The 111,746-nt window shown below is 60.3% G+C and carries 107 protein-coding genes and 25 tRNA genes (2 of these 132 running past the window's edge); 61 read left to right on the top strand and 71 right to left on the bottom strand.

The features are described from left to right. Window positions 1-245, bottom strand: partial view of a hypothetical protein gene (locus tag FHT76_RS07085; RefSeq protein ID WP_259185077.1) — the 5' portion only. 37 nt of this gene lie to the left of the window's left edge; only the first 245 of its 282 coding nucleotides appear in the window; it begins with the start codon at window positions 243-245; the stop codon falls past the left edge of the window. Next, entirely contained in the window at window positions 242-799 is a 558-nt protein-coding gene (locus FHT76_RS07080) for a hypothetical protein (protein WP_259185076.1), read from the bottom strand. The genes FHT76_RS07085 and FHT76_RS07080 overlap by 4 nt, the downstream gene beginning before the upstream one ends. Window positions 800-915: 116 nt before the next feature. On the opposite strand from FHT76_RS07080, the gene FHT76_RS07075 reads away from it, so the two are divergent. Further along, on the top strand, window positions 916-1,677 hold the full coding sequence (locus FHT76_RS07075; RefSeq protein WP_259185074.1) for a hypothetical protein: 762 nt from the start codon (window positions 916-918) through the stop codon (window positions 1,675-1,677). Here the strand turns inward: FHT76_RS07075 and FHT76_RS07070 are convergent, their stop codons facing one another. From FHT76_RS07070 to FHT76_RS07060, 3 genes are all read right to left on the bottom strand, one after another. Beyond that, on the bottom strand, window positions 1,678-2,352 hold the full coding sequence (locus FHT76_RS07070) for a hypothetical protein (RefSeq protein WP_259185073.1): 675 nt from the start codon (window positions 2,350-2,352) through the stop codon (window positions 1,678-1,680). It lies immediately after the preceding gene. Between the two features lie 80 nt (window positions 2,353-2,432). Beyond that, window positions 2,433-3,818, bottom strand: coding sequence for a hypothetical protein (locus FHT76_RS07065; RefSeq protein ID WP_259185072.1), 1,386 nt, complete (start codon window positions 3,816-3,818; stop codon window positions 2,433-2,435). A 232-nt stretch (window positions 3,819-4,050) separates the two neighbouring features. Further along, window positions 4,051-5,103 carry a hypothetical protein gene (locus FHT76_RS07060; protein WP_259185071.1) on the bottom strand — a complete coding sequence of 351 codons (1,053 nt, stop codon included), beginning with the start codon at window positions 5,101-5,103 and terminating at the stop codon, window positions 4,051-4,053. 726 nt (window positions 5,104-5,829) lie between these two features. Here FHT76_RS07060 and FHT76_RS07055 point away from each other — a divergent pair. Next, window positions 5,830-6,903, top strand: a complete 1,074-nt coding sequence (locus FHT76_RS07055; protein WP_259185070.1) for a hypothetical protein — start codon at window positions 5,830-5,832, stop codon at window positions 6,901-6,903. Between the two features lie 6 nt (window positions 6,904-6,909). Here the strand turns inward: FHT76_RS07055 and FHT76_RS07050 are convergent, their stop codons facing one another. Together FHT76_RS07050 and FHT76_RS07045 are read right to left on the bottom strand one after the other, a co-directional pair. Next, window positions 6,910-7,776 carry a nucleotidyl transferase AbiEii/AbiGii toxin family protein gene (locus FHT76_RS07050; RefSeq protein ID WP_259185069.1) on the bottom strand — a complete coding sequence of 289 codons (867 nt, stop codon included), beginning with the start codon at window positions 7,774-7,776 and terminating at the stop codon, window positions 6,910-6,912. A 136-nt stretch (window positions 7,777-7,912) separates the two neighbouring features. After that, window positions 7,913-8,584, bottom strand: coding sequence for a type IV toxin-antitoxin system AbiEi family antitoxin domain-containing protein (locus FHT76_RS07045; protein WP_259185068.1), 672 nt, complete (start codon window positions 8,582-8,584; stop codon window positions 7,913-7,915). 224 nt (window positions 8,585-8,808) lie between these two features. Here FHT76_RS07045 and FHT76_RS07040 point away from each other — a divergent pair, with 224 nt between their 5' ends. Next, the gene (locus tag FHT76_RS07040) at window positions 8,809-8,979 is read left to right on the top strand and encodes a YdcH family protein (RefSeq protein WP_259185067.1); all 171 of its coding nucleotides are present in this window, start codon (window positions 8,809-8,811) and stop codon (window positions 8,977-8,979) included. Window positions 8,980-9,125: 146 nt separating this feature from the next. Here the strand turns inward: FHT76_RS07040 and dinB are convergent, their stop codons facing one another. From dinB to FHT76_RS07020, 4 genes are all read right to left on the bottom strand, one after another. Then, window positions 9,126-10,193, bottom strand: a complete 1,068-nt coding sequence (dinB, locus tag FHT76_RS07035; RefSeq protein WP_259185064.1) for a DNA polymerase IV — start codon at window positions 10,191-10,193, stop codon at window positions 9,126-9,128. Window positions 10,194-10,226: 33 nt separating this feature from the next. Beyond that, window positions 10,227-10,300, bottom strand: a tRNA-Arg gene (locus FHT76_RS07030). 68 nt (window positions 10,301-10,368) lie between these two features. Then, on the bottom strand, window positions 10,369-10,584 hold the full coding sequence (locus FHT76_RS07025; RefSeq protein ID WP_259185062.1) for a hypothetical protein: 216 nt from the start codon (window positions 10,582-10,584) through the stop codon (window positions 10,369-10,371). 89 nt (window positions 10,585-10,673) lie between these two features. Next, the gene (locus FHT76_RS07020; RefSeq protein ID WP_259185060.1) at window positions 10,674-11,495 is read right to left on the bottom strand and encodes a hypothetical protein; all 822 of its coding nucleotides are present in this window, start codon (window positions 11,493-11,495) and stop codon (window positions 10,674-10,676) included. 119 nt (window positions 11,496-11,614) lie between these two features. On the opposite strand from FHT76_RS07020, the gene FHT76_RS07015 reads away from it, so the two are divergent. Beyond that, window positions 11,615-11,980: a hypothetical protein gene (locus tag FHT76_RS07015; RefSeq protein ID WP_259185058.1), complete on the top strand. Its 366-nt coding sequence runs from the start codon at window positions 11,615-11,617 to the stop codon at window positions 11,978-11,980. 255 nt (window positions 11,981-12,235) lie between these two features. Then, window positions 12,236-12,442, top strand: coding sequence for a hypothetical protein (locus FHT76_RS07010; RefSeq protein ID WP_259185056.1), 207 nt, complete (start codon window positions 12,236-12,238; stop codon window positions 12,440-12,442). Between the two features lie 40 nt (window positions 12,443-12,482). On the opposite strand, the gene FHT76_RS07005 is transcribed toward FHT76_RS07010, so the two are convergent. The 5 genes from FHT76_RS07005 to FHT76_RS06985 all read right to left on the bottom strand — a co-directional run bounded on the left by FHT76_RS07005 (window position 12,483) and on the right by FHT76_RS06985 (window position 16,827). Continuing rightward, window positions 12,483-13,376, bottom strand: coding sequence for a hypothetical protein (locus tag FHT76_RS07005; protein ID WP_259185055.1), 894 nt, complete (start codon window positions 13,374-13,376; stop codon window positions 12,483-12,485). Window positions 13,377-13,496: 120 nt separating this feature from the next. Then, a complete protein-coding gene (locus tag FHT76_RS07000) occupies window positions 13,497-13,691 on the bottom strand; it encodes a hypothetical protein (protein ID WP_259185054.1) in 195 nt (64 codons plus the stop codon). 99 nt (window positions 13,692-13,790) lie between these two features. Then, window positions 13,791-14,810 (bottom strand): HNH endonuclease, encoded by a 1,020-nt coding sequence (locus FHT76_RS06995; protein ID WP_259185053.1) that lies wholly within the window; start codon window positions 14,808-14,810, stop codon window positions 13,791-13,793. Window positions 14,811-15,539: 729 nt separating this feature from the next. After that, on the bottom strand, window positions 15,540-16,094 hold the full coding sequence (locus FHT76_RS06990) for a hypothetical protein (RefSeq protein WP_259185052.1): 555 nt from the start codon (window positions 16,092-16,094) through the stop codon (window positions 15,540-15,542). A gap of 85 nt (window positions 16,095-16,179) precedes the next feature. Continuing rightward, a complete protein-coding gene (locus tag FHT76_RS06985; protein ID WP_259185051.1) occupies window positions 16,180-16,827 on the bottom strand; it encodes a hypothetical protein in 648 nt (215 codons plus the stop codon). A 216-nt stretch (window positions 16,828-17,043) separates the two neighbouring features. Here FHT76_RS06985 and FHT76_RS06980 point away from each other — a divergent pair, with 216 nt between their 5' ends. Further along, entirely contained in the window at window positions 17,044-17,544 is a 501-nt protein-coding gene (locus tag FHT76_RS06980; RefSeq protein ID WP_259185050.1) for a hypothetical protein, read from the top strand. 27 nt (window positions 17,545-17,571) lie between these two features. Here the strand turns inward: FHT76_RS06980 and FHT76_RS06975 are convergent, their stop codons facing one another. From FHT76_RS06975 to FHT76_RS06950, 6 genes are all read right to left on the bottom strand, one after another. Then, entirely contained in the window at window positions 17,572-18,852 is a 1,281-nt protein-coding gene (locus FHT76_RS06975; protein ID WP_259185049.1) for a hypothetical protein, read from the bottom strand. A 612-nt stretch (window positions 18,853-19,464) separates the two neighbouring features. Beyond that, window positions 19,465-19,540 (bottom strand) — tRNA-Arg (locus FHT76_RS06970). A 1-nt stretch (window position 19,541) separates the two neighbouring features. Next, window positions 19,542-19,618 (bottom strand) — tRNA-Phe (locus FHT76_RS06965). Window positions 19,619-19,625: 7 nt separating this feature from the next. Next, window positions 19,626-19,701: transfer RNA gene (locus FHT76_RS06960), tRNA-Phe, on the bottom strand. Between the two features lie 437 nt (window positions 19,702-20,138). Continuing rightward, window positions 20,139-20,405, bottom strand: coding sequence for a hypothetical protein (locus FHT76_RS06955; protein ID WP_259185047.1), 267 nt, complete (start codon window positions 20,403-20,405; stop codon window positions 20,139-20,141). Window positions 20,406-20,471: 66 nt separating this feature from the next. After that, window positions 20,472-21,278: an N-acyl amino acid synthase FeeM domain-containing protein gene (locus FHT76_RS06950; protein WP_259185046.1), complete on the bottom strand. Its 807-nt coding sequence runs from the start codon at window positions 21,276-21,278 to the stop codon at window positions 20,472-20,474. A 303-nt stretch (window positions 21,279-21,581) separates the two neighbouring features. Between FHT76_RS06950 and FHT76_RS06945 the strand changes: the two genes are divergently transcribed. Both FHT76_RS06945 and FHT76_RS06940 read left to right on the top strand, forming a co-directional pair. Further along, complete coding sequence (locus FHT76_RS06945; protein WP_259185045.1) at window positions 21,582-21,803, top strand: TraR/DksA C4-type zinc finger protein; 222 nt, start codon at window positions 21,582-21,584, stop codon at window positions 21,801-21,803. Window positions 21,804-21,809: 6 nt separating this feature from the next. Next, on the top strand, window positions 21,810-22,586 hold the full coding sequence (locus FHT76_RS06940; protein WP_259185044.1) for a hypothetical protein: 777 nt from the start codon (window positions 21,810-21,812) through the stop codon (window positions 22,584-22,586). A gap of 6 nt (window positions 22,587-22,592) precedes the next feature. Here the strand turns inward: FHT76_RS06940 and FHT76_RS06935 are convergent, their stop codons facing one another. The 4 genes from FHT76_RS06935 to FHT76_RS06920 form a co-directional block, all read right to left on the bottom strand. Next, a complete protein-coding gene (locus FHT76_RS06935) occupies window positions 22,593-24,353 on the bottom strand; it encodes a PcfJ domain-containing protein (RefSeq protein ID WP_259185043.1) in 1,761 nt (586 codons plus the stop codon). Beyond that, window positions 24,350-29,224, bottom strand: a complete 4,875-nt coding sequence (locus FHT76_RS06930) for a strawberry notch family protein (protein WP_259185042.1) — start codon at window positions 29,222-29,224, stop codon at window positions 24,350-24,352. Before FHT76_RS06930 ends, FHT76_RS06935 begins: the two co-directional genes overlap by 4 nt. 70 nt (window positions 29,225-29,294) lie before the next feature. After that, the gene (locus FHT76_RS06925; protein ID WP_259185041.1) at window positions 29,295-30,053 is read right to left on the bottom strand and encodes a hypothetical protein; all 759 of its coding nucleotides are present in this window, start codon (window positions 30,051-30,053) and stop codon (window positions 29,295-29,297) included. Beyond that, window positions 30,046-30,585, bottom strand: a complete 540-nt coding sequence (locus FHT76_RS06920) for a hypothetical protein (protein ID WP_259185040.1) — start codon at window positions 30,583-30,585, stop codon at window positions 30,046-30,048. Before FHT76_RS06920 ends, FHT76_RS06925 begins: the two co-directional genes overlap by 8 nt. A gap of 124 nt (window positions 30,586-30,709) precedes the next feature. Between FHT76_RS06920 and FHT76_RS06915 the strand changes: the two genes are divergently transcribed. The 4 genes from FHT76_RS06915 to FHT76_RS06900 all read left to right on the top strand — a co-directional run bounded on the left by FHT76_RS06915 (window position 30,710) and on the right by FHT76_RS06900 (window position 35,108). Beyond that, the gene (locus FHT76_RS06915; protein WP_259185039.1) at window positions 30,710-31,879 is read left to right on the top strand and encodes a hypothetical protein; all 1,170 of its coding nucleotides are present in this window, start codon (window positions 30,710-30,712) and stop codon (window positions 31,877-31,879) included. Between the two features lie 2 nt (window positions 31,880-31,881). Further along, a complete protein-coding gene (locus tag FHT76_RS06910; protein WP_259185038.1) occupies window positions 31,882-32,193 on the top strand; it encodes a hypothetical protein in 312 nt (103 codons plus the stop codon). Between the two features lie 67 nt (window positions 32,194-32,260). Next, window positions 32,261-34,483 (top strand): AAA family ATPase, encoded by a 2,223-nt coding sequence (locus tag FHT76_RS06905; protein ID WP_259185037.1) that lies wholly within the window; start codon window positions 32,261-32,263, stop codon window positions 34,481-34,483. After that, window positions 34,470-35,108: a hypothetical protein gene (locus tag FHT76_RS06900; RefSeq protein ID WP_259185035.1), complete on the top strand. Its 639-nt coding sequence runs from the start codon at window positions 34,470-34,472 to the stop codon at window positions 35,106-35,108. Before FHT76_RS06905 ends, FHT76_RS06900 begins: the two co-directional genes overlap by 14 nt. Window positions 35,109-35,115: 7 nt before the next feature. Here FHT76_RS06900 and FHT76_RS06895 read toward each other — a convergent pair whose 3' ends face one another. Then, on the bottom strand, window positions 35,116-35,910 hold the full coding sequence (locus FHT76_RS06895; RefSeq protein ID WP_259185034.1) for a hypothetical protein: 795 nt from the start codon (window positions 35,908-35,910) through the stop codon (window positions 35,116-35,118). A 58-nt stretch (window positions 35,911-35,968) separates the two neighbouring features. On the opposite strand from FHT76_RS06895, the gene FHT76_RS06890 reads away from it, so the two are divergent. After that, entirely contained in the window at window positions 35,969-36,913 is a 945-nt protein-coding gene (locus FHT76_RS06890; RefSeq protein ID WP_259185033.1) for a hypothetical protein, read from the top strand. On the opposite strand, the gene FHT76_RS06885 is transcribed toward FHT76_RS06890, so the two are convergent. Both FHT76_RS06885 and FHT76_RS06880 read right to left on the bottom strand, forming a co-directional pair. Then, window positions 36,902-37,780 carry a UDP-3-O-acyl-N-acetylglucosamine deacetylase gene (locus tag FHT76_RS06885; RefSeq protein WP_259185032.1) on the bottom strand — a complete coding sequence of 293 codons (879 nt, stop codon included), beginning with the start codon at window positions 37,778-37,780 and terminating at the stop codon, window positions 36,902-36,904. The genes FHT76_RS06890 and FHT76_RS06885 overlap by 12 nt on opposite strands. A gap of 54 nt (window positions 37,781-37,834) precedes the next feature. After that, a complete protein-coding gene (locus tag FHT76_RS06880) occupies window positions 37,835-38,470 on the bottom strand; it encodes an ATP phosphoribosyltransferase regulatory subunit (protein WP_259185031.1) in 636 nt (211 codons plus the stop codon). A 136-nt stretch (window positions 38,471-38,606) separates the two neighbouring features. On the opposite strand from FHT76_RS06880, the gene FHT76_RS06875 reads away from it, so the two are divergent. After that, a complete protein-coding gene (locus FHT76_RS06875; RefSeq protein ID WP_259185030.1) occupies window positions 38,607-39,626 on the top strand; it encodes a GGDEF domain-containing protein in 1,020 nt (339 codons plus the stop codon). Between the two features lie 59 nt (window positions 39,627-39,685). Here the strand turns inward: FHT76_RS06875 and FHT76_RS06870 are convergent. The 16 genes from FHT76_RS06870 to FHT76_RS06795 form a co-directional block, all read right to left on the bottom strand. Further along, window positions 39,686-39,762: transfer RNA gene (locus FHT76_RS06870), tRNA-Pro, on the bottom strand. A gap of 54 nt (window positions 39,763-39,816) precedes the next feature. Next, a tRNA-Leu gene (locus FHT76_RS06865) sits at window positions 39,817-39,901 on the bottom strand. A 165-nt stretch (window positions 39,902-40,066) separates the two neighbouring features. Further along, window positions 40,067-40,140 (bottom strand) — tRNA-Pro (locus FHT76_RS06860). Between the two features lie 6 nt (window positions 40,141-40,146). After that, a tRNA-Leu gene (locus FHT76_RS06855) sits at window positions 40,147-40,233 on the bottom strand. A 259-nt stretch (window positions 40,234-40,492) separates the two neighbouring features. Then, a tRNA-Gln gene (locus FHT76_RS06850) sits at window positions 40,493-40,566 on the bottom strand. Window positions 40,567-40,599: 33 nt separating this feature from the next. Beyond that, window positions 40,600-40,673: transfer RNA gene (locus FHT76_RS06845), tRNA-His, on the bottom strand. Between the two features lie 124 nt (window positions 40,674-40,797). Further along, window positions 40,798-40,882: transfer RNA gene (locus FHT76_RS06840), tRNA-Tyr, on the bottom strand. A gap of 101 nt (window positions 40,883-40,983) precedes the next feature. Next, window positions 40,984-41,068, bottom strand: a tRNA-Leu gene (locus FHT76_RS06835). A gap of 15 nt (window positions 41,069-41,083) precedes the next feature. Then, a tRNA-Pro gene (locus FHT76_RS06830) sits at window positions 41,084-41,160 on the bottom strand. Window positions 41,161-41,183: 23 nt separating this feature from the next. Beyond that, window positions 41,184-41,262: transfer RNA gene (locus tag FHT76_RS06825), tRNA-Phe, on the bottom strand. 17 nt (window positions 41,263-41,279) lie between these two features. Further along, window positions 41,280-41,366, bottom strand: a tRNA-Leu gene (locus tag FHT76_RS06820). Window positions 41,367-41,384: 18 nt separating this feature from the next. After that, window positions 41,385-41,469 (bottom strand) — tRNA-Leu (locus FHT76_RS06815). 112 nt (window positions 41,470-41,581) lie between these two features. Further along, window positions 41,582-41,658, bottom strand: a tRNA-Pro gene (locus tag FHT76_RS06810). 35 nt (window positions 41,659-41,693) lie between these two features. Next, window positions 41,694-41,789: transfer RNA gene (locus FHT76_RS06805), tRNA-Tyr, on the bottom strand. A gap of 22 nt (window positions 41,790-41,811) precedes the next feature. After that, window positions 41,812-41,884 (bottom strand) — tRNA-His (locus FHT76_RS06800). 207 nt (window positions 41,885-42,091) lie between these two features. Then, the gene (locus tag FHT76_RS06795) at window positions 42,092-42,247 is read right to left on the bottom strand and encodes a hypothetical protein (RefSeq protein ID WP_259185028.1); all 156 of its coding nucleotides are present in this window, start codon (window positions 42,245-42,247) and stop codon (window positions 42,092-42,094) included. A 287-nt stretch (window positions 42,248-42,534) separates the two neighbouring features. On the opposite strand from FHT76_RS06795, the gene FHT76_RS06790 reads away from it, so the two are divergent. From FHT76_RS06790 to FHT76_RS06715, 16 genes are all read left to right on the top strand, one after another. Beyond that, complete coding sequence (locus FHT76_RS06790; RefSeq protein WP_259185027.1) at window positions 42,535-43,719, top strand: DUF2333 family protein; 1,185 nt, start codon at window positions 42,535-42,537, stop codon at window positions 43,717-43,719. 139 nt (window positions 43,720-43,858) lie between these two features. Beyond that, a complete protein-coding gene (locus tag FHT76_RS06785; protein WP_259185026.1) occupies window positions 43,859-44,764 on the top strand; it encodes a hypothetical protein in 906 nt (301 codons plus the stop codon). A 79-nt stretch (window positions 44,765-44,843) separates the two neighbouring features. Beyond that, window positions 44,844-45,725, top strand: a complete 882-nt coding sequence (locus tag FHT76_RS06780) for a cobaltochelatase CobT-related protein (protein ID WP_259185025.1) — start codon at window positions 44,844-44,846, stop codon at window positions 45,723-45,725. Window positions 45,726-45,735: 10 nt separating this feature from the next. Further along, window positions 45,736-46,542, top strand: a complete 807-nt coding sequence (locus tag FHT76_RS06775; protein WP_259185024.1) for a hypothetical protein — start codon at window positions 45,736-45,738, stop codon at window positions 46,540-46,542. 260 nt (window positions 46,543-46,802) lie between these two features. Then, window positions 46,803-46,894: transfer RNA gene (locus tag FHT76_RS06770), tRNA-Ser, on the top strand. Window positions 46,895-46,944: 50 nt separating this feature from the next. Continuing rightward, on the top strand, window positions 46,945-47,139 hold the full coding sequence (locus tag FHT76_RS06765) for a hypothetical protein (RefSeq protein ID WP_259185023.1): 195 nt from the start codon (window positions 46,945-46,947) through the stop codon (window positions 47,137-47,139). Between the two features lie 6 nt (window positions 47,140-47,145). Continuing rightward, window positions 47,146-47,237 (top strand) — tRNA-Ser (locus tag FHT76_RS06760). A 3-nt stretch (window positions 47,238-47,240) separates the two neighbouring features. After that, window positions 47,241-47,314, top strand: a tRNA-Gln gene (locus tag FHT76_RS06755). A 51-nt stretch (window positions 47,315-47,365) separates the two neighbouring features. After that, window positions 47,366-47,457: transfer RNA gene (locus tag FHT76_RS06750), tRNA-Ser, on the top strand. Window positions 47,458-47,462: 5 nt separating this feature from the next. Then, window positions 47,463-47,550 (top strand) — tRNA-Ser (locus tag FHT76_RS06745). Window positions 47,551-47,589: 39 nt separating this feature from the next. Next, window positions 47,590-47,823, top strand: coding sequence for a hypothetical protein (locus FHT76_RS06740; protein WP_259185022.1), 234 nt, complete (start codon window positions 47,590-47,592; stop codon window positions 47,821-47,823). A 96-nt stretch (window positions 47,824-47,919) separates the two neighbouring features. Further along, window positions 47,920-47,993, top strand: a tRNA-Gln gene (locus tag FHT76_RS06735). Between the two features lie 26 nt (window positions 47,994-48,019). Further along, entirely contained in the window at window positions 48,020-49,804 is a 1,785-nt protein-coding gene (locus tag FHT76_RS06730; protein WP_259185021.1) for a PcfJ domain-containing protein, read from the top strand. After that, the gene (locus tag FHT76_RS06725; protein WP_259185020.1) at window positions 49,804-50,463 is read left to right on the top strand and encodes a hypothetical protein; all 660 of its coding nucleotides are present in this window, start codon (window positions 49,804-49,806) and stop codon (window positions 50,461-50,463) included. The genes FHT76_RS06730 and FHT76_RS06725 overlap by 1 nt, the downstream gene beginning before the upstream one ends. Beyond that, window positions 50,460-51,071 carry an HAD family hydrolase gene (locus tag FHT76_RS06720; RefSeq protein ID WP_259185019.1) on the top strand — a complete coding sequence of 204 codons (612 nt, stop codon included), beginning with the start codon at window positions 50,460-50,462 and terminating at the stop codon, window positions 51,069-51,071. The genes FHT76_RS06725 and FHT76_RS06720 overlap by 4 nt, the downstream gene beginning before the upstream one ends. Window positions 51,072-51,089: 18 nt before the next feature. Beyond that, window positions 51,090-52,883, top strand: coding sequence for a PcfJ domain-containing protein (locus tag FHT76_RS06715; RefSeq protein ID WP_259185018.1), 1,794 nt, complete (start codon window positions 51,090-51,092; stop codon window positions 52,881-52,883). Here FHT76_RS06715 and trpS read toward each other — a convergent pair. From trpS to rpsU, 5 genes are all read right to left on the bottom strand, one after another. Further along, window positions 52,837-53,865, bottom strand: a complete 1,029-nt coding sequence (gene trpS / locus FHT76_RS06710; protein WP_259185017.1) for a tryptophan--tRNA ligase — start codon at window positions 53,863-53,865, stop codon at window positions 52,837-52,839. The two genes, FHT76_RS06715 and trpS, sit on opposite strands and share 47 nt — an antisense overlap. Before the next feature lie 269 nt (window positions 53,866-54,134). Next, entirely contained in the window at window positions 54,135-54,716 is a 582-nt protein-coding gene (locus FHT76_RS06705; RefSeq protein WP_259185016.1) for an NUDIX hydrolase, read from the bottom strand. Window positions 54,717-54,782: 66 nt separating this feature from the next. Beyond that, a complete protein-coding gene (locus FHT76_RS06700; protein WP_405049496.1) occupies window positions 54,783-55,160 on the bottom strand; it encodes a septal ring lytic transglycosylase RlpA family protein in 378 nt (125 codons plus the stop codon). Continuing rightward, entirely contained in the window at window positions 55,150-55,413 is a 264-nt protein-coding gene (locus tag FHT76_RS06695) for a hypothetical protein (RefSeq protein WP_259185015.1), read from the bottom strand. Before FHT76_RS06695 ends, FHT76_RS06700 begins: the two co-directional genes overlap by 11 nt. 15 nt (window positions 55,414-55,428) lie before the next feature. Next, complete coding sequence (gene rpsU / locus FHT76_RS06690; protein WP_142184407.1) at window positions 55,429-55,638, bottom strand: 30S ribosomal protein S21; 210 nt, start codon at window positions 55,636-55,638, stop codon at window positions 55,429-55,431. Between the two features lie 213 nt (window positions 55,639-55,851). On the opposite strand from rpsU, the gene FHT76_RS06685 reads away from it, so the two are divergent. Genes FHT76_RS06685 through FHT76_RS06675 form a run of 3 tightly spaced genes read left to right on the top strand, consistent with a single transcriptional unit; the run spans window position 55,852 to window position 57,879 of the window. Continuing rightward, window positions 55,852-56,532, top strand: coding sequence for a hypothetical protein (locus tag FHT76_RS06685; RefSeq protein WP_259185013.1), 681 nt, complete (start codon window positions 55,852-55,854; stop codon window positions 56,530-56,532). Window positions 56,533-56,539: 7 nt separating this feature from the next. Then, the gene (locus FHT76_RS06680; RefSeq protein WP_259185012.1) at window positions 56,540-57,652 is read left to right on the top strand and encodes a DNA cytosine methyltransferase; all 1,113 of its coding nucleotides are present in this window, start codon (window positions 56,540-56,542) and stop codon (window positions 57,650-57,652) included. Beyond that, window positions 57,649-57,879 (top strand): hypothetical protein, encoded by a 231-nt coding sequence (locus FHT76_RS06675; protein ID WP_259185011.1) that lies wholly within the window; start codon window positions 57,649-57,651, stop codon window positions 57,877-57,879. The genes FHT76_RS06680 and FHT76_RS06675 overlap by 4 nt, the downstream gene beginning before the upstream one ends. On the opposite strand, the gene FHT76_RS06670 is transcribed toward FHT76_RS06675, so the two are convergent. Next, window positions 57,876-58,364 (bottom strand): DUF5662 family protein, encoded by a 489-nt coding sequence (locus FHT76_RS06670; protein ID WP_259185010.1) that lies wholly within the window; start codon window positions 58,362-58,364, stop codon window positions 57,876-57,878. The two genes, FHT76_RS06675 and FHT76_RS06670, sit on opposite strands and share 4 nt — an antisense overlap. Before the next feature lie 144 nt (window positions 58,365-58,508). Here FHT76_RS06670 and FHT76_RS06665 point away from each other — a divergent pair, with 144 nt between their 5' ends. Continuing rightward, entirely contained in the window at window positions 58,509-58,853 is a 345-nt protein-coding gene (locus FHT76_RS06665) for an STAS-like domain-containing protein (RefSeq protein ID WP_259185009.1), read from the top strand. A gap of 28 nt (window positions 58,854-58,881) precedes the next feature. On the opposite strand, the gene FHT76_RS06660 is transcribed toward FHT76_RS06665, so the two are convergent. Further along, window positions 58,882-59,907 (bottom strand): hypothetical protein, encoded by a 1,026-nt coding sequence (locus tag FHT76_RS06660; protein ID WP_259185008.1) that lies wholly within the window; start codon window positions 59,905-59,907, stop codon window positions 58,882-58,884. Further along, a complete protein-coding gene (locus FHT76_RS06655; RefSeq protein WP_259185007.1) occupies window positions 59,904-60,503 on the bottom strand; it encodes a hypothetical protein in 600 nt (199 codons plus the stop codon). Before FHT76_RS06655 ends, FHT76_RS06660 begins: the two co-directional genes overlap by 4 nt. Window positions 60,504-60,603: 100 nt before the next feature. On the opposite strand from FHT76_RS06655, the gene FHT76_RS06650 reads away from it, so the two are divergent. The 7 genes from FHT76_RS06650 (at window position 60,604) to FHT76_RS06620 (ending at window position 66,527) form a co-directional block, all read left to right on the top strand. Further along, window positions 60,604-61,209 (top strand): DUF882 domain-containing protein, encoded by a 606-nt coding sequence (locus FHT76_RS06650; RefSeq protein WP_259185005.1) that lies wholly within the window; start codon window positions 60,604-60,606, stop codon window positions 61,207-61,209. A gap of 69 nt (window positions 61,210-61,278) precedes the next feature. Beyond that, window positions 61,279-61,818 (top strand): hypothetical protein, encoded by a 540-nt coding sequence (locus FHT76_RS06645; protein WP_259185004.1) that lies wholly within the window; start codon window positions 61,279-61,281, stop codon window positions 61,816-61,818. Continuing rightward, window positions 61,815-62,129, top strand: coding sequence for a hypothetical protein (locus tag FHT76_RS06640; RefSeq protein WP_259185003.1), 315 nt, complete (start codon window positions 61,815-61,817; stop codon window positions 62,127-62,129). Before FHT76_RS06645 ends, FHT76_RS06640 begins: the two co-directional genes overlap by 4 nt. A 79-nt stretch (window positions 62,130-62,208) precedes the next feature. Further along, a complete protein-coding gene (locus tag FHT76_RS06635) occupies window positions 62,209-62,847 on the top strand; it encodes a hypothetical protein (protein WP_259185002.1) in 639 nt (212 codons plus the stop codon). A 72-nt stretch (window positions 62,848-62,919) separates the two neighbouring features. Beyond that, complete coding sequence (locus tag FHT76_RS06630; RefSeq protein WP_259185001.1) at window positions 62,920-65,277, top strand: ATP-binding protein; 2,358 nt, start codon at window positions 62,920-62,922, stop codon at window positions 65,275-65,277. 12 nt (window positions 65,278-65,289) lie between these two features. Next, window positions 65,290-66,078 carry a hypothetical protein gene (locus tag FHT76_RS06625; RefSeq protein ID WP_259185000.1) on the top strand — a complete coding sequence of 263 codons (789 nt, stop codon included), beginning with the start codon at window positions 65,290-65,292 and terminating at the stop codon, window positions 66,076-66,078. Continuing rightward, window positions 66,075-66,527 carry a hypothetical protein gene (locus FHT76_RS06620; protein WP_259184999.1) on the top strand — a complete coding sequence of 151 codons (453 nt, stop codon included), beginning with the start codon at window positions 66,075-66,077 and terminating at the stop codon, window positions 66,525-66,527. The genes FHT76_RS06625 and FHT76_RS06620 overlap by 4 nt, the downstream gene beginning before the upstream one ends. 1 nt (window position 66,528) lies before the next feature. On the opposite strand, the gene FHT76_RS06615 is transcribed toward FHT76_RS06620, so the two are convergent. From FHT76_RS06615 to FHT76_RS06600, 4 genes are all read right to left on the bottom strand, one after another. Then, window positions 66,529-68,001, bottom strand: coding sequence for a hypothetical protein (locus FHT76_RS06615; RefSeq protein ID WP_259184998.1), 1,473 nt, complete (start codon window positions 67,999-68,001; stop codon window positions 66,529-66,531). 62 nt (window positions 68,002-68,063) lie between these two features. Beyond that, window positions 68,064-69,494, bottom strand: coding sequence for a cysteine--tRNA ligase (cysS, locus tag FHT76_RS06610; protein WP_259184997.1), 1,431 nt, complete (start codon window positions 69,492-69,494; stop codon window positions 68,064-68,066). A 577-nt stretch (window positions 69,495-70,071) separates the two neighbouring features. Beyond that, window positions 70,072-71,586, bottom strand: a complete 1,515-nt coding sequence (locus FHT76_RS06605) for a PcfJ domain-containing protein (RefSeq protein WP_259184996.1) — start codon at window positions 71,584-71,586, stop codon at window positions 70,072-70,074. Between the two features lie 3 nt (window positions 71,587-71,589). After that, entirely contained in the window at window positions 71,590-72,822 is a 1,233-nt protein-coding gene (locus tag FHT76_RS06600) for a hypothetical protein (protein ID WP_259184994.1), read from the bottom strand. Window positions 72,823-73,012: 190 nt separating this feature from the next. Between FHT76_RS06600 and FHT76_RS06595 the strand changes: the two genes are divergently transcribed. Continuing rightward, complete coding sequence (locus FHT76_RS06595; protein ID WP_259184992.1) at window positions 73,013-73,300, top strand: hypothetical protein; 288 nt, start codon at window positions 73,013-73,015, stop codon at window positions 73,298-73,300. Here the strand turns inward: FHT76_RS06595 and FHT76_RS06590 are convergent. Then, a complete protein-coding gene (locus FHT76_RS06590; protein ID WP_259184990.1) occupies window positions 73,286-74,146 on the bottom strand; it encodes a hypothetical protein in 861 nt (286 codons plus the stop codon). The genes FHT76_RS06595 and FHT76_RS06590 overlap by 15 nt on opposite strands. Before the next feature lie 110 nt (window positions 74,147-74,256). Between FHT76_RS06590 and FHT76_RS06585 the strand changes: the two genes are divergently transcribed. The 5 genes from FHT76_RS06585 to FHT76_RS06565 all read left to right on the top strand — a co-directional run bounded on the left by FHT76_RS06585 (window position 74,257) and on the right by FHT76_RS06565 (window position 81,996). Continuing rightward, the gene (locus FHT76_RS06585; protein ID WP_259184989.1) at window positions 74,257-76,242 is read left to right on the top strand and encodes a PcfJ domain-containing protein; all 1,986 of its coding nucleotides are present in this window, start codon (window positions 74,257-74,259) and stop codon (window positions 76,240-76,242) included. Beyond that, window positions 76,239-78,176, top strand: coding sequence for a PcfJ domain-containing protein (locus FHT76_RS06580; protein WP_259184988.1), 1,938 nt, complete (start codon window positions 76,239-76,241; stop codon window positions 78,174-78,176). The genes FHT76_RS06585 and FHT76_RS06580 overlap by 4 nt, the downstream gene beginning before the upstream one ends. Window positions 78,177-78,181: 5 nt before the next feature. Further along, on the top strand, window positions 78,182-80,164 hold the full coding sequence (locus FHT76_RS06575) for a PcfJ domain-containing protein (protein WP_259184987.1): 1,983 nt from the start codon (window positions 78,182-78,184) through the stop codon (window positions 80,162-80,164). Next, window positions 80,161-81,333 (top strand): PcfJ domain-containing protein, encoded by a 1,173-nt coding sequence (locus tag FHT76_RS06570; protein WP_259184986.1) that lies wholly within the window; start codon window positions 80,161-80,163, stop codon window positions 81,331-81,333. Before FHT76_RS06575 ends, FHT76_RS06570 begins: the two co-directional genes overlap by 4 nt. Before the next feature lie 63 nt (window positions 81,334-81,396). Then, window positions 81,397-81,996 (top strand): hypothetical protein, encoded by a 600-nt coding sequence (locus tag FHT76_RS06565; RefSeq protein ID WP_259184985.1) that lies wholly within the window; start codon window positions 81,397-81,399, stop codon window positions 81,994-81,996. Window positions 81,997-82,000: 4 nt separating this feature from the next. On the opposite strand, the gene FHT76_RS06560 is transcribed toward FHT76_RS06565, so the two are convergent. After that, window positions 82,001-84,541 carry a hypothetical protein gene (locus FHT76_RS06560; RefSeq protein ID WP_259184984.1) on the bottom strand — a complete coding sequence of 847 codons (2,541 nt, stop codon included), beginning with the start codon at window positions 84,539-84,541 and terminating at the stop codon, window positions 82,001-82,003. Window positions 84,542-84,714: 173 nt separating this feature from the next. Between FHT76_RS06560 and FHT76_RS06555 the strand changes: the two genes are divergently transcribed. From FHT76_RS06555 to FHT76_RS06530, 6 genes are all read left to right on the top strand, one after another. After that, entirely contained in the window at window positions 84,715-85,917 is a 1,203-nt protein-coding gene (locus tag FHT76_RS06555; RefSeq protein WP_259184982.1) for an ATP-binding protein, read from the top strand. Window positions 85,918-86,012: 95 nt separating this feature from the next. Continuing rightward, window positions 86,013-87,134 (top strand): hypothetical protein, encoded by a 1,122-nt coding sequence (locus FHT76_RS06550; RefSeq protein ID WP_259184980.1) that lies wholly within the window; start codon window positions 86,013-86,015, stop codon window positions 87,132-87,134. A 115-nt stretch (window positions 87,135-87,249) separates the two neighbouring features. Further along, window positions 87,250-88,503 carry a PcfJ domain-containing protein gene (locus tag FHT76_RS06545; RefSeq protein ID WP_259184978.1) on the top strand — a complete coding sequence of 418 codons (1,254 nt, stop codon included), beginning with the start codon at window positions 87,250-87,252 and terminating at the stop codon, window positions 88,501-88,503. A 224-nt stretch (window positions 88,504-88,727) separates the two neighbouring features. Beyond that, a complete protein-coding gene (locus FHT76_RS06540; protein WP_259184977.1) occupies window positions 88,728-91,442 on the top strand; it encodes a bifunctional diguanylate cyclase/phosphodiesterase in 2,715 nt (904 codons plus the stop codon). 195 nt (window positions 91,443-91,637) lie between these two features. Then, the gene (locus FHT76_RS06535) at window positions 91,638-92,333 is read left to right on the top strand and encodes a PEP-CTERM/exosortase system-associated acyltransferase (protein WP_259184976.1); all 696 of its coding nucleotides are present in this window, start codon (window positions 91,638-91,640) and stop codon (window positions 92,331-92,333) included. 10 nt (window positions 92,334-92,343) lie between these two features. Beyond that, window positions 92,344-93,177 (top strand): ThiF family adenylyltransferase, encoded by an 834-nt coding sequence (locus FHT76_RS06530; protein ID WP_259184975.1) that lies wholly within the window; start codon window positions 92,344-92,346, stop codon window positions 93,175-93,177. Window position 93,178: 1 nt separating this feature from the next. Here FHT76_RS06530 and FHT76_RS06525 read toward each other — a convergent pair whose 3' ends face one another. Together FHT76_RS06525 and FHT76_RS06520 are read right to left on the bottom strand one after the other, a co-directional pair. After that, window positions 93,179-93,628, bottom strand: coding sequence for a hypothetical protein (locus FHT76_RS06525; protein WP_259184974.1), 450 nt, complete (start codon window positions 93,626-93,628; stop codon window positions 93,179-93,181). Then, the gene (locus tag FHT76_RS06520; RefSeq protein ID WP_259184973.1) at window positions 93,628-94,440 is read right to left on the bottom strand and encodes a hypothetical protein; all 813 of its coding nucleotides are present in this window, start codon (window positions 94,438-94,440) and stop codon (window positions 93,628-93,630) included. Before FHT76_RS06520 ends, FHT76_RS06525 begins: the two co-directional genes overlap by 1 nt. Window positions 94,441-94,636: 196 nt before the next feature. Between FHT76_RS06520 and FHT76_RS06515 the strand changes: the two genes are divergently transcribed. After that, on the top strand, window positions 94,637-95,683 hold the full coding sequence (locus FHT76_RS06515; protein WP_259184972.1) for a hypothetical protein: 1,047 nt from the start codon (window positions 94,637-94,639) through the stop codon (window positions 95,681-95,683). Window positions 95,684-95,690: 7 nt separating this feature from the next. Here the strand turns inward: FHT76_RS06515 and FHT76_RS06510 are convergent, their stop codons facing one another. Beyond that, window positions 95,691-97,697 (bottom strand): EAL domain-containing protein, encoded by a 2,007-nt coding sequence (locus FHT76_RS06510; RefSeq protein ID WP_259184971.1) that lies wholly within the window; start codon window positions 97,695-97,697, stop codon window positions 95,691-95,693. A 124-nt stretch (window positions 97,698-97,821) separates the two neighbouring features. Beyond that, window positions 97,822-98,742 (bottom strand): hypothetical protein, encoded by a 921-nt coding sequence (locus FHT76_RS06505; protein WP_259184970.1) that lies wholly within the window; start codon window positions 98,740-98,742, stop codon window positions 97,822-97,824. Window positions 98,743-98,936: 194 nt separating this feature from the next. Between FHT76_RS06505 and FHT76_RS06500 the strand changes: the two genes are divergently transcribed. Further along, entirely contained in the window at window positions 98,937-100,373 is a 1,437-nt protein-coding gene (locus tag FHT76_RS06500; RefSeq protein ID WP_259184969.1) for an RtcB family protein, read from the top strand. A 33-nt stretch (window positions 100,374-100,406) separates the two neighbouring features. Here FHT76_RS06500 and FHT76_RS06495 read toward each other — a convergent pair whose 3' ends face one another. After that, on the bottom strand, window positions 100,407-100,781 hold the full coding sequence (locus tag FHT76_RS06495; RefSeq protein ID WP_259184968.1) for a hypothetical protein: 375 nt from the start codon (window positions 100,779-100,781) through the stop codon (window positions 100,407-100,409). Between the two features lie 89 nt (window positions 100,782-100,870). After that, window positions 100,871-101,719, bottom strand: a complete 849-nt coding sequence (locus FHT76_RS06490) for a hypothetical protein (RefSeq protein ID WP_259184967.1) — start codon at window positions 101,717-101,719, stop codon at window positions 100,871-100,873. A 172-nt stretch (window positions 101,720-101,891) separates the two neighbouring features. Here FHT76_RS06490 and FHT76_RS06485 point away from each other — a divergent pair, with 172 nt between their 5' ends. Together FHT76_RS06485 and FHT76_RS06480 are read left to right on the top strand one after the other, a co-directional pair. Continuing rightward, window positions 101,892-102,107 carry a hypothetical protein gene (locus FHT76_RS06485; RefSeq protein ID WP_259184966.1) on the top strand — a complete coding sequence of 72 codons (216 nt, stop codon included), beginning with the start codon at window positions 101,892-101,894 and terminating at the stop codon, window positions 102,105-102,107. Between the two features lie 57 nt (window positions 102,108-102,164). Beyond that, window positions 102,165-102,491: a hypothetical protein gene (locus FHT76_RS06480; protein WP_259184965.1), complete on the top strand. Its 327-nt coding sequence runs from the start codon at window positions 102,165-102,167 to the stop codon at window positions 102,489-102,491. 5 nt (window positions 102,492-102,496) lie between these two features. Here FHT76_RS06480 and FHT76_RS06475 read toward each other — a convergent pair whose 3' ends face one another. Beyond that, complete coding sequence (locus FHT76_RS06475; RefSeq protein WP_259184964.1) at window positions 102,497-103,375, bottom strand: ATP-grasp domain-containing protein; 879 nt, start codon at window positions 103,373-103,375, stop codon at window positions 102,497-102,499. A 75-nt stretch (window positions 103,376-103,450) separates the two neighbouring features. Here FHT76_RS06475 and FHT76_RS06470 point away from each other — a divergent pair, with 75 nt between their 5' ends. Continuing rightward, the gene (locus tag FHT76_RS06470) at window positions 103,451-103,708 is read left to right on the top strand and encodes a hypothetical protein (protein WP_259184963.1); all 258 of its coding nucleotides are present in this window, start codon (window positions 103,451-103,453) and stop codon (window positions 103,706-103,708) included. A 177-nt stretch (window positions 103,709-103,885) separates the two neighbouring features. On the opposite strand, the gene FHT76_RS06465 is transcribed toward FHT76_RS06470, so the two are convergent. From FHT76_RS06465 to FHT76_RS06455, 3 genes are read right to left on the bottom strand one after another with little or no spacing between them, the layout of a single operon-like run. Continuing rightward, window positions 103,886-104,275 carry a hypothetical protein gene (locus FHT76_RS06465; protein ID WP_259184962.1) on the bottom strand — a complete coding sequence of 130 codons (390 nt, stop codon included), beginning with the start codon at window positions 104,273-104,275 and terminating at the stop codon, window positions 103,886-103,888. A gap of 1 nt (window position 104,276) precedes the next feature. After that, complete coding sequence (locus FHT76_RS06460; RefSeq protein WP_259184960.1) at window positions 104,277-104,960, bottom strand: SpoIIE family protein phosphatase; 684 nt, start codon at window positions 104,958-104,960, stop codon at window positions 104,277-104,279. Between the two features lie 58 nt (window positions 104,961-105,018). After that, window positions 105,019-106,071 (bottom strand): site-specific integrase, encoded by a 1,053-nt coding sequence (locus tag FHT76_RS06455; RefSeq protein WP_259184958.1) that lies wholly within the window; start codon window positions 106,069-106,071, stop codon window positions 105,019-105,021. A gap of 136 nt (window positions 106,072-106,207) precedes the next feature. On the opposite strand from FHT76_RS06455, the gene FHT76_RS06450 reads away from it, so the two are divergent. The 3 genes from FHT76_RS06450 (at window position 106,208) to FHT76_RS06440 (ending at window position 108,290) form a co-directional block, all read left to right on the top strand. Further along, the gene (locus FHT76_RS06450) at window positions 106,208-107,266 is read left to right on the top strand and encodes a hypothetical protein (protein WP_259184957.1); all 1,059 of its coding nucleotides are present in this window, start codon (window positions 106,208-106,210) and stop codon (window positions 107,264-107,266) included. 63 nt (window positions 107,267-107,329) lie between these two features. Beyond that, on the top strand, window positions 107,330-107,827 hold the full coding sequence (locus FHT76_RS06445) for a hypothetical protein (protein WP_259184956.1): 498 nt from the start codon (window positions 107,330-107,332) through the stop codon (window positions 107,825-107,827). 151 nt (window positions 107,828-107,978) lie between these two features. Then, the gene (locus tag FHT76_RS06440; RefSeq protein ID WP_259184955.1) at window positions 107,979-108,290 is read left to right on the top strand and encodes a hypothetical protein; all 312 of its coding nucleotides are present in this window, start codon (window positions 107,979-107,981) and stop codon (window positions 108,288-108,290) included. A 7-nt stretch (window positions 108,291-108,297) separates the two neighbouring features. Here the strand turns inward: FHT76_RS06440 and FHT76_RS06435 are convergent, their stop codons facing one another. Together FHT76_RS06435 and FHT76_RS06430 are read right to left on the bottom strand one after the other, a co-directional pair. After that, on the bottom strand, window positions 108,298-109,434 hold the full coding sequence (locus tag FHT76_RS06435) for a Wadjet anti-phage system protein JetD domain-containing protein (protein ID WP_259184954.1): 1,137 nt from the start codon (window positions 109,432-109,434) through the stop codon (window positions 108,298-108,300). Continuing rightward, a protein-coding gene (locus FHT76_RS06430; RefSeq protein ID WP_259184953.1) for an SbcC/MukB-like Walker B domain-containing protein crosses the window boundary here: on the bottom strand, window positions 109,431-111,746 show its 3' portion. Its footprint extends 1,173 nt past the window's final position; only the last 2,316 of its 3,489 coding nucleotides appear in the window; its start codon lies beyond the right edge, outside the window; the stop codon is at window positions 109,431-109,433. Before FHT76_RS06430 ends, FHT76_RS06435 begins: the two co-directional genes overlap by 4 nt.

Raw genomic sequence — 111,746 nt, 5'->3', positions numbered from 1 at the left:
TCCGGCACCGACGGAAAGACCACGACGACATCACCTCTGACAGAGGCGGCTTCGACGGTCAGGGCTCCGTAGACGTCGGAGAAAACAGGCTCCTCCGATTCGCCCGCGAAGAACGCCAACTCCCGGCCGGAAATCCGGAAATGATCAAGATCACACGGTGCCAGTTTGCAAAACACAAGGATTTCGCCGTCGGCGTTGACGGCGCTCACTCCAGTGACGGGACGGCTGTCGTCGACCAAACTCATGAAGCGAGGAGAGCGATCTGTTCGATGTGCTGCGGTTGCGGCGCGCCTTTGACCACCCTGATCCGGTCGCCCGCCATGCTGTAGAAAATCGTCGGCGTGTACAGCGAGCCGCCGGCGTCCCTGTAATAGCGCGGCAACACGGTGGCTTGCAGGGCGGCGTCCTGCGCGTCCGAAAGCGGCGTCGATGCGATAGGCATGAGCGGCCGCAATGTCGTGAACGAATTCGGGATGTCGGAAGGCTGTCCGGAGCGCAGCAGGAATTCCGTGCCGGTCCTCCCCTCGGGCTGGCCGCCGGCGAACGGAATCCAGTTCACCCTAAGCCGGCCGAGGAAAGCGCGTGTGTCCCGGTAAAGCTCGGGCGAGCGCGGACACCACGGAGCGTAGAGGATGTGCATCGTTCCCCGTCCGGAACCTTCCGAAACTCCGCGGAGACCGGTCACGGCGGCGTAGAGATCGGGTGCCGCCGAGATACCGGGTTCCGCCGTGGCTTCTCGGGCGGTCGCGAGGCCAGCCGCGAGAGCCGCTGTGCCGAAGAGGAAGTGACGTCGTTGCATGATTTGGCCCCTGTGCCGGAGTCTTCGTTTCCAAGAACGTTGACGCGGCCGAAAATCTCCAGTCTCATTGATTGTAGTAATCGTCCGCCAAGTCGCGCAAGTCCCGGAAACCGCCGATGAAACTGCCAGCCGTCGCTGTCCTGACCCTTTTCGCCGCAACTGCCGCGCTGGCGTCGCCGCAAGGTTCATGGCCGGAAGACATGCGTGGATACTCGCTGCCGAAGCAGGACTGGATCATGATCCTGCCCGCGACGCGCAAGCCGGACGGAACGGTATCGGTCTGGAACAGGGCGGAGGCATGGAACAGGCAGTGGATCGTGCCGAAGGCCACGCCTGACGGCACGAGGACGGTCGCGGTCAACGGCGACAGCGAGGACATGCGCATCGTCTCTCCCGAGCAGATCGACAACATGAGCGTCTCCGCGCTCTCCAGGCTCGCCGGGAAGTACGGCGCGTCCGCCATCGCCGTGGTCGTGCTGGAGGAGCCGGGGCAGGTGGCGGTCGCCGCCTGGGCAAAAGGGAACTATGCGACTTGGGAAAGCGCCGTCGACGAAGGCTCGCCACGCCTCGACGCTCTGAAGACGCTCGACGAAATATACGCCGACGCAGACCGCGACATGGCGGCGGTCGCCAATGCGACATCCGAAAGCCAAGACGACTGGCGGGTGACCATCGTCGGACAGCGCTTCGACGAGCGGGCAGGTCGCATGGAATACCGGGTTTCCGGGTCGGGGGCCGCGCTCGACAAGATCGCAGCCGACCAGGCCTTCGAAGTCACATCCAGAAACGAAGACGTCCCGCCAACCATGGACCTTTCGGTCAGGGATGGACGGGACGTGGAACAGGTCCTGTCGGAAGCGGGCGTTACCGTCCGCTGATCACATGCGCATCGCGGCGGGAGCGGCCTTGACCTGGAACATCGACCGTACGCAGTCGTCGATGTCGCCGTATTCGCGATCTTCCGACGGAACGGACGCCTTCTGGGCGCGGGACATGGAGACAAACGTATCCTTGTCGCACGGCGCGGTGTAGGCGGAGAACTGCCAGGAATGGATGGTCTCGTCGTAGAAGGGCGCGATCACGACCGCGGCGTCATCGTTCTCGGCTACCGCATAGCCGTCGGACAACGTCCAGTCCTCGTCGGAGTAGGCGAACTCGGCAAGGGCGAGCTTCACGCGGTTCTCACCGGCGACGTACTTCGCATAGTCGGGTTCCTTGCCGACGATCGGATCGAACGACATCTGGGTGCCGACCGTTTTGATGAATTCGTCGAGCGGGACGTTTTCCTCGGCGGCGGCGTAGAGCATATCGTTCTTGGGAACGAAGAGGCCCATGACGGTGTCGAGCTGGACGCCGTAGTGGCGCTCGAACTGCTGCGCGGCGTTGAGAATGTACTCCTGGCGAGCGTCGATGCTTCCCAGACCGTCGGCCGGAGCCTGGGGCGCGGTTACTTCCGCCAGACGGCGAGCCGCGTTGCCCGTCGGAGCCATGACGGTCGCACCGCCGGCCGCGTTGCGGATACGCTCTGCCATGGTCTTAGCAATGTCGTTCATGCAAGTAACCCTTCCTTTGTCTTTCCTTGACCATTAGGTTTCGCCAAGCCGATGCATTTGACAACGGTGGAATCGACAACCTATATCCGCGACGGCGCGAGAAATCCGATAAGCTCGTCGAACTCGCGGCTTTCCTCGGCTTTCTTCTCCTCGTCCGCATCCGCCTTGACCGTTTCGCCGAAGTCCTGAATCACCTTGATACGGTTGAGTAGGGTCTGAGCCGCCCCGCGGTATCCGCCCTGTTCGGCGTAGTCGTGTTTCTGCACTGTTCCGGCGATTTCGTAGGTGTGTCCGACCTTGAGGCCGCCATGGTCCCGGCCGGAGGCGAACCAGACAAGCAGATTGCCGCCGGTGTCGGTCAGGGTGATCACGGCCGCAGGTCCGAAGCGGCCTTGATAGGGGCGGATGGATTGCACGTCGCAGACGAAATTGCCGCGCGTGCCGGCGACGCCGACATGCCTCGATCCCCGCGCGACGTCCTGTTCCCTGACGAGACGTTCCTGCTGCTCCAGATGACGGGCGTGGGAGCCGACCAGCGCCGTGAGGACCGCGACGTCCTGAGGACTGGAAATGCCGGTCTCGAGAACCTCCGCGCATTTGGCGAGAAACGGGGTGATGTTCGCGCCGCTTTCCGCAACGGTCTTTCGCAGCCATTCCGCGACGACGCCTGCCTGCATGAAGTCGGCGAGGGTGACGGCCACCGTGGACTCGTCGAGATCGCCGGACCTGTAGCGCCGCACTTCCTCGTACACCGTTTTCCACGTCGCGGTCTCGCCGTCGTGGGCTTCCTTCGCGGCGAGAAACCCTCCTTCCCTTGCGATCACGTTCACGGCGACGGCCATGACGGTGTCGATCTCGTCAAGAATGTCGTCGCTGCTCTCGAGGAAGTCGCTTCCCGCGAGGCGCGTTATCTCTTCGAGCAGCAGGGCGTTGTCGGCGAGACTTCCCAGCACGCTCGATGCGATGCCGAGGAACGGCTGCATGCAGGTGGCACCGACCTCGAGGGGTCCGGTGGCAAGTTCCTCGGGGTTGCCGGTATCCTTCACCGGTTCGACGATATAGGAGGAGGTGCGGCTGCGGATCGCTCGACAGTGGTCGCACTGGAGTTCGCTCCGGGCGGCTATCGAGGGCGGAACTTCAGGCGAACTCACGGCCCACCCTTCTCTTCCGTCCTTCGTGATCCTCGTTCCACCACAGCGGTATCCGGAAACCTTCCAGCTCCCGACCTCGGCCGTAAATCCACTGACCTCGATGACGGCGGTCGCGACCCGGACCTCACGCGAATTCGTCTCGGCCCCACGCATCCTCGCGAGCGCGTCTCGGACCTCGATCACCCGCTCGGAGCGGGAAAGCACCTCGACGACAGGGATGGGCAGGCCACTCGCGGCGTTCTTCTTCGCCACCCGTTTGCGGCGCTTCATCACGTCTTCGAGCTTCGAGTAGGGAATTTCGTAGATGTACGGCATTGGTCCAGTCCCTGATATTCATTCGACGCTATCCGCGATCGAGGCGAGGGACAAAGGGGCGCGACTTAAACCTCCCCTTATATGAATCGAGAGAAGGAAGAAGGCCCGAACCTGCTTTCGCCTGAACGGGCCTTGGCCTTCGGTGAGTTCCGGAAACGTCTAATCTCCAGCACTTACGACACCAAGGCTCGCACCGATTTTCCCAAGGTGCAAGTGGCCTCGTCAACCAAAGTCACATCGCGCCGATCTGGTTGAATCCCGTCGGTTTCGCCCACTGCGGCATGCGCCTTCCCGGCCTTTCGGCGTTCACAGGCCGTTTCGGATCGAGAAGCAGGGTGGAATGGGTGGTCGGAGCGCTCAATCCGCTGTAATGCCTCTTCGGCGTCGCGGTCGCAACAGCGCCCAACACCGGATTGTCGCCCAGCTTCTTCTTAAGAGAATTAGATTCAAGGTTAAACATGGAAACTTCTTTCCGCCTATCCGAGGTTGTGAATGCGTCGGAATGAGCGTCCACGGACGCGATGACGACCGACATGGCCATCAGATGAAGCGCGGGATTGCTGGATTTACGGGCGAGCTTGAACGCGCGGACGTCACGGGGCTCCTCGTATTTCGGCGGGCGGCAGTCGGGATGCAGCGTGATGTGGACCGTGTTGTAGTGCGTCGCAGGACGGCGGAAGATCAGGCCCGCTTCCTCGAGCGCCACATAGTAGTTGCGGATCGTCCGCGGCGTGCGGTCCATCATCGTGGCGAGCGAGGTCGTATAGGTGGTGAGCGTGTCGTCCTTGTCTGCCAGGCCAACCAGCAGAATGAGGCACTGCTTGGCTCCGTCGCTGAGGCCAGGGCGCGTGAGGGCTTCCATGCTGACCTTGGGGGTGAACATGTTGTCGACGTTCGGCCGACGGACCTGCGGCATCGCCTTGCGTGTCCGGTACGTGGCCTTCGTCTGCCTCGGCTTTGCCGCCTTCTCTCCAAGGGCGGCCTTGTTGTTCTCGTAGTTCTCGACGTCTTCCCAGGTCCAGAGGCCGTCACCAAAGCCGACATAAACGGCCTTGTTCTGCTCCTCCTTGGTCTTTCCCTTGATGGCGTCGAGCATCGTGACCGGGAGAGGAGACGTGACCTTGAACCTCGGCGTCTCGCCGGTGCCGGCGATCTTGGCGAAGGCCACGAGGGCGGAAACGTCGATCGCGCCGGCATCCACCGCGTCGCAGAGCTGACGCAGCGATTTCGTGGTCGACGAGGGGTCAACATATTGTTTTGTTTCGCGAGGCAGAGCTATCGACATAGAAATCCCTTCGCGCCGTCGAGTGACGCGCGTTGTCAGAAAAGTGGCCGAGGGGTCGTCAGGGCGCGAAAAATCGCTCCCGGAATCACCGGGACCCTTGCAATTCGGATTCGGGATGGGGTAAGTATCGAGTGCTTACTTCGATCCGCCCCATCACGGGCATCAATCGCCCGCTACGCTTCCAACGTGGCGGGCGCTTCGTTTTCTGGACTAGCTGTCCATGGAAAAATCTCCAATTCGTTACGTCACATAAATGGTTAGCCGATTCTTATTTGGCCTGCATCGGGTGGGATAAGCCGCACTTGGGGAGGTATTGGTCGCGGCCAGTGAGGTTTAGACCGCACCCCGTGAAAATGATCAGGCGACTCTTTCCGGGAGGGAAGGTCTGACTCGCGCCCGGAAATCGGAATCCGGGGATTAAGGGGGAGGTATAAGTCGCGCCCCCCACAGAAAATCGGGTTCGAGGGGAGGTCCAAGTCGCGGCAGGCACCCGAAATGCGAATCAAGGTTGTGGATAATGGGCAACACGACTCCGTGCGGGGTCATATTGGTGTAGGGAGGTATAGCTCGCGCCCTTGATGACGCCGCGAAAGGACCGCTTAATACTAGGGGAGGTCTGACTCGCGCCTGGGGAGGAATAAGTCGCGCTTGGCCGGAAGCCCTTGTCTTTTCAGGACGGGAGGCCCAGTCTCCAGCCGGTGAAAACAAGGAAGAATCGGAAGAGACATGGCTGCCAAGGAAAACCACGTACTTCAGCTTTCCCTGTTCGAAACCCCGGACAACCGCCAATCCAACTACACCGCGCTCTTCGACCTCGCGCCCCGTTATCTCCCGCGCACCGAGCGCAAGAAGGAAACGGCGTTCCTGGACGGCGTCTATAGAGAGTTTACCTTCGACGGCGAGCAGTACGCCCTCTCGATCACCCCCGCGCGTATCCGCGATCCGATCACGGGCGTCGAAAAGGACAAGCTGCCTGGAGAGCGCGAGCAGCTGGTCGAAGACGTCATCCGCAAGCTGGCTTCCGAAAGCCTTCAGCTTGGCCAGCAGGACGAGGTGATCACCAATTTCACGGTTCACGCGATCTACCTCGAACTCAAGAAGCACCGCCACACCTTCAACAAGGCGGAGATCAAGGAAGCCCTCCAGGTCCTCCACCGCAGCGTCATCGAGATCACCAAGGTGACGAAGAAGGGCGAGCGGAAGCAGAAGGCGATCGTTTCGGCCTCGGTGTTCCCGGCTCTTTACATGAGGGACGTCGACGATCCGACCTCTAAGGCGCAGGTTCAGCTCAATCCGTTTCTGGCCCAGGCGATCAAGTCGCTCGCTTTCGAACAGGTCGACTACGAATGGATGATGCAGATCAAGGGGCAGATGACCCGCTGGCTGTTCAAGAACGTCTCGCTGATGTTCGCCGGCACCGCGGACATGCCGGAAGTCATGGAGATCAAGGCCTCGGACATCGCCAAGAACCACGGCACAGAATGGTCGCGGTGGCGTGACGCGCTTGCGCATGTACAGCGCTCGGTCACCCAGCTGAAGGACGTGAACGTCTGTGACGACATCGTGTCGAGGGACGAGATGGAAGGAAGCAAGAAGGTCGACGTGATTTACACGCTCCGTTTCTCGCAGAAATTCCTTCGCGACCGTATGCATGCGAAGGCCAAGCACAAGTTCGTGGCGAAGAAAGCGGAAGCGGCGACCGGCGGCGCTCGACCGGAGCGTTGGCACCAGATCACCGCCGAGGCGGCGGCCGGCATTCGCATGGACCAGCGCAAGGAACTGTCCACGCTCACCCACTAAGGTCGGTCAGAAAGTCAGGGATGGCGAAAAGGTTTGCCATCCCTGACCCGGTTCCCACGTACCGAGCTTCAGTCGGCCGAGCGCTCCGTCCATGATCGGTTCAGAGAAATACCGCAGGCTTGCGCCGATGTCGCGCAGATCGGCATCCGCCTTGAGGGCGTTCTTGCGCAGGAAAGCAGCCCACGCTCCTGCGTTTCGTTGCATGTATAAGTCCGAAAGACCGGGGAGGTCGACCTCGATCGAGCTTCCCTGGTGGTCGAACGTCGTGACGACCGCGCTGGAAACGGTCGAGCCGTTCAGTTTGTAGTTGTCCTGGATGCGCCAGAGGTCGAAGAGGTCCTTGTGGCGAGTGTTGTCCATACCGTACTGACGCACCGCATGGAGTTTTTCCGCGATGATCGTCTCGAGCGGATAGCCGGCGATCACCGGGCATGGGACGAGGCCCGGGAGGAGTGTCGGGATTTCCATGGGTACGGCATCGGGCGTGATGACGTTGCCAAATCCTATGTCGACGCTCAGCTGCACGCGCGCCGAATGGATACGCGCCGTTATGGTCACCTTGCTGCCGGGAATGCGACCGGTATGTTCCTTCCTGCTCATCATCGAAGAGATGTCGAACACGACACCGTCGTCCGGGACGGGTGTCGTGACGGCTGTCCGGACCGCGTGCAGGACAGCGACTGCGGCGTCCTCGACGGAGAGGGTTTGCATATAGGCGTTGAAGTCGATGTCCTCGGACGCCCGGAAAAGGAAGCCGTCGTTGTAGGCGGCGAGCATGACGCCGCCCTTGAGCACGAACGAGGGCGCGACATCCGACACGGAAATCCTATAGAGCAACCGCTGCTGCGCGTAGAGACGAAGGTAGGACTGCATGTCCTGTTTCGTTTCCCTTGCCAGGTTCTTGAGGTGGGTAAGGACGCTTGCTCCGACGTTTCTCATTGTTCCGCGGGGTGTTTCATGTTGACCCCTTCAGTGTCCGGCCCGTGATTGAAAGGCACAAACCGCCGGATCAGAACCCAGGCGTCCTCGGAGCGGCGTAGCGGTAGGTTTTCGTGAAGGGACTGATCTGGTCTTCGCACCCAAAGGTCTCGGCCAGAACGTGGAAGTCGTCGAACGAAAATTCAGGGTCGTCCACGCAGCGCGACAGGGATTCGAGGAAGGTTTCTTCTGGAATGCGGGCGGTTCGCAGCGTGCTGCGGCTGTTGAACGGGCTGAAAAGAAAGAGGTCGACCAACGTGCGTTCTTTCGACGTCACCTGGACAGGCGTGCCGGACTTTTCGACGGTGACAACGCCTTCGGTCAGATACAGAGGGTTTCTCGAGGTCACGACATCTACCGCCGCTCCTGAATCGCCGCCGAGGGTAAGCGAGCCTGCGCGCGTGCGCTGCACGAAACCCTGGAGGCGGGGCGGGTGTTCCTGGGTCATGTCGTGATGGACGGCAGCTGTCAGAAGGCCGATGACACCGTCCGGAACCTGCAGGGCGAAGGCGACCCAGTCGACGTCGAGGATGTCGATCCGCCCGGCGAGGGCGTAGTGACCGGCCGCGGGGCGTTCGATCCGGCCCGCCTCGACCAGACGACTTAGCGTTTGCGGGTAAATGCCGGCGTCCTTGAAGACGGATAGCGACACGGCTCCGCGCGCTTCCTCGAGGATGGAAAGGGCGAGTTCGGACTGGGACATGCTACACTCCGTTTGACCAACCACACCGTGGAAAAACCGCGCGGTGGCGACGACAAGGGTCGTTGATGTTATTTTTACAAGCCAGATCGGCATCCGGCAATCGAAAATAACATATGGTGTCTTTGAATACACCCTCTTCAGATATTGTTCGACTTCGCGCGACGTTCGTGGCATCTTCATAAATGCTAGACCCCGATATGGGGTGGTGAAAAAAGGAGTGAGTCTTGACGGTCCAGTCCCACATCGAAGCCCTCGCGAAGAAACACGCGAACCTCGAACACCAGCTTTCCGAGGCGAACGCCTCGCCCTCCACCGACGACGCGACGATCTCCACGATCAAGCGTCGGAAGTTGCACTTGAAGGATCAGATCGAAGGACTTCGCGGCGGCCACTGATCCCACCTCGTCACCGAACGCTCTAACGCCACCCTTCTTCTTTTCGGGTGGCGTGTTATTTTTACAAGCCACAAAGCAGACTGGATTGTAAAAATAACAACTTCAGCAAACCGCCGTCCCGACCGATGACGACACGGTGTCCGCTGCTAGACAAACAGGTCCAGTTGCGGGCTGTCCGCCGCAGTCGCCTCTTCGTCCAGGCCCGACATCGTCACGCCGATGAGCCTGATACCCTTCTCGAGCGGAAGTATGTGCTCCATCAGAGATAGCGTCGTCGTCACGAAGCCGGCTTTGTCCAAATGGAAAACCGGAACGGTTTTCGACCGGGTTATTTCTTCGAAATCCTCGAATTTGATCTTGAGGACGACGGTACGCCCCCGCGACCCGTGCTTTTCGCAGCGATCCCATACCTTTTCGGCAAGAACGGTAGCCTCGCGTTTGGCCACGTCGGCGTCGATGATGTCGTGCGGAAAGGTGTCCTCGGCACCGGACGACTTCCTGATCCGCTCGGGGTTGACAGGGCGCTCGTCGATACCAAGGGAAAGCTTGTGGAAATGGATGCCTGCCTTGCCGAAATGCTGTTCAAGGAACGGAGCTCCGACACGCTCGAGATCGGCTCCCGTGGTGATCCCAAGGGCTTTCATTCGATCCGCCGTGGCGGGACCGATGCCGTGGAACTTGGAGATGGCGAGAGACGACACGAAATCCTTGCCGCGTTCGGGCGGGATCACGTACATGCCGTTCGGCTTTCGCATGTCAGATGCCATCTTCGCCAAAAATTTGCAGAACGAGATGCCAGCTGACGCCGTCAGCCCGGTCGCCGCGAAGATGTCCTCCCTGACCAGGGTGGCTACGTCACGGGCTAGCGCGATGCCCTTGAGGTTGTCTGTGACATCGAGGTATGCCTCGTCCAGCGACAGGAATTCGACGAGCGGCGTGTACCCGAGAAAGATTTCCCTGATCTGTGCAGATACGGCGCGGTAGACCTCGAAACGAGGGGGAACGAATACAAGCTCGGGACAAAGCCTCCTCGCGGTGATCGACGGCATCGCCGACCTGACGCCGAAACGACGAGCCTCGTAACTCGCGGCCGCCACGACGGAGCGTCCGCCGGAGCCGCCGACCGCGACAGGGCGTCCGCGGAGTCCTGGATTATCGCGCTGCTCCACGCTCGCGAAAAAAGCGTCCATATCGATGTGAATGATCTTACGCAACGATACTGCCGTTGGTTCCGCTGAAGAGGTTGATGGTAGGCATAGAGAGGATCGAACTCCCGCACCCAGGACCGGAACCTGGTGCTCTTCCACTGAGCTACATGCCCATCAATTCGTTTTGAAGTCTTAACATAGTCGATCGGGGCCAGCAAGCGTTGGGAGTGAATTATGAACCTCAAATGGTCCTGGCGACAAAAGGATCGACGGGTTGTATTGTCATCCCCGTGCCAGTCACCGCCTTGGCGTCGAGCTTTCCTTGCTCGTATCCCTCGCGGTAAAACCTGTCCGACGAAAACATTGGTCGATCGTCCATAGCGTCGCCGTAGCCAAGTCTCTTCTTGTAACCGCGAGAGAGGCCATCATAGTTGGGTAGCGGTGGGCGACAGGACATTGCGATTTCCCTTCGAACGACAGCGAGAGACATTCACACGACGAGGATGATATCGCGGCCATGCGATGGCAAGACCAGCGATTAGCCTGTTACGTCCGGAAGCTCACATATGTCTGGTCGTCGTGCTGGGTCATGCCGGCGAGGAGACCCTTGGTCGAGGCCTTGGAGCCGTCCAGGCCAATCCGCAGCGGGTCGACGTCGTACGATCGTCTCTGCGCCGACAGAGTGTCAGACAGCGTCGCGCAGGGGAAATCGAAGCCGTCGCTCGTCATCACCACGAAACTGCCAGCTGGAACGGAAACAGACTTCTCTATCAAGCTTGCGGGAACGGGGTCGCCATTCACGACAGGATACGCGAAATTCCCCTCGGCGGCGTTCGCGTATCGGTACTGGTTTGCGAGGCTTTCAAGGATGAGCTTTCGGCCTGGATCGTTCTCCAGCAAATCGGCGATCTCCGCCCCATCAGCAAGGCACGCCTTGAGCTTGGCGGAGCGGATGTCGCCATGGTGGTCGTCGATCGCCATGCCGCCCATATAGTCTGTTTCGCCGATCCGATAGTGGCAGTCTCCAACCCGGAACATCTCGCGCCGTTTCACTGAGTAGGCGAGAGCGCTGGCGGCCGGCCTCGGGATTTCGGCGGGCCAAGACACTCGCTCGAGCTCGGCATCCACTTTGCGGGTGATGGCTTCGATCCAGCCATTCATGTCGATATCGGCAGGCAGATCGCCGGACCGATGAAGGTCGGCGACAACCATCGCCACGAAGCGGCCGCCCTTCATCCCTTCGACGACGTGGCCCGTCTTGTCGGTCGCCCCGTCGACCACAAGCACGAAGGATTCCGTCACCACGAGGACGTCTTCGTTGGCGTCCTGGTCGCCTTTGCCGTGGCAGTGGGATTCGATGATCTGCACGTCGGCGACCCTGTTTATTGAGCCTAGCGTCGCGTGGCGGGAGGCATGGCGCAATAGCCGACCGTTGTGGGGTGCCTTGACGGACGTTACCGTGGGAGATCAGCATTGGGAGAACGGCAGTGACACAACGTTTCGAGATCGCCGACAAATCGGGTCGCCAGTACACGGTGGACTACGAGGCATACCGTTGGCGGGACCTGACGCGCTTCCTGGTGGATCATGCAAACGGCGAGGAGCTGATGCTCCTGGAGTTCGCCGACGGTGATCCAGATGAGGCCAGGATTTTCGGTTGGAGCGCCCAAAGTGCGCACGATCAGCTGGTCGAAATGCATTGGCAGTCGGTCGAAGCGGCCTTTCCGGAAAAGTTCAAACTCGCCGTGGCCGTGAATTTGCCCATAGAGCGTGAAAGACCTTCAGAACGGCTGGCGCAGATACTCGAGACAGAGGCGAACCCAGCGCCGTTCGTCCGAAGCGGACCTCGCTGAAACCGGGTCGATGCGAGCATACGCCAAGGCGCGGTTGACGCGACGCAACAGTCGGATGACCTTTATGGAAGCAACACGCGAGGCTTCGACATGAGCGAAATCTACGGTGGTTATTACGCCATGGTCCAATTCTGCGCGGACACAGCGCGTGGAGAGCTGGCGAACGTCGGGATCGCGTTAGTCTGACCTGCCCAGGGAACGGCGCGGGTTTTGACCGGCCGCAGTCCGCTTTCCAGAGAACTCATTAAATCGAGCATGTTGAAGGAGCTCGGGGCGACGCTGGCAATCGACGGCTTCGTGGAGCGACTGCGAGCGGCGCTAGCAGAAAATCCGTCCCGCGAAACGCTGGTCGCCGTGAAACCCTTCGGCGCTAACCCTGTTGCCCTTGGTATAGTCCGGGAGGTGACGATCAGGGACATCGAGGTCGACGCCGAACGACTGTTGCAACGCCTCGTCTGCTAGGCGTGGATACCGAGCGGTAGTGACGGTGGTGCCTCGGAGGTCATGGCTTGGGGGTTGTCGGCGGGGTTGGCCTCGCGACAAACAAGGGTTCGCCGAGCCATGACATCGCGGAGAGATCGTCGAAAGCCTGGAGAGCCTCGATCGATTGCTCTCCGCCGAAGTCGTGAAACCGCCAGAAGTGACCGTCGGCCTCGAGAACCATCTCGACCTTCTCGTCGTCGCCGTCGAGCCGTTCATGTGTCGCTTGGAAGCCGAAGCCGCGGTACTCTTGTCCATTCGGCAGCAGTCCGTATGACATGACATCGAGCATGTCGCGGTCGACCTTGTAAGTTGGCATCCGGTCGTAATCGGGATCGTACGCATAGTTCCAGCCATCGCGGAAAGGCTTGCGCATGCTGACACCGAGCGCATACTCGCCCTTCTGCCGTATCCTCGTGACGACGCCAACGCTGCCTTTCACCGGGTATGACTGACGGTCGTCACCGAGGGCGAGGCCATCCTCATACGCGGGCACGCCGACGAACGAGACAACTGTCCCGATCGGGAGAAAGCAGGATTCCTGGTCGCTTTCCAAAGCCGCGATCTTGCCGATCAGCGCTTGCTTGTGCGCGGCGAGCGTCGCCAGTTGCTTGGGGCCGCGCTCCGAGACGAAATCCACGAAGCTCGATGTCGGTTCCTTGGATTCCCGCTCGGCCCGGGCGATGTAGCCGCGATAGTCTTCGATCGTCTGGGTAACGTCCACGACCTTAGCGTCGATCTGGCAGAGGTTCGACTTCATCGTCGAGATCAAGCCCCTCGCGGCTTTGGTGATCGGATCGGCGACTTCCTCGCGGACGAGCGCCATCCGCTTTGGCGAAGCCGACATCATGGCGCGCACGGTGTCGCGGTTGGCCTCTAGCCATGCGAGTTCTTCGGGGCTGTATCCTGCGGTCATTCGGGGGTCCTCAAAATGCAATGAGAACATCATCGGTCGGGACGTCGAAAGCGGCAACAGCAAGAGCCTGACCGAACTTGTAAGAAACCATTACTAGTTCGGGTTACCCTGGACGACAGGTCATACGGAAAAGCTGGGCTGGAGGCCGAGTTCGCGCAGCCGCAGCAGATTGTTCAGCACGAAAAGTAGATCGTGCGGGGTGGTGTGATTGTTCACATCCACGCTGCCTTTGCAGTCGACCAGACCCCGATGGCGAGCCCGCCCCAAGCGAGCCGCGAGTTCCTCTTTCAGATTTTGCCCGGCCTCATCGCTCATTGACCCATCCCCATACCCGATGGGTCAATTCTAGGACCACACAGTCGTGACGGTCAATGACGCGCGCCGTCGGCCGACCGAAACCTATTGTGAGCGGGATCAGGCGGGAACGAACATGCCGTCGTCGCTCACCTTCGTCTTCTTGAGGCGTCCGTCGGGACTGAAGAGATAGCTGGGATAGGATTCGTTCTGGAGCATTTGGTCGTCTATGTCGAACACGAGCAGTTTTCCGGCGAGCTTGGCAAAGGCCGGAAAATCTTCGTCCTCGAAAATGAGGGACTCGGCGGTGATCTCGATCTTCGCGTCGCCGATGTATGGGCCGCGCTGGTTGATCGAAGCTTCCTTTTTGCCGAAGAGGGACAGGTAGCCATGATGGGCTCGACACCGGGCGGCTCTGTCGAAGAGGTAGGCGACGACCTCCCTGAACTGAAGCGGGTCAAGAGCCTGGCCTTCGACGGCTTGGAGTCGGCTGTCTGGATATGCCTGCTGCAGGCCGCCATCGAAGATCACGATGTAGCCACGGGATTTGATGCGAACGGCAATGCCCCGTCCATCGGCAATGCCGATGAGGTCGTAGTGTTCTTCCATCGGGATGGCGCGCGACCACACGATGTCGAACTTGTAGATCGACGCAGGCAAAGAAGTGGCACGACAATTGAAATCGGTGGGAAAGCGCAAGGATTGGAGAAACAGAGATAGATCGGCGTAGATGTCGATCACTTCGTTACCCCAAATGCGAGGGCCGCTGGGGTCTTCGATGCGCAGCGGCAGAGAATGTTCTTTGTAGAGGATCGAGAACAGTACCTTTGCGCACCACTGCATCACCAGAAGGTCCGGGACATTGGAAATCGGCTTCCAGTCCTTGTAGACGAAGTGCTGGAAACTCTCTTCCATACGGCCAAGATGGACGTTGTTGCATTCCCGGCAACAAGGAAGCTTCAGCCGTTTGTAGGAAATCCCCGATCCGTTCACCAGTGTCAGTTTCTGGTGCATAAGATCGAAATCGCGCTGCATCCAACGTGGGATGACATGTTCTTCAGAACGCTGGTCATCGGGGATTTCCTCCATGCAAAGGAAGCAGTACCTGTGACCCGGATCATTGTCGTTCGTGTGGCGCAACCCCAAGGCTCCTTTGGGGTCTGTTTATGCGATGCCAGTATCAGGGTCAACAATTTTCGCTTTGTGGCTCGCCGAGACGTCGCGACCACGCGTTAAAGCCTGACTTCGAGCGGCACCGCAGACTGACGGCCAATTCTCAGCTGGCGCGTAATTCCGCTTGGATGTGATGTTGTTCCGAGTTAATTGAAGTTATATTCCGGGTGGAAAAATAGGTGTGAAGCCTCAGTTCGAGGCCGAATCACAGCCACTGTTTTCGTTGATGAAATATCGATCAACTTCATACGCAGCCGGAATGAACAAAGGGAACATTTTTCAAAAAATGCGTGGTGTTACGTGCGGAATTATCCCGTCGAACGGACATCTGTATGTCCTCTGGGAGGACTTCGCTGACAGGCCTCTAGGACGGCGTCCCTTTGAATGGGGGAACGGGATCGTGTTGGAGACTTCCTCGATCAAGGACGCAAAGACAGCGTCGCCCGTGCGTATCGAACCAGACGGCTCGGAAGGTTTGGAGCCTTCTATCGGCGGGTAATGGCATCACCCAGCCACGACCTTTGAACCGCCGAGAATTGTTCGCGGTGGCTTTCGATTTGGGCACGCGAATAAGTGAATGCGCAGCCCATGTCTTCGATAGCCAAGAAACTCAACAAGCCGCTGTGAGTGTTCTTACGGCCGCCATATCCCGGATCGACTATGGGTTTTGGTGGCACTTCCGTGCACAGGGGCGTGTCAGGCAGGAAAGATCGTTGGCATGCAATGGTGCATTACGTCAGCTATCTCAGCCAGAATTTGTCGAACTTGCCTGGCCGAGAAGTTGTCGGGTGAATCACCGTAAACTATTCCAAACCCGTCGAGAAGGAATTGGCGTCCATTGAAAACCATCTTGACGGTCGCATCATACCTACCACCGCTGACTTGTAAGGCGATGCCTCTGTGAGTTTCGACCTGCTCGGAATTAAGAAACGCCGCGATATCACCGTTTTCTGCACGTTGGGGCCGAACGAAAAAGGCCACTGTCTTTTGGTTGCGATTTGGGCCGACCCAGATCAGGTGAACCCAATCTAGGGCAGTGTAGATTTCCTCACTCGTAAAGAGCATCTGGTAGAAATTAGACCCATCGCGTGGACACACCGCCTGGTATCCGTTTCCAAGGCTGTCTCGATGCACAGCGTAGGCGTTCTTGAAGTTCTCAAGCGGGGGGCAAAGGAGCCAGGCCACTGCGGCGACTGCGGCTGCCGCTATTACCTTGCGAGATGGGACGGCATTTGCTCTTACGCTGGTCACTTCAAGGTCTCGGCATCCTTATGGTTTGATAGTGGGACGAAGTGAAGTCCCCAACAAGCGGCCGGTCGTTGTCACCCGACCGACATCAAAACGCAATCGGTCGATAGAGGAGCCGCATCAACGTTTCGCTCGCGATGAACCATGCGATAGCGCTGCTCAGTATGGCAACGATGATAACGGTCTCCACCACAGGAGAGGCCCGACGTATGCCGTCCCGCCGTGCGAACTCGGCAAAGATCAGCACAGCTGTCGCGATCGACGCCGCCTCTAGGTGCCCTGGAACGAGAAAGCCATATCCCTGGAAATACGTGTAGACGACAGGATAGACGAGATAATAGGTCGCTAGACCACTTGCGGCAGCGGTTGCGAGACGACGCCGTCCTTTAAGGCCAAGAAGGATGCAGGCGGTCAACGGTATCGTCCACAAGGCCGCCTGCAGGATGCGCGTGGGCAGCCATTCCCAGGCTTGACGGAAGATGTGTCCTCCCCACAGGTATTCAGCCACAGGCGTGAATGTGGAAAGCCCGACGAGGAACGCTGAAGCGACGATCAGGGCGGTCCAAACCTTGTCGCCGAATCCGTATCGGCGAAGCAGATGGATGAGCAGCGCGCCACTGAGTACCAACACCGGAAGCAGAACCAGCGTGGTGGGGTCCGATGACCTGATTGAAGGTATGGCGTAAAACGGCTGAATAAACGGGTCGCGTTTAGGCTCGATGATTGTTGTGATCATGGGAAAATACACAGCTGATGGGAGGCAGTGTGAAGGTGACAGCAGCCGGCGGCAATCACGTCCAAAGACAGGTGCCGTCTAGAGTTTCGCTGTCGGTAGCAGATGAACAACGGCAACCACATCGCAACAACAACTCACCGGCGAAATCCTGACATTTTGACACGGTGTCAGAAGTCCGCGTTTACTATCCTCAGACAACATGTCGGAGGATATTTCTTGGAACCTATTTCACTTGATGACGTCGCTGATATTCTCGATCTGAGTAGTCACCGGATCGAGCAATGGATTTCTCGCGGGAAATTTTTGCTCAAGAACACGGGAGCGCGAGGGGTAAAGCGCGAGTGGGATTTGTCCGAGGTTATACGTCTTGCGGTGTTTGCAAGGCTTGCGACTGATTTGGGCCTGAGGCCAGTTGAAGGACGATTCCTGTCGCTAGACGAAGCTGACTCCGCTGCCGCTGACGAGGCTCGCCGTTTGACGCAAACTGGGGTTCACGGTTTTTGGGACGACGAAGCATTTTTCGTTTGCTATAAGACCGAACCAGATTTTGGCTGGTCTCATGACATCGTCCGAAAAAGCCTTCTTGGCGAGTTCCTCGCGAACGGCTGCTCGGTCGTCAGCCTCAACCCCAAGAATGACAAGGGGCCAGCGGACGTCGCTATAGTCATCAATCTCGACCAGATCGAACGTAAAGTGAAAGCGGGATGGCCGACCTGACGTCGGGAGGTTAATCGACAGGGTTTCCTAGAACTCGGCTTCGTGGAGCTCGGTATAGTTTTCTGGCCTGATAAGCTCCCTTGTATGCCGCGTTCGCTGGTAAAGCTGGTCGTATATTCCTTTCAGATCACATCCAACGATACCCGACGATTCCAAGAGGTCTGTCATTATTTGTGCGTTGAGTCCGTTGTAAATCGAGCGGAAAGTACGACTGGTTATCGGATGGTTTTTGGCCGTCGTTGTCGCCAAATGGTATCGGTCCATAACAAACCGAATTGGCTCTCCCTCTGGACAAACGATTCCAGCGGAGATGTCATAAGTGCAATTCAGCAGCATCTGTATGTGCGCACAAAGGAATTTCAAGGTTTCGCCAAGCCTGAGGAGATCGCATCCGCGGCCAATGTCCTCAAAAAAGTAGCAGCTCCCGTCTCGGGAAATAATGGTCCCATCTCGCAACGTTCTGCGAGAACCGTTCCTGTCTACGCGGTACGGTGAGGCAAAGAGGACCGCGTCGCCAATGATTTTCGGTGGCCATGCTTCACCGGACGGTGAGAACCTGTGGTAGCCATTTCCAACAGAATCTAGGATTTCTCCCAAGGAAACGTCGTCAGTGCCGAATGCAGGAACAATGCGAAAATAGGCGTACTTGCTCAAGTCGAAAACGACTGGTAGTCGATCTGGGTCACCATTCTCGAAGTACTGGTAGAAGACAGTCTGACCCCTCTGGAACGGTGTACTATGTTGCCCAATTTGCGTAGGCCCAAAATTCTGACTGACATTTCGACGGACGCTCTCCATTCGGAGGTTTTGTTCTGTGATCGCCTTGCTGAAATCTCGAAGGGTTGCGCTGAACCCTGGGTCAAATTGCGAGAGGACATCGGGATACCGATGTATGAGCCGTTGAAGCTCTCCCCAACCGACGATCTTGCATGAAAATTTACCGCCCTCCCTGTGGTAATCGTCGCTTAGCTGTCTTGCGTACTCCTGCAGAGTTGCGTCGTCGTCGGCGGTCGTGACGATGAAATAGTCAGACAACGTCGGGGAGAATTTTTTGGCCTCATCGTACTCGTGCTTCACGTCGGCTTTGGTAAGTACGTTCGACATCCTCTTCTTGCACTGGACGCCGACGATACGATCGATATTCCCTTTCCAATAGCCCCAGAGGTCGACACCGTTTTGCGTCTGGCCATCCCGCCCCACGAGACCAACGGCATCCTGAAGTATTGAGGAGTAGAGGAGCGCACATAGGGATTCGAACTCCCTCGCATCGTTTGGCTTGCGCAGCTCTGCCGTGGGTTTGGACGCCATAGATTTCACCCAGAAACAGGTTGGTACCGCCAGTTCGCACCATCATATTTTCCGTGGGGATGGCGTCGGCCGCAACCCTCAAACCGCACTTCATATTTCGTGAAATCGCTAGGCCTCGGCTATCGCGAGATTTCCGATCGGAAACATAATGAAGGACCCATTGGCTGCCTTTTGCGTAGCCAATCGCATCGCAGGGATTAAGGCCGTCATCAAGGCAATCGATGATCGCGCCAATCTGATCACCCAGCGACGAGAGCCACCGGCGGCACTTGGGGACCGAGGTATTTGGCAACGGAAGTTCGAGAACTCGTGGACCGTCTCCGATCATGCCACGCGACAGGTACAACAACCGAAACTCGTACGCTGAGCGGTTACGTGAAACGACTGGGAATTTCAGAAGGAGAAATCCTGGCAAGTACCCTGCGTGGCGCTCGCCCCTGCTTCCGTGGATAAATCCCGCAACGGCCTAAGGGCGCTCTACTACTAGCGCGAAGCTCACCGCCGAATCTTCCAACCGGAGTCGCGAAAGCGTCTCCGGTTCTTTGTTTTTGGGGACCTTGATTCCGGATCGTCTGACCATGTTCCGGATCGATGTGATGCTCGAAAAAAGAATGGAGGGCGTAGAAGGGTTCGAACCTTCGACCTGCAGATTCGTAATCTGCCGTTCTTCCAACTGAACTATACGCCCTTGGTGCCTGGGGAAGGGAATTGAACCCCCGCCGCGCATGCGTTCAACATGCCGCTCTACCAACTGAGCTACCCAGGCATATCGGTGGTGGGGCCAGGGGGGCTCGAACCCCCGACACCAGGATTTTCAATCCTGTGCTCTACCAGCTGAGCTACAGCCCCTTACCGATGATTTGACTATGCCGGATGAACTAATGGTCGTCAATAACAAAAATGAAGAAAAACAAAATAATTTCAACTAGTTATCGGAAATGCACAAGCGTGCAAAGGCGTTCGCGGAAGTTCCGCGTTCGGGCGTTTTTCGTGGTGATTTGACGCTTCGTCGTCGTCGCATCGGGGTCTTCCTTAGGGTTCTGGGTCTCGTCATGGGGACATGAAAAAACCCGCGGCCCCTGTCGCTCTGACAGGGGCCGCGGGTTCGGTATCGGCGCTTATGTCGGCTGTGTTGTCAACCGGGCGCGACGAAGCGATCCACGGGCAGCCCTGTCAGGCGGCCGCGGGTGCTAAATCGCTCCCTGTTGATCACAAGCGTCATCGTCTCAATTCCTTTGTTCACTCCGACAAGTAGAGGTCCCGTCGGGGAAAGTCAAGACTTCGGCTCAGTGGAAGATCACGGTGCCTGACGGCGAGACGACGCCATACGGAATGTCGCGGGCGATCGACTTGCGCTCGGCTTCGCGGTCGCCGGTTCTCGTCGTCCAGCCACCGTACTGCGGCTTGCCGACAGCGCCGCCGGTCTTGGTGAAGCTCGATTCGACCTGGCCGCCCGCGGAAGCGCCGTAGCGGCTGTCGTAGCCGCCGGAGGACACGCAGGAGGCAAGCGCGAGCGGGGCCGCGACGATAAGGGCGATGGTCAGGATTCTCATGGTTCAACTCCGTGTTTTATTCGATTGTCGTGCAGATTTCCGCCGGCCAAAACGGCGGAGCTGGAATCAGAGGGCGAAATCGGTGACCAGCAGCCCGGCCGCGATGTCGGGAGCGGTCGGCGTGATCATTCTGGAGCCGTCGGCGTTCGGGGAGAACATCTCGTGGCGCTCGGCTTTCGTGGACGCATAGGCCTGGCGATCGACCGGTATGCGGTCGCGGAACTCGTGATAGTCGGATGCGATCAGATGGTAGAGGTAGTCGAGATTGTCGATCGGCTCCGGCTTTTCGCTCCACAGGACGGCGTTCTGCATGCGCTGGTACATCTTCACGTGGTTTTCCCTTGAAGATGAAAGGGCATAGTCGGCCCGGTGGTATTCGCAGGCGAGCGGTGTGATCCTGGTCGCCGCGATGATGAACGGAACCGTGTTGCTGAATTTCGGATCGCTTACCCAGCGGCTCGAATAGACGAAGCGCTTGCCGTTGGCGATCTCGCGCTCGACGCGGTCCTTGGCGATGTCTACGACGTCGATGTTGTAGGCGTCCGCATTGATGGCGTGGAGGCGCATGGCGGCCGCCAGAGCGCCGTCGACATAGAGGCCGACGGTGCGGGCGGTCGGAAGGTCGTCCTTGCCGTCCTCGAAGTCGTGGATCGTCATGGAGCCGTTCTTGATGGTCTCCTGCTCCATGTAATGCTGCCAGCGCCAACGAGAGAGATATTCGCGGTCGGCGTCGGTCGTCATCGCTCTGTACGTGCAGCGCTCGAGGAACTTCACGGTCCAGGCCATGGTGCCGGCCGGCTTCGCCTGTAGAACCAAGCCGCTGGTGGCGAGACGCGACGCGGAGTCTTGGTTTAGGGAAGTGTGGGCATGCATGGCATCGAACCTTTTTGGTAAACAACTCGTTAACAGGTTCGTAATGATGCCGACGATTCGTTCGCAATTGCAACAATTCAGGACCCCAATATGTAGACAAGATTCCAGAGGTCGGGCGTAAAAATCGTGAAAAACCGTTATAAATCAGTCCCGCCGGCGGATTAGCCGGGGTCGAGACGTGGTTAATATCCACGCACGTCGCAGAAAATTTAATTGAAGAACTCGTTTGGCGTTGACGAGGTCCTGAATTGCACCTAGTTTCCTCGGCGAACAGAAATTCAAGACGCCAATTCAGGAGTGACCATGGCCGACGAAGTCGACAGAGCAAACGATATTTCCGAAGATCACCGCACGGTGGGCATCAAGTCGATTTCCCGTGAAGTGGACCGCAAGAGCGGCGCTACCCACTGCGATGAATGCGAACGGGAAATTCCGCTTGCAAGGCGGCTCGCCTATCCTTCGACGATCCTCTGCATCAGTTGCAAGGAACAGGAAGAGCGCGACTCCCGCATCTACCGGAGATAACCGACCATGACACCGTTGTCGGAAGCGCTCACAGCCAACCTCTTCCAGCGTCTCGGCTCCGGCCAGCATCTCGAGATCGCCGGCTACGTCCGCGAGGCGTCGAAGACCGTGTTCTCGGCCGAGGCAGCCGCAGCGGTCAGGAAGCTTTGGGCGGACACGCCATGGACGGTCGAAAGCAATCTCGACCTCGTGAAGTGGCCGGCAGCGCCGACATGGTACGAAGCGCCGGGAAACCCGGCCGGTATCCTCGGCGGCGAAGACCCGCTCATCGGATACCTGATGCTACCGCATCCCGAAGAGGAGGGTCTGTACATGGTCGTGACGGCCGTGCAGTCGTCCACGATCGCGGCGAGGCACTGTTATGCGGTGGCGCTGCTCGACATCGCGGCGCTGACGGACAACGCGATCAGGGCGCGGCAGTTCTACTCGAAAACGCCGAGCGAAAGCGTCGAGCGGATCATGATGCAGATCGGGGTTTCGATCAGCGACGACTTCAAGGACGAGTTGATGATCACCGAAGACGGCAGGGAAGAGGTCGTCGAGGCCGCCATGCGCGACGCGACGGCGGAAATTCCGGTGTTGCTGTCCATCCTCGCGGTGGAGGGAGCGGAAAACGGTCTTTTGATCGATTTCAGCGAGGCGTCTTCCACGGTTACCGCCATTCCGCTCCCCGAGCGGTCGCGCCTCGGCAGGATGGCCGACAAATTGACGAGGCGGCTGTCGAGCGGCCTCGTCAGGATGCCCCGGCGAAATAGCCCGCCGAGGCTTGCCTGGTTCGCCTGATCGGCCTCAAGGGGCCGATGTCGGCGCTGCCGAGAGGAACGCAGGCGTCATGCCGTCGATGATCGCGGCGGCCTGATCGCTGTCCATCAGGGCATCCAGTCCCTTGGTACGATAGGCCTTCGTCACGAAGGCTCCCCACGGCCGAACGGCCATGTCGAGGTTGTGCCTCTCGCGCCAGTCGTACCCGCACAGCCGCTCGACCTGATCCATCACGACCAGCGTGTCGTCGAGGAACGCGCGGATCAGTTCCCAGTTGGTCTTCAGCCGCCCGCTTTCGATCTGGCGCACATACCAAGACATTGCGTCGCGATAGACCGCATCCGGCGTGTGGTTGCGATCGGCCTGATGCTGCACCATGCCGAGCTTGTCCGGGATCGCCTGCTTTATGCCGTGGAATTCCGCCGTCGAATGCGAGATGCTCGAACCGTCGGGGTTGATCGTGCGGACAGACACGATGTGCGAATTGCACGCCTTCGCCTGGGAGGAGTATCCGCCGACGCAGTGGCGCATCCGCTGGCCTTCCTCCGTAAGTTCCGCCGACGTACAGAGCGGCACAAGCCAGAACCCGTTCGGGGCCTGGACGGGGTTTGTGAGACCGGGCCAGCCGCCTTCCTTGATCTGTGCTTTCGCCTGCGCGTTTCGGTATCGCTCCGACATTTCGAGCATCGCCGGGCGTTCCTGATGGAAGCGACGGGACACGTCAAGGAGGTCGGGAAGGTTGCGTCCTTCGAACAGCATGTCCCATGCCCATTCGGCAGCGCCCTTGCGGATGGAGGCGTTCAGGAAGACGTCGTCGGCTTCCTGGGCATGCGCGATCAGCGGCAGGACGACCATGTCGACGAAACTTTCGAGGGTATCGCGCGCATTCATGCAGGCGACCCTGACATAGGTATCGGGATCGTCCAGGGCTGGATCGCCTTCGTTCACGTAGGCCTTGGCCACCGCGCGTTCGGCGAGCTGCGTCCACTTGCCCCCGCTGCCTGCAAGCAGGGCAGGAAGACTCTGAGGCGGAACGTGAAGGTCCTCGATCAGGGCGTAGGCCACATGGTAAAATGACTTCCACTCGTCCGGGGTCTTCGGGAACCAGTCGGGCTGGACGTGGCTCGCGAATACGAGGATCGGCGAAAGACGCATGCCTTCGGGAAGCGCCGGAGCCTGGGCGAAGCGCTTCAGCAGGGCGTTTCCGATCGGGCGCTCCGCCATTTCAGAAAGGATCGGGAGGAGGATTTCCGTCAGCGGCTTCTTTCTGTCGATCGCCATCTTCGTGGAGAGGTTGGCGTTGAAGAGGTCGGCGAATATGCCGTAGGCACCGGCGGCCTGACGCCTGTAGAGACCGCGCTCGCCTTCGGCTGCGTAGAACTCGTAAGTCGAGAGGCGCTTTTCAGGTGCCCTCGCCATCGCGACAAGCGCATCCTTGTTGAGGCCAGCCAGGCACTCCTCGGATAGCGTCGCCGCGTCGGCGAACAGTTTGTCCGCGATCCCGGCGCGATCGACGTGCGGGACGTCGAGCATGTCGAGCAGCGCCGACGAAGGTTGGCCGGTCATCATCGAATAAGCCCACTGGCCGGAAGCGCGGCTTTCGAGCGGAACCCACTGCGCCGCCTCGCTGTCGATCTCGCCGACAACGGACATGCTGGCGGCTGAAAGACGGCCCTCGGGATCGAGGGCCACCATGACGGCGTTGGTGACGCCGTTGTTCACGTTGGCGATGACATAGCCGTTCAGGTCCTGATGACGATAACGGCCGAAAGTGATGTTGGCGGTCATGCCTTCACTCCATTGCCTTCGGGTTCCCACTTCGCTTCCGAGGTGTTTCCGTCCCCGACCTTTTCGCGGTGCGTCGGATCGACGTAGAAGGTCCTGAAGCCTGCCTGCGACACGATCTGTAGCACGTTTTCGAGCTGCCTGCCCGCCCGAACGATGGCGCGCGGCACGATGGCCTGCTTGATCTTGGCGCGGGACATCTGTTTGGCTTCGAGCGCCTCGACGTCGACATCCGGAGCGATCATCGTCTCGTAAAGTTCGCGGTAGCCGTCGGACGGCCACTGCTTGACCTTGCCGCGCACATACGGCTCCGGCAGGCGGACGGCGAAGGTGCCGTCGTTGAGCGGAGTGATGACGAGGTTACGGCCCGTTCCCGTCGGGGACGAGTTGATCTCGATGTTCATGGCCAGCGCCTTGGCCGCCGCTTCGATGCCCTCGACGCGCACGGCAATCGAGTTCAGCTTCTTTTCGGCCTGACGGTTGATCAGGACGCCGCGATGGCGGAAGCCGTTGTGGTCGACGAACGAAACCAGCGAACCCAGACGGAACTGCGTCGCGTAGCGGACCGCGCGGAAGACGTTGCCGACCAGGAACGAGGCGTTCTGGAGGCGCTTCTTCGAGGCCTTGTCGAAGCTGTCGAGGATTTTCTCGTAATCGTTGCCGAGCAGGCCGTCAGACGAAGAAACCACCAGCTTGCCGTCCTTGTCGAAGGACGAGACGCCGTTGTTGCGCAGTACGGTTTCGACGCCGTACTCCTTCATCTTCTCGGTTCCAGGCACCGCGATCTTCATGCGGTAGGACGCGATCAGATGCTCCGATCCTTCCCATGGCGCTTCGATGCTGGCGATGATCGCCTTCTCCGCGACGCCGTCGGCGTTGACGAAGGTGATCTGGCGGCCGGGCATGAAGGCGTCGATGGCCATCTTCAGGTGGGCGATGTCCTTCGCCATGCTGGCGATCTTGGCGTCGCCGCGGGCGATCGCGTCGTCGACCGACAGGTGGCCGTCCTGGAGATAGTGGGCGAGGTAGCGATCGCGGTTGCGGACGACCTCGTTCACCGAACTGAGGATACGGTCGTAGCGCGGGGTGGAGGCTTCGAGCGCCTCGACCACGACTTCAGACTTCATCGGCTCGACTTCACGCTCGACCAGCGCCTCCATCAGGAACATCGGCGATTCGAACGCGGAGTTGGCTCCGTTGTCGATCGATCCCTCGAACAGCTTGCTGTTGCGGACCTGGACGGTCCCGTCGAACTCGCGCGGACGCAGCGGGTTGACACCCAGAGAATCCAGTTCAGCGATGTGCATTTCGTACTCGGCGGTCAGCTCGTGCAGAATGCGGTCCTGTTCGCGGCAGGGCAGCAGCGACAGGCGGGAGAGGAATTCGTTGGCGGTCCGCTGCTCGACGTTGTCCATGCCCGGGCGGTAGCGGCCGGCCTGCTGGCGGGGCTGCTGCTGCGGGGCCTGGTCGGCGACCACGAGTTCGTTGTTCAATTCGGGTTCGGCCTTGAATACGGCCGTCTCGTCGGCGACGTCGACCAGCTTCGTGCGATTCGCGTACTTGTCCGTGAGAACGAGGCGACGCAGAAGGTCGGGACGCAGTTCGGCGTACTTCGTGATGACGGCGTCGCCGACCGAGTTGATCAGGTCGGGGATGTTGCCCATCAGGAAGCTGTTGTCGCGGTTCGACTGGACGTTCGCCGACAGGCGGCGGAGCTTCTGGTTGCGCATGGCGGCCAGACGCGACTCGAATGGAAGGCCCGTGCCGACGAAGGCGATCTTCGGAGCGCTTTCCTGGTCGCGGCGCGAGTAGCGGCCGTAAGCCTGGATTTGCTTGAGGACGTTCGCCGGACCCTGCACTTCGAACAGGACACGACGACGGCGGTCCTTGAAGCGGCGGCCGGCGTGCAGGTCCATGCCCGTCGCGCCGGTGGCGTTCATGATGACGCAGTCGTATTCGCCCGAATTGAAGGCGTTCTTGACGACCATCTTGTTGCGTTCCTTGCGGGGAACGACCTTGCCCTCGGCGTTGACTTCGAGCGAACGGCCCGTGATTTCGCCGATGGTGTAGCCGGCCGCCGTGATGCGGTTCTTGATGGTGTCGATGACGGATGCCGGGATTTCCGGGAATTCCTCGATCAGCGAGAAGATGCGGTCGTAGGCTTCGCGGGCGGCCGGCTGAAGGGCGTTCACGACGGCTTCCTTGCCGCGCGCCTTGCCGGCTCCGACCATCTGGTCGAGGGCGCGGTGCAGGACGTGACGGAAGGTCGGCTGTCCGCCGTCGCGCAGACGCGCCTCTTCGAGAAGCTCGCCCACCGTGTTTTCGAGCAGGAAGCCCGGCTTGTTGCCCGCCTTGAGTTCCTCGATCGCCTTGTCGGCGGTGTAGGGAGCGACCAACGCTGCGTTCAGCAGGCGGGTGATGTGGTAGAGCGACGAGCCGATGGCGCTCTTGCGCAGATTGTTGTTGCCGCGACGTCCGCCTTCGTTGTTGTTGGCGCGGTTGATCTGGTCGACGACCATGCCGACGTCGTCGGCGATCTGCGCCATCTCGGAGACGATGATGGAGAGCTTGTCGGCGATGACGCGGTTTTCAGCAACCTTGTCGGTGTCGATCAGCTGGACGAATTCGATCTCGCTGAGGTCGGTTTCGCGGCGGAAAAAGACGCCGTCGGCGGTCAGCATGTCCGAGACGACTTCCTGGAAGGGCTCGCCGCCCTTCTGCATCATCGCCTGGAGTTCGGCCATGTCGATGTCGGACGGGAACATCTCGCGGAAGAAGGCCATGTTCTTGGCTTCCTTCGCGTAGGTCGCGGAAGCGGAGACGCAGGTCGCCGCGTTCTGCTTGATGTGGCTGTAGTTGGCCGAGACATTCGAGTCGAGCGAAGCGGCGTTGTGGATTTCGTCGCCGAACAGGCTCACGCGCTCGTCGACGATCTTGCGCAGCCACTGCGACTTCGGGGAATCTTCGGCGTCCTTGTTGAACTGCGAATAGGTCGCCATGATGACGCTGACGCCTTCCGGCCACTCGCCTTTCTCCATTGCCTTGTCGAGGATGGACCTGTCGAGGGTCTCGAACTCTTCCTTGGTGACTTCGTCGATCAGCTTGTCGTTGTTGAGGACGAGCGGCTTGATGATGTCGAGCGAGTCGAGGTGCTTGGCGTCGCGCATCAGGTCGGCGAGGTTGGCGGCAGATTCCGAGAAGATCAGGACGCGCTGGCCCTTGAGGACAGCGCGGCGGACCATGGCCATCAGCTGGCGGCCCTTGCCGACGCCCGTTCCGTCGCCGATGACGGCTCCGCGACCGCGCTCTTCGGCGTTGATCAGGAGGGCGACGCCGTCGACCTGCTCGGCGGCGAGGTAGCGGCCGAGTTCTTCCTTGGCGAAGCCGCACTCGTAGGCGACCTTCTCGTCGACGTCGCGGTAGTTGGAGATGATGCGGTCGAGAGCGATGCGGGTCGCGGCCGACAGTTCCTTCGGAACGAGCGTCGTCGGATTGCCGACCTTGGAGGCCGAGCTGTACGGAACCTGATAGCTGTTGTCGAAGACAAACGAGCTGGCGGCGTTGAAGTCGCTGTCGGTGGCAAGACCGGCCTTGAAGGTCTCGATGGCGTGCGAACGCTCTTTGGCGACCATCGACGACCACGTCCACGCCTCAGCTGCGCTCCCCAGTTCGGTCAGGGTGAACTCGCCGGACGGCTGTTCCGTGGAGATGACGCTGAGGATGAGGCGAGGGCCACCGGCGGCAGCCGACACGAAGCCCGCTCCCTCGATGTGGTTGTTCTCGGCGACGGCATCGGCGATAGCGCGAGCCTTCTTATGGGAATCGACGTCGAGGACGAGGATCGACTTGGTTTTGGCGGGGCGCGCGTCGAGCGTGTCGGCCAGTTCCTTTGCCGAAGACGCGAAGTTGACGACGATCGAGGCGTCCGGCGGATTTTCGCCGCGGCGGACGCCTGTCGCCGGAAGGACCTTCTCGAACAGGCCGTCAACGCCGCCGATGCGGAACACGCTTTCGCCGCGAAGGTCCTTGTCGGTACCCATCAGACGGCGGGCGAGCAGCATCGATTCCAGGTTGACGCCGATGTCGAGTCCGACGGACTTGAGCAGCGAGGAAAGGCGGACAGCCTTCTCGTAGCGAAGGGAGAGCGTTTCCTTGCTGTCCTTCGTGATGTGACGGACGGCCGCGGCCGAAACGGCTTCGGCGAAGCGCTTGGCATCCTTGACCGGGTCAAGCTCCAGCGCCTTGATAAAGGCGGCGGGCTTCGCGAAATCGGCGTTGGCGGCCGTCTCGAGAGTGACGATGTAACCGTCGGCGCAGGCAGCCAACTGGTTGTTGTCGGGGGCGCGAAGGTAATGCGACGGAACGGACGCAGCGCCCGTGCTTTCGACGACCGAGCGCTTGCGGCTGACGAGATGGCGAACGCCCTCGGCGTTCTCGTATACTTCGTCGCCCGACCTGTTGAAGCCGAGGAAGGCTGGAGCCGTGTCCTCGAACTGCTTGGTCATCGTGACGAGCGCCGCTTCTTCCTTGGTCTCTGCGCCGGCATCGTTCGAAGGCGCGAGTTCCGTAAGGTCGAGAAGGACGTCCATTATCGGCATGTCGCGGCGCGTGACGGCGCTCGGAATCACGGCCTTGAAGTCGTTGGGCTGGAAGCTGAACTCGTTGCGATACCAGTAGCCGTTCTCGGCGCGCTGGAAGTTGAGCTTTTCCATCGCCTCGGGCATCTTGTCGCCGTTTTCCATAACCAGGCGACGGCCGTTCTTGTAGACGGCAAGGTACATGCGCATGCCGGCGGCGGTGACGTCCATCCACCGTGTGGTTTCCGGGGTTCCCCACTTTGCCGCGACAGCCTTGTTCTTCTCTACGTCATACATGTCTTTTTTGTCCGTTGATGTCATCGATTAACGAGAATCCTCCCTTCAGCCCATGCAACGATCAACGGCTTCAAACTACTTTTAGGACGATCGCGGCGGCCGCATACGCGACGGCCAGCGCGAACAGGCCCCATCTATAGTCAATCGGGAGCGTCGGGGGAAGGGGAAGAGCGGGATTGGCCGGCACCGAGTCGCCGGAATTCCGGACTTCCGCGGGTGCGAGCTCGAAACGGATCGAGCCGTCGGCGATGGAAAGCGGAATGAAATGAACGCCTGGCGCGGCGACCGGAACGAGGGGCGCGGGCCAGTCGCGTGTTGTGGATATCCATCCTGGGCGGCCGGCACCGACTAGGGCGGTTCCGTCCCGGTCAGCGAAAATGGAGAAGGAGCGGCCGTCTTGGGAAACAGCCATGTCGACCCGGTCGCCGACGTGCCAAGACAGCGCCTCGGCCGCCCATTGCGACAGTTCGAAACCGATCCTGCCGTCCGACACGGAGACCGCCAGACCGCCGTCGAGGCGCTCGAGAAGCCTCGAATGGGTGGCCGGCATTCCAGCGCTGTATTTGGATGAGAACGCCTCCGCCGCGGCGGTCAGGTGATCGACGGCTTCCATCTCGGCCTCGAAGGAGACGATGCCGGGACGCTGTCCGTAGACGGACGGAACGACCGGGAAGCTGCCGAGCGCCCTTGCCAGCCGCTCGATGTCGACGAACTCCGTGCGGGCGCTTTCGCCCTCGACAAAACAGATGCCGAAATCGAACGGGCAATCCTTGGCGAAGCCCTTGGCTCCGGTGCGCATGACCAGCGCGAACCTCATGTCGTCACGCATACGACGCCTCCGTCATATCGGGATCGAGGAAACAGAGGAAAGGCACATCGCGGACCGAGGCGGTCTCGAAACCGATAGGAACCGCCAGCGTCATCGCTCCATCCGGCAGGCCGAGGAGCGAGGAGAGCGACCGCATCACGTCGGCCGCGTAGTGGTCGGCGGCCGTCGCGAGATGGTGGCCTTTCAGAAGCGCGTCTTCGCGTGCGGCCTGGATGCGTCGCTCGCAATCCTCCGGCAAGCGGCCGCCGACGAGGCGCTCAAGTGTCGCGATGTCACCCGCGCCAATGCGAGAGGCGGCGAAAGCGCGAAGCCGTTCAAAGGAGGTGCCGAGGCGCATCGTCGATGTCGTCGTCTCCACGGATCGCCGAAGGTCTACGGTGACATCGAACATCGCCATCAGCGCGTCGCTGTCTTCGCACAGCACCGCGGCGGCGATTTCGACGTCCTCGCGTGCCGGAACCTGCGCAGAGGCCGCGAAAAGGCCGACCGCCTGTCTCGCCGGCGTCTCGGAGATCGAGTCGGGGTCTTCCATTTCAACTTTCCAGGGTCTTATTCAACTGATTGATCCATGGTCTTTCCAAGTCGATATTTTTGCAAGCCGCGTCTTGAAGCCGATCCGGTTGGGAGGCTTAATCGATTACGAGGGGTATTTTGATTTGGAATTCGAACGCGGTTACAGGTTGCGGGTGTCCGGTCTCGGGGAGCTGACGAAGCTGCTCGGTGCCTATCGTACCCATGCGCTCAGAATCATGGCGGGTTCCTATGCGGAACAGATCGCGAGAACGGCGGTGACGACGCTTGACGCCGCCGCGGTCGGCCTTGTCCAGCACAAGGGAGACCTACTCGAAAAGGCGCGGGACAGTGTCAGGGCTTCCCATGACCGGGTCACCGACGGGGTCTACGCGAGAAACCTGAACTGCCTGATCGAGTTCCATTTCGTCGGACCGGCCATACTCGCCGCCATGACACACGGAGCCGAGCACTTCCGCAGGCCCTGGGAAGCCCGTCGCGAGGTGGTGAAGTGGGGATGGTCGCGTGACATGGCCCGCCCCACGCACATCGGCGAAGAACCATGGGCAGACAGGGGTCGTTTCTGGAGCGAAGCCGCCAAGACCTCCGGCGCTGGCTTCGGCATGTTCCGGTTCATCCTGCTCGAGGAGAAGCTTCCCGTTCTCGGTTGGAACGCCATCGGACGCTCGATCCCGGATTTCGAGTGGCGGGTGGAGCAATGCGTCCGCAAGCTGGCGGTCGCCGGGAATATCGATCCTGCGGCGATTTCGGAGCGTGACCGCAAAAAGTTCGAGGACAGGGTTCGAAACGCCATCAGGCCGCAGCTCGACGAGGCGGCGTTCAACAAGCAGGTGATCAGCGGCAAGCCGAAAGAGACACAGGCAGCCGCACCTGCCGCCGCGGTCGCTCCGTCCGCGCCGAAGAAGCCGGCTCCGCCCAAAAGGGAACACGTCGCTTCGAGCATCGACCACGCCGACATCGTCGTCGCCAGCGACGGCAGGGCGTTCATGGCCGTTCCATATGTCGGGTTCCGTCAGGAGGACCGCGTGTTCATCCAGGTCGGGTCGCGGGACATCACGTTCATGCAGAACGGCATCCAATATGGATCGGTGACCAACATTCCAGCCGCGTCGAGGGATTACCTCCGCGGCCTGACCAGCATCACCGTCGTCGAAATCGTGGAATCGGACGGAAAGCGTTTGCTTCGTGCAAAGCACACCGCAATGGTATCGGACATTAGCCTCGGCGAAGGCCTGAGACGGCCGCTGCAGACATTCAGGCGAAGGTCCCGCGACGCGGGCATACAGGAGATATGACAATGGGTAAGCCGCAGGTAGACACGACAATCGAAGACTCCGTCATTGACGAAACGTTCAAGAACGTGGTGTCTCCGACCGAAATCCACAGGCTCGGGCGAGAAGACATCACCGAAAACCGTCCGGGCGACGTCCTGGTCGACGCGGTGTCGAAATTCGCGGCAAAGGGCGGATTTGCCAAGACCGAAGGCGTGTCCGCGGAAGACGGCGTCAAGGTTTCGCAGGACGCGGCCGGCCGCCTCGACCTCGAGGCCGCCAAGGACCTCGCGGCAGGCGTGGAAGTCGACGGCACGACGGTCGAAATCAAGGACTGAGGTCCGATTTCGAGTTGACGCTCATTTCCTGTCCACCTAGCCTTTTTAATAGGTGGACAGGATTAACATGCTCTCGTCTGAACTAGAAAAATATATCGCGGCCGCAAGCGATTACGCCAAGTCCTATCTCGGTCCGGCGACATCGCTCGTACACGTTCTCCTCGCCGTTCTCGACGACACGGAACTCCAGAGGGTCCTATCCACCTGCGGAGTTAACTACCTCGATTTGCGCCAGGACGCGGTCGAGGCGATCGCCGAGCGCATGGCGGTTGCCAAGCAGCCTTCGCCAGGCGGTCCGCCGGATGCCAGGAGCAGGTCGGACGGACTTTCCGGGCTGTGTATCTTTGCTCTCCAGGCAGCGCAGCAAAAGGCGGCCGCACGGGGTTCCACCACGGCCGGAGTCCTCGATTTAATCGCGGCGGTCCTCGAGGTCCACGACACAGGCACCTTTGATTTCGAAGCGCGACTGGTACTCATCAGGGCTGGTCTGACCGGCGGAAATTTTGCCAAGGCGCGCCGCTTGACAGACGGCCTTCCTCCTTCCGAGCGTCTTCCCTTCCAGTCGTTCCGTTTCCAGGAAGCGGAGGCGGTGTCCAAATCCTTCTCACAGGAGCGCCGTGAGCCTGAATTCGGCGAGCCGTCCGGCGGGCGCGCCGGCGGTGGCGCGGCGGTTCCCTTTTGCGAGGACATCACCGAACTCGCGAGGCAGGGAAAGCTTGATCGCAGCTACGGCCGCCAAGACATCCTCCAAGAGCTTCAGATCATCCTCGGCAGGCGCAAGAAGAAGAGCGCGGTGCTGATCGCAGACCCAGGCGTCGGGAAGACGTCCGTGGTCGAGGAACTCGCCTACATGATCGTGGAGGACAGGGCGGGTCCGAAGCTCGATGGTGCGACGATCCTTTCTCTCAACATGGGCGCTCTGGTCGGCGGCACGAAGTTCCGCGGCGACCTCGAGGAGCGCGTGAAGGACCTTGTAGCCGTCCTCTCCGCAAACCCGCGGCTGATCCTGTTCATCGACGAAATCCACGTTCTTGGATCGCCGGCCCATTCGGCGTCGGCGGCAAGCGACCTCCTGAAGCCGGCGCTCGCCTCGGGGGCGATTCGCTGCATCGGCGCGACGACCCTTTCCGAGTACAAGCGCTTCTTCGAGGTCGACGGGGCGATGTCGAGGCGGTTCGCGCCCGTCACCGTGACCGAACCGACGAGAGTCCAGGCCCTCGAGATACTGTCGTCCGTCGCCCCGAGCTACGCCGAATTCCACGGCGTGACCTATCCGGACTGGGCCATAGAGCTGGCTCTCGACCTGTCCATCCGCCACATGCCGGAGCGAAGGCTCCCGGACAAGGCCATCGAGCTCATCGACGACATCGGCTCGCGTGCGTCGCTTTCGACCGAAGAGTCCGTCACCCGCCAGCTCGTCACAGACTGCGTGTCCGCGAAAATCGGCCGCAAGATCGGGCAGGCGGACGTGGCGAAGGCCATCGCCTCCTTGCCGACCGACGCCTCCGTCATCGCGAGAGCCGCCCTCCGAAACGGTATGGCGGCACCTGGCGGCGAGAGTTGCGTCATCGCGGTCATCGGACCCAAGGAGGCCGACAAGGAAACTCCGGTCAAGAAAGCCGCCGAAGCGTTGGGGCGAGGATACGAGGCCCTCGACATGGCCGAGTTCTCCGACCTCCCGGGAGCGAGCGGTCTTCTCGGCGCACCCGTCGGGTATATCGGACACGACAAGGGCGGCCGCCTCTACGACGTCGTCAAACGCTCGCCGGGCGGCTTCCTGCATCTGCGGAACATATCGCAGGCCCATCCGGCTGCGATCGCCATCGTCGAGGAATGTCTACGCAACGGGTACGTAGAAGACAAGACGGGCCGAACCGCCGGTCTCGGTGGCGTGCAGGTCGTCGTCTCCCTGGTCTCGGAACCGGAGCGTGCCTCCATCGGCTTCTCCGCGTCTCGCGGGGAGAGCCAGATGTTCGGCATGGCCATCGTCGACGACGCCGACACCGTCGTCATGATCGAACCGGCGACCGACGAAGCGACGGAGAGGACGACAAAGGGTTTCGCGGCGCTTGTCGAGGCGGCGGCCGCGGCAGGTGCCAGGATGACGGTCGGGGAAGGCGTCGAAGAACACGTCGCGTCGCTGCTGAGGTCTTCAAATAATCGTCACGCAAGGACGTTCTCACGGCTTGTAAGGGTGCCGGTCCTCGATTACCTTGTTTCCGCAAACGAAGACTTCACGGTGGAGTCGACGGAAGACGGGGTTAGGATCGCCGCAGATGAGGCTGCTTAACATAGGGATCGCAACGGCTACGGCGCTGCTCGCGTTTGCGGGTGAAGCCTATGCGGCCGACGACGGTTCCGTCAGGGCCTCCTGCACGCAGGACGGCCGCATCGTGTACCGCGAGGACCTGCCGGCTGGCACGCCTTCCGACCGGAGGCTTCAGATCGCGGCCAAGTACCGGAAAGCGCTTTGCGTGTTCCTGAAAACCGATCCCGTGGAGGCCTCCGCTCCCACCCTTCGCGACCCGGCAATCCCGGCCGTCACAGGCGGAAACGGCGATCTGGCTGCGGCGCTCGCCTATCTGTCGCCGGGCGGCGATGTCGGAACGCCGTACGGGGGGCAGGAGTTCGACGAGGGCATGAAGTCCTTCATGAAGAGCGAGAACGCCTTCACCGACCACGTCCGCAGCGTCAATCTCACCATCGGGGTCTACTCGGGGGCGACGACGCAGGACGTGCTCGCCCACTGGGCTTACATCAAGCAGAACGCCAAGCTGCTTGGGCGCATGACCCCGTCGATCGAGACGGTCGGCGATGTAGTCGTCCTCAGCGTCGACGATGTCTCCGACGACGACGCGTCGGCTGTCTGCAAGGAGGCGCAGACCTACGCCTCCGGATGCATGGCGGTCTACTGACCTGCCGTCAGAACCCGTAGCCTGGGGGTTTCGGTGCGTACCTTTGGTCCAGTTCGTGCGATCTTCGCGGTTGCGGCGTCGGGACCGGGATGGTGAGATTATTGTCGCGCGCGGTGGCGGCATCGGCGATCGCGGCGGTCAGGCTCGACCAGCTTTGCGCCGGAACGCGGACATAGTATCCGTCATCGGCGACGTCGATGACCATCTTTCTCTTGGCCACGTTGGCGGCTTCCGCAAGCGCCCTGAGGCGCGGGGTCCAGCCGACCTTCGAGACGGCGAACTGCAGCTTGTCGGCGATCATATCCAGGGATTCCAGGAAGTCGCCGACGGTTTCAGCGCCGTCGTTGAATTCCATGTCGCCGAGATCGAGGGTGTTCAAGTAGTCGAGAGCCATTCCGGCGCTTCCCGCGGGAATGGATAGCGAGGGAGAGAACGACATGGAAGGGGCGCTGGGTTCGCGGAACTCCGGTTCGTAATCCAGTTCCGGCTCGTCCTGGACAGGAACCATGCCCGGCAGTGCCGCGCGGGTGTCGATGAGTTCCTGCTTTTCAACGAACCCGCGGTCGTCGAACTGCGGCGGCGTCGCGAAGTCCGGACGCGCCTGATAACCGGGCGTTCCAAGCCCCTGTCCCGTCAGCCTGTCGAACTCCTCGATCGCCTCCCGCAGGCCGTCGATCGCGTGGGCGAGCGCCAGCTTGTCGGTGAGGCCGCTGCCGCTGAGCTTGCCCTTCTTCTCGAGACGCAGCGCGCGCGCCGCCTCGATCACCTTCAAAGCCTCTTCCAGCATCGATTCCTCCGACATGCAGATTGCCTGCGGCCACGCCGTGGACAATCATGGTAATACTTCGAGGATGGAAGCAATGACAGCAAAAGCCAAGGCCATTATACTATCCGCTATACTGTGGGTCGGCGTTCCGATCGCCGCGACGGCCGCTCCGGACGAGATGGCGGACCGCTGCTCCTATCTCTCGTCGGTCGATCCGGACAAGCTCCACACCGCGCTCACCCGTTACGCCGGAAAGGTGATGGGCAAGTATCCCGAACATTGGATGCCCGCGGACTACGCAAACCTGCTGGCCAACGCCGTCAGCTGCAACGGCCAACCCGTGAACCTGCAGAACAAGGTCAACGCCGAGCTTTGGGCCGTGAAGCTCGCGGATGTCCAGAAAATCAACGCAGAGATCAATGCGAGGTCGAACGCGATCGCGGTGGCCTACGGGAAGTATTGGACGAAGAACGAGGAGTTTCCCGCCTGCGCGACCTTCCTCAAGTGGGAGCGCGACGACGTCTGGTACACCAACAATTCCGAAAAACTGTTCGGGACGGCCTTCTACAACATGACGCCGGAGATGCTGGGACTGTACAAGAGGCTGGCGCAGGAGTGCGTGCCGGTGATGAAGTCTGTCCTCGATAGATGGCACGCGCAGCAGTCGGGAGCGGAAGCCATCGTCAAGAGCATCCTGTCCTCGATCGAAATGGACGGGCTGGCGGCGCAGGAAAACGTGTCGGAAATTCCGAAGAACCTCCAGCTCGACGCGCGTGGGCAGCGCATTCCGATATCCTACCTGCGCCCGACGACGCAGAAGGTGGTCAAAAAGATCATCGCGCTGGAAAACGCCGACCGGATCATGCCGACCAACTCGCTGATCCAGATTTCCAAATGGGCCGAGCAGGTGGAGATGGACGAGACGGACGGCCCCGACCTTCTCTACGCGCAGCGGATCAAGAGCATCGTCGCCGATCACCTGTTCAGGGCGGCGGACGCTCTCAGAAAGCCGAAGGCGGGGCCGAACTCAGGCGGCTAGGGAGACGGGGCTTGCCTCGAGGATCGATACCCTGCGCAGCGCGCCGGACGTGGCCATTTCCTCGACGAAGGCGTTGTTGGCCGAGTGGCCAGGCGCGAAAATCTCGAAACGGCCGATGACGGGTACACCGAGAACCATCAGGTCGCCGATGAAGTCGAGCGCCTTGTGGCGCGCGCATTCGAGATCGACGCGGAAACCTCCGGGATTGAGCGGGCCTGCCTCGCCGATGACGACGGCGTTTTCGAGACTGCCGCCAAGCGCGAGGTTGTTCGCCTTGAGCATCGCGATCTCGTGTTCGAGGACAAAGGTCCTGGCGACGGCCAGCGAACCAAGCGTCTGTTCGTCGACGCTTATGCGCTGACGGCCGATATGGGCATTCGGGAAATCGATCGTGCAGTCGAGGGAGAACTGGCCAGGCAAAGCGCAGAAGCGGCTGGAGCCGACGGTCAGCGACACGGGCTTGGCGACAAGCAGGCACTCGATCGCTCCGCCGACGCGCGTGAGGCCTGTGCGGGCGAAGGCATCGAGCCAGACCGATGACGAGCCGTCGAGAACGGGAACTTCGTCGCCGATGAAGGACATGTCGGCGTCGGTGACGCCCGCGATCCTCAGGGCGGCGAAAAGGTGTTCCACCATGTCGACACGGCGTCCGGAAGGAAGCTCAAGGCGAGTGCATCGCGGCGTGCGGGCGACGGAGACGTCGCGCAAGGGAATGAATGCGTTGCCGTCGAAGACCCGTAGACCGTCGCTGCCGGGCTCCAGGCGGACCGTGGATTGCGCACCGGAGTGAAGACCGACGCCCTCGATGACGACAGGGCTGGCGGTCGTGCAACGTCCGCCCGATGGAATGCTGATGATCGATGACATGGGGGTCTCCTTACCACTTGAAAATAGAGACCCCGGCCGACCACATCCACTCACTTATTCTTTCGCTCTGTTAAAGCGGGCAAGGACCGCGCGATCGATCCCGATCGCAAAGCCGGCCCCCTCGGCGTAGACGCCGCCCCCGGCGACCTGCTTCTGCGCGCCGAGATCGGGACACAGCGCCTCGAAGCCGTCATCGACGTAATAGGCGATACCGCGCCTGACGGAGGGGACGAATTCGTAGTCGATGTCCAGCGCCTCGACGCACCTTGCCAGCAGCTCTCGCGCCTCTTCGGCGTAGTCCCTGGGTCGCCGCGACATGATTTCGACGCCGAACTGGGTGAACTCGCGGTATCGGCCCATCTGCGGCCGTTCGTAACGGTAGCAACGCTGCACGTAGAAGAACCTGAAGGGGTCTGGCATCGAGTTCATCCATTTATCGCGCCACATCTGCTGCGCCATGCCGGTTATTTCAGGAACTAGGCAGCATTCCCTTGCCTTGCGGTCGGAAAACCTCCATATCTGGGTTTCTTTGTCCGCACCCAACTTGGCGTCGAAGGTCGACGCCTCCCACAGAGAGGGAAACATGAGTTCTTCAATTCGTCTTTCCGCCATGATGGCGCGAAGTCTATTAATGACGTTAACGAACTCTTTAGCTTCTTCGAATTCTATAATTCTTGTACCGCGCAGCATTTGATCTGATCCTTGCAAAGTGTGGTCTGAGGCTATAGGGACTTCATGAAACCGGGATATCCTCCTTGTTTGTCGAGCCTGCAACTTAGGGTAAATGATGACTGATGAAGTGAAACAGCATATCGGGAAGAGGATCATGGAGATGATCGACCGACTTGGCGTTTCTCCGCTTCCGCGGAACTACCATCTATTCTACATCTGCCTCTCCAGCACGGACCAGCGGCTTCGCGGCGCTGTACGCGCGCTTGGCAACTCCCCGAGCCAGGCCGACCTCGACGACGTGATCGAGAAGTTCGTTCCCGAAGCGATGGGCAGCACCTATATGCGCCGCCACCAGGACGACGTTCTGAGAAACCTCGAAGGGGTGCTGTCGAAGCTCAACGTGGATCAGCTGGAGGCGGCCAACTTCACGGGAGCCGTGAACAAGGTTTCCGAGTCGCTCGCCAACCAGCAGGACCCGAACAAGATTCCGCCGGAAACCCTGATGAAGGTCGCGGAGGCGATGGTCGAGGCCGGCCGACGGAAGGTCGTCGCGGGCAACAAGACGATTTCGCAGGTCGAGACGCATGTCGACGAGTTGGGCAAGCTGCGCAACGAGATCGAGCGACTGAGACTGATCGCCAACACGGACGAATTGACGCGACTGGCCAACCGGAGGTCATTCGACGAGTCGTTGGCGATGGTCTACTCGAATGAGAGCAGGAACTCCTTCGGCCTGGTGATGCTCGACATCGATCACTTCAAGTCGATCAACGACACGCACGGCCATGCCGGCGGCGACGAGGTCCTCAGGGTCGTGGCCAAGTGCCTGCGCGGATCGATGCGCCAGGATACCGTGGTGGCGCGGACTGGCGGCGAGGAATTTGCCATCATCCTCAAGAAGACGAACATCGAAGAAGTGCGCCGTGCCGCTGAGCGCATCCGGGAGGCTGTCGAAAAGCTCGGCATCATAACCCGGCACGAAGGAAAATCCAGGAAGGTGACGGTTTCGGTGGGTGCGGCGATGGCAGACGACGCCGAAACGCCGCAGGCTCTCTACGAGCTGGCTGACGCGGCGCTCTACTGTTCGAAGGAAACCGGCCGCAACCGCGTGACGCTATCGGGCGAACTCGGAACGCACAGCACGGAACGCTTCCTGATGTACAAGAAAGGCTAGAATGCAGCACTGGTACGTCAGAGGCTGCCTTCGGCAAAATGACTGAAAGTTAAGGGAAATGGTCGGGGTATCCGGATTCGAACCGAAGACCTAACGCCCCCCAGGCGTTCGCGCTACCAGACTGCGCTATACCCCGAATAACTCAAGCTCGACGATGGCGTCGCCGAAGTCAACTTGAGTACGAACTTGATGGTGCGGAACGAGGGGCTTGAACCCTCACGCCTTGCGGCACCGGATTTTAAATCCAGCGCGTCTGCCGATTTCGCCAGTTCCGCGTAAATGCGAGGTATACCCGCACTGTTCACATTGCCTATCGCCTCCGATGCGATCGCTCTACCAGGCTGAGCTATGCCCTGACCCATCGCCTTTCGGCGAATTCCGTTTGCGACAGGCCGCCGGGAGAGGTCTGATGGACCTACTATCCCGACGGCCGTCGAATGTCAGAGTGGAGGGATTTGAACCCCCGGCTTGCGTCTACCCAAGCCGCCGCGCTACCAGGCTGCGCTACACCCTGTAGTGGTGGTGCGGATGAAAGGGGTCGAACCTTCACGATCGTTAAATCACGGCGACCTGAACGCCGCGCGTCTACCAATTCCGCCACATCCGCATTTCGTTTCCACGGCCGGAGCCGTGATTTAGTATGATGGAGACGACGGGATTTGAACCCGCGCAGACCGCGATGACCTCCGCATTACCAGAGGCTCGAAAGTGGTTTGAAACGCGCTTCCCTACTCGGCCCTCACTGGCTGTTTCGGTGCATCCGCAAAGACCCCACTTGCGATTTGGCCGCGTCCCGGTTTTACCCGAGCCGGTTTTCCGTTTCCCGGTGCCTATGCCGAAACCCAGGCGGACGTCCCCAAAAACAATGGCGCGGTGGGAAGGATTTGAACCTTCGTCTGCGGTCCCAGTGACCGACGCTCTACCATTGAGCTACCTCCGCGACAACAGATACCCACGCAGGCATCTGAAATGATGGTACTCGAGGAGGGAATCGAACCCTCGTATCAGGAGCCACAATCCTGCGCTCTACCATTGAGCTACCCAAGCACATTCCGTTGTCGGTGGTCCCGTCGGCTGCGAACATGCGCGCCTGACGGGACCACTTCCTGTTTTCCTCACAGGAAACCGCAAAGGATAGCGGAACCCATGGAACGACCTAAGTCGTTGAAAATGGTGGGCAAGGTAGGATTCGAACCTACACAGTCTAAGACGCCGGATTTACAGTCCGGGTGGCTCCAACCGATGCCAGCCTGCCCAATCGACGGTTCGGATCGTGCAGCCGCTCGCGCGGTCCCGTTCCGGGGTGGCCACTCCCCTCCGTCTGGCAATTTCTTCCTCCTTGCGGAGGACTTTTTGATGGTGCGGCAGGTGGGACTCGAACCCACACGTCTTTCGACAACGGCTTTTGAGACCGTCGCGTCTACCAATTCCGCCACTACCGCTAAGTCATGAATTTTTGGTCGGGGTGAGAGGGTTCGAACCTCCGACCTTACCGTCCCGAACGGTACGCGCTACCAGACTGCGCTACACCCCGATCCTCTGGTATTGTAGACGCCGAACCCCAGAAAGGACTTGAACCTTCAAGCCTTTCGGCTGCGGGTTTTCACCGCGTGTCTACCAGTTCCACCACTGGAGCCGGCGTCTACAATAAGATGGTGCGGATAAGAGGATTCGAACCTCCACAGGATTTCTCCCACAGCGACCTCAACGCTGCGCGTCTACCAATTCCGCCATATCCGCGAACTCTTTTGAAAGGACTGGTGCGGGTGAAAGGATTTGAACCTTCACACCTTGCGGTACCGGAACCTAAATCCGGCGCGTCTACCAATTCCGCCACACCCGCGTTGTCCTTTCGTCCCGCGGAAGACCTGCAAGGCATGAGAGCCGAGGTCTTCCGCGAGGCATTTCATTCGGGTCTTCTCAGACCTGAAAGTATAATCCCCACAAGGGGTTAATGGTCGGAGTGGAGAGATTCGAACTCCCGACCCTTCGGTCCCAAACCGAATGCGCTACCAGACTGCGCTACACTCCGAAACGGTGTTAAACACCCGTTTTTCGTATGACCTATGGTGGGTGAGGAGAGACTCGAACTCACAGTGTACCATTACGATGTTCCGGATTTACAGTCCGGTGCAACTCCTAATCCGTCGTTGCCGCTCACCCATAGAGGCCATACGAAAAACGGGGTGACCGACGGGGCTCGAACCCGCGACGACCTGGATCACAACCAGGCGATCTACCGACTGATCTACGGCCACCATCCGTTTTTCTGTTTACAAACCGGACGCCTCCTGGCGGGGAGACATCCGAAGGATACCCACGATTTCAAAGAACTGTCCCCGTTGGGACCGCCGCGGCGACCGCGACCAGCATTTTCGGTTTGAGGATTGAAGAACGAAAAAGAAGAGGCCCCCGCGACGTCGGTCAGCGGGGGCCTCTTCTTTGAACTCCGGTGGTTTTTTAGATCATACGATCGTGCCGCCGTCGCCAAGATAAGTCCGCTGACCGCCCGTATGGGGCGGCAGGAGATACAATGGGAGATGATAGAGGGCAGCAAAGATCGACTGGACGCTGAAAGCGCCTGCCGTATTCTTCGTTGCTGCCTTTACCGTCGCGGTCATTGTCGTGTCCTGCCATCTTGGCGTGAAATTCGTATCTGTCCCTATCGATACGTGACCTCGACGGATGTGTCAACGCCCGGGTCATCAAAAAAATCGAGAAAAGCGAAAAATAATCGAAACCGCCGTACGAGCGTAAAGGTATATAAAGTCCTCGCGTGCGCGAGCGGGCGTGGATCGCAAATCTAAGTCCACCAATTGCGGAAATGCGGAACTGGAGTCTAGGAATACACGTTGACATGATGCGAATGAGCATATTTAAAGACCTCAACGCAATGTCGGAGACCCGCATGTTCGAACCAATCATCTCGTTTCTCAAAACGGCGGCGCTTGCGCCCGTCAACCGCATCCGGGCCATCCGCGCGTGGTTCCTTCCCCCGGCGAAGGACGCCGACACGGGAGCGCGCGCCCGCTGGTGGATGATCCGCTACGGTTCCAAACTGCTGGTCCTGTTCGCCGTCTTCGTATGGACTGCTCCGCTTGTCTGGAACGCTTCCTATATCCGCGGCTTCGACCTTTCCTACCCCAAGAAGGTCATCCGCGTAACCAACACGCACTCTGGCGACGAGCAGGTCGAGATCGGCGGGGACGCCAAAACGCCCAGAACAAACGACCGTTCGATGATGGTCGACATGGAAATCTACCTGTTGGATTTCGCCATCAATCAAAACCGCTGGATGCCCTCCATGCCGCAGTACAAGTTCGGTTTGTTCGGGCTTCCCTATGACGAGACACCGTTCCTCGACAACAAGGCGTCCTTCCAGCACGGTCTGCTTTCGGCGCTGCGCCGGACCGCCGTCGAACTGACGGACAGCCTCGGCCGCGTCCGCGCGTCGTCGCAGGCCGACCGCGATCTCCAGCTCGCCCGTGGCAACCTCCAGACAGACGACGAGACCTGGTGGTTCAACCCATTTGACGAGGCGCTGCCGTTCGGTCCGGTACAGCCGAGCGACTACGTCTTCCAGAAGTCGCTCGATTCCTACAAGCGCTTCAACGACCGTCTCGAGAAGGGCGACGCCCTCTTCGACACCCGTTCGGACAACCTGCGTCAATATCTCGACCGTATTTCCAAGGACCTCGGCTCGGTCGTCGACCAGCTGTCGAAGCGCGCAACGGCGTGGAAGTACGACCCCAAGACGGACACCTTCGTCCCGGGCGAGGGCAACAACCGCGGCTGGTTCGATTTCAAGGCCGACAATCTCTACTACGAAGCCCTCGGACAGATGTACGCCTACCACGGCCTGCTTCAGGCGGCCCGTGAAGATTTCAAGTACGTCATCGAAACGCGCGGCCTTACCGACGTGTGGGACCGTCTCGAGGCCCACGTCGCCGAAGCGGCGGCGCTCGACCCGCTGATCGTATCCAACGGCGCGCGCGACGGGTTCCTGATGCCCGCCCACCTCGCGGTGATGTCCGAAAGCATCCTGCGCGCCCGTGTCAACATGGACGAAATTCAGGACATCCTCGGTCGCTGATCGCCGAGGGGCAGGAAATTCGAAGCCCGCCGCCATGGCAAGCGGCGGGCTTCGTCGTTTCGGAGTCCTCGATTAGGCGTTTGAAAACGCGGGGACCCGGGTCTATAATTCAGGTAAACCACCGATCGGAGTACCACGTATGTTCAGCATCAAGGCAGCGGTCATATCGTTTGTCGCGGCTCTCGAGAGCATCAGCGGCGTGCCGATCGCCACCCTTGACCGCGTTGACAACACCCAGGAATTCTGGGCGCGTTCGGCAGCGATCCTGTGCGAGAAGACAGGCGACAACTTCTGCGACGAGGACATGCGGTTCATGACGCAGAACACTGAGCCGTCGGGTTTTTCGCAGATCATCGAGTACAAGGTCGGCACCACGGGACAAACCAAACGCGTCTGCGCGCTGCTGCCGCCCATCGACAACATCGACCCGAGCTATGTCGGCGAAGCCTTCACGGGGAGCTTCGTGCGCGAAGACCAGTATCCGAGCGAGACCTCGATGTCGGCTTGGCTCTACCTCTACCATGCCGCCCATTGCCTCGACACGGCGATGAGCGACCAGGAGGAGAACCGTGCCGTGGCCTTCGCGACGCTCGGACTGACCATCCTGCAAGGCGATCCTTCGTTCACCACGCCGGCGGTGACTGGGCAATCGAGGCGCATCGCCACGATGATCAAGAAGGACAGCGCCTGGTGGGCGGCAGGAACGGGCGAGCGCATCCTGTTCGACGAGTTCAAGGCGGAGGCGGCGTCGATCCTGCGGTCATCCTATAACTGCAACGCGCAGGTCGTCAGCGCCACGACCATCGATACGACAAACATCACCCGTGCCACGCGGCTCGATCCGGCGCAGAACTGCTCGGCGGCCACTTCCGGTACAGGCGTTCAGAATCCAGGCGTTGTCACAGACGGCAACCTCTGGATTTGGATGTACGGATCGGGCGGTATCGGCGCGCCGCCGGTGGACTACACCCCTGCGAAGATGTTCTCGTCGATGAACGCCGCGGCGTCCTACACGCTGACGACGGCTAACCGCCTCGCGCAATAATTGGGCGCGAGCGGCCGCAGTCTCGTTGCTCCATGCCGGACACCAGGCTAGTTTCCATTGGAAACAGGAGGCTTTGAGCGTGTTCGAAGACGTTGCCAAGAAGACCAGGTACATGGTCTACACAAAGAAGTACGACCGCGAGTGCCGCATCGGCGATCTCATCGACCGCGAAACGATCGAGCGGCTCAACACCCATTTCGATTTCCACGGATATGACAACAGCGATAGCGTGGCGAATGGTGTGGAATGGGCCGCCGATCTCCAGCCGCAGGATGGTCTCGCAGTAACGATCCTCGTTGACCTGTCGGGATCGATGCGGGGCCGGCCGATAGCGCAGATGTCCTATGGCGTCCTGGCGGCGACCCAAGCCCTCGAGGGCCTTGGCGCGAGCGTCGAGGTCCTCGGACATACGACGAACGCGACGAACCGACCGAACGACCAATTCCAAACGGACCGTACGATCGACAATCCCGGGCGTCTTTCCGAATTGCTCCATATCGTCGTGAAGGAAGCGCATGTTCCATCGACCCGGTCGCCGGGGAACATCATCGCCATGGGGACGGACAGTCCGCACCTTCAGCACGAGAACCTCGACGGCGAAGCGATCATCTGGGCGACCAACCGCCTCGTCTCCCGTCCTGGCCAGCGCAAGCTCCTTGTCTCTGTGGGGGACGATTTCGAACCAAGATGCCAGACGTCCGAGCGCTACGCCAAGGACAGCCGGTTCTTGAAGAACCACCTAAAGGCCGTCGTTGATGAGATCGACGCGAGCGACGCGCTGGAATTCGCGCAGGTCGTCATCGGTGTCAACGAGCACTGGCTCGCAAGGCAGGACACGTACCGCGCTCCGGTATCGGCGGGGATGGAGGCGGGAGACATCGCAAAGGCGATCGGCGTGGCCGTCATGCAGGTTCTCGATCCTGAACCTGAAACACGGATCACGGCAGCGCCGGCGATCTGAAGGGAACCTTATGACGACAAGAAGGACGGAAGAAGGCGGTAGGCTTTTCCCGCCCATGACCTGGGACCATGGGTGGCTCATGTCGATCCAGGCCGACAAGGCGGGTTACCAATGCAGCCCGAAAGAACGTCTCGACGCGCTCGAGGACTACGAAACCGTCGAGGCGAAGATCGACGGTCCTCATGGAACGGTCGTCGATCCCCATACGATGGACCTCCCGGCCGAGGTCGCCGCGAAGTTTCCGCACCTTACGGTCGGAGGAGGCCCGTCGATCGGCGGAAACCTGACGTGGTCCGACATCGAGGCGGTCGCCCATGCCATCCGTATGGCTTCCAGGTATTTGAACAACGGCGTTCCCAGCGGATCGATCGGCTGGGCCGGGCGCACCGTCTATCACGGCACGACGGGTGAAAACGCCGACGACATTATCGACAACGGCATCGTCGCGGCACGCGGGGACGGATATTTCGGCAGGGCGTTCTATGCCGCGGAGGACGAAGCGCTCGCGACGTCGAACTACGCCGAATTTTCCGGAGACGCAAGCGGCGGGACTGTCATCGAGGTTACGATCGAAGAGGGCGCGCGGATTTTCGACATGCGTAACGCCGACGATGCCGCGGCGTTGGACAAGAGCGGCCTGATGCGGCACCTCGGTTCCGCCGACTTCGATAGGCGTGCGCGAGCGCTCGGGATCGACGGCATCTACGACCGGTCGGTCGGCGGTGTGGCGATCTACAATCCCGGGCGGCTATCCGAGCCTATGATCTCCAGCCGGCCAGGGCCGAGAACACCTAAACCAGGGCCGCGCGGTCCATGATTTTTGGGGTCATGAAAAAAAGTTCGTTTGGGGTGTTGACTTGTTCGCCGCGCCTGGGCATGTTGGGTTCAACAACGGAGTAATTGAAATGTTCGCCCTTTCGTCATCGCAACAGCAATCCAGTCAGTCGAGTTCCTCGAACTCGATCGCGGGTGCGTGCGGTATCGATGGAGTGGCAATTTGATCGCTTAGATCAGTCATTTCAGACCCACGAGACCCGCCCTTCGAGGCGGGTTTTTTGTTACCCTTACATACAACTTGGAGACGTGGCGGAGCGGTTGAACGCGCCCGCTTCGAAAGCGGGTGACCCTGGAAACGGGGTCCGTGGGTTCGAATCCCACCGTCTCCGCCACAGATAATATGCAAGTGATATCAGTCACTTGTAATTGAAGGAGAAGGAAGATGCAGGCCGTGGGAGTGAACGCAGACGGCAGGACGGTAGTGATGCTTACGGTTGCAGAGGCGCGCGAGATGATCAAGCAGCGACTCGCTATGGGCAGGGAGGCATTCGCCCCCAGGCCACGTAAGGACGCCGACGTCCGCAAGGTCGTCGCTTCGCTCGAACGGGGCATTCCCGGCGAGCAAGCCGGGGTCTAGGAATACGGAGATGTGGCCGAGTGGTTTAAGGCACCCCCTTGCTAAGGGGGCGACCCTCGAAAGGGGGTCCCTGGGTTCGAATCCCAGCATCTCCGCCATGGTTTGGAATAGTTTAACGGTAGAACGATGGACTCTGAATCCATTGGTCTTGGTTCGAATCCAGGTTCCAAAGCCACACAATTGAAGAACACACGGGCGGTAATCAACCGATCGCCCTCAGGAATACGGAGACGTGGCGGAGTGGTTGAACGCGCCCGCTTGGAAAGCGGGTAGGCCTCGCAAGGGGCCTCATGGGTTCAAATCCCATCGTCTCCGCCATCATTGGAGGTGTGGTAGAGCGGTTGATCACGCCGGTCTTGAAAACCGGAAGACCGCAAGGTCTCGTGGGTTCGAATCCCACCGCCTCCGCCATTGAAGCAAGACGCCGCCGCAGGGCGCGAGAGGAATGAAATGAAGACGTTGAAAGAGCATATCAAGGCAGGCGACTGCCACTTCGTAAGGGCCAGATCGGGCAGTCTTTGGTACAAGACGGCCCTTGGACTGGAGTTTCCGGTCCCGATGAACACCCTCGGCGAAGCCACCTTCGACGCCTCGATCCCGGCAATGGGCCTTATGGGCTACATCCGCAAGCAGCTCGCCGGGATCGAGGCAGAGCGACAACGGCCCGACTACGCCGTCGCGTAGATAAATGGAGACCCCGGAACTAAAATCGGGGTCTTGAATGATTGAATTCCCTTCCGTTGTCCCTGTATCCTTGGATATCAAACGCGGAAGGAATATTGGGGCTTGGCCAAGCGGTAAGGCATCGAGTTTTGGTCTCGAGACCCCTGGTTCGAATCCAGGAGCCCCAGCCAACCTTCCCCCTCTTCGGGGGCTGCAAATGGAAGACCCGGGAAAAGAGACGAAGTCTCGTTTCGGAAGCAAGGTGGCGAGCGACATGTACGCGCGCCTCAAGAAGGTTTCGTCTGAGGCGAAAATCCTCAAGGTCTACGAGGTCGAAACGACAGAGACCGAGACCAGGATCAAAATCTTCAATTCGTGGATGATGACCCGCAACCTGGAAACGGGGGCCGTCGGGACGTTCGAGCGCGATTACGCCCTCGGCTCCTGGTACGAAGTGGAACCGAACGGCGTCTTCCACGCCATCCCGGTCTGGCCTATCCACAACCTCAGCCATGGTGTCGCGAACGGTGCCAAGAAGTTCATCCTCGACAAGCTCTACGATGCCGTCGGCTTCAACGAGACCAAGAGCAGACTGGCCGCAACGTGGAGGGCAGAGGTCACCCGTTTGGCGGAGGCGGAAAACATTCGGTTGCAAGAGGCCGAGGTGTTGGCGACGGAGAGGTTTCCCGATGTCCAAAAACTCGAAATCGCGAGGAACGCATTCGCCGATAAGCTATTCGGTTCGAAGTTCTCCAGAGGGACGCGCAAGCCCGCAAAGGGATTCGTGGGACAGGAGGCCGTCTACAACGCGCTCAAGGGCGTGAGGGCGGAGTTCTTTCGCCAGTTCCGGGACCCAGAGCTCTTCAGGGCGATCTTGGCGATGAACCACAAGTTCATGTCCATCGGTGATTACCTCTATTTCGCCGCCAACCGCGATGCCGTGCTCAAGGTGTGGAAGGAGCGGCGAAATCTAATTCCCCTCCTGCCCTATATCTCCCGCCACTACTGGGCGGGAGACGAACTTTTCTCGACCGCGAAGTGGACAGACCCGGTCGGTCCGCTCAGTGATCCGGGATTCAACCTGATCCCCATCCGCAATCTGCCTTCGCAGCACGTCGGAAGAGGCATGTTCTCGCCTTTCGAGTCGTCGCGCGGGTATCAGTGGCTCAGCAGATCGAAAAGCACGGTCGTCAAGGCATGGGCAAGGGGCCGAAAGAACAATCTGGTCACCGACCTGATGGCGGAGCTCAATCTCCCCAAGGACACGGCCGTGCTCGTCATCGCCAACATCGTGGACCAGATGGACGATGCGATCGCCAAACTCGAACGCGGGGAAGTCGGGGAGGATCGCCAGCGCTTCCTCACGGCGTTCCGTGCATACGCAGCGCATTGGGCCGCGGTAAGGCGCGAGCATGGATATCGCCGCATGGTCAGGGCGCTCACCTACGAGAACGAGGGAACGGGCAACGTCATCGACTTCCTCGTCGCCCAAGGCTTCGCCGACAACCTGCCGGCTCGCAACGCCACATGGGCGTCACTCATCCGCAGAAGCCATGAATGGCACCAACAGCAGGCGGCATTGTATAGAAACAGGATGCCGGCCGCCGGCGGTGGTTATGATTACTTCCGCCCGGATGATCAGGACCTACCAAGGGAATGGGTATCGCTCGTCCCGACGCAGGAAATCCTCGAGTGCAAGGTGAGGCCCATCGATCAATACGATGGAGTGGCCATCGAGGGCGGCGAGATGGCCCACTGCGTCGGCTCATACGCGCATCTGTGTGCCAGGGATCGATACAGGGTATATTCTATCACGGAGCCAGACGGAACGAGGTCGACGCTCGGCTTCCATCTCGAAGACGGCTCAGCATACTTCGATCAGGTTCAGGGATTTGGAAACAGCAGGCCATCGGAACTGGTGAAGAAAGTAGCGCATCAGGTCGTCGGTCTCTATGCAGACGCTATTGCGGCGCAGGCCATCGCCGAGAAGGAAACGGCATAATGGCGAGCGCGTCGGAAAAGGCGATCCGCGAAGCCGTTATCGCCAGATGCCGAGAACACTGGCCAGAAGGCCGCATCATCCACGAGCTGGCGATCGGTGGATGCAGGGCCGACCTCGCCGTCGTCACCAAAGCCCACGTCTTCGCCTTCGAGATCAAATCCGAACGCGACACGTTGACCCGTCTCGAGAGCCAGTTCAGGTTCTTCGACGCGTGCACTCATGGCTGCATCGTGGTCGCCCACGAGAAATGGTTCGAGGAGTTCACCTACAACAACGGGTCCAGGGGAGTGAGGCCCGGCGAGCTGCTGAAGGAATACGATCACCGTTCGCTCGGCCTATGGGCGTATCCCGAGCCAGCGCCGGGTTACTGGCAGACCGAGCGTCACAGATGGAGGAAGCCGGGGCGGGAGTATCACTTCGACGAACTAAAACAGCCACGAGCGGCGAGCCTGCTGGGCATCCTTTTGCGCGAGGAGCTAACGATCGAGGCCAGAAGACACGGAATTCCTTTTAAAAGCCGGTGGCCGGTCACACCTATAATCTCGGCTATGGCATACGGCATGACCGGACGACAGGTCGCCGAGGCTGTATGCCGTCAGTTGAGGGCAAGGACGTTCGCGGCCGCGGACGATCCGATTTTCGAGGGATTGGCTGCATGAGGCATGGGATCAAGGCGATCGTCTTCGACGCGTTCGGGACACTGGTGACACCGGTCCAGCGAAACGGCCCTTACCAGTCCCTCGCGCTGGCTGCCGATGTCGAGCGGCGACGGTTCAGGGAAGAGGCGATGACGCTCAACCTTTCGCTTGCTGAGCTGGCGGCCAGATACGGACGGCCGGACCTTGCGCAATCCCTGACGGACGAACTCGCGGTGGAAACGGCGGGCGTCACGCTGTTCGACGAAGTCGGGCGTTATCTCGACATGCTCGACTGGCGCGGCTTTCCCTATGCGGTCTGCTCGAACCTCGCCCATGGCTATGGAGAACGGGTCAAGGAGCTGGTTCCCAACGCCGTCGGCTACGTCATGAGCTACGAGGTCGGCGCGTACAAGCCGCAGCCTGCGATCTACCATGCCGTTGTCGATCTCCTCGACGTCGATCCGTCTCGCATCCTTTTTGTCGGCGATACCGAGAGGGCCGATGTCGATGGTCCGAGGGCCGCCGGCATGAAAGCCGTCCACCTCAACCGGAGAGCGGGACAGACGCTGCTTTCCGTCATCGCCAAGGCGTTGAGAGATGCCGCCGCTCCCTCTATGCTCGAGGGATAGGTTCGAGCAGGGCATAGCATGACGATCGAGAAGACGAAGGCGGACATCGCGGAGTGGCTTGGCGAATTCGCCCCCGACGAGACCGTCGCGAAATTGCTCGGCTTCAGCGTGGGCCGCCTGCTCCTCAGAGAAGGGTTGCACTGGCGTCTGAAGGCCGAGAGCCACCGCCTCGACGTCATGCACGTGAGTGACTGGTTGCGGACCGCGGTCGCCGAGACCGCTGGCTGGCTGGCGAAGTTGGACGAACACGGCCGCCCCAAAAAGCTGATGAAGTTCGGCACGTTCCGCGAGATGAGGTCGGAAGCCGACAGGGCGATGCGGATCGCGATCCAGAAGCAGGGCAGGGTGGAGATCGATCCCGACCACGAACGCCTGCACATGGAACTCGCCGACGGCTACGCGATGGTGGAGATGCTAACTCCGCAGGCGTTGGATCGGGAGTCGTCGCTGATGCAGCACTGCATCGGCAACGGCGGATACGACTACGACATCACCGGCGACAAATTTCTTCTCCTGTCGCTGCGCGATCCGTTCGGAAAGCCGCACGCCACACTGAGGGTCAATCGCGAAAAAGCATCGGTCGTAGAATTCCAAGGCAAGCAGAACGAGCCTCCGGCGGACCGTTACATGGTCTACATCAAGGAATTTCTACGTGCGGCAAAACTCGGCCTCGGGCGCGGCGGAGAACAGCGGCTTGGGATGATCCAGGACGTGTTCGGCGAATGGCACGACATCCAGAACCTGCCGGACGAACTGGAGACGCGCGGCTCGTTGCACCTGGCCGACGCGCCGGTCTTTCGAATGCCGTCCAGGCTGGTCGTCAACGGGGACTTCGCCGCTCCCAGGTGGATGGATCGACATCCCGACGTGTTCCACGTCTCCGGAGAATACCTATCCGACAACATCCCTCCGATCACAGGGGACTTCAAGGTCGGCGTCATGACGATTACCGGCGGCCGCAACTACAAGGGGCGGATTCCGGAAAAACTGGATGTCGGAAACCTGATGGTCACGGCCGAAAGCGGATCGAGAACCTTTCCAGAGAAATTCGAGGTCACCGGAAAACTCACCATCACGGTGACGGACGCCAGACAGGTTCCCGCCTCTCTGAAGGTCGGCGGAGCGCTGAGCCTCTTCAGGTGCACGATCAAGGTCTGGAGAGGCGACGTGGACTGCGGCGACCTCGACACTTCGTTTGCCGAGAGAATCGCGTTCGAAGGAAAGGTCAGGGTCCGTGGAAACTTGTCGGCACCGCATGCGGACGTTACGTTCAAACGGCCTCTCAGGATATCCGGTGATGCGGATTTTTCCAACAATGGCAAGGGCCGCGCCATCTCCGAGCTGCCTGCCAGGATGTTCGTAGGCGGCGACCTCATCCTCCAGAACTGCGAGATCGGCCGAATGCCGAAACACCTTGAGGTCGGGAAGGACCTCGTCCTGACGGATGCGAAGTTCGACAGCCTTCAAGGGGTCAAGCGCGTGGGCGGCGGGCTCAGAATGGAAGGCACGGAGGCCCGCGAGCTGCCGGCGGGACTGACCAGGGTCGGCGGTCTCTGGGCGGCGATGTCGAAGCTGGAGGGCCTGCCCGACGGCTTCACCACCACGAGCAACCTGGTGGTGATCGGCACGCCGATGACCGAGTTCCCGTCGGGCATGCGGATCGGTGGACACCTGTTTTGCAACGACGAGATCGAGACCTTGCCTGACGATGCCATCGTCCTCGGCAAGGTCCACAATGTGCGTATGCCCGACCACATGATCGCGGTCAGGCAAGCCGATAAATCCCGAGTCCGCTCCTTACATCGTTCATGACCGCGGCTACGCGCTCGCGGGCGGCCGCCGATCCCTTCCTGAGGACAGCCTCGATGCCCTTGGGGTCGGCGATCACCCGCTCCCGTCGCTCGCGGATGGGCCCGACAAGCTCGACCAGCGTACGGACGAGGAGCTTCTTCAGCTTCACGTCACCGAGGCCGCCCCTTGTGTAGTGGTCCTTGAGGGCCGCGACCTCATCCCTGTCTTCGTGGAACGCGTCGAGATAGGCGAACACGACGTTTCCTTCCGTCTTGCCAGGCATGGCGACGGTCAGATGATCGGGGTCCGTGTACATCATCATCACCTTGCGCTCGATCTCGGCGTCGCTGTCCAGCAGATGGATCGCGTTGCCGAGCGACTTGCTCGCCTTCGCCTTGCCGTCGATGCCCGGCAGTCGGCCGGTTGTCGACAGAACGGCCACGGGTTCGGGCAGGATGTCGCGCGCCGCGGCGCGGTTCACTTTCGCGGCGGTTTCCTGGGCGAGTTCGATCATCGGCAATTGGTCCTCGCCGACCGGAACGTGGGTGGCGCGGAAGCCCGTGATGTCCGCCGCCTGGGCTATCGGATAGCACAGGAAGCCGGACGGCATGACCATCTCGTATCCGCGCTGGCGCGTCTCTTCCCTGATGGTCGGATTGCGTTCAAGCCGGGATACCGAGGTGAAGTTCATGTAGAGCATCGTCAGCTCGGCGAGTTCGGGTACGGCCGACTGGAGGAACACCGTCGTCCTGTCGGGGTCGATGCCGCATCCGATGTAGTCTGCGACGACCTGCGGGATGGCTTCTGCCACCTTGCGCGTGTTCTCGATGTTGTCCGTGTAGGCTTGCGCGTCGGCCACCATGACGAAGCACTCGGCACCGGCCTCCTGCAGCCTGATCCGTTCCCGGATCGAGCCGACGTAGTGTCCGAGGTGGAGAGGGCCGGTCGGACGGTCGCCGGTCAGCACGGTTACTTTTTTCGTGAAGTCGATGTCTCGGAGCATGGGAGGTTCCTTCCTTCGCTGTTGCTCTGGAGACCGTCCGGGAAAACGACATGGATCGACCGTTCGCCGGAACGGTCCCCTGTCTCTTGTGTATTTTTTGGAATCAGAGATACGGGCCGCTCAAAGGATTGAGCGCCACCAGAACTTGCCGACGATAATCGTGTCTACGTTTCTCATTCTTCCGTTATGCACGGTTAATCGGTCCGACGCAACAACTAATTGAAGACGTCGAAGGCCCATCGAGGATGGCGGTGACCCGCACGATCTCGTCATGGACGTTCGGTCGAACCTACGCCGAAATGGCGTTCGACAAGACGGATCAGCGGCGCTTCGTCGGTGTACTCGCGCAGCTTCGCAACAGGAACCCAGATCACGTCGTTGGATTCGTCGCTGATTACCGGCTTTTCGCAGGAGCCCGCCCTCAGGACGTAGCGGATGTCGAAATGGAGGTGGGCAGGCACGTCGCGGTAGGCCGGGACCATCTCGATGTTGATGTCCGCAATGACCCAGGGGGCAACGGGTCGGATGTCCCTGAGGCCGGCCTCCTGGTATGATTCCTGCCAGGCCGTGAAGAACGGGTCGGTGACGCCGTCGCAGTGACCGCCTGGCTGGACCCATTTGCCGTACTTCTTGTGGTGCACGAGGAGAACGGACTTTGACACGTCGTCGACGATCAGGGACGAACCCGTGAAGTGGCCGTAGGTGTTCGACCGCTCGAAGCTGTTTTTGTCTGAAGTCAGGAAGCGGATGCATTCCTCTGCTTGCCTGATCTGGTCGTCTGCAAAGGGTGCCGACGAGACAATGAGGCTGGCGATGTAGTCGTGCAGCGACTTGAGGAAGGTGTTGAACACCGGATGTCTCCGTTCGTTGAAACCGGAGACGCCCGCCAACGGCCTTGGCGGGCGTCTTGCAAGTGGTCAGCCGACGATCTCGTAGCAGATACGGCCGACGCCGGACTTGATCATGCCGAGCTGGCTCGCGGCCGCCTTCGAGACATCGATCACGCGGCTCTTCTTGAAAGGACCGCGATCGTTGACGCGCACGATGACGCTTTTGCCGTTGCCCTGGTTGGTGACCTTGAGTTTTGTACCGAAATCGAAACTCCGGTGGGCTGCCGTCAGGTTCGACGGGTTCATTCGTTCTCCCGACGCCGTCTTGGACGACATGGCGTACCAGGATGCACCACCGCACTTCGCGGGCTGTGCCTTTGCGTTTGCGGCTCCAGCCGAAACCGGGAAAGCCATGGACGCGGCCAGAGCCGCAGCGGACAAAATCCGCAGGTACTTAGATGCCATTTCTACGCTCCTTCTGAAGTCGCGCTTCCGTGGTCTTCATGACCGTATAACCCTGCATCAGAACAACGAAACAGAGCTCGCACCGCTCGAGGTCTTCCTTTAGAGCGGGTGTAATCCTTCCGAGGACTGCGAGTCCGTCATCGGAACGGCCATAAAGAACGTCGGAATGCGCGACGAGAGATTTCACTTTCAAGTCGGGTTCGTCGTGGACCAGCGTGGCAATGACGCCGTTTACGATCAAATCCCGTGCCATAGGTCGAACGGAGCCTCAGCGGCCCGAACGTTCGGCAGCCTGGCGCTTGCGGAGTTCCCTCTGCTTGCGGCGGACAGCCTCGCCCTTCTCGCGACGACGCTTGTCGGACGGCTTTTCGTAGGCCTCCCGGTTGCGCATCTCGCGGAAGACGCCTTCCTGCTGAAGCTTCCGCTTCATGACCCTGAGGGCCTGGTTGACGTCCCCGTTCCGGACAATAACTTTCACGTCTCAATACCCTTTCGCTTTTTGAGCTGGGGCGATCATATTCCAATGAAGTCTTGAATTGCAACCCTGCGATCACAAATTAATTCAAGCATTCAATATAAAAATAAGACGTCGTATTTGTTGACACGCGCCGGCCCGATCGCCACGATCGAAATACACAGTCGGTAATTTAAGACTCCGACACCACCTCTTGCCTACAGGGAAGCCGCCCGCATGTCCGCCATTACAAGCACTTTCGACTTCGTCGACATACACCCCGGCGTACCCGGCATGGCCTTCGCCGCCAAGGCGGAAGGAGGCGGCTGCCGAGAGGTGATCGGCATCAAGCCTGAAGCCCGTGAGTACTACGATTCCTTTTTCTCTCCCACCGGCGAAAGTCAACAGGCCGGCCGTTGCGATGTCGCGGTGGTCGGACTGCCGTTCAGCATGTTCGCCTATTGCGACGGAGGTGATCCGGCCGTTTCCGAGCCTATCGCCGTTGCGGCGAAGGTCGCGAAGAAATCTTCCGCGATCCTGTTCAGGGTGCCGTGGAATTCTGCTCGCCGTCTCGGAGTCGACGCGGACGAATACCGCTCGGCCATCGAGGGAACGCTCGGTGCGAAGGCCTGGGAAGTGACGTCGGCGGTCAGCGACTGCGGCAACGACCTTTTCGTGGCGGCTGTCGCACGCAAGAAGTGGAACGGCCGCGAAGCCCTGCCGATGGCGTTCCCGAACCCCGGCCGGGCCGCACAGCCGTCGGGACCGACCGATGCCGCCTCCGTCCTGCTGGAGCGCGGATATCCGCAAGAATTCGCCGGCGTGTACGTCGGAAAGAGCAGGAAGCTCGTCGACGGTCTCGTCGATATCGCAAACGCCCGCACGGCGGTCTCTTCCGTCAAAGCCGCCATCAGGTAATCAGGTCATGCATTCAATCATCAGTTTTTTCACGGGCGCGGGTTTCCTCGACCTCGGTTTCGAAAAGGCGGGTTTCACCGTCGACATGGTCAACGAGTTCGACCCGGAGTTTCTGCGCGGCTACCGTCATTCGCGTGAAGGCCTTGGTAGTCCCGAGCCGTTCTATGGCCATCACCTCGGTAGCGTCGAGGAGTTCCTGTCGCCTGAATTCGGTGACCGTCTCGAGCGCATCGTCGCCGACATCCGCGCTCAGGGCAGGAAGGTCGGCTTCGTCGGCGGGCCTCCATGTCCAGACTTCTCAGTGGCCGGCAAGCAGGCTGGCTTCGAGGGCGACAACGGCCGCCTGTCGCAGGTCTATGCCGATCTGATCCTAGCCATCAAGCCTGACTTCTTCGTGTTCGAGAACGTAAAGGGGCTGTGGAGCACGAAGGTCCACCGCGAGTTCTACGACCGCATGAAGGCAGACTTCGTCGATCGTGGCGGCTACGTCCTCAACGACCGCCTGATCAACGCCATGTCCTACGGCGTCGGCCAGGACCGCGAGCGCATCTTCCTCGTCGGTACCCTCGATGCCGATCCGGAAGTCCCGTTCCGCTGGGACGATGAAATGGTGCATACGGCGGACATGACGCGGCTTCCGTGGCCGAAGGAACGCGATTTCAATCCAGGTGTCATCGAAGACGAACCAGAGGAAAGCGGCTTTCCGGTCGAACTGACCGTCGAATACTGGTTCCGAAAGAACAATGTCCTCGGCCATCCGAACGGCAACATGCATTTCGTCCCCAAGTCCGGACGCATCACGCAGGTGCCGGAGGGCAGCACGAAGGCGAAGTCCATGAAGCGCCTGCACCGTTGGCGTTACAGCCCGACGGCGGCCTACGGCAACAACGAGGTGCATCTGCATCCGTACCTGCCGCGCCGCATTACCGTCGCCGAAGCGCTGGCAATCCAGTCGCTCCCGGCCGAGTACGCGCTGCCGACCGACATGCCGCTGTCGAAGTGCTTCAAGACGATCGGCAACGGCGTCCCTTTCCTCGCGGCTCTCGGGCTGGCGAAGACGATCAGCCGATATCTCGTCGAGCAGGACGAGCGCAGGCCGATGCTCGAGGCGGCGGAATGAACGGCGAAAAGCCGACAGTATGGCGGACGGTGCGGCGTAACATCGTCCGCCTCATATGCGATCCCGTGGTCGCTTTGTGTTTGTCGCTGATGGTCACGCTGCCTGTCGCGAGCGCATTCTCGACCGATTTCGGCTCCGCGTACACCAATACGGGCGTTGCCGTTCTCGTCGCCACGATCGTGGCGTTCATCGCTTCGGTGGTGGGCAAGGCCAGCGACAAGGACTAACCGCCGTAGGCTGAGAAATACTCTGTAAGGACGCGATCGACGAGCAGTTCTGTATCGGTATGAAGTCGAATCTCGGTGCGGGCATGGTTGTGCCACGCCCAGCTTTTCAGACTTTCCGGCGCGATCTTGTTATAGGACCGCTCTGCCCCGAGCCAATCGGCCACCATTTCACGAACGGCCCATTCGGGCATGGGAAGCGGCTCTCCCGCCGGAATGCTCGACTTCGAATGCGCGCTGACGGGTACCCAGAATTCGTGATGGTGCGGATTAAGCTTATGATGGTGGTTCCAGGCGAGCGCAAAGCCGATCGGATCATCGGCAGCACCGAAGAGATGATTGGCATAGAACGGCAATTCGGCCGGCGTGAACTTCGTCCAGTCATGGATTACCAGACGCCAAAGCGGAGCTTTCGTCCTGAGGCCGTAGCGGAAGACCCACCATTTGTGGTTCAGCGTCTTGAGGATATAGCGGAGCTTTGGATTCATGGGCGTGCCCTCGGATGAACTGCGATCTTATCCCTGCTTTCGTCGAATACAAGACACCAAATCGGGTCATGTATTCGCTTTCCTTTTCGTTTGACTGCGAGAGGAGGCGTGGGCATAGTCGAGTCCGCAATTTAGGGAGACCGCATGACAATTTCCGCGAACGATCCGATCGAGGTTTCAATTCTGGACATCGTCGGCGGCCCGATCTGGGTTTCCACTGCCGACGGCCAGAAGGTGTTCGACGCGATTTCGTCGGCGCTTCATGCCGGGAACCGCGTTTGCGTTTCCTTCGCGGGCCGGGAGCAAGTCATCACGGCGTTCCTGAACGTGGCGGTGGGCCAGCTCTACTCGGGCGCGTTCAACTGGGCAGACTTGGGTTCCAGACTGACGTTCGTCGACTTCGGCGACGGCGATCTCGGGAAACTCGAGATGGTCACGTTGAACGCCAAGCGGTTCTTCCAGCAGCGCCAGCAGGCCCAAAGCCTCTAATCTCCCTTCGGGCCAAAGTTGCCAGACATCATCGACGGTATTCGACCATGAAGCCGTTCGAGTTCCTTTCGAAGAAATCGTCGGTCAGGTTCTGATAGGCGGCCTGGTCGTAGTCTCCATACGCCTTGAGGAAGCAGGCCGTGATGGCCTTGACCGCGAGATAGCCAGTCATGGCGTTGGCAGGATTAACCTCGGCGTCCTTGGTGAAAAGGTTAGGGCCGCCCTTTCTGACCATCGCGAGATGCTTGTAGCCCGGAGCGGAAAGGCTGAAGGCCTTCGACCTCGTTTGCCAGTCCTGTCCCGTGAAGTCGTCGTCGCCTTCCGACAGCATGTGGAGCATCGGCGACGTGACGTTTTTCCACGATTGATCGTCGAGGCCCATGATCCCGGGCCCCTGCGTCGACATGCAGATGCCCGCGAAGAATCGGTCGTCCCTGAACCGCATCTTCTTGCCGTCGGAAACCGCCACTTCGGTTCCCATGATCAGCTGTGTCGTGAACGCTCCGTAGCCGTGGCCCGCCATGACGACCCGGTCCGTGTTGAGCTCGAAGCCGCTCGTGTCGGCGATCTCCTGCGCGATCTCGATGCACTCGACGCAGCGGTCTACGCGGTTCTTCCACGCGGTCGGGTCTTCCAGCAGCTGGGCGACGTTCCATTCGGAAATCGATCCGGGTTTCTGGCTGCGCAACGTCGGACCGCTTTCCAGGATCGCGTCGTCGTGGAGAGGGGCGGCGACGACGAAACCGTGGCTCGTCCAATGGAACAGCATGTCCCGATAGCTGAGCGGGTCGGCCAGCGCGCCGTGACTGAAGATGACGAGACGCGCGGACTTCATTCCCTTTGGCATGAAGAAGTAATAGCGGGCGCTGTCGCCGTTGAAGACGTTCGGAGAGGCGGGGTGGAGGTACGGACCGTCCTGAGCAAGTTCGGACATGCGCCGCGTGACGCCGTCGAGCGGCGGGCGGATGATGGCAGGAGCGTCCTGTGCCGACGCCTTGACCGCTCCGAGAGCCATGGCTCCCGATAGTGCGAGAAACCCGCGTCGACTGATCATTGGTCTTCGCTCCCGAAATCGATGCCCTCGTAAGGCAGGTCTATCTTCGTCCACAGATCGGGGTCGGAGAGGATCGCCTTTGCGTAGGGATAGACGCCGATCCCGCCGATCGCCAGGGCGTTGAGACCGATGCGCTGCAAGGCGCTTTCCATGGTCTCGGCCGAAACGCCAGTGGGACGTACAAGCGAACCCCTGATCTCCCAGGCTATTCGCGAGGCGACGAGGCAGATCGCGAGGTCCTGGACATTGGCCGTGTCCGGAAGGTTGAAACCCGGGGATATGAAGGAAATCGACGTCACGTGAGGGTCGAGGCAGGAAAGAACAGTTTCCGCCGGCGGGATTTCGAGGTCCATCGCGACAAGCATGTCGAAAAATACCGAAGGGATTCCCTTCTGGTCGAAAATGGCCTGTGTCTCGATCATTACCGAGCGGTCCGGGTGCAAGTCACTGGAATATCTGATTCCTCCCCGATACCAGCCGAGCAGCGCGTCGCTCGACAGCGCCATCCAGACCGCGCGCGAGGCTTCGCTTGTCAGCGGAACCGCTCCTGGGATGTGGACATCGCTTTCTGCCTGGTCAATCATAGTCGAAATCATGAATTAGCGCCTCTCGTTGTTGATATACTGACCCCAGCACAGCGAATGCGCAATACGACGAGAGACCCGCGAATGGCGATCAAAGAGACGATTGTTTGAGATGACGAAACTCGGAAATCATGAGGTGAACCGCGGAGCGTTCACGAGGATCGCCATGACGCTGGGCCTGACTGCCGCGGTCTGTCCTCTCGTCTCTCTGGGCCTGCCTGAAGAAGCTATGGCGGCCCCGGTCGCGACGCCCCTCAGGCTTTTCAACCCGCATACGAAGGAAAAGTACGACATCCAGCTTTTCCAGGGTTCCCAATGGAACTCGATGGGGGTTCTGTCCTGCGACTGGATGATGCGAGATTGGAGGGAAAACCAGACCGTGCGCTGCGACCGCAAGCTCTATGCGGCGCTCTACGTCATCCAGCGGAAATACGGCGTCGTCAATCCGCTCAGCGTCAACTCGGGGTTCCGCTCGGTTAAAACGAATATGATGCTTCGCGGCAACTCGATCGAAAAGAACGGCGGGGTCAGCTGGGAAACGCCGGCCGTCAACAGCCAGCACTGCAAGGCGCGCGCCGTCGATTTCGTCGTTCCTGGCGTCGAGCCGCGCGAGGTCGCCGCTTACGTCGAGTCTCTCGGCCTTGGCGGTACGGGCAACTACCCGACGTTCACCCACATGGACACGGGTTCCGTCCGTCGCTGGGGGCCGAAGCCGTGATGTCGCCGGCGCTTGCCGACCATTTTGGCGCGTGAGACAGTCGGTAAATCAAAGACCCGGCATGCGAGCATGAGAGCAAACAAGAGGTTACCCGCGGGAGACGCTGCCGAAGACGGCCATCCTTGCGAGGTGGCGATCGCCTTCAAGGACGTGGTCATCCGCTCCGACATCGCCGACGAAGTTCCCGCCGATGTCGTCGATCTCGCCATCCAGTTCGCCTGGATCGGAAAGGCGGTTTCCCGCACAGAGGGTCTCAACGAATGGTGCCTTTCGGGCATCGATCCGAACACCCGCGAGATGGTCGCCGCCATGGCGATGGACAGCCTCGCCCGGGAAACGGCGATCCAGCACGCCGTAAAGGGAAAGGCCGCGCTCGGTCTCGAAGACAGCCTTCGCTCTATCAGGGCGAGCCAAGGGTTCCGGCATGCGATCAAGGTCGTTCAGTCCGTCTGCGGACGCAATCCGTCCATATCCGACGTGGAACGGCTATCGGACCTCGCCGACATTTCGTCGAGGCTCTCTGACACCAAGCGTCTGGCCGCCGCAAAGGCGGCGACGGCCGTGGTCAGTCTCGACGCATTCCGCAAACACAGGAAGATCGCCGGGTGAATGCTGACGGGATGATCAACGTCGGCGAGCCTCTCCCGCGCATCGCGGCGTGCAGGGCGTTGCCGGATTTCGGGCTCGAGGTCATGTGGACGGAAGGCGGCATCGACATCGTCGACGTCTACCCGGCCTTGGCGTCAAGGCGGATGTTCGAGCGGGTTCGGTCGTCGGAGCGCGTCTTCTCGAATTGCGCCGTCGGCGAGGACGGAACCTGCGTCGCGTGGCCTGACGGCGCGGAACTGTCGGCGGCGTGGATCGCAAGACTTGCCGAGGACATTCCAGCTAACCGACCGTCAAATACGATGCGAATGTAATTGACGTCTTCAATTCCCTATTGAAGACGTCCGATATTGTGGGTAGATGTGGCCGAGTTCCTTCAATACGGGTGTGTCCATGTCAATTGTCGCCAGTGTTTACTTTGCAGTCCCGGTCTCCATCGATGACTGGATGAAACTGGCGTTCGCGCGCGACATCAGGTACAGCCCGAATACGGTCGGGCAAAGCACGTTCTACGGCGGCGGAGCGGAAGTCAGCCTGGCTGGCAACGGAACCGTAGGCCGGCGGCCCGACGGCAGTTTTGACTGGATGTCCGCCAAGCCTCCGCTCTCGTTTTCCAAGGTTTCGCTCACGCTTATGCGCGGTGCTGACGTCAACACGTACGTCGAAACGGTCAAGGCCGTTTACCACGAGCTGTCGGGAGCCCACGTCACCAGCGATGTCGAGCTTGAGAGCTTTCTGGTCGATCTTCCGATCGTAAGCCCTATCGACAAGTATGACGCCCTCTTGCCGACCGACGTAGTCGAAGGCTGGGCCTTTGTCGACGACGGATACGAGGCGAAGGTGCAATCCGGAACCGCGAGGATCGCCCGTGACGGCGACCTGTGGAGCCTCCATGTCGAAGGTATCCTGCGGGCCAAAGTCAGGGAGCTGAACGACGGTTTCGCCTTCGCGGGCCGCTGCGATTGGCGTTACTGGCACGGCGAGCGGCCAGAGCAACCAAAGCAGAAACAGGCCGCTCTTCCAGGTCGGTGACGGGTCGGTTGTTCCTTTCCAGGCCGGAATCCACTATTGAAGGATAGCGGTTGCCGCCAAGTGGAATGGAACATGGATCAAGTCGTAGACGGCGTATTGAGTGTTGGCAAGGACTTCCTCAGGGGGGAACGCGACCAGTATTACAACGACTACACGATCGCGTTCTGGCGCGAGCTTTTCCAAAACAGCGTCGACGCCGGAGCGACGGACATCTCCATCGACATCGAGGAGAGGCAACCGAGGCGTTACGGCGGGTTGGGCGGGCCGGAAAAGGTCACCAACATCTGCTTCACCGACAACGGCCACGGCATGACGGCCGGGGTGTTGAACGACGTCTACTTCAAGATGGGCAGCTCGACCAAGAAGGACGACGCCGGTTCCATCGGCGGTTTCGGCCGCGCCCGTATCATGACCTGTTTCTCGCAGGAGAGTTATTCCATCCTGACCAAGGACCGCTTCGTGAGCGGTGACGGCCCGAAATTCGAACACGGTTCCGTCGCCCAGCAGGTCGAGCTTCTTCGGAAACGCCGCGAGGCATTGGTGGGGATCGAGGGCGAGGCGGCGAAAATCGATCTCGCCGGTATCGACAACGACCTGTCGCTTTTGACCGACCCGTTGTCCGGAGCCACCAAATGGTCGGGCGGCGAGGGATATTACGTCGATCCGGTGACGCTGAAATCCAAGTGGCAGGATACCGGCGGCTTTCCGGGATGCCGTGTCGAAGTCGACATCGACCCGACACCGCCGAAGGTTTGGTCCGCGCGTGCCGGATCGCTCGAAAACATGAAGAACGCGCTTCGGGAGTACATGTCCGAGAGCCAGTTGCCCTGCAACGTCATCATCAACGGGAAGACACCCGAGGAATTCTACGGAATAACCGACGGGAAACTGCAGGCGCGCAAGGGGCCCGTGCGCCGCGTCCTCTCTGTCGAGGGGCCGGACGGCAAGGTGGAGTTCGCCACGATCCACACCAGCGAAGGGAAGAAAGCCGGTTTCAAGGGGAGCCTGATCGTCCGCGTCAGCGGCGCGTCGATGTACAGGAAAGAGATTCAAGGCCTTGAAGCGCAGGTCATCGTCGAAATAGACCCGAAGGAGTCGCGCAACGCGTTGAACGCGAACAGGGACGGCCTGAGGCGCGAGTTCGGCCGCGAGGTCGACAAGCTGATCACGGACCTCACGCTCGATACGGACACCGCGCTCCGAGACAAATCCGTGAAGAAGGAAGAGGTCAAGGGAACCAAGGGCGGGATCGTATCCCGCGCTCCCGACCTCGCTGCGCCGATCGTCAAGAAGCTGTCCGCCGCGGAAGAGGCGAAGGTGAAGGAGCGCATGGCGACAGCGCCAAGGGTCACCAGCTACGAGGCGCTTCGCAACATCGGACTGAATCAGGACATGGTCGAGACCCTGTTGGAGAAGACCTACTACGGCGAAGGGTTCCTGTCCCGACATATCGCGGATCAATATGGCGAGAAGGACGAGCTGGAAGATCAGCTTTCGAAGCTCCGGGACGGACTGTTCGAAGAGCGCCGCAAGGTAGACTGGTTCTTCGAGAACGCGGGCGACCTCGCCAGGAACTGGGTTCTTTCGGGGATTTCAGTCGCCTTCGAGGAGGAAAAGGCCGCGCGCCAGAAAGAACTGGACGAGCGGATCGAGGGTGTCCACGACATCTACATCGCGATGGAAAGCTCCAACGCGAAGACGAAGGCGGCGGCACGGCGACACCATCCCAGGAACTGGGATGTCAAAACGGGCGGGGGAAAAGCGATGCGGTCGCTCCTGTCGGTCTGGACGGCGGCGTGCAAGGTATCGATGGAAAGCCTTTTCAGCCTGCGCCCCGCCATGTCGTCGGTGACGTGGTCGACAGGGTTTGTCTACTCCCTTCCGGAACAGGTCTACCAAAGCGACAAAGCAAGGCAGGTCGCGATCGAAGCGCTGAACGTGCGCCTGGAAGACGGAAACTTCCGTCTCCTGATCAATCCTGTCAACGAAGACGGGACGCTCCGGTTTTCCCTTTCCAACGAACGGGACCTGCGCCGTATCCTGGCGCTGGCCAAGCATGAGGTGGCCCATGTCCTCGAGAGCTACCACAACGAGTCGTTCGGCAACCTCGTCACCGACCTCGATGCCGAGGTCGACCAGAAGGTCGCCTTCAAACGCATGAAGGCCGAGTTGGCGGCTGTCACCGCAGCATATGCGGAAGGAAGAGCCAAGGTCCACGCGCTGGATAACGGTCCAGGTCCGAGGCCGGCGGAACGCCTGCTCGCCGGCGCTCTGCGCAACAACCGCGACGCCGCGGCGGAAGCGATGGAGTACCGTGGTGGCGGTGTCTACGAGGTGGACACCGACGGTGCCTACGCGCGACTTGTCGAGCGCGACGACGTCCCCGATGATGAGAACAACAACCAAAATGCCAGGCGCTACGGCGGCTGAGGGAGAACGCACATGGGCAACACGGTCAAGGTCACATACTACGGCGACCTGAGGGGAAATTCGCAGGTCATCGACTTCGTGGCGCAGCCCGAGGTTTCTGTCGTATGGGAGCCGGCGCTTGCCGACATCCAGCAGAAGAACATCCACGGTCTCATGACGCTCGCCAACATCTCTCCGTCGGCGTGGCGCAAGCACCTGATTGAGCATTTCGGCTTCGACGTCCTTGCTCCGACGCCGGAAGCGCTGGGTCGCGTCGGCGTGGCCCCTGAACGGATCGAATCCGCCATGGGGATGGCGCTCGAGCAGAAGGAAAACTGGGAGATCGAGCGGAATATCGACGATCTCTGGTTCTTCGACGAAGACCGCCATCCAAACCTGTCGCCGGCGCAGGTCTACGAGGTGCTGGCCGAAACGGGAGCCCGTGGAACGCCCGTGATCAGCTTCCAGGCCGACGAGGACGAACTGCTAACTGCGCTTGCGGAAGACAACATCGTCAGGATCAAGGGCGAGACGGGAGTATATGTCGGGTTGAGCGATCCGATCAACGGCTACAACTGGTCTCCGGAATCCCTGACGACAGAAGTCTCGTTCCGTCCGTCCGCGCGCGGTCTCGTGGTCTTGGGCGATGATCATCTCTGGGAATATGTCGACGCCGACGCATACGCCGCCACGGTGACCCACGAGGCGGCACCCGAAGTCAGGCTCTCCTCGCGTTCAGAGGAGACATCCAGGCTGAAGCCGCCTGCGATCCGCGACGAACGCCGACCGGTGGCAGCTGCGAGCGCGGGGCCCAAGTTTTGAGAATCAGGCATTTTTCCTCGACGCAGCTCCACAACGCGCGCAGGAACAGGATCGATCCCTCGGAAATCATCAAGAAGCTTTCCGCCAACGGTGCCGATGTCTGTGCCGTTGGCGGCGACTTCTTTCCCGACCTGGTGTCGTCGATCCGCGAGCTAGCGAGGTCTTGCCAAATGCGCAGCCAGATGCTGCTCAATTGTTCGAAGGGTCTTCTCGCCCACTCCGCCGGGACCAACATATTCACGGGCGAAGCCCAGCTCGGCAAGACGTCGGTCCTGTCAAACGGTCTCGGCCATCCCAAGATCGAAGGTGGGAAGAGCAAATTCGAGAACCCGACGTTCGATTTCGACCGGGTGTTCGAGGCTGTCCCCAAGCCAAAACAGGCAAAAGCACTCGGCATACGAAAAGGGCGGCATCGAGCCGCCCTTTTCGTGTCTGCTGAGGGATTATAGATCAAAGGCGAGGGCCGTTGGACGCTTCCGCCTTGGTGGTGGCAGGGACATCGGCCAGGAACTCCAGTACCACCGACTTCGCCTGATCGAACGTGCCGTAGAACTGGTAGGGTTCGACCGCGCCTTCCCGGTTTTCGCGGTTTTTCACCCTGAGCGAGTAGACCTTGCGCTCATCGGTCTCGCCGTTCTCACCGTTTTGGTCGAAGGCGATTTCGGCATAGTGTCCGCTGTCGAGCGGTGCCGTGCTGCGCCAGACGCCTTCCTTGTACTGAACCCAATCGGACAGCTTTGTTCCATTTGTCTCTGTGTCGAGATATTTTTGGACGAAACCGTACGATTTCTCGGGATTGTCTTTGAACCGGGCGTCTCCAACGAGCTTGCCGTCTCTGAGATCGATCAGGACGGGTTCCTCGACGGAAGTCAGGAAACCCGAACCGTTGACGAAGTGATGAACGCCGATTTGACCGCCGGTGGCGATGAAGCTGTTCTCAAATTGGCCCTGCATGATTTCCTTGGCGCTGACGCGGCCGTACCAGGTGCCGACACCGCCGTATGTCGCGTTGTCGAGAATGTATTCGAAGGACTCCAGGGAAACAGCGGAAGGACGGTCGATGTCACGGCATGATCTGATGACGTCCGCCATCTCCTGCGAGCGGGTGCTTTCGGAAAGCCAGTCCGGGATTTCCGCCTCCGATACGTCGTTGCCGTTGAAGACGTCGCACGCAAAGCGCCAAGCCTGCGCGTTTTCCAGGAACTGTCGACGGCGGTAGTCCGATACGCCATCACCGAACGTCGGGTTGGTGAGATCGTGTCCGCGCTTCGCCTTGTAGTACTCGACGAACTCCACTGGGGAGATGTTGAACAGCTTGAACTGCAGCATCAGAGCGCGGTCTGCGATGACGGTGTCGCTCTGGCAGGTGTTGTCCATATGGCTTGAAGCGATGTCGTCGAGATATCCACGGGACATATAACCCTGAATGAACGAAATCCTCGCGAAATCGCGGCGCTTGAAGAAGTCGGCCGGCGACGAGGTGTCGGTTTCCGACATCTGCTCCTCGACCGTCTCGATGACGTGCTGGAGGACCGTCTCACGGAAATCCACGTCGGCATGCGAGTCCTCGATACCAGCATCCGCCACAAACGCATCGAGGAATCCGGCGATCAGCGAAGTGGTGCTTTTGACGCCATCGCAAGCACGGAAGTATTGGCTCGGGTTAATGTCGAAGTCGTTCTCGATCATGAAATCGACGGCTTTTTCGACGCTCTCGTCGAGCGCGATACCGATGACCTTGTCGATCGTAGACTGGTCGACATCGCCGTCGCGTTCCCATGCGCGGAAGTAAAAGGAGGCGGCATGAGCCTTTACCGCCGCAGCGACGGTTGCGTCGGCGAGGAACGCGCTGGCCACCGCTTCGAAGTCCTTGTTGTCTCGAAAATCGATTGTGACGTCGGACTTGCCGATGGTGAACTGCATGGTGGTCTCCAAGATAGGGTCTACCCTGGAAACTACCTTCGCGTCACGAAAGCAACAACGCTCTACGGTCTGGGCGCGTCCGCCGACGTGTTCGCGGGAACCGACAGAAGATCGGGATCGGTGACGCGCCATTTCGAACTCCGCTCACCGGTGGCGGGATCGCGGTAGTCGGACACGGTGACCCCCATTCCGGCCAACGTCGTCCGCAGCGCGTCGGCGGACGCCCAGTCCGCGGCGCGGACGAAGGAGGACCGCTCGTCGACGAGCGCCTCGATTTCCTTGCGCTGCTCATGAGACAGCCGCGGGGCGGGCCGGCCGAGACCGATCAGCGATGCCGACGCCGAGAACGACTCGAGCGCGTCGCCGCTCTTGCCGGCTCTCTGGGCCAGCGCGTGGAGTTCTCTGATCGCGCCGACCGTATCGAGGTCGTTCGATAGGAGGGAGAGGACGTGCGGATCGGGAGACGCCTCGGTTTCCTCGACCAACGGCCAACCGTTCACGAGGTTCTCCGCCTCAAGCAGGCGACGGGCGGTGAAATCGAGCGGCTCGCGATAGGAGGTCATCAGCATGGCGAGACGCAGGATACCGCCGTTCCAGCTGCGGCCAGCGTAGCTATCCGTTCGCAGGAGCTGGTTCATCGTGATGAAGTTGCCTTCCGACTTCGACATCTTGCGGCCGTCGAGCATCACGAAGCCGTTGTGAATCCAGTAGTTCGCCATCACGTCCGTGCCGTGGGCGCAACGGGACTGTGCGATCTCGTTTTCGTGGTGCGGGAAGATCAGGTCATGTCCCCCGCCGTGGATGTCGAAGGTCTCGCCGAGGTAGCGCTTCGACATGGCCGAGCATTCGATGTGCCAGCCTGGGCGGCCACGCCCCCACGGGCTGTCCCAGCCCGGTTCGTTCTCGCTCGACGCCTTCCAGAGGACGAAGTCGGCGGCGTCGCGCTTGTGGTCGCCGACGGCAATGCGCGCGCCGCTGCGGTGGGTCGAGATATCCCGACCGGAGAGGCCGCCGTAGTCTGGCATCGATCCGACCGCGAACAGCACCTCGCCGCCGTGGACGTAGGCGTGACCGCGGCCGACGAGACGCAGAATGATCTCCTGCATCTCGGCGATGTTGTCAGTCGCGCGCGGCTGATGGGTCGGATCGAGGGTGACGAGCGACTCCACGTCGGCGCGGAAACGACCCTCCGTCTTCTCGGTGAGCTGGCGGATCGCGTCGTTGAGCGGAATTCCGGGATAGTCACGGGCCGCGCGCTCGTTGATCTTGTCGTCCACGTCCGTGATGTTTCGCGCGTAGGTCACGGCATTCTCGCCGTAGACGGACCGCAGGAGCCTGAACAGGACGTCGAACACGATCACGGGCCTCGCGTTGCCGATATGGGCGTCGTCGTACACGGTCGGTCCGCAGACATACATGCGTACGTTCGCGGGGTCTTGCGGTGCAAAGACCTCCGTAGAGCGAGACATGGTGTTGTGGAGTCTGATGGTCATCGTTTTTCCGTGCGGATCGAGGTCTATATTTGTCGATGCCACACGCAGGTCGAAACTGCAACTTAATTCGAGACTTAACCTTTCGAGAAGGACGCATGCGGTAACCACTTGCAAGTGACATCGGTTTCATGCTGAGAGAGGCTGTGTTGAGGGACTCGGTCGTTCTTTCCTTCTACGTGGCTGGGAGCCGGGAAGCCACGATTCAGGGCATCCCGGATGGAGACTACACACGGTCCAATACGCCACGGGCGAGGCGCTCGACCTCTACTGCAAACAATTCGCCAAACTGGACTGGGCCGAAGAGTTCCCGGGCGCGCAGTCTCTCCGCACCGAGCGCACGACGACCGAGATCATCACGAGCGTTCTTTCCTACACGCTCTACGAGGTGGCGGGCGGAAACGTCGAGCCGCAGACAATCTCCGCCGAAGCCTTCAACAGGCCCTAGTCATCCAAGGTAATTGAAGACTTGATGGTCCGTCGGCCGGGTCTCGCCGAATGCGCCCCTGAATGGGCTGAGGCGCAAAAGGCGTTGGCAAAGGCGCTGACGGACGCCTATTGCGACGATTGTCTTCTAGCTTCAGCCGAGGCCGGCGATTTTCCGCTGTGGGGTGGCAACACGCGAAGTGGCCGCCTTGAACTCGTCGGTCGTCATCGACATTCTTCCCTCGAAGCTCCGTACCGTGGCGGTCGGCCTGAAATAGAAGCCGCCGTCGATTTCGGCGCTGGCCGCCACCTCCAGTTCGCCTGCCGCGTCGGCGTGGACGCTGACCATGCCGCCGACCGTAACGCCCTCTGCGATATAGCGGACGGACGAGTCCCGCAGCATGAGGTTGCCGCCTACGGAAAAGCCCGCGGGAACCTCTTCGAGCTGCTTGGTGCCGCCGACGAACAGGCCGCCACCGATCGAAAGACCGGCCGGCAGATGGGTCAGGGCGGTGTTGGCGACCATCAGGCTTCCCTTGACGACGATGTCGTCCGGAATCTCGTGGACGTCGGCCTGTGTCAGGTCGAGATCGCCGTCGATCACCAAGCCGCGCGGCAACACGACCTTGCGGCATTGCTTGAGGACGAGGTTGCCGCGGATGTGCAGGTTGTCGGGCAGGTTTCCGAGCCACGAGCCGTCGCAGTACAGGCCGCCGAAGACGAAGTCGGGCGAGATGTCCGGCAGGTCCAAGCCCCGCGCGTGGATATGGCCGGAGACGGTTCCGGGTTTTGAGAGGATTTCCGTGAACGTCTGGTCGAGAACGAGATCGCCGTCGACTTTTATACCGCACGGGATGCGGATGTCGCCATCGTCGCCATCGTATCCCTGCAAGGACAAGGTACCCTCGAACTCGGCTCCGTCGGGAATGTCGGAAGCGTGATGAACGATGGCGTCCTTTCCGATGACGAAGCCCATCGAGATGGTCTCGGGACAATTCACGGCCTCGGCGGCGATGAAAGGGGCCAGCAGTTGCAGGTATTTCGAGATGGGAAGCCTGTTCTGCTTTCCGGAAAGCTGGATAAGCTGCTTGCTCACCATGTCGAGTTCTATGGTCGCGTGCGGTTTGTTGAAACTGTCGCGAAGCGAGAAGAGGCCCCGCCGGTCGTCCGCGAGATGATGATCGTAACCCCCGAGGCCGACGCAATGCTGCATGGCGGTGGATTCGCGGTCCAGCGCTCCTGGCGTGAGCAATCTGACGACGCTGAAACCGTCCGCGAGTTTCATATGCAGACGCTCGTCCCCGGGGAGGGTGATCTTCGTCTCGATCTTCTGCATCTTCTTGGCGAATGCCTTGTCGGCTTCGGCCTTGAGCTGGTCGATCGAATGCATTTTCATCAGCTTCAGGGGGCGGTCTTCCGCGTCGACGCGCTTCAGCCATTCGTCTCCGTCAACGAGGGATGAGGCCAACCAGTCGATGATGTGACGGATTTCGACGAGGTAGGCATCGAAGACATCGCCCCAGTTGCCGTCCTTCTTGTGGTGGCGGAACAGCACGCGGCCGATCCCGATCACCGCGAGTCTGGCGACATCGTCGTTGTCGGTGAGCCGCAGGAGCGTTTCTGAGATGTTGTATTTGACGAGGTCGTCGCCCTGTAGCTGCCCGGACAAATGTTAGACCCTCGGGGCTGGGGAGGCGGGCTTCGCCTTGTTGGCATCCAGTCCATACAGCATGTCGCGGTCCAGCAGTTTGTTGAGCTTGGCTGCCATCACGGTGATCGGCGATGCCTTCAGAGGCCATTCCGATGCCTTCAGGAATTCCGAGAAGGCGTCGTCGTCATCGCGCAGCGTGGCGCGGAGGTCGACGAGGTGGTCGTCCCAGGCTTTGGCGATCATGTCCATCGGATAGTCGGAATCAAGCGGTTCGATGCTCGCGAACCAGGAGCATGCGATACGGGTGTCAGTAGAAAACTCCGTCGCGCCGGGATAGTCCATGACGGCCCGCGCCATGTCGCAAACCGCGTTTGCGTAGATCGCGAACTCGGCGTCCCGCACGGCATCGAGCTTGGCCGTGTCCATAAACTTGTAACCGCCGTTGATTCGGGCGTCGCATCCGCCGTTGCCGTCGATCATCACATCGGAACCCGCCTCGCTCGAAATCACGGCATCGCGGATTTCGGTAGCGCTCTTCGCGAGGTTGGCCGGGAAGGATATCAACCCTTGAGTCCAACTGGACACGGGATCGAAACGTCGGCCGCCCAGGTCAAGAACGATTTCTCCGTAGCGGTCATCCATGACAAGGCGGGGCGACGTCGAACGAGAGAAGACCATCCCGGTTCCGTTGTCAGCCGCGTAAAAGATGTTGTCAAAAGCGGCATCTACATCGCCGCGGATGCGCTTGCGCAGCGCATCGATGCCTTGTTCGTAAGAGTTGGATTGAGCCAGGGCGGCGACACCCTCCGAGAAGGCGCGCTGGGCGTCGTCGATGATCAGGTTTCTAATGTAGTCCGGGTGATGGACGAAGTGGGAATGGTATTCGCTCCCGCCGACGACGAGGCCGGGATCGCCGAATCTGGCAGGATCGGAATAGCGACAGAAAACATGGTTCGTAGCGTCGCCTTCCTCGTCGAAGGTCGTGACCGAAAGCGCGAAGGAAAGCTCCGCCCGGTTATGGACAAGGAGCTTCCTCGTCACGTCGATTTCGAGAGTGGCGACTTTGGCGGGTCCGCCGTCGGCAGGAATCATGGGGGCCGACAGCAAGGTCTTGATAGCGAGGGGAAATTCGCTCGCATGACCCTTCAGCGCGATCGCTCGGTGGGCCGCGAACAGGCGAACCTCGTCCGCCTTGACGCTTTCGGGGTGGACCCAGCGGGTTTCTATTCTTCCGATATCGCGGTTGACTGACATATCCGATCATATCCCTGGCTTTTGAAAATGGATATCTTTAGCGCGGGCAAGTGACAACGACAGGATGGTTGATCTTCAGGCGGATGAGGAGGTACGGTCCGGCTGATTTAAAGCCAGGTTCCGGCTGATTGAAAGTCGGCGCGTGACCAATTGAAAGTGAGATCGTGACCGATTGAAAGAGGTGATGTGTATGACGGACGACTCCGAGCGCATGCGGGAAATCGCGAGAGAGATAACCGAACGGTCCTTCGCCTTGCCGCGATGGGAGCCAGGCGACATCGTCGCTCATCCCGACGGGTATCCGGTGAAAATCCTGTCGGGAAAGCTATGGGAACAGTTCGCCGATGGTGGCCAGCGTCTAGTGAACCATTGGCACTGGAGACGGGTCGACGCACGAGGAGAAGAGGTCGGGGCGGTCGTATCGGGAGAGGGGTGGCCTAGCGATCCATCGGTCGCCCACCCTTCAGTCGGTCACTGAGCGAGCTGCGTCCGCTTTCGAACCGCGCGGAAAAAACCGCTTGAAGACGGTCACGTCGCGGGCGGAGGTGTTCCTTCCAGCGACGGCATCCCGATGCATCTCGTCGAGCGTAAATCCGAGCTTCGGTGCCGAAAGTGCATAGATGGCGTCGATTTCGGCATCGGACAGCGTCACGGACGGAGCGTGGCGGACGTCGTATTCGGCTTGGGTAGGCTCCTCGGCGTGGTCGGGATGGCCGACCGCGAAGGCGAGCTGGCGGGCGTGAAGCCACTTCGCGACACGACAGTATGTTTCAACGTCCTGACCTACAGCCCGCGCGTACCATTCTGTCTCGCTCGCTCTGTCCCAGTCAGGTTGGGTCATGTCCTCCATTCTCTCGAGGGGGAAGGGCGGCAGCGCAGTTTGAGATGACGCACGGTTCCACATCGTCTGGAGATGGGCCGGAGCGTCGGACGCTATCACATTGCCGAGTGCCAGAAGGATTTCGACGGGAATGACCGATTCCGAACCCAAGTCGACCTGATGATCCGTGAATCTGAACGAAACCTCGTGGCCGTCCCTGACGAAGTGGATTTTACCCTCGGGCAGGTATCCAGCCAACATGGACAGGTCCATCATGAACTTCGATGCTGGAAATCCGGCATAGGGGCCGGCAATCTTGGGCCAGAACGTGATCAGCGCAGACAGAAGCGAGTCACGGTCGACTTCGACCATCTTATTGGGGAAGACCGCGATCCACTCGGCCCGTCGGCGTTCGACAGTGATACCCAAGCTCGTTTTACCGTCGGCACGTCGTATCCTGACGTCAAACGGATGCGTCCCGATGATGTAGTCAAAGTCTTCCATTGCCGTACCCCCGAAATTCCGAAAAGGATAGGCCAGCCCCACACGGGTGTCAAAGCGACGTTGCCAAAAGCATGACCCCATGGCTAAGTGAGGAAAATTCGGGACACGCCATGCGAAGACCAAACAGGAAATACTCGGTAATCGGCGCTTTCATCGGCGTCCTGTCAACGGATTCAGGGGTGCTGAAACTGCTTGCCTATTCGGTCGGTCGTGTCCTCTATAACACCCAGCCAGACGACTACAATCCGACGGAGCATCCCGAACACCAGGAAGCGGGAAGACACATCGCAGACTGGCTAACGGCCGCGGTCGCCAACCGCGAACATTGGCTTTCGAATGTCGATGAGCTTGGCCGGCCCAAGAAGCTTCTCAAGTTTCCGACGATGGAGGCCATCGTCAAGGAAGCCGACAAGGCGATGTTGCGCTACATCCAGAAGACCCGTGAGGTGGCCCTGCGAAACGGCGACGAGGAAATGGTGATGACGCTGGACGACGGCTTCCACGTCGTGCGTCTCCTGACACCGGCGGCTCTCGATCGGGAGTCGAAAGAGATGCAGCACTGCATCGGCAACGGGGCGTATGATGATCGGCTGCATGACCGGAGGTTCCAGTACCTGTCGCTGCGGGATCGCAACGGGAAAGCCCATGCCACCCTGGAGGTGGAAGGCGGTCGGGTAATTCAGTTGCAGGGGAAGCAGAACAGACAGCCGAACAGAGAGTATCTGGAAGCCATCGCCCCGTTGCTGAGACGCGAGGAATACCTGGTTCAAACAGACCGTACCGACCTGCGTTACGTTTACGCCGACGACTACAAGGTCGTCGACGCATGGGACCTCACTGGATGTTCCGAGGTCATCGGTGATCTCAGGAGGTCCAGAGCCGCGTTGAAGATGCCGGAAAAACTGCGCGTACGGGGAGAGATCGATCTTTCGCACTGCTCGTTTCCCGAAGGCTTTCCGAGCGAAGTCGAGGCTGACGGTTCGATATCGATCAAGGAATGCCGCCCATTCACTGCGCCTGCGCGCATTGTGAGCGGAGGTGATTTGACGATCTACGACGTGTTGATGGAAGGCGATATCGCTCACTGCGAGGCGGGCGGCAGTGTTTCTTTCAGGAAGACTTCCATGGACAAGCTGCCGCGTTACCTGAGGTTTCATGGTTCTCTGGACCTTGGAAAAACAGGAATCGAGAGCCTCGCCGGATTGGGGTACGTCGCCGGAAGCCTATCCCTTGAGGGAGCGAGGATCGAAAGCCTGCCGGAGAACATCCGCATCGGCGGCAAGCTTGACGCGAGTTCGTCCCGTCTCAAGGAATATCCGAGAACAGCCAAGATCGGCGGCGACGTTGACATCTCGTACACGCAGGTGGCGTTCCTTCCCCCCGTGACCGTCAAAGGAAAGCTCAACATCTCCAGCACGAAAATCACCGTGGTTCCAGGAGGCCTGGTCACGCATTCGCTACACGCGACAGGGTTGGCCATGGAGCATTTCGGTCCGAAGTCGATCAGGGGAGACCTGGACCTCGCTTATTCGTCCGCCACGCTGCCACATGGGCTGACTGTCGGAGGTTTCCTGACGTTGGACAATGGCAGCTTTGGAAATCTTCCCGACAATCTGAGGGCGGCCAGGATCAAGGCCAACAGCGCTGAAGTGACGTCTATCGGTCGCGGTCTCGTCGTTGAAGGAAATCTGGCAATTTCGGGCAACCCGATCACGACGCTACCTGCGGACATGGATGTCTGGGGAGATATCGTCGCCGGGCAAACGTTGATCGAGACCCTTCCAGACGGGTTCGAATGTGCTGGCGATCTTAACCTGACAGATTCCTGTGTCACCGCCCTGCCATACGGCTTGCGGGTCGGAGGGTCGCTCTGCCTTCACCACAACGAAATCGCCGAACTTCCGGAGAACCTTGTGGTCGGTTCCGACCTCACGATCACCTGCACCGATATCCGGTCGATCCCGGAATGCGCGGAGATCGGAAATCGCGTGCGGTCTGATATCCCGGAAATTGACAGCGGATGGTCGAAATACAACGAGGTGCGGCATTGGCGCGCACAACAGGCGGCCGCCGCAACAATGGCGGTTTCCCCATGACGACCTCTGGGCAAAAAGCGGAAATCGCGGCATTCGTCGAACAGATGACGGACAACGAACGGGTGCGCCTGCTCCTCACCTATTGCGTCGGCAGGCTGATGCTCAGGAACGCCAGGCAGCACAAGCCGATTCACGACGGCATCGGCTCGTTGCTCGACGTCATGCACGTGACAGATTGGCTGTCGGCGGCCGTCGTCAACGAAGCGGCGTGGCTCGCCAACACCGACGATCAGGGTAGGCCGAAAAAACTTCTCAAGTTCTCCAGCTTCGAGCAGATCATGCAGGAAGCGAACAAGGCGATGCTCATCGAGGCGCGCAAGGCAGGCGTGATGGAGATCGCCGAGGGAGACGAGGAACTCGTCATGACGCTCGCGGACGGTTACTACGTCGTCCGCCTGCTTACGCCAGCGGCACTCGACAAGGAATCAGGCCAGATGCAGCATTGCATCGGCGCGGGAGCGTACGACAACGCGCTCGCAAAGGGATCGGCCGAGTTCTTCTCGCTTAGGGATGCGGCCGGCAATGCCCACGCGACGATGGAAGTCTCGGCCGGTGAACGAGAGATCGTTCAGCTTCAGGGGAAGCAGAACAAGAACCCCGAGGACCGCTACATCCGCATCCTGCTTCCGATGATGAAGGCAAAGCGCCTCGGGATTGACAGGGTCTATCTCGGCAAGACGCGATTCATCGACGAGGAATACAATTTTGTCGACCTCCGGAATCTCGAGAGCGGGGCCGTGATCCACCGCCATGTCTATATCGAGAACGAGGGGATCATCGCGTTTCCGGAGAAGCTCGAGATCAGGGGTAACTTCACCATCCGGAACTCGGACAACGTTCGTATGCCAAGCAGACTCACCGTGTCAGGCAATCTCGATCTCGAGCGGACGGACGGTGTCACCAAGTGCGACGATCTGAAGGTCGGCGGAACGTTACGAGTTTCCAATTGCACATGGGACGAGATCGCGATCAGCCTCGAAGCAGGATCGGTTGCCATAAACGATTGTTCAGTCTCGAAGCTCGCTGACACGCTGGTGGTTCATAGGGACCTAACCCTCACGGAGTGCGCCATAAGAGACCTTGGAAACCTCGATTGCGTGGAGAGCCTGTCGCTGAGTTTGGTGCCTTGGTTGGAGCTAAAGAACCCCATCAAGGTATCGGGCCTCCTAAGTCTCAGAGGATACGAGCAGGAACGGTTACCGGAGATTATTTACGGCTATTCGTCGCTCTCAATACAAGAAGCCGCGATCACTGAACTCCCGGAAGGCATGGTACTGAAGGAACTCGATGTCAGCTTCACTCCTCTAAAGGCGCTTCCTGCCGATCTTGAGGTCAGCGCCCGACTGACCGCTTGGGGATGCACTTTCCCGGAAATCCCCGGAACTGCGAAGCTAGGCGGCAGCCTCGATATCAGCCGTTCGAAATGCAGGTCGCTGCCGGACGGATTGACGCTGGACAGTCTATTCGTCTCCGACTGTGACGAACTGGAAGCGTTGCCTTCCGACCTAACTGTCAGACAGCTTAGGGCAAAGTCTTCGAGCGTTCGGCACATCGGAAGCCGCCTTGTCGTCAAGCAAGACGCGGTCTTTGACCGCTCGGAGATCGTCGCCATCCCATCCGACGCTGAATTCCACCGCGACGTGTGCGCCCGTCAATGCGGTGCCCTTCGCGAGGTCGGCCGCGCCTTTTTCGGTGGGTTTCTGAAGCTGAGCGGAAGCGGCCCGCTGGTATTGGCGAACGGTCTCGACGTTGGAGGCCATCTCGTCCTTGGCGACGTCGACCGTTTGCCGCACGGACTATGCGTAGGCGGCCACCTTTACACAGAGATCGATGTGCACGGCATTGAGCATGCCGTTATCGGCGGGCAACACATCCGGTCGGCGTTGTCAGTTGCGCAGGCGAAGGCGAAAAATAGCGCTCCCGGCATTGGATGATCCGCATGTTCTACGACCACCAGAAGACGATCGTGGGCAACCTGCTTGCCAAACTGACACCCGACACCGCCGTTCAGAAGCTGCTTGCCTACTCTCTCGGCCGCGTGTTGCTCAACCAGGCGAAGTCTACGGAGACTGCTATTGATCGCCAGGTGCTTCCCGAGCACGAACACATAAGAGATTGGCTAACCGCCGCCGTTACAAACGGCGAGCCGTGGTTGAAGGTCGTCGACGAGCACGGGCGACCGAAGAAGCTGATGAAGTTCGGAAGTATGGATGCGATCACAAGGGAAGCCGACAAGGCGATGATGAAGTTCGCCCAGAAGAGCCGCGGGCTGCGGATCGCGGACGGAGATGAAGAGCTTGCCCATGAGCTCGACGACGGATGGTATGTGGTCCGTCTCCTGACGCCATCAGCTCTCGACCGCGAGAGTGGAGAAATGCAGCACTGTATCGGACAAGGCGGATACGACACGAAGGTGGCCGGCTACGAATGGGCCTACTACTCTCTGCGGGACCCTTTCGGGAAGCCGCACGCGACGATGGAAGTCTCCATGGCGGACGGGTCGAACGCCCAGATGCAGGGCAAGCAGAACGAAGAACCCCTTCCCGAGTACATCGACCGGCTTGCGGCGTTCTTGATCGCGATGGGATGGAAGCCGAGGCAGCTATCCCGCACGAGCAGGTGGGTTTTCGATGTGGATGGAAGACGTCACGACATCACCGCGATGCCGGATGGGGTCGTTCTCTGCAGCGGAATCTCTCTAATCGGGTTGACGGTCGAGTTTCCCCGAAATTTGACGGTCAAAGGCGACCTCCATATCGAGCGGTGCGAAATCACAAGGATGCCGGATGAACTGACCGTCGCCGAGGTCTATCGCGTCCGCGAATCCACCTTGGTCGGAACCCCGCGAATCCTGCGGGCTCTTCAGATATACGTCGGGGCATCGGAATGCGACGCGATCGCCGACGCGGTCGAACTGGGAAATTCGATCAGCATCAGAAGATCGAGCGTGTCGCGGCTGCCGAAAGGCCTCGGATCGCGAAATGACCTTCTGATCGAAGGCTGCCAGAAGCTTGACGACCTGACCGGCCTAGAGGCTGTCCGCGACCTGAAACTCAAAACGATGCCGGCCAATGTCCGTCTCCCAGACGGCCTGACAGTCCGATCGCTCGAAATCACCGAGACCGAGTTCACGTCATACCCGTCGAGCATCACGGTCAAGCAGGACGTGGACATCATCAGCGCAGGACTGACCGAACTGCCCGAGGGGTTGGTGGTGCACGGATGTCTCGACGTCAGCGGCAATCCGATCAAAAAGCTGCCGGAAGGTCTGTACGTCGGCGGCCATTTCACGTTTTCCAAGACAGGCATCGAGACGCTGCCCGAGAACCTCTATGTCGGCGCGTCGATCATCGCTTCCAACACTCCCCTTCGGTCTTTGGGTACCGTTCGCGAGGTTTGGGGGCGGCTCAGCATCGACGGGACATTGGTCGAGAAAATCCCGGATGGTTTGCATGTCCATGTCGAACTCGACGCCTCGAAATCGAAGCTCCGGGAGATCGGCAAAGGTGTCTCGGTGGGTGGGTCGCTTTTCATCTCCAAGACGGACGTCGTCGAGCTTCCCGGCGATATCGCGATAGGTCGTGGCCTCGACGCCTCCTATTCGTCGCTTCGCGCCTTGCCAGACGGATTCGAAGCAAACGGCGAACTCAGACTCGAAGGCAGCGATTTAAGGACGCTGCCAGAGGGGTTCCGAGCACGCGGCGATGTGAATATATCTGAGACGCCAATCACCGAATTCCCGGACGGTGTCGTCATCGAAGGCAATCTTAAATGCTACGGAACGCGGTTGAGGCGGGTCGCGAGTGATACGGTCGTCAGGGGAGACGTGTTACATCCTCTTGGAGACCAGTTGTTCCCGCGGCCGATGGAAAGAATGATCGCCAACATGTCACGCAACCTCGGAAAAAAGACCGGTCCATGACGAAGAAGCTAAGACCGGACATCGCGAGCTTTCTCTGGAAACTGACCGAGGACGAGACGGTGCTGAGGCTCCTCGAACTGTCGGTCGGCAGGGTTCTGGAAAATGCGGCCGCTGGCGGAGCCTTCCCGATGAGCCTGATCACTGCCAGCCAGGCGACCCACATCGCCGATTGGCTAACGGCCGCCGTTCTGACAGATGAGGACTGGTTGAAGGCCACCGATACCCGTGGCCGACCGAGGAAGCTGATGAAGTTCGGCTCCGTCGAGGCGATCGTCACGGAGGCCAACAAGGCGATGGCCAAGTTTTCCCAGAAGAATCGCGCCGTCGTCCTGCGCGAGGGCGCGGAGGAACTCTATGCGGAACTTGACGACGGTTATCACGTCGTCCGCCTGCTGACCCCTGAGGCGTTGGACCGCGAGAGTGGCGAGATGCAGCATTGCGTCGGGCAGGGGGCATACGATCACAAGGTCGGCTCCGAACACTACGATTACCTTTCGCTGCGTGACAGGTTCGGGAAGGCTCACGTCACCATCGAACTGGACCTTCGCCCGGCGCGTGGACCGATCGTCCTGCAGTGCTACGGAAAACAGAACGAGCCGCCGACCATTGAGTACGGCCTGATGCTCGCGCCGATGTTCCGCGAGCGCGGCATCCGTGTCGGGCAGCTTGGTGCCATTGTCTATGATCAACACTGGGTGCCGCATCCCGTCGAAAACATGCCGGACGGGATCGTCGTGCGGGGAAGCATGGACATCCGCCACCTGCGGGAGCTGAAGCTGCCGCCGCGGATGAAGGTCCACGGGGACTTCACCTGCGAGGGATGCACCAACATCGTCATGCCTCGCGAGCTGTGGATTCAAGGAACGCTGCACATGTTCCTGGGCAGCGTATCCGAACAGGGCGAATGGGTATTCGCGGGCAGGCGAGCGGTTCTGACCCGTATGAAGACACCCGAGGTCGGTGTCGCGTCGCTCCTGAAAACGAAAGAGCTGGACGCGGATAAGATGCGCACATGGACGACGGTCGAAGAGATCGAGTTCGAGTACGCGAACATAGAAAACTGCGGCATCGACATCGCCGACCTGTACGAGGCCCGGGAAAGAACCAGAGCCGCCAACAATCCTGAGAAGTCGAAGAACACCGCGTCGGGAAAAACCCCACGAATGTAGGGCGACATTGACCCTGCTGCGCCGGCATCGGACGATGGTGGCATTCGTCGACGGATCGATCGCATGCCAGGACTCGGCAACCACAAGCTCTTCCGCATAAGCCACCGCTCGGCGGGACAGTGGGCGCTGTTCTCGATGTGGCTCTGCGTCGTCTTCGCCATCACCTACGGCCAGGCGGCGTTCGCGCGGTCGGCGACAGCGACTTACATGATGCTGGCGAAGTGGCCTGCCTCGCCGGGACCTGACGCGGTCGTCTTCCAGTTCCATGACGAGGTCGGCCTTTACGCCGCCAATGCGGCGCTACTGCTCGCGTCGTTGTTGATCATCGCGGTGTTCAAGGCGGGCTATCGGTTCGCCCTGATGGGTTTTTCGGTCGTCGGTGCGGCCGCGTTAGCCTTGGGTCTTCTGGAGAAAATGGTCTACCACAAATGGATCGCCAGCAACGACACGCTCCTGATGGCAGAAGAAGTACGGCGCATGCCTCAAACGGCATCGCTCGATCTGGGTTCATGGGCGTTCGATCTCTCGGCGCTGTCGTCACTGGACCCGATGATGATCGTCGATCTCGCCGTGATTCTTGGATCGGCCGTCTGGGCCGTCATTTGCTGGAAAGTCGCCAAAGGAAAAGCCGCCGCGTTCCATGGCAAGGAGGCGGCGGCCTAGTCGATCAGATCGAGGGTCCAGCGGAAGCGGTAATGCGTGCTGTCCTGCGTTGGTGATCCTGTTCCGTCATCTGTTCTCCGTCGATGGCATAGACCGTTTCATCGGCGTAGACGGCCGCCGGGCCATGGGGATTGTGGAGGCGGCCGTTCTGGTAGTAGGCATCGAACCCGTTGTCCGTCTCGATCGCAGGTTCACCCACACGATGCAGAAGACCGCCGCGGTAATGGTGCTGTGAACTCCTGTAGATCAACGCCGGCCCATCCTCGCGATGCTCCTTCCCATGGCGATACCATCCCGTGAGGCCAGGGCTTTCGATCGCCGGACCGCCGTCGCGGTGGAGACGGTCGTACTGTCGGTATTCCCGCTCCTGACCGATGAGGGCCGACGGGCCGTCGACGCGATGCTCGAGGCCATGGCGGTACCACACGGACTGGTCCCCCAAGACGAGAGCAGGACCGTCGTCGCGGTGGAGATTGCCTCGGAAGCGATACTCCTCGTAAGCGTCATCGCCGACAAAGCGCGGCCTTCGAACCATGGCCGGACCGTCTTCCCGATGCATCACGCCGTCGACGATGTGGATCGTGCTCGTGTGTAGCTCATGGACGCCGTCCGCAACAGGCTGGAAATAGTCGCCGTACACCTCACGGCGCGCCTCGATCTCGGCGATGGCCCTGTCGGCGTCGCGCAGTTGGTTGTCGACCGAGACATGGCGGCGGATCGAGGTCGCCACGTCGTAACTCGAATTCGTCAATCCCATGCCGAAGCGGGTCAGAAGGCGTGATTTCTCGCCGGAGGACACGAGCGTCGCGAGGTGAACTCCATCGACTACAAGTGCCAGCGTCACTTCGCGTTTGTGCTTTCCGACGAAGAGCCACTCTCCATCGACGTTCCGCGCCTTGGAGAACGGCTTGAGACCATCGGCCACCAGGGGCTGAACGAGCTTGCCCATGAGATGTCTGATGGACGGGGAGCGGGAGTAGTTCGCCCCGGCTTCGATTTTCCTCACGAGGGCGGCGGCATTCGCGGAAACGGCAGCCACGACGGCTCGCGTATCGGCGATCAGTGCGTCATCTGGAACGAAGACGACGGTCTTGCCTCGGGACTGCCAAGTCTTACGGGAGGCGAACGCTTCGGCCTCTTCGTCGGTGGGGGCGACCTCTTCAAAGACGCGACCTCGATCGAGGATTTCCGTTTTCATGGCGGCCACGATCTGCTCGCGAAGGATTTCTGGCTCGATGGCGGACATGTGTTCGGTGAGGAAAGCGTCGATCGAGGCCGGGTTCAGAATATCCTCTGCCGGGACCGGGCGGGCGTCGATGGCTGGGACACCCATTCGGTGGCGCGCGAAAACCATATGCTCGGTGCCGAATTTCTCATCGAAAACGGCCTGACGAGCCATTTCCATGTAACGCTCTGCGATGCCCGTTGGGTCTTCGTCGGTTTCGAGGATCGCGACGATCTCGCTATCGATGGCTTCCGTGCCGAACAGGCGCTCCACGTCTTCCGGCGTCGCGGCACGAAAGTCGCCCTCGAGGTCGGCATCCCATTCACCGTCGTGGGACTGGTAGCCCCGGATGGCCAGGTCGTGAATTGTGTAGAGGCCGGGTTCGTGCACTTGGCCATCGAAGTAGATGTTGAGGTCGTCGCAGACGTATGCGGTGTAGCCGGAAGACCCCAAAGTGTGGTTCCGAATTTCATCGCCGTCTTTGTAGAACAGCACGAGTGCGGTGGACGGTTCGGTCCTCGAGCGGGCGATCTCGTAGTCGCGGTTGATCTGCGACGCGCTGGACAGGGTCGAGGCGAAGCCGTGGTTCGGTTCGACCGGGAGGTCGTCAAGGCCGAGGAAGGCAACGGCGTCGGCCGTGTTTTCCGCATTGCCGATGACGGCAATGTCCAGCAGGCGCACGAAAGGCGTCCCGTCTTCGAACGTGAAGCCGAAATGGCGTGCGATCAGGATGTCTCCCGCCTTTACGTCCGGAACCGGCGTAACTTGAGCGAGAGACTTGCGCAGATTTTCGATCCGCGCGGGAAAGACATCGGTGATCTCTGCGGCACCCTGCGTGGCGATCTGGATGCTAGACCCGTCGAACTCGTCCGATGTGGTGAACTCGCTCTGATCGGACTTCAGCGACAGGTCGTTTTGCCCGATCAGCCGTCCGTAGATGCCGTTCTCGTTGATCGCGGTGACGTGGAAGGCGGCCGAACTGAGATTTTCGACGGCTTTGAGTCGGTCGAGATACTCGTACACGATCTTCTCGTCGTTGGTCCGCAACTGGTTGACGGCGTAGACAAGAAATTCCCTGTTCGGATATTTGAGGTCGAGGCTCGACGAATGATAGCCGGGGCGTTCTCCCTTCAGCACACCGAGGTCGGCGACTTCGATTTCGACGTTGTTCTTGCCGCCCTTGATCACACGGCCAAGCGATGTTTCCGCAGTGCGGTATTCGCCGACCCAGCGATGCTTGTCGAGGTTGACGATCACGAGGTCGCCCTCTTTCAGTTCGTTCCTGACGCGATGCAGGTTGACCTTGTATTCGATGGCCATCGAAGTCTCCGTTTCTCTCCGCGAGATTGTCGCCCGCCGGAGGTATTGTGGGAAGCCGAAATCGAAGACCCGGCGTTCATTGGAGCATGCGGCACCGACAAGCGAGGAACCAGCGGGAGGACTTGTTTTTCGCGGTCTCGAACGCCACGTTGGGTAAAACCGGGGATTGGGACATGGAACGATTGAGAAAAGCAGCGCTCAAATTGAGGCGCAATCGCCGCGACTTGCGTATCGAGCGCGGGCTTGCCACTACGATGACCGCCCTCGACGACGACTACGTCCCGCTCGGAGACGACGCCGTGTTCGCAGGTGTCGACGCGACCCCGGAGGAACTCGTCCTCTATAGCGAAAACCAGTTGAATCGCGAACGGGCGAAGATAGGCCTTCTGACGAAATGGGCGCTGGCCGGTCTCGCCACCGAGATGACCATGCACGAAACGAACGGCCTCCTCTCGGCGCTTCGTTACGACGCAGAGCATTTCGCCTCGACCTATCCGCAGGACAAGAGGGTCGCGGGGCTGAAGTGGACTGTGAAGCGGCTCGACGACGATTTCAGCTTCCTAAGCCGGTTTAAACAGTCGACGAGCGGCTACTATCCTAAAGCCGCGCAGGCGATCGAGATGGTCAAGCATGAATTCACCCGGGCGCTTGGCAACGGCGACCTCGTGATCGAGACGACCGATGCTTTTCTGAAGTCCGATTTCGCGGCAGAGAGCCGGGCATTGTTGTCGGTCTTCAGCAACCTCGTCCGCAACGGTTACCAGTGGGCTTACAATGCGGGAAAGAAGCCGGCCGTGGTCCGTTTCGACGTACAGACGGTCGAATACATGGGCGAGGATTATGACGAGGAGACGGACACGAGTACGCCTGTCCTCAAGAGGAAAGACATTGTCATCGTAGCGGACAACGGGCCGGGTGTTAGGCCGGGGATGGGTGACAGCGTCTTCGACCCGAGCATCTCCGGCAGGGGATCGGCGGGGATTGGCCTGCATTTGTGCCGCGCAGTTCTCGAGGCGGGAGGCAATACGATCGTTCTGTCCGACGAGAAATCGGAGCTTGGTGGCGCGGTCTTCAAGATAGGTGGTTACAGCCTGCTGCGGCCGGACCAAGTCAGGACTCCAAAAGCTTCCCGGCCAAGGGAGGCCGAACTGGCCGACGCGCTGGATTCGATGGTCGAACTGGTACGAGAAGGCTTCAACGCGGAGGCGGCCGACCTATCCGACGTCTACGAGGAGGCGGCAGGATTGGCCATGCGCATCAGGCTGAGGGGCAGCGAATCCCCGTTGGACGAACGCCTTGTCGATGCCGTGGACGCGTTCGACGAGGCTGTAAGGTCGGCCCGCCCAATCACGGGGCCGAAGCTGCCTTCTCCATGAGACACGAGTAACCGTAGTTTCCGAATGGACCAGCGGTTCCCATGTTGTGCCTTGTCGATACCGGGATTAATCCTGGTTCGACCAGGAGACACACGATGCGCGTCACATTCCCTTTCCTCTACTCGGCCACGTCGATCGAAAACGGCGAGATTGCCCCTTGCCACAAGGGCGGGTGGGCCGAATTCGACATTCCCGACGCCTCCGAAGCGCCGCGGGTCTGCGATATTGAAGGATTCTCGCCGGAGGGCATTCCCTATCTCATCGAGGTCAGGAAAATGGACGGCCAGTTCTACCGTCCAAAACTGTCGATCCAGTCTGCCAGTTATTTTCCGATCGACGATGGCTCCGACCGTGTGAACCTGCGTACGATCGGGAGTTTGGTTCCGTCCTACTTCCTTCGAAACGGAGAAGGCCAGACGCCGCTCCCCGACAGGCGGGACCAGATCGTCCGCTACATCGAAAGCGAAGAAAACACCCGCGCAACCGTCACGGACGAGAGGGAAACGACACTGGAAACCATCGCGGCCGCGCTGGAGAATCTCGTTGTCGTCAACGGCGAGGTTTGGGAACGGTGTCCAGAGCCGAGACTGTTCGCCGACTTGTTTCACGCTCCCCCGAAGGTCGGGATCGTTTTCGAGCCTGAAGGCGAGCGCAGCCCGAAGGGGGTAGCCTCCATCATGCCGGTAGACCAGACGCACAGCTTCATGTGCATGCTGGAGGAGGCGTGCGCCGCCGAGGCGCTCCGCCGCGCACAGCAGGAACAGGAGGGGCGGAACGAACATCGCCGACAATGGACCATGCGTGACCTCCCGACGTTTAGCCTCGAGGTCTTCGACGAGACGCTTCTCAGCGATCCGACCCGACAGGGGCTTGAAGCGGCGAAGCGGTCGCTCAACGACATCCTCGGACATGCGGACCTCAAGGGTTTCAAAAGGCCGGTCGTCATCGAGTGGCTCAATTTCCGCGATGCCTTGGAAAAGGCGGAGGCCGATCCAAGCAAAGAGAACATGGAATCCATGTTCATGCACTGGGCCAACACGACCGAGTTTTTGGAACGGTCGCTGGCCGAGGAGGTGCCTGCCGGATACAACAATGGCAGCGAAGGGGTTGCCTGCAGAATACGGAGCAAGCGCGAAGCGGAGGCCTATCGAGAGGGCTTCTGGCGCGTCCACGACGGCCTGGTGATGGACTTTTCGCAAAGAAATCAGCTCGGTTGACGGACCTTCTCGGCCATACCAAGACGCAGCCCGCCCAAATCCACCGGCGGGCTGCGTCTTTTTGACGTGGTCAGAGCCATGGGCCTAACCTTTTCCGCTTGAGGCGGAGAATGGAATGGCGGGCAAGAACAAGGACTTCACGGAAAAACTGGTGGCGCGCATTCGGGATGAGCAGTTGTCCCGGCTCAGGGGAATGGAGCAGGCTGCGATCGACAAGGTCCGCGCGCTGTTCGACTGCTCGATACGCCGTGTCTACCTCAAGACCTCGACCGACGACGACTGGTTCCGCAAGACTGTCGCGACCGACGCGGACAAGATCAGACACATCATGGACTGGCTTGTCGCGTCCGTGGTCGAGGACGCCCATTGGCTTTCGAAAACGGATGGCCTTGGACGCCCGGGCAAGGTGATGAAATGCGGCACCATCGACGCGCTCGCGAAGGAGGCCGATACATGGAGCAAGAAGCGGCAAGCGAGCCGACAGAAGGTCGTGGCGCTCGACCCCGACGAAGAGCGAATGTTCATGGATTTCGGGGAGGGGTGGCGAATTGTCCAGCTGAAGACACCTTCCGCGCTAGACCGCGAGAGCGACTTCATGCAGCACTGCGTCGGCGACGGGGCGTATGACGCCATGCTGAACGATCCAGGCATGGCTATCCTCTCGCTGAGGGACCACCGGAACGAGCCGCATGTCACCGTCGAGATCAACGTGGAGACCAACAGGCTGATCCAGGTATGGGGCAAGGCGAATACCATACCGAAAGCGGTTTACTCGGAGATTATGCGGCCGTTCTTCCTGCGTCATGGCTACTGGCAGAAGCGCAGGACGGGCATCAACCATCTCCTGCTCGATCCTCAGGGAGGCGTCCATTTCGCTGGCGATCTGCCGGAAGGAGTGACGCTGAGAGCGATCGAGAACGTCAACGAAGAGCTGCTCGAAGCCTGGCCGAGGAAGTTGCTCGTCGAGAGCGGGATATCCCTTTCGGAACTGGACATCCGGGCGCACGTCCGCCGCGGTATATCGGGAATGTCCATCGTCGGGCCAGCCGACCTGTCTTGGACGCAGCTTGGCGTCATGCCGGCGAGGCACGGGTTCATGGGAGACATCGATCTGTCGGGTTCGGACGTCAGCAAGATCGAGGACGGCTTCCGCTGCCACGGGTGCTTGAGGCTGTCGGAGAACAAGAAGCTGAAAAGCCTTCCGTACCGCATGGTGGTGGCAGGCGATCTTTTCATCCGCGACACGCCTATCACCGCGTTGCCGGAGGACCTGTCGGTGCGCGGCAAGCTGACGGTACGAGGCACCGAGATAAGGAAGATACCGAAAACCGTGCGCGTCGGAGGCGATGTCGTCTTTTCCAGGTGGTGATCCAATATCCAGACTCCGCAACGGTCTTAGTCGGTTGAAGTCTTTGTTTGCGCGCTAGGCTCAAGCGAGCGGGGTCTCGATTTCTACTCCAAAGTCCTTTTCCTAAGCGGAAATTAACGCTGGTGGAAAACGGCGCACGTTTCTGTTGCAAGTAAGGCGCGAGGTCGATAAGAGGGACGACGACTGCGGCCGTTTACGCGCCGTGATGCAATGGGGTGATGTGCATGACTTCTCCGGATACCGCGACAAAGCTTCGAGATGCGTCGGTCGAGCGTGGTCCGGACATCTTTAGCGCCATCCGTCGTATCGGAGGGGCCGTGTTCTTCGTCGCGTTCCTTGTTTCGTTCAAGCTTGGCCCTGATGCCTTGGCGCTCGACGAAGCAGGCCGTGATGGATGGCTTTTCCTCTACCAGGTCGTCGGTTTAATGATCGCCGCCGCGCTGAGCGTGATCGCGGCGCGTCGCGGTATCGAGGACGCCCGGGGAGCGTGGAAATGCTTCGCGGTCGGCCATCTGCTTTATTTAGCGGGCAATCTCTACGGAGCCTACCTGATCATCGCGGGGAAGGACGAAGTCTTCCCAAGCGTGCGCGAGGCGGCTTATTTCCTCATGGCGATCGCTTTCGGGCTTGGAATGTCCCAGTACGGCGAGGTCGCACGCAAGGTGACGCGAACCAGCGTCTACAACTTCGTTCTCGTGTACTGCGCCATCACTGTCGCGTGTCTGTTCATTCTCAGGGACCACATCAGTCATGGCGTCCTTGGAAACTTCGCCACCGTGGCGGCGTTCCTCTACCCCGCCCTCTGGTTCAGCGTCGCCGCTTTCGGAGCGATCTCCATCGCCGTTTTCAGTCACGGCCGTAAATTCTTCACGCTGTTGCTTTTGCTCGGTGCGGTCTTAGCCGAAGCCATTGCGGATATGGCCTACGCGAAGGAAGTCATCGGGGGGACTTATGTCCTCGGTGGCGTCACGCAGTTTCTCTGGGTCTCTTCCATCGGCCTGTCGATCTGGGCCGCCATCGAACATCTCTGCATCGACAAGAGAGCGGAAACGCATCGTCAGGCGAAGAGGGTCTATTCGCAAACGGCGATGGCATCCATCCCGGGCGCTGCAATTCTCATCTTCATGATCTCGGGCAGCGTATGCGGAGCGTTCGGTTACAATCCCTTCTACGTCGGCTTCTCCATCGCTCTCGGCCTGCTTTTCGCGGCGGTCACGGGCCTTCGGGAACGCTCGATCATCGATAGTCACCAAGCATTGAGCGAAGTCGCGGCCGAGGGACGTCGCAGGGTGTCGGCGGTACTCGAAAGCACCAGCGACAGCGTCATCGTGCTCGACGGCGACGGGAGGCTGACCTATTTCAACGATCACGCTAGGACGACCCTTTCAGCGGGGCGGGGCGTATTGCGCCTCGGCGACATGCTATGGGCGGCCCACAATACAGGGACGGGTTTCCCCGAACGTGACCGGATCAGGAGAGCGGCATTGCTCGGACTGGCGACGGAGTTCGAAGCCCCGTATGGCAACGTCTGGCTGGACGTGCGCGTGTTTCCGGGACCCGATGGACTGTCGATCTTCTTCCGCGACATCTCCGAGCGCCGCGTCGCACGCCTCGAGATCGAACACCTCGCCTTGCGCGATCCGCTGACGGGGCTTGGCAACCGCACCTCGTTCCACCGGACCATGAGCGCGAAGCTGAAAGCCGGCGACAACGTCGGAATCCTCATACTCGATCTCGACCACTTCAAGGAAATCAACGATACGCGCGGCCATCCCGTGGGCGACGAGGTGCTGAAGAACGTTTCGGCGCGGTTGCTCGAATGTGTCGATGGCGCGGCAACCGTCTGCAGGCTCGGCGGCGACGAATTCGCCGTCGTCATCAGCAATTTCTCCGAGGCGGAGGCCAGCCTTCTGGCGCAGGGCATCGGCACCGCGCTGACCAAGCCTATTCAGCTCGAAGACGGCATCGTGCGGATCGGAGCGAGTATCGGTGTCGCGCTTGGGCACCCCGGAACCGACGCCGATATCCTGCTACGCAACGCCGACATCGCCCTTTACGAGGTCAAGAACAGCGGCCGTGGCGGTCACGCTTTCTTCAGGAAGGCCATGGAGACCCTTCTGGTCGAACGCAACGGCATGAAACAGGACCTCGCAAACGCGCTGGAAAACGACGAATTCGAACTGTTTTACCAGCCTCTCGTAGACCTCGCGACGGGCAAGGTATGCAGCTTCGAAGCGCTTTTGCGGTGGAACCATCCAGAGCGTGGCCTGATCCCTCCCGACGCTTTCATTCCGCTGATGGAAGAAAGCGGCCTGATCGTGCCGGTCGGGGCATGGGTCATGAGGACCGCGTGCAAGCAGGCTCTTACATGGCCATCGCACGTTTCGGTGGCGGTCAACATCTCGACCCGGCAGTTTTTCGATCCGACCCTCGTCGATACGATCAAGTCGGCTCTGTCCGACGCTGGCCTGGAGCCAAAAAGACTTGAACTCGAAATCACCGAATCCGCTCTCCTCAACGACAGCGGAGACAACCTTGCGACCCTCGCAAGGATCAGGGCGCTCGGACACAGGATCGCGCTGGACGATTTCGGAACCGGTTATTCGTCGCTCGGATACCTGCACAAGTTCAAGTTCGACAAGCTCAAGATCGACAAGTCGTTTATCGAGGGACTGAATGTGAAGGACGAGAGGGAAGCCATCGTCCGCACGGTCATCAGTCTCGGCAAGACCCTCGGGATGGTTATTACGGCCGAAGGGGTCGAAACACCGGAGCAGTACGGGTGGCTGAAGGTGAACTGCCAGCAAGCGCAAGGGCATTATATCAGCGTGCCGCTGAGGGCCGCCGCCGTCCCTGTGTTCATCGAGGATCATGAAGCAAGGCGCGCGAGCCGCGAGGCGGACAACGACGACGGCGGGGTCCGTCTGGAGACCGCCTGACCATCGGGTGCTTGCGTCTGACCGACGCAAGCGACAATGTTTTCGCCGGCAGAAGCTTAGCATGCGAACAATTATGTGTTGACAATTGGGAAGTAGAGAGGCCCGTTTCCTGCGGAACTCGTAATATTCCAATTATGTGATTTAAGTTCATTTTCTTTGGCTCGATACTTACCCCTGTAAATTCAGGGGTAAGTCATGGAAGACGTTTTCAGGTTCAGGTATCGGGTCTACTGCGAGGAAAAGAAGTTCCTTCCCGCCGCTGACTATCCGGAAGGTCTGGAAACGGACGAATTCGATAATATATCCACCCACGTCATCGTCCACGGCGGAGATGCCATTCCGAAAGGCTATCTCCGGGTCGTAGAATGCGCCGACCAAAGAAACCTGCCGCTCTTTGCGCACGGCATGACGACCGACACCGACTTCCCTGTGCCCGCTCCAGGGGGCGCTGTGGAAATCAGCAGGATGATGGTCAGCTCGGACTATCGGAAGAGGTTGCGGTCACCGGACGACGGTTTCCGGCCATCCGATACCCTTGCCGATCCGCCCGCCCGAAACGCCTCCGACCTCATACAGCTCAAGCTCCTGCGCCTTGCCTACCACCGCGCTTTGGAAATCGACGCCCGCTGGTTCGTCGCGGCAATCGAACCTGCCCAGGGAAGGAAGCTCGGCATGCTCGGATTTCCGAACAGACCGATCGGCCCTGTGGCAGACTACTATGGAAGCGTGCGGCCACACGCCATAGACATGAGGGAATTGGAGCGGAAGCTTCGTAACGACTGTCCCGCGGTATGGGCCTTTTTCGAAAATCGCTCCGAGGATATCCATACGACAGTCATCAGGCCGGGCGAGCGGAAAGCTTCGGCGAACAGACCAGCAATGGCGGCATGAGGGGCGACAGATGACCGTAGCTTTCGACTACCAGACGCTCGTGACACGGAACAAGGGATACATATCGGCCGACACGCAACTGGCGATAGGAGACGCGACCTTGCTGATCGCTGGCTGCGGTATGGGAAGCGCGCCGGCCATCTGCGCTGCGCGGACGGGTTTCCGCAAGTTCATACTGGTGGACGGCGATGTCGTGGACGCCCATAATCTGAACCGACAGTTTTACAGTCATTCAGATATAGGAAAATCCAAGGTCGAGTGTCTTCGCAGGCACATCCTCGAGATAAATCCGGATGCGGAGGTCGAGGCGGTCATGGCCAACCTCGATGCGTCGAACACCGCCAGGATCGTCGGTCGCTGCGATATCGTCTTCGACACCGTCGACACGGTCGATCTGCCGGCGGTCATTCGTCTCCACGAAGAAACGGCGCGACAGGGGAAGTCGCTGTTTACGGCCATCAACGTGGGGTTTGGCGCACTCGTTTGGCATCTTCCCCCGGATGCGACTGTCACATGGCCATCGCTGCTCGCGGAAGACACCGAAAAAGTCCGCGCGGCGGGTGGCGATCCAAACAGCTACGCCGAAGTCTACATTTCCTTCGTCGGCCGTCTCGCGAGCAGCCTCGACCAGGAGGTTCTGGATGTAGTCGACTCCATTCTTTCCCAGATGAGAGAAGGGAAGCCGTGTCCAGCTCCCCAACTGGCGGTCGGGAGTTTCTCGGCCGCGGCGCTTGCCGTCAGCATGATGCACGACCACCTCGCCGGCTATCCCGTGGTCAGTTCTCCAAGCCTCGTTCTGCAAAGCTACAGAGCGTTGCAGACGAAGGTCGTCACGATAGAGTAGGTCATGCCAACGGTGCGGTGCTTGGAATTGCCGCCTGGCGTGGCGGAAGCGGTTCGGAAAACAACGCCGCGACGAGGCGAGAGGCGACCGCAGTCGAGAACCGTTCGTGAGCCGGAGAGGTGAATTCGAAGGGAATCTCGTCAGGTGCCCATTCGACGAATGACGGCTCACGAGCCTGGTCCGCCCAGGCCTCGATCCAGATGTCGCGGTCGTGGATGCCTTCGACGTCAATGATGGCGTCGCCGACCATCGCTCCCGCATGAACGAGCCATGGCTCGTCGAGTTCGAGGCCGTCCTGGGAGATACTGTCGTAGATCGCTACGACAGCCGATCCTTCGACGGTGGAGACGAGAGCCAAAGCAAGCTGGTGGCAACCGCCCTTGACGAAAAACTCCTCTGACGTGACTTCGGCCCCGAAGGCGGGGTCGGTGAGGCCGTGCCATGCGGTCATCAGGGTCTCATGATCTCGGTTCGGATCGATCCGTCGACAAGACCGACGATGACGAAAGTCGCGCCATCGACAAGCTTTACGGTGGCGTGATGCACTCCTGATGCATTGATCTCAAACCCGTCTCCCGCGATCCCGACGGGCGTCGGATCGGTTTCCTGTGAGGAAAACGTCCAGGGGGCTACCCGTGCCATTTCGTCGGGGACGAGAGCCATGTAGCGGTGGATCGCCTTGGTCCGTTCGGAAACGGCCCGCCACGCCTCTTCCTGTTCGTCGCGGAGACGGGCGATCTCAAGGACCGCCACCGCCTGGCGGAAGCCGTTCGCGAACCCTGGGTGCGCCGTCGCCAATTCGCGGATATGTCGCGCAATGGTCCAGACGAAGCGCGCGCGCGTCTCGGCGTAGACAGGATCGTCCTCTTCCACAGAGAGAGGCAGGTTGAGCTTGAGCGCGCCGCCTTTGGAACGCTGATCAAGGTTGCTCATCGAGAACGAGAGACTGTCTGCGGCGCTCGCCAGATCGAACTCGTCGAAGGGGACGGGGTCGGAGTGCAACGAAACGCTGTAGCGGACACCGTCGATGACAACGGGTTTGCCGATGCCGACACCCCAGGACTCCGATCCGAAACAGGCGCTCACGTGGACCATGCCCTGCTGGAGTTCGATGTCGAAAACGCCCTGCGCGCCTTCGGAGTTTAGCGGGATGCCTTCGATCTGGTAGGCACCGACGCCCTCGTCACGGATAAAAAAATCCTCACCGGGAATGACGAAATAGGGGGTGTTTGGTATCGGGGTCTTACGATCTTGTGAGGTCATTGTTCCTCGGCGCTGGAACGCGCAGGCTGCGCTGTCAGATCGCCTTTTATACGCGCAATGGACGACAGGCGGAAGAGGCGGCGGTGAATTCGAGGTTTCACGTCGCAACGGATGGCACGCTATGGAAGAATGCGCCGGCACCGTCTAGGGTGGATACGACAAAGATAACGGCAGTAGCCTGCGCCAGAGGACCGACATGCACATCAAGCTTCCATACGCGTTCCAGGTCACCGGCAAGGTTCCCGGCAGCCGCCGGATGGATCGCGTCATCGCTGCCGACTGGCTTTCGGTCAACGTAGCCACTGCCTCGTTTCTCGACGCGCCGGTATGCATCAGCTGGACGCGCCGACACGATTTCAATTTCTTCGAGGACCACGCCGTCGGCGAAGAGGGCCGCGTCGACATCAGGACCTTCAACGGCAATTTCTACCGGCCTCTGACCGGCATGGGAACGCCGATGCGGGCCGAGGATATCGTCGACAGGATACTGATTGACTACGAGCCGCACAGCGACAAACCGGAGCAGCTGGTACTCACGCAGGTCTCGTTCGCCATCAACAAGGGCGGTTACCCAAGGCCGTCGTTCGTCGGCGAGACACTATCGAACGAACAGGACATCGCTCAGGCACTGACCGAGAAGGCCGAAGGACTGTTGTTCCTGGACGGAACCGTGTGGGAACGCTGCCCAGAGCCCGTCCTCATTGCCGAAGAGGATTTCGTCCGCGATCCGACTATCTTCATCAGTCCGGGCTTCCTGGACAAGTACACGTCAGGTCGCAGCAGGTATTTCACTTTTGCGATCGATGAGTCGGAAGAGGCATTGGCGTTCGCGGAGGGACGCACAGCGCCGGCCGGCGAGGAAATCGCCATCCATGTATCGGCCGAGATCACGACGGTGGTGTCCGAACTGCTATCACGGTATCACGTCGCCGACGACGCTGTCAGGCATGCGACAGAGGCGTTGCGCTCCGGTGGTGCTGTCGAACTCAACCGCGCAAGTCCGGACTACATCCGTTCATGGATGAATTTCCAGGAGGCGCTTGCTTCCGCCACGCTGACGCAGGACGACAGGGAAATCCAGTTGCTGGTCGACGCATGGGTCGAGTTCGCCGAAGAAAACCATGAATCCAACGGCGCGCCGGCCTACGACCTCGGCCTCACCATAGCGCAGGCCATGCAAACGCGCTTTGCCGACAGGACGATGGAACCAGGCACAATCTTCCAGAATCGCCCGAAGCTCTGATGATCCGTTAGGCCATCAGCATTTCGGACGACAGTGGCGTGCCGAACAGGAAGCCCTGTGCCTGAAAGCACCCCTCCTTGCGGAGGAAGTCGAGGTCGGCCGCGGTCTCGACACCCTCGGCCAGCACGTCGATGTTGAGCGCCCGTCCGAGAGAGATGGTCGACTTGACGATGGCCTGCGACTGAACCGACTTCGTCAGGTTTTTCACGAAAGTCTTGTCGATCTTGATCTTGTCGAACGGGAAAGACTGAAGCGTCGACAGAGACGAGTAGCCGGTCCCGAAATCATCCATGGCGATTGAAACGCCGATGGCCTTCAGCTCCTTGACGATCTTGCGGGCCTGGTCGGCGTCGGCGACGATACCGGACTCGGTGATCTCTATCTCCAGCAGGCTGCTGTCGAGGCCTGACTGGGACAGCGCGTCGCGCACCGTCTCGGGGAAGCTGTCGTTGGCAAGCTGGCGCGCGGCGACATTGACCGCGATCTTGACCGGCGTCTCCCACGTCGCGGCCTCGCAGCACGCGGTCCTGAGAACCCAATCGCCGATCTCGGTGATCAGTCCGTCGCGCTCGGCAATCGGAATGAACACCGCCGGAGAGATCGCACCTCGAGTCGGATGGTTCCAGCGGATCAGGACCTCGTAGCCAATGACGTTGCCCGTGGCGATGTCGTTCTGCGGCTGGTAGACCAGGTCGAACTCCCTGTTCTCGGCGGCCTTGCGCAGGTCGATTGCGAGCGCGCTGCGGTAGCGGTTCTCCTCGTCGAGCTCGAAATCGTAGAACATCGCGTTCGCAAGCCGGTCGCGCTTGGCGCGGTACATGGCGAGGTCGGCTTTGATCAGAAGGTCGCGGGCATCCGTACCGTCGTCAGGGGCGATGCAGACCCCAAGCGACGACCCGACGCCGAGGGTCTTGCCGTCGTGGTCGATGTCGGCGACGACGGCGGACCGCAAACGCTCGGCGAAGGCTTCCGCGCACTCCCGGCCGCCGATACCCGCGCGGAAGGCGATGAACTCGTCGCCACCGACACGGCAAACGAACTCGCCTTCCTCCAGCACGTCCGTCAGGCGCGCCGCGATCGTCTTGAGAACGCCGTCGCCGGTCTCGTGGCCGTGGACGTCGTTGATCTCCTTGAACCGATTGAGGTCGAAGGCGACGACCGCGAGCTTGCCCTTCTCGAGTTCGGCGAGATGGATGGAGAGCTGTTCGTCGAGCCGCGAGCGATTTGGAAGGCCGGTGAGCGGATCGTGGTAGGCCCGGTGTTCGAGATCGCGCAAACGGGCGTTCGTCGAGCGGGTGTCGAGGATCGCGGCGGCAATGCCGAACGTCATTATCATGGTGGCGACGAACATGACGCCGAGGAACAGATCATGGCTGTTGGTGCTGCCGCCGCCCGTGACATCGCCGGTGCCAGGCGTCAACGTCAGGCTCTGCATGCCGACATAATGCAGGCTCGCGATGGCGCATACGAACAGGACGGCCGTCATGATCCGCGGATACCTGTTCGGGAATACGCAGGAATAGCCGATCGACGAGATCGAAAAGGCCGTTCCAAGAACGCAGGATGCGACGACGGCGACGGGATCGTAGGTGGAAGTGCCGTTGAACACGAAAGCCGAAAGGCCCGTGTAATGCATGGCGGCGATACCCGAGCCGAGCGCGGTGCCTCCGAGAAGCCTGGGCGCGCAAGTACGGCCCATTCCCGCCACCAGAAACGCGATGGAAGACAGGCTCATTGCCAGGAACAGCGAAAACAGCGTTCCTGTCATGGCGTAGCTGTGGGGAAAGGAGACCCGTAGACCGAGCATCGACACGAAGTGGGTCGTCCAGACCGTCGAACCGGCGGTCATACCCGTCATGATCGACAACGCGGCCTTTCTGACCTGATCACGAGACGAGACGACCTTTTGGAACAGGTACGATGTCAGGCCAGCGCCGATCGCGCAAACGATCAGAGCGGACAAAACGTAAGCGGGGTCATGATCGTGGGTCAGACACGAAATTATATTGATCATTCAGGTCGCACTCGGGGTTCATGCGGACGCCCGCACGCGCGGACCGTCATCCATTAGAGGGTGTCTGAACCGAACGCAACCCCGAGTTCATTGATTTGCCGATCACGAATTGTGGACGACGCGATCACGCGAAGAACTTGGGAAGCCTCCGATGATCGACCTCGCCGGAGAGAAGCCTTTCTGCGGCTGTGCGGATCGTTTCGTCGTCGATCAGCCACGGCTTGTCGTAGGACGCGGCGTCATGGCGCTCGCCGAATGCAACCTCGAGGATGTCGCGGGACGGATTGACATCGACGCACTTGAGCTTTCTGCCTCCGTCCTCGTGCTTGTAGTCCGAGTTGACAAGATAAAGCTCGATCGCCGTCTGTCCGTAGAGGAAATCGATCTTCCAGACGGCATCCAGCATGAAGTGGTGGGACAGGTGTATCCCGCGCCCGGCCATGGCGGCCAGGAAGTGGAGTTCGCGGATGAAGGAATTGTAGGCGGTCCCTAGACGGTAGCGAACGGCACGGGCGACGGGATGGGCCAGCCAGTCTCCGAGGAAGACGTCGAGCGGAACCCCGGTGTGCCTGGCGATATCCTCGAGGTAGACCGAGGGGTGATCGAGGTGGTAGCGCTCGAAATCCTGCCACAGCGGCACGCGGTCCAGCGTCTCGAGGAGCTTGTGGAGCATCAGGTTGAACGGTGCGGCCGAGGTCGCGTCCTTCACGTTGCCGACGGCGCGGTCGAGGCTGGTGGTTCCGCCGAGGGGCGGTGCGGTCTCGGCGATGGCGGCCAGGACTTCGGCTTCCGTGACCTTGTAGAGCCGACGGTGGACGAAAGCCTCCATTCCCGGACGTATGCGCTTCCAGCGGTCCGGTCCCGCGATCTTTCCCCGCTGGTAGTCCCATTTCAGCAGCGTCCGCGGCACGTTGGCGTCGCTGTCGGCGGCCTGTTTCAGCATCCAGGCCCAGTCCGTCGAGACAACCTTTCCGGGTTGCGCGCGCCTGAGCGCCGGCCGTGGTGCCAACGACGAGAAATCAAGACTGTCAAGCGATAGCGTCATGGGAAAATGCTGACCCGGACTGTCGGGGTCGTCAATTCGAATCCTTCAATTCTGCAACGTCCGGACGAGTTTTGTGAACGGAATATAAGGACCTCAAAGATGTCGACGTTGACTTGAGGCCGTTCGACGTGTATCTATTGCCGCAATCCGTATCGCCGCGGCTGCTGAACCCATGGCAAACGGAGACGCCGAAAATGTCCAACCACACACCTCACGTCCTTGTCGGCTCCGCCGCGGGACACTCAGTCCGGTCCGTCGTCGCACGCGATGAACCGGAACGTCAGCGCTTGCGCGCAATGGCCGACCTCGAGGCCGCCCTTCCGCACGTCGATGCCTTCGCGCGGCGCGGCGCATCCGTGCGCGCAGTCGCCACGACCCCAGATTTCCACCCAGGCAAGCCGGTTCCGGTCGGTGTCGTCGTCGAGGTGGAAGGAGCGGTGTTGCCTCATCTCGTCGGCAACGACATCGGATGCGGCATGCGCATGATGGCCCTGGAAGGTCTAACGGCCGACGATCTCGCCGATCCTGACATCGAGAAGCACCTGCGCCATGTCTTCTTCCAGGGCGGCAGGGATGTAGCCCTGACAGGGAACGACCGTCGAGCGATCCTTCGGGATGGCATGCCGGGCTTGATCCAGTCGATCTCCAGCGAGCGTCGGGGATTGCTGGCGAAGCTCGACATCGCGTCCGCATGGCGCGATCTCGACCGCATGTCGGACGCAGGCGCGTTCGCGACGACGGCTGTCGATCCGGACTTCGCCGAATACGGAGCGGCGGACGGCCAGTTCAGGCACGATGCCATCCTCGGAACCATCGGCGGCGGCAACCACTTCGTGGAGCTGGGCGTCGTTGAAGGCCTGGTGGACGGCGGGTTCGCCGGCGCTTGCGGCATTCGCAAGGGGGCCGTTGTCCTTGTCGTCCATTCGGGTTCGTTGGACTTCGGGCAGCGCATCGGAAGTGCCGCGCGGGAGAAACTTCGCGCCGGACGGGGGTCAGACGGTGAAAACAGGATCGTTCCGATAGGCGATCCCCTTTACGCCCGCTACGTCAACGGTCATGCGAACGCCGCCAACATCGCGTTCGTCAACCGCTTTCTGATCGGTCTCGCGGCCGTCGAGGGGATCGGGAGGGCGCTCGGAAGGGAGGTGGGCCACAGCCTGGTCTACGACGCCCCGCACAACACCGTATGGGAACGTGATGGCGTGGTCAGGCACCGCAAGGGCGCATGCCCGGCGGGCGGCATCGGTAGTCTTGCCGGCTCGCCTTACGAATGGCTCGGGGAACCCGTGATCCTTCCGGGATCGATGGGCGACGGCACGTGGCTGCTCAAGGGTATGGGGTCGGACGAGGGACTGTCGTCGTCGGCTCACGGTGCTGGTCGTCGGCTATCGCGGCAGGAGGCCAGGGCGGTGCCGAGACCTGCGGCAGGACTGCGCGTGGTGGGTCCGGTCGACCCCAACGATCCGATGGTGCGGGGAAGGCGGGATGTCCTCGACGAACTCGACGGGCGTCTGAGGGAGGAAGCGCCAGCCGCCTATCGTCCAATCGATCAGGTTGTCGATCCGATGGTGGCAGCGGGACTCGTTGGAAAGGTAGCGAGGATTGTGCCTGTCCTAACGGTCAAAGGCTGACAGGAGGCCCGGGCAGACGGTCCGGGCCTCAAATCATCTGCACCGCAGGGTGCCGAAACTGTCCGTCCTGCACGATGTGCCGTTGCTCCCGCGGGTCGTCCCGAAAGAGTCGGTTCTCCAGGAATTCCCACGGTTGTCGCGAATGACCCCGAAGGAGTCTCGCCGATAGACAGTGCCGTCGCTCCCACGGGTGTTGCCGAATGAATCCGTGCGCCAAGAGTTGCCGTGGTTGTCGCGGGTCGTTCCGAAGGAGTCGGTGCGGTAAGTCGTGCCGTCGCTGCAACGGGTCGTCCCGAAGGAGTCGGGGCGGCAGGAAACCTCGGAGAATGCCGGCGAAGGCATGATCGGGATTGCCAAGAAGCCAATAGCCACGAGACGGCCGATGATACGGGGAAGAAGGCGTTGCATGTGTGTCGTTCCCGAAAAGAAGAGGGCGGAAACCTCATCGGCCCCGCCCTTGCGATCTATGCGCTCGGTTTCCGTCCAACAAGTCCGGATCAGAGTTCCGGCGCGGGGTTCTTGACGCTGTCGAACTTCGCCTGCTCCGCCTTGACGAGCTTGAGGTCTTCCTCGGCGGTGAGCGCGCGGCGCTTGAGGTCGACGAACGAGACGGACATGCCGAAGACGCGATTGTCGTCGTCATGGTTATAGACCTTCGCGACGAGAATCACGTCACTGCCGGCCGTAGCCGTCTTCTGGTAGGACTCCAGCTTGGCGGGCGAATACATGACGTTGGTGACCGAGGGGCCTGTCTGATGGGTGACCTTTGTGCAGAGGTCCGACAGATTGCTCATCATCCCGTCGAACTTCTTGAGGTCGCACTTGCCTTCGCCACCGAAGTACCACATCAGGGTGGTCGAGCGGCCGCGGTGGTTGATGTCGCCCGGGGTCGGAGGGATGACCTCTTCGGCGCTCGGCTTTCCGTATTTGTCGGTCAGGGCCTTGACGGTCGTCTCGTAGTCGGGACGCTTTTCGTCGCGCCAGAATTCCAGGCTACGGGAAACGGAGAACACCTCGTTTCCGGAACTCGGAGAGACCATGAGGACGTTGATCTCCTCGTTTTCGCGTTCCCACGAGCTGTAGCGCGACGGGAATTCGACCGAGCGGACCACGCGGTTTCCGAACTGGCTGTTGTCGATGTAAATCTCCGGCTTGCGCTCCTTAAGGATGCGGAGCGCCTCGTCTGCCTTCATGCCGGGCTTGAGGCCGATGATGTCGACCTTGTCGGCGAAGGCGTAGGCGGGGATCGTGATGGCCTGCGGAATCTGGAAGTCGTCGATGGCCATGGCGGAGGTCGCGCCGATGACGGCGAGAGCAGAAGCGAGCACGATGGATTTCAAGGACATGCGGGTCTCCGTTGTTGGTGTCCGAAACCAACTACCATCGCGTGTATGATGCCGTTCTTAAGTCGGAGCGATCGATTTTAACGATCTGCGCTTTTTCGAGAACCGACGTTCTCAGCGCGTCTGTAAGGCCGGCGTCTTGACGGTCGAAACGAATGGAACCTAGCATTTCGGTATGGAAAACACGCACGTCAAAATCGGCAAGTTCATTCGCGATGCGGTCCTGCTCACCTTCGGGGCGGCATGTTTCATCCTTCTCGTCCTCGCGATCACCACGAAACCGACCGTGGACTGCACCGGCAAATCCGATGTCGAATGCAAGGTCCTCCAGCAGAAGGCCGACGACGAGCACCAGCAGGCTGTCACGACGCTCATGGCCGTCATGGGCTGAGGAAACCATTCCTTATCGTTTTTCTGACCTCATAGACTGGAATTCAGGAGCCGCACCATGTGCAAGATGACGGACGAGGCCTACAGCAAGCTCGCCGAACAAGTGGGTCAACCGTTTTCGCTTGGCCCGGACTGCTCGGTGCAACTGACGGGTGGCAATCCAGGCTTGATCGGCGGGATGGTGTCCAGGCTTATGTCCGCCGACGTCTTCGCTTCTCACGGATTGACGGCCGTCCACGGCGGTGTCTTCTCGCCGACGCCGTTGGGCTACCTTGTGGTGGCCGCAGCAGTTTTCGTTCCGGCGTTCGCCCTTGGTTATCTCAGCGGAGCGAAACGGCGCTCGGAGGACGTCGTTGGATCGTCCAGAATAGAACCCGTTCTCTAGGCCCCTCACGGGCCGAAGTCATTGAAGTCTTCTTCGTCGGTGGAGGATTGGCCGAAGCCAAAAGCAGGCTCCGGTACATAGGAGGCGACCAAGGTTTCCGAAGCGCGGGCAAGCGCCCTGACATCGCAGGCAAACAGGCCGACCTGCCCGATCTGCATCGGGTTCATCTCCACGATGCCTGGACCGCCGTTGATCATCGCGACGTCGATGCAGGCATGCGGGACCGCCATGGACGAAGCCACGTTCGCTGCCAGGCGGCTAAGTGCCTGAAGGATTTCGTGGCGTCTCTCCGGAACGGGATCATGGGGCGTTCTGTAAACGGTTCCAGGCGGCAGAGGGTAGTCGATCGGCGTCAGCGCCGTCATGTTCGGGCTGGAGGTGACGATACGGCCGTCGATCGCGAAATATCGATATTCGTACTCGATCGTGGCCAGTTCCTGAACCATCAGCAGCGGGCCGCCGTCCATGAAGGAATAGGCCATGTCTCCCAAAGCTTCACGGAAGTCGCCGTCGCGCTGAACGATGGCCGTGTAGTGCTTGAGGCTGGTGGACTTTATGAACGCGCCCTTGCCACGCGCCTGGATACCTCTGACCAGCTTCTCCGCGGCCTCGAAGGGGACCGTGTAGAATTCGCGGCGGCAGGCGGCGAGAAATGCCCGGTCGGTCCAATACTCCAGCGTGTCGGAGACCGGATTGGCCGATTGCACCGGAAATTTCGGGGTACGACCGAACATCGGCAATCCATCCGGCGCTTGGCTGAGCTCGCGGACGGCGACAATCCCATCGGGGCCGTAATGGTCGTGCATGGCCTTCCACAGCGCAGCTTCCTCCAGGCGCTCCTCGGGGTCGGTGTTTTCCGTCAGTCTGAATGCGGCTCTGAGCATTGGCGTTCCTCTATCGGCGCGTTGATTTTGCGTGGATTCGCAGACATCATCAACCCCACAGGAGAGGGAGAAAAAATGAAAGACGTTGCATCCAGAATCGGAGCGCCGCTGGTCGGTGCGGCGGCCGTAGTCCTTGGACTTTACCTTGTCGCCTTGGAATGGTCGGCGTTGAAGTTCCTTGCAGTCGCGACAAAAGACAACACCTGGGGCGAGATCGCCGCCATGACTTTGGCTTCGGTGGTCGCCACGGCAGCCCTTTTCACGGTCGAGTGGTGGGTGTTGGACAAGATCGTCGTCCTTTGCAAGAAGTTGATGGCCAGGTTCCGGCGCTAAACGACCACCAGAACGACCGGATTTCGACAAAGGGCGGACACCAAGACGCCCTTTTTGCTTCCCATTTTAGGGTGGAAATTGGCCACGGAGGTTCAAATGGACGACGACAGGCGCGAAGACGGCGGAGACGGGTGGTTCGAGCTTATCGTGGAGATAATCGGCGGGCTGTTCGAGCTGCTAGCCGGCAGTTGATCGCGAAACAACATCGATTAGGCCACTCGGTAGGGCCGCTGTGACATCGAGGCAGTCGCCCTGGAACGTCTGGCCGCCAAGTGTCTCGGCATAGAACGAATACGTTCGATCTTGCCCGATACTCAGATCGAGGATCAGGGAAGCGTCCTTCAGGAAGAGCGTGACGTCGCCGTCGGCATCGAGGCCGACGAACAGGTCTTTTGCAGAGCCGATCCGATCGTAGCCGCGAAGGAATGTTTCGGCGGCATCGCGGACGGGGGAGAGCATGGCGACGCTGTCCGGCCCTTTCCAACCGTCGGGCTTGGAGGCAAGCTCGCGAAGCCGGCCAAGCGACCGATCGAGGTCGAACGCTGCGAGCTCGGAAGCATGATCCATATCAGGCCAGAGAGACGCAGACCACAGACACGTCGTCGTCGAACTTGCCGGCCGATGTCCTCGCCATCGAAAGAAGCTTGGCGACCGCCTGGTCGAGACCGCTCGCGGTCAGCACGGCCTTCGAGACGTGATCGAGCTTGACGCGGTTCCAGAGACCGTCGGAGGCGACGACCATGACGTCGCCGGGAGCGATCCGCCCCGTGAAGTCCTCGGCGTAGGCTCCGTTGCCGATGCGCGGCTTGCGGCGCTGCTTGCCCGTGAGTTGGTATGTCGACGAGCCGAAGACGATGGCCTGCGAGTCACCTGCCGACGCACCTTCGATACGGCCGTTGAGAAGAGAAAGCACGATGCCGGTCGTGTCGGCACCTTCGGCTTCGCCCGCACATGCCTGTCGGACGGCTTCGTCGGCGTCGATCAAGAAGCGCTTGGCCTTCCGCGAGGTCGCCTGGGATTCATACGAAGACTGAAAATAGTCGGAGAGAGCCTGCGCGGCGACGTGGCCGAATCCGAAGCCCGTAGCACCGTCCGCGAGGAGAATGGAGACCTCGCCGTCCTGTTCCTTGAGCGCGATGACGTCGTCGTTTTTCGATGACCGCGATTTCGTCGCCGATGCGTAGGCTATCTTATAAGAGTGGCCTCCGGATTTGAAGACGTCAGAGGTGATTTCGGCTGCTGCGTGCGACATATCAAGACTCCCTAGACATCAATGATCGACCCAGGAAGGACCTCGGTCAAGGCCGTTGTCAGCCAGCGAGGTCGGCAGTTTCGTTCAGCAATGCCGAGCCGGCCTGATGATACCCAGCCGCGACCTGCATGGTCTTGTGGCCCGACAATTTCATGGCTTCGAGCAGGCTCTTACCCTGAATGCCGCTCTCGGTAATAAAGCCGGATCGAAGGCTGTGTCCCGCGAACACGGCGGCATTGAGTCCAGCCTTCTTGGCGCGTTCCTTGACGATGAGGGCCACGGCCTTGTCGCTTAGGGCGGCCTTGCTGATGTTCGAGTGCCTGTCGACTGACCGGAAGATCGGGCCGCGGTCGATTTTCGAAACGTCAAGCCAGGCTTTCAATGCCTCGGCTGCGCGGCCGGAGATCGGTACGACGTTGCCTTCTCCTTCCTGGTCGGTCTTCGTCACGCCGAGCTGGTAGACAAAATTTTCGCCGCGCTCTTCGAGGCTTTCGAACACGGCTGACACGATCTCGGAACGGCGGCGGCCGCCGGACGCCCATCCGAAGAACAGCAGAGCGCGGTCGCGACGGTCGAGGACTGTGTTTCCCGAGCAGGTCTCGAGCATCTTCTCGAGGATGTCCTTGATGACGGCCTTTTTCTTGTTCGGCTTGGCACCTCGACGGGCCGCCGCTTTGCGGGCCTTCGACATCAGTTTCGACACGGTAGGATCGTTGCAAGGCGACGGATGGCCTTTCGTCTTATGAAACGTGGAAAGCGTCGAGACACGGCGGTCGATGGTGGCGATGGAGTGAGGGCCGGATTTCGCCTTGGCTCCGCGATCCTGCATTTCAAGCTCGATATCCTCCTCGAGGCCTTCCAGGTGGTCGACGACGAACTTGGCGACGATCTCGGGCGGTACGGGAACGACCGGCTCGTCTGTCCAGCCGATGGCGCTGCACCACGTCCAGAAGTACCGCATGTCGCTGGAATACGCGCGCTGGGTATTGGGCGGCGTGCCGTCGTCGATGACCCGGCGGAGCTTCGCCTTGGTCTTCTGGTCGAGAACGAAACCAACAGCGCCGCCGGATGGTTTTACCACCTCGATGTCAGTTGCGCGTTGTGTGGCCATGTCGTCGTTCCGCCGTGGAAGTTCTCCCTATGTTCCGATAATATGCCGCCGGCCAGGCAAGGAACCAACGCCGCCCCGTATCGTCTCATGCCTCGAGAATGCCTATAGTGGACTCACGACCATCAAGGACTTGAGCATGCCGACAATCGAATTCGACGTTCCCTATTTCTTCGAGGCCATGTACGTGCCGAAGGGCAAGCGCAAGCCGGTGTCGGGGACGTTCGGAGGCGCGATGAAGATCGAGATCGAATGCGCGAGTTCGGCCGAGGCGGCATTGGCCGTGACGGTCGTTGGCAACGACGGCTTCAGGGATCGGTTCGAGAGAAATTTCGTCGAGTTCGAAGGGGATTTCTTCTCGCGCAGGACCAGCGACCCTGAAATCAGGATTGCCGACTTCAATGCCGACGAACTCAACCACCACAACAGCCACGATCTGGCCAAGTTCGCTGCCGGGAACCTCACCGAGGAGCCGGACGGGGAGTTTTACAGTATCGAGGGATACTACGACGAGGAACGTGGGCGTGCAGCCGTCGAGGCCAAGAAGGAGGAGGTCAGGGCAGCTGCGCGCGAGCTGATCTTTGTGGACGGAGTCCTTCATCGTCGCACGGAACTGCCCACCATCAAGGCTGAAGTCGAGTATAGGCACCCGGCTGTCATAAACGTGCGTCTGGGAGAGACCGAGGAAAAATCCGGCGCTCATTCGATGATGTTCGCCATCGGAGACCTCGCCTCGGCGGAAGCATGGGCAAACGACCGCGCGCGGCGGGAGCGCGAGGCGACGATCTACAAGGACATCGATGTTGAGGTGCATCTGCCGCACCTTCTGCCGAAGTCGGACATCATGACGCGCGAAATGATCCGCATCGGGAAGTTCGTGCTGGACGACGACATCAAGTTGGCGGAGCAGCCCGACGAGGTGATCACTCACTGGATGCTGGCTCGCCGCGCCTTCAACGCCGCTGCCGCGTCAAGGGACGAGGACGCGATCACCGAGATGCTGGAAACCTGGCAAAAGTTTTACGAGGTCTACGAAGTCCACGAAAACGCGGCCCGCAGCAGATATCGATCAAGTTACCGCGTCTCCGACGACATCAGGTACAAGGCTCTGATGGGTGCTTACGCCATCTGGGAGAATAGGCCGATCCTCAAGGACGACGCTTATTTCGCCGAACAGCCGGACGGTCCCGCGTACTGAGCCGCTTGTATTAGTATCGGCCGGCATCAATACTCGATGGATAGCCTTACATTGGGGATTTGAATGTCGATGAAGCACCTGATTGCCGCAGCCGCTTTGCTTGCCACCGCAGCTCCTGCCTTTGCGGACGATCCGATCTACGTCGTTCGCCCGCCTATCGTTCAGATGCGTGCGAACGTCCTGCCGGCAAACGCCTTTGCGACATCGTCAGCACCCTCTACTCCGTCGCAGCCGTCGACGCCCGCTCCGAGCCAGTACGTCTTCAAGTCTTACATGTTCGACGAGACAGCTGCGCCGTGGAACGTTTCGGCCGCCGTCGCCACCGTCAAGGTGGGGAAGACTTACCAGTTTGCCGGGCCTTCGGTTGGTTGGTGCGATGTCCTCGACACTTGGCCGACGAAAACGATGTCCGCGTTTCTTGCGACGAGCCAGCGTTATGTCACACCCGGCGTGACAGGGAAATTCGCGCTTGCTCTGATGTGCGACGCCGTCAACAACCTTCCAGGTACGGACCCGAAGAGCCGCTTCTATGCCAAGGCAATCTTGAACGTGATTCCCTGAACAGGCTGACTTACATAAGTTGAGCTTTCGTAAAATGCGTCCGCACCGATCGCGGAGGCATTTTTGTGTCTAGGAAGTAGGCCCCAAGCATTGACAGGCTAGCCGCAAGCGCTAAACCCAAGACGACGGAACTGGTCGGAGTAAAAGGGGAATGGATATCGAGGGGGCGTCGAGCGCCCAAGCTTTCGAGCTTCCAGACCATGTCATTGAGTCCTACATCGACCTGCGCCAGCTGCCGGATGGCCGATACATCGGGACCCTCCAGCTTCTTTTCCATTGGACGATGCATATCGACATAGACCTTGTCGGGTACTCGGACCGCTATTGCTTCGCGACATATGAGCTTGCCAAGAAGGCTTTCGACGAATGGTCGGGCGAGGGCGATCCGGACGGCTGGCACCGCCATCCAAAAACGGGAAGACGGAAAGACTTGGTCACGGGAAGGGAGTGGGTCGACTTCTAGTGCTCTCCTAGCGACCTATTTCGGGCAACGTCGGTTCAATCATCTCCTGCTCCAGCGAGCGGTTGCCGGGGATGGCGAGGTAGGCGGCGATCTCGGCCATCCATGTACCCATAAACCGTCCGTCGTCGGCGACCGGAGCGGTGGCTCGCGCACCGTGTTCCATGACGAGATCGAGCGACATCAAATGCGGCCGCACGGCCGGATTGACGCCCATGATGGTCTTGGTGATTTCCAGACCGCCTTCGTCGATGTCCGACCAATGGAAGAACGGAACGTCGGCCAGTTGCGTGACGAGCATTGCATAGAACTCCTTGAAGGCGATCGATGCTTGGCCGCTCGTGAAGAGGACAAGACCGCTCTGGTCGTCGTTGATCTCGACAGCGTGCCTATGGAAGGAGACAAGGTTCTCGACGGTCAGGACATAGTCGGGGCGACGATCAAGCGAGAAGTCATCGAGCCGATGGATTGGAAGGCCGCAGTAGGAGAGCTCTTGTCCGAGTGCGAGGTCGCCGATCGAAAACGCCCCGGAAACGAGAACAGGACTGGTGATCTTGATAGAACCGCTCCGCGCCAGGATTTCCCTGAGTGTGCCGTCAGGGCGTTGTTCTCTATGGTAGACGTAGGAGAGGATTGCTGCATCGTTTTTCTCCACGAACTTGCTGTCTCCGCCCTCTCGGGTGGAAAACGTCCGCATGTCGCGACCAGCGTGAAGTCCGTTGCGGATAGCCCGCGATACTCTTTGCAGCGGCTGCAACCGATCGGCCTCGGCTAGGCTGATGCCACACCATTTCGCGTGCCTGGACCACAGACCCTCGATGTGGTCGATGACGGCGGTTTCCCAGTCTTCTGCACCTTGACGCAAGGACGATGTCGCCTCCCGTGCCGCCTCGGCGTGGGGGCGTCGGCCAAGCGCGGCGTACAGGCTGTCCAGATCAAGCGGTCGGACCTCTTTGATGGTTCGCTGCAAACCGTTCGTACCGTACTTGGCCTGCAAGCCGCCTAGAGCGCACAAATCTGTCAGCCGATCGAGGGTCGACGACTTCTCCTTGGCATTGGCGTAGGAGAAGTCGTCGACATTGAGCCACCGATTAGACCGGGGATTGGTTTCGACACGTCGAACGAGGAGGTCGACGAAACGTGTCATGCCGCCGTCCGCGTCTTGAGTTCAATGACCTGCTCGTCTGTCATCATACGGGGATCGAGCGAAAGCAGTTCTTCCCGCGTGTTGGCGTGGATGTACTCGCCGTAGATGTTCGTGCGGCGCTTGTCGGAGGACCGCATGACGGTCAGGACAGTGTCGCAGTTGCGCTGCATTGTCACCTTCTTGTTCGACGGGCCGCAGATCAGGAGCTGGAGGCCGAGACGCTTGCCGAGGTCGACGACCTGGCCAGTGACCTTTTCGTCCATGTTGCTGAATGCTTCGTCGAAAATCGCGAGGCACAGGCCACCTTCGTTTGCCTTGAGGTCCTTGTACGGGCCGCCGTAATAGACGTTCGACATGGCGGCCATCAGGCAGATGTAGTACGGGGTCTGGACCTCGCCGCCGGAACCCGTCGCTCGACGGGAACGCAGGTTGTTGGTGACGCCGGTCTCTTCGTGCGTCATCAGGAGGTCGAACGCGAAATACTGCCGATAGTCGGTGAACTCGTCGAGGTCGACGGCGGTCTGGCCGTTGAAGATCATGCCCTTGATCTCGTCCATGGCGGCAGCTTCGTCTTCCGAGAGGATGGACGCGAGCAGCCCGCCGCCAGACGTCGCGGCGTAAATCTTGTCGTGGGCTTCGACGGCCGTGTGGAAGACTTCCCGTCCAGGAGCCTGCACGATGCTGATCTGGTAGACCTCGCCGAGGAAGGAGGTTCCCTTGATGATCTTGTTCAAGTTCCTGATCTGGTCCTTCACGCGGCCGAAACGTTCGGCCAGCGCGTTGAGGAAGCCGTTCTTGAACATCTGCTCGCCCTGCTCGACCGCCTTCTTCATCTGCTCGCGGTAGTCGAATAGGACATTGGCCTTGAGATCGTCGCGGGTCGTTACGGCCCATGGCAAAACCGTACCCACGAGGCTCCGTTCGGCGGGCAGGTCTGTCCCGGCGTTCAGGAGTTCGATGCAGCCTTCAGCCTGCAGCGTCGCGTCGCCACGACCGAGGTCGAGGGCGCGACGTGCGCTCTGTGCCTTGCGGTCGGCCGCCTCCCTGATCGAAACCGGATTGTCGCCGTCGACGATGCGGCCGGCATAGGCGCTGAAATAGGAGACCCGTTCGTGCGGCATGTCGAGGCTCGAAAGCGTCGTCTTGAGTTCGGCGTTGGCGCGATCCGTAAAGGCTTTGGAACCAGGCGTGTTGATGCCGCCATCGAGCTTCTTCTGTGCGTCGTCGCGGCGGGTCTGAAGCGTTCCGACCGCGCGAAGCGTGTCCTTGAAGGCGGCCTTGAGACGTTCCATCTCTTCGTCTCCCTCGGCGATTTCAAGATCGATCGACGACGTGTCGTTCGATTCCTCGATCCGTTCGATGTCCTCGAGGGTCGTTTCGATCGAGGCGGTCAGCGTGTCCGAATCCTCGACCGCCGACTGGAAGGGACGGTCAACCGAAGGAATTCGCGCGGCCAGCCCTTCAAAAGCCTTGAGAGTATTGATCAGGACTTGTGTGTTCTCGACACGGCCGTTGAGGTTGCCGACGGTGCCGACCACCTGCTGGCGCTGCGCCCTCAGCATCGGCAGAGCCTTGGCTGCGGCCGCGTGGCCGATCCTCGGCTCTGTCTTGCGGAGATTGCGCGCTGACGTCCCGTCCTCGAACTGACCTTCCTTGGTGAGCCAGCGGCCGGGACGGTCGAAATCCTTGTCGGAAGTGGCAAGCTGGATATTGCCGAACTTGATGTCGAGGAACGCCTTGGCATAGGGGTTGTCGCTGACGAGGAGGGAGGTGACGGTTCCTTCCCGCTGGCGGACCTCGTGGCGGCCGAGCTTGCCTGTCGTCGCCGGGCGAACGCTGTCGGCGACCTTGTGTTCGCGCATCAGGCGGTAGACCTGATGCAGGTGTTCAGGCGCTACGAAGAATACGTCGCGGTCGCCACCCATCAGAGCCTCGACGGCGTCACGCCAGTCTTCGTCGACCAGCTCGACGATGTCGCAAAGCACGCTTGCATCGATGCCGTGCTCGGAGAGGGTCTGGACGAAGCGGCTCGTCGGACCGTCGTGGCGGCGACCGCTCTTCTCGATGGTGGCGATCTTGGCGTCGATGTCGGCGAGTTCTCGGCTCGCCTCGTCCTGGGCGACGATAAGCTGACGCTGATTTGCTTCGATGTTTCCGATCTCCGACGTCAGGCGCGCGGTAATCCGGGAGAACGCGGCATCGGCGGCGGCGGCGTCGGTCGGGAGGTAGTCACGGCTAGGATTGCCGATGCCGCTCACCGCCTCGTTCAGATCGATGAACGGGGCGAGCAGTTTCGGCGCTTCCTTGAGCGA

It is taken from the genome of Rhizobium sp. BK176, from assembly GCF_024808055.1.
This window is presented reverse-complemented; position numbering and strand designations above follow the sequence as displayed.

Excerpts from the sequence above, each read along its gene's own strand:
- FHT76_RS07080 (WP_259185076.1), bottom strand. The coding sequence starts at position 799 with ATGCAACGACGTCACTTCCTCTTCGGCACAGCGGCTCTCGCGGCTGGC.
- FHT76_RS07075 (WP_259185074.1), top strand. The coding sequence starts at position 916 with ATGAAACTGCCAGCCGTCGCTGTCCTGACCCTTTTCGCCGCAACTGCC.
- FHT76_RS07070 (WP_259185073.1), bottom strand. The coding sequence starts at position 2,352 with ATGAACGACATTGCTAAGACCATGGCAGAGCGTATCCGCAACGCGGCC.
- FHT76_RS07065 (WP_259185072.1), bottom strand. The coding sequence starts at position 3,818 with ATGCCGTACATCTACGAAATTCCCTACTCGAAGCTCGAAGACGTGATG.
- FHT76_RS07060 (WP_259185071.1), bottom strand. The coding sequence starts at position 5,103 with ATGTCGATAGCTCTGCCTCGCGAAACAAAACAATATGTTGACCCCTCG.
- FHT76_RS07055 (WP_259185070.1), top strand. The coding sequence starts at position 5,830 with ATGGCTGCCAAGGAAAACCACGTACTTCAGCTTTCCCTGTTCGAAACC.
- FHT76_RS07050 (WP_259185069.1), bottom strand. The coding sequence starts at position 7,776 with ATGCAGTCCTACCTTCGTCTCTACGCGCAGCAGCGGTTGCTCTATAGG.
- FHT76_RS07045 (WP_259185068.1), bottom strand. The coding sequence starts at position 8,584 with ATGTCCCAGTCCGAACTCGCCCTTTCCATCCTCGAGGAAGCGCGCGGA.
- FHT76_RS07025 (WP_259185062.1), bottom strand. The coding sequence starts at position 10,584 with ATGTCCTGTCGCCCACCGCTACCCAACTATGATGGCCTCTCTCGCGGT.
- FHT76_RS07010 (WP_259185056.1), top strand. The coding sequence starts at position 12,236 with ATGTTGAAGGAGCTCGGGGCGACGCTGGCAATCGACGGCTTCGTGGAG.
- FHT76_RS07005 (WP_259185055.1), bottom strand. The coding sequence starts at position 13,376 with ATGACCGCAGGATACAGCCCCGAAGAACTCGCATGGCTAGAGGCCAAC.
- FHT76_RS07000 (WP_259185054.1), bottom strand. The coding sequence starts at position 13,691 with ATGAGCGATGAGGCCGGGCAAAATCTGAAAGAGGAACTCGCGGCTCGC.
- FHT76_RS06985 (WP_259185051.1), bottom strand. The coding sequence starts at position 16,827 with ATGATCACAACAATCATCGAGCCTAAACGCGACCCGTTTATTCAGCCG.
- FHT76_RS06975 (WP_259185049.1), bottom strand. The coding sequence starts at position 18,852 with ATGGCGTCCAAACCCACGGCAGAGCTGCGCAAGCCAAACGATGCGAGG.
- FHT76_RS06955 (WP_259185047.1), bottom strand. The coding sequence starts at position 20,405 with ATGAGAATCCTGACCATCGCCCTTATCGTCGCGGCCCCGCTCGCGCTT.
- FHT76_RS06950 (WP_259185046.1), bottom strand. The coding sequence starts at position 21,278 with ATGCATGCCCACACTTCCCTAAACCAAGACTCCGCGTCGCGTCTCGCC.
- FHT76_RS06945 (WP_259185045.1), top strand. The coding sequence starts at position 21,582 with ATGGCCGACGAAGTCGACAGAGCAAACGATATTTCCGAAGATCACCGC.
- FHT76_RS06940 (WP_259185044.1), top strand. The coding sequence starts at position 21,810 with ATGACACCGTTGTCGGAAGCGCTCACAGCCAACCTCTTCCAGCGTCTC.
- FHT76_RS06935 (WP_259185043.1), bottom strand. The coding sequence starts at position 24,353 with ATGACCGCCAACATCACTTTCGGCCGTTATCGTCATCAGGACCTGAAC.
- FHT76_RS06930 (WP_259185042.1), bottom strand. The coding sequence starts at position 29,224 with ATGTATGACGTAGAGAAGAACAAGGCTGTCGCGGCAAAGTGGGGAACC.
- FHT76_RS06925 (WP_259185041.1), bottom strand. The coding sequence starts at position 30,053 with ATGCGTGACGACATGAGGTTCGCGCTGGTCATGCGCACCGGAGCCAAG.
- FHT76_RS06920 (WP_259185040.1), bottom strand. The coding sequence starts at position 30,585 with ATGGAAGACCCCGACTCGATCTCCGAGACGCCGGCGAGACAGGCGGTC.
- FHT76_RS06910 (WP_259185038.1), top strand. The coding sequence starts at position 31,882 with ATGGGTAAGCCGCAGGTAGACACGACAATCGAAGACTCCGTCATTGAC.
- FHT76_RS06905 (WP_259185037.1), top strand. The coding sequence starts at position 32,261 with ATGCTCTCGTCTGAACTAGAAAAATATATCGCGGCCGCAAGCGATTAC.
- FHT76_RS06900 (WP_259185035.1), top strand. The coding sequence starts at position 34,470 with ATGAGGCTGCTTAACATAGGGATCGCAACGGCTACGGCGCTGCTCGCG.
- FHT76_RS06895 (WP_259185034.1), bottom strand. The coding sequence starts at position 35,910 with ATGTCGGAGGAATCGATGCTGGAAGAGGCTTTGAAGGTGATCGAGGCG.
- FHT76_RS06890 (WP_259185033.1), top strand. The coding sequence starts at position 35,969 with ATGACAGCAAAAGCCAAGGCCATTATACTATCCGCTATACTGTGGGTC.
- FHT76_RS06885 (WP_259185032.1), bottom strand. The coding sequence starts at position 37,780 with ATGTCATCGATCATCAGCATTCCATCGGGCGGACGTTGCACGACCGCC.
- FHT76_RS06880 (WP_259185031.1), bottom strand. The coding sequence starts at position 38,470 with ATGCTGCGCGGTACAAGAATTATAGAATTCGAAGAAGCTAAAGAGTTC.
- FHT76_RS06875 (WP_259185030.1), top strand. The coding sequence starts at position 38,607 with ATGGAGATGATCGACCGACTTGGCGTTTCTCCGCTTCCGCGGAACTAC.
- FHT76_RS06795 (WP_259185028.1), bottom strand. The coding sequence starts at position 42,247 with ATGACCGCGACGGTAAAGGCAGCAACGAAGAATACGGCAGGCGCTTTC.
- FHT76_RS06790 (WP_259185027.1), top strand. The coding sequence starts at position 42,535 with ATGTTCGAACCAATCATCTCGTTTCTCAAAACGGCGGCGCTTGCGCCC.
- FHT76_RS06785 (WP_259185026.1), top strand. The coding sequence starts at position 43,859 with ATGTTCAGCATCAAGGCAGCGGTCATATCGTTTGTCGCGGCTCTCGAG.
- FHT76_RS06775 (WP_259185024.1), top strand. The coding sequence starts at position 45,736 with ATGACGACAAGAAGGACGGAAGAAGGCGGTAGGCTTTTCCCGCCCATG.
- FHT76_RS06765 (WP_259185023.1), top strand. The coding sequence starts at position 46,945 with ATGCAGGCCGTGGGAGTGAACGCAGACGGCAGGACGGTAGTGATGCTT.
- FHT76_RS06740 (WP_259185022.1), top strand. The coding sequence starts at position 47,590 with ATGAAGACGTTGAAAGAGCATATCAAGGCAGGCGACTGCCACTTCGTA.
- FHT76_RS06730 (WP_259185021.1), top strand. The coding sequence starts at position 48,020 with ATGGAAGACCCGGGAAAAGAGACGAAGTCTCGTTTCGGAAGCAAGGTG.
- FHT76_RS06725 (WP_259185020.1), top strand. The coding sequence starts at position 49,804 with ATGGCGAGCGCGTCGGAAAAGGCGATCCGCGAAGCCGTTATCGCCAGA.
- FHT76_RS06720 (WP_259185019.1), top strand. The coding sequence starts at position 50,460 with ATGAGGCATGGGATCAAGGCGATCGTCTTCGACGCGTTCGGGACACTG.
- FHT76_RS06715 (WP_259185018.1), top strand. The coding sequence starts at position 51,090 with ATGACGATCGAGAAGACGAAGGCGGACATCGCGGAGTGGCTTGGCGAA.
- trpS (WP_259185017.1), bottom strand. The coding sequence starts at position 53,865 with ATGCTCCGAGACATCGACTTCACGAAAAAAGTAACCGTGCTGACCGGC.
- FHT76_RS06700 (WP_405049496.1), bottom strand. The coding sequence starts at position 55,160 with ATGGCATCTAAGTACCTGCGGATTTTGTCCGCTGCGGCTCTGGCCGCG.
- FHT76_RS06695 (WP_259185015.1), bottom strand. The coding sequence starts at position 55,413 with ATGGCACGGGATTTGATCGTAAACGGCGTCATTGCCACGCTGGTCCAC.
- FHT76_RS06685 (WP_259185013.1), top strand. The coding sequence starts at position 55,852 with ATGTCCGCCATTACAAGCACTTTCGACTTCGTCGACATACACCCCGGC.
- FHT76_RS06680 (WP_259185012.1), top strand. The coding sequence starts at position 56,540 with ATGCATTCAATCATCAGTTTTTTCACGGGCGCGGGTTTCCTCGACCTC.
- FHT76_RS06675 (WP_259185011.1), top strand. The coding sequence starts at position 57,649 with ATGAACGGCGAAAAGCCGACAGTATGGCGGACGGTGCGGCGTAACATC.
- FHT76_RS06670 (WP_259185010.1), bottom strand. The coding sequence starts at position 58,364 with ATGAATCCAAAGCTCCGCTATATCCTCAAGACGCTGAACCACAAATGG.
- FHT76_RS06665 (WP_259185009.1), top strand. The coding sequence starts at position 58,509 with ATGACAATTTCCGCGAACGATCCGATCGAGGTTTCAATTCTGGACATC.
- FHT76_RS06660 (WP_259185008.1), bottom strand. The coding sequence starts at position 59,907 with ATGATCAGTCGACGCGGGTTTCTCGCACTATCGGGAGCCATGGCTCTC.
- FHT76_RS06655 (WP_259185007.1), bottom strand. The coding sequence starts at position 60,503 with ATGATTTCGACTATGATTGACCAGGCAGAAAGCGATGTCCACATCCCA.
- FHT76_RS06650 (WP_259185005.1), top strand. The coding sequence starts at position 60,604 with ATGACGAAACTCGGAAATCATGAGGTGAACCGCGGAGCGTTCACGAGG.
- FHT76_RS06645 (WP_259185004.1), top strand. The coding sequence starts at position 61,279 with ATGAGAGCAAACAAGAGGTTACCCGCGGGAGACGCTGCCGAAGACGGC.
- FHT76_RS06635 (WP_259185002.1), top strand. The coding sequence starts at position 62,209 with ATGTCAATTGTCGCCAGTGTTTACTTTGCAGTCCCGGTCTCCATCGAT.
- FHT76_RS06630 (WP_259185001.1), top strand. The coding sequence starts at position 62,920 with ATGGATCAAGTCGTAGACGGCGTATTGAGTGTTGGCAAGGACTTCCTC.
- FHT76_RS06625 (WP_259185000.1), top strand. The coding sequence starts at position 65,290 with ATGGGCAACACGGTCAAGGTCACATACTACGGCGACCTGAGGGGAAAT.
- FHT76_RS06615 (WP_259184998.1), bottom strand. The coding sequence starts at position 68,001 with ATGCAGTTCACCATCGGCAAGTCCGACGTCACAATCGATTTTCGAGAC.
- cysS (WP_259184997.1), bottom strand. The coding sequence starts at position 69,494 with ATGACCATCAGACTCCACAACACCATGTCTCGCTCTACGGAGGTCTTT.
- FHT76_RS06600 (WP_259184994.1), bottom strand. The coding sequence starts at position 72,822 with ATGTCAGTCAACCGCGATATCGGAAGAATAGAAACCCGCTGGGTCCAC.
- FHT76_RS06595 (WP_259184992.1), top strand. The coding sequence starts at position 73,013 with ATGACGGACGACTCCGAGCGCATGCGGGAAATCGCGAGAGAGATAACC.
- FHT76_RS06590 (WP_259184990.1), bottom strand. The coding sequence starts at position 74,146 with ATGGAAGACTTTGACTACATCATCGGGACGCATCCGTTTGACGTCAGG.
- FHT76_RS06585 (WP_259184989.1), top strand. The coding sequence starts at position 74,257 with ATGCGAAGACCAAACAGGAAATACTCGGTAATCGGCGCTTTCATCGGC.
- FHT76_RS06580 (WP_259184988.1), top strand. The coding sequence starts at position 76,239 with ATGACGACCTCTGGGCAAAAAGCGGAAATCGCGGCATTCGTCGAACAG.
- FHT76_RS06575 (WP_259184987.1), top strand. The coding sequence starts at position 78,182 with ATGTTCTACGACCACCAGAAGACGATCGTGGGCAACCTGCTTGCCAAA.
- FHT76_RS06570 (WP_259184986.1), top strand. The coding sequence starts at position 80,161 with ATGACGAAGAAGCTAAGACCGGACATCGCGAGCTTTCTCTGGAAACTG.
- FHT76_RS06565 (WP_259184985.1), top strand. The coding sequence starts at position 81,397 with ATGCCAGGACTCGGCAACCACAAGCTCTTCCGCATAAGCCACCGCTCG.
- FHT76_RS06560 (WP_259184984.1), bottom strand. The coding sequence starts at position 84,541 with ATGGCCATCGAATACAAGGTCAACCTGCATCGCGTCAGGAACGAACTG.
- FHT76_RS06555 (WP_259184982.1), top strand. The coding sequence starts at position 84,715 with ATGGAACGATTGAGAAAAGCAGCGCTCAAATTGAGGCGCAATCGCCGC.
- FHT76_RS06550 (WP_259184980.1), top strand. The coding sequence starts at position 86,013 with ATGCGCGTCACATTCCCTTTCCTCTACTCGGCCACGTCGATCGAAAAC.
- FHT76_RS06545 (WP_259184978.1), top strand. The coding sequence starts at position 87,250 with ATGGCGGGCAAGAACAAGGACTTCACGGAAAAACTGGTGGCGCGCATT.
- FHT76_RS06540 (WP_259184977.1), top strand. The coding sequence starts at position 88,728 with ATGACTTCTCCGGATACCGCGACAAAGCTTCGAGATGCGTCGGTCGAG.
- FHT76_RS06535 (WP_259184976.1), top strand. The coding sequence starts at position 91,638 with ATGGAAGACGTTTTCAGGTTCAGGTATCGGGTCTACTGCGAGGAAAAG.
- FHT76_RS06530 (WP_259184975.1), top strand. The coding sequence starts at position 92,344 with ATGACCGTAGCTTTCGACTACCAGACGCTCGTGACACGGAACAAGGGA.
- FHT76_RS06525 (WP_259184974.1), bottom strand. The coding sequence starts at position 93,628 with ATGACCGCATGGCACGGCCTCACCGACCCCGCCTTCGGGGCCGAAGTC.
- FHT76_RS06520 (WP_259184973.1), bottom strand. The coding sequence starts at position 94,440 with ATGACCTCACAAGATCGTAAGACCCCGATACCAAACACCCCCTATTTC.
- FHT76_RS06515 (WP_259184972.1), top strand. The coding sequence starts at position 94,637 with ATGCACATCAAGCTTCCATACGCGTTCCAGGTCACCGGCAAGGTTCCC.
- FHT76_RS06510 (WP_259184971.1), bottom strand. The coding sequence starts at position 97,697 with ATGATCAATATAATTTCGTGTCTGACCCACGATCATGACCCCGCTTAC.
- FHT76_RS06505 (WP_259184970.1), bottom strand. The coding sequence starts at position 98,742 with ATGACGCTATCGCTTGACAGTCTTGATTTCTCGTCGTTGGCACCACGG.
- FHT76_RS06500 (WP_259184969.1), top strand. The coding sequence starts at position 98,937 with ATGTCCAACCACACACCTCACGTCCTTGTCGGCTCCGCCGCGGGACAC.
- FHT76_RS06495 (WP_259184968.1), bottom strand. The coding sequence starts at position 100,781 with ATGCAACGCCTTCTTCCCCGTATCATCGGCCGTCTCGTGGCTATTGGC.
- FHT76_RS06490 (WP_259184967.1), bottom strand. The coding sequence starts at position 101,719 with ATGTCCTTGAAATCCATCGTGCTCGCTTCTGCTCTCGCCGTCATCGGC.
- FHT76_RS06485 (WP_259184966.1), top strand. The coding sequence starts at position 101,892 with ATGGAAAACACGCACGTCAAAATCGGCAAGTTCATTCGCGATGCGGTC.
- FHT76_RS06480 (WP_259184965.1), top strand. The coding sequence starts at position 102,165 with ATGTGCAAGATGACGGACGAGGCCTACAGCAAGCTCGCCGAACAAGTG.
- FHT76_RS06475 (WP_259184964.1), bottom strand. The coding sequence starts at position 103,375 with ATGCTCAGAGCCGCATTCAGACTGACGGAAAACACCGACCCCGAGGAG.
- FHT76_RS06470 (WP_259184963.1), top strand. The coding sequence starts at position 103,451 with ATGAAAGACGTTGCATCCAGAATCGGAGCGCCGCTGGTCGGTGCGGCG.
- FHT76_RS06465 (WP_259184962.1), bottom strand. The coding sequence starts at position 104,275 with ATGGATCATGCTTCCGAGCTCGCAGCGTTCGACCTCGATCGGTCGCTT.
- FHT76_RS06460 (WP_259184960.1), bottom strand. The coding sequence starts at position 104,960 with ATGTCGCACGCAGCAGCCGAAATCACCTCTGACGTCTTCAAATCCGGA.
- FHT76_RS06455 (WP_259184958.1), bottom strand. The coding sequence starts at position 106,071 with ATGGCCACACAACGCGCAACTGACATCGAGGTGGTAAAACCATCCGGC.
- FHT76_RS06450 (WP_259184957.1), top strand. The coding sequence starts at position 106,208 with ATGCCGACAATCGAATTCGACGTTCCCTATTTCTTCGAGGCCATGTAC.
- FHT76_RS06445 (WP_259184956.1), top strand. The coding sequence starts at position 107,330 with ATGTCGATGAAGCACCTGATTGCCGCAGCCGCTTTGCTTGCCACCGCA.
- FHT76_RS06440 (WP_259184955.1), top strand. The coding sequence starts at position 107,979 with ATGGATATCGAGGGGGCGTCGAGCGCCCAAGCTTTCGAGCTTCCAGAC.
- FHT76_RS06435 (WP_259184954.1), bottom strand. The coding sequence starts at position 109,434 with ATGACACGTTTCGTCGACCTCCTCGTTCGACGTGTCGAAACCAATCCC.